This window comes from Pseudomonas sp. stari2, assembly GCF_040760005.1.
Taxonomy (GTDB): domain Bacteria; phylum Pseudomonadota; class Gammaproteobacteria; order Pseudomonadales; family Pseudomonadaceae; genus Aquipseudomonas.
Genome location: NZ_CP099760.1, coordinates 3,668,541 through 3,783,883 on the forward strand (window position 1 = coordinate 3,668,541; position 115,343 = coordinate 3,783,883).

The following is a 115,343-nucleotide window of genomic DNA, read 5'->3' on the forward strand; positions in this document are numbered from 1 at the left end:
ATCTTTGGCGCGACCTTCTGGCCCCAGGACTTCATTCTGCTGTCGGCGCTGCTGATCATCGCCGCGTTCGGCCTGTTCGCCATTACCGTGTTCGCTGGCCGGGTGTGGTGCGGCTACACCTGCCCGCAGAGCTCGTGGACGTGGATTTTCATGTGGTGCGAGAAGATCACCGAAGGTGAACGCAACCAGCGGATCAAACTGCAAGCGGCACCCTGGAGCCTGAACAAACTGGCACGGCGTGCGGCCAAGCACACGCTGTGGCTGGCGATCAGCGTGCTGACCGGCCTGACATTTGTCGGCTACTTCACCCCGATCCGCCCGTTGGCCGAAGAGCTGCTGACCTTGCAGATCGGCGGTGTCAGTCTGTTCTGGGTGCTGTTTTTCACCGGCGCCACCTACATCAACGCCGGCTGGTTGCGTGAAGCGGTGTGCATGCACATGTGCCCGTATGCGCGGTTCCAGAGCGTGATGTTCGACAAGGACACCCTGGCGATTTCCTACGACGCGGCCCGAGGCGAAAACCGTGGCCCGCGCAAACGCGAGGTGAAACCGGCCGAAGCCGGCCTCGGCGATTGCATCGACTGCCAGTTGTGCGTGCAGGTCTGCCCGACCGGCATCGACATCCGCGACGGCCTGCAAATGGAATGCATCGGCTGCGCGGCGTGCATCGACGCCTGCGACTCGATCATGGACAAGATGAATTACGCCCGCGGCCTGATCCGCTACACCTCCGAGCGCGAGTTGCAGGGTGGCAAGACGCATCTGCTGCGTCCGAGGCTGATTGGTTATGTCGCGGTACTGGTGGTGATGATCGGCGCCCTCGCCCTGGCCCTGGTCGAACGGCCGATGGTGTCGCTGGACGTGACCAAGGACCGTGGCCTGTTCCGTGAGAACGGACAGGGTCAGATCGAAAACATCTACACCCTCAAAGTCATCAACAAGACACAGCAGCGCCAGGACTACAACTTGAGCCTGGTGGATGGCGATGGCTTCCAGCTGCAAGGCAAGACCGAGCTGAGCCTTGCTGCAGGCGAGATCATCGATGTGCCGGTGTCGGTGGCGATGACCACGGATCGCCCGGCCAGCAGCTCGCAGACCTTGAGTTTCAAGATTGCCGACAGCGATGAGCCTGAGATTTATAGCGTGGCGAAGAGCCGGTTTGTTGCGCCGATGAATCGGTGAGGCTTTAAGATGCAACCCTTTGTGCCAATGGCGCTGCGCCCATTGGCACAACCGTTTTCCAAATCCCATCCATTGCAGGACACCGATGAAACGCTACGAAAAATTCGCCGACGACATCGCTGAACTGATCCGCTCCGGCGTCCTCGGCCCCGGCCAGCGGGTGCCGTCGGTGCGCTACGCGAGCCAGACCTATGGCGTCAGCCCGTCCACGGTATTCCAGGCCTATTACCTGCTGGAACGTCGCGGTCTGATCCGCGCCCGGCCGCGCTCCGGTTACTTCGTCAACACCCACGCCCCGAGCCCGTTCTCGGAGCCGGTGATCAGCAGCCAGGTCAACGAATCCACCAAGGTCGACGTCAGCGAACTGGTGTTCTCGGTGCTGGAATCGATCAAGGACCCGAGTACCGTGCCGTTCGGCTCGGCATTCCCCAGCCCGGAACTGTTCCCGCTGCAACGCCTGTCACGTTCGCTGGCCAGCGCAGCCCGGGAAATGGACCCGCGCATGGTGGTCACCGACATGTCGCCCGGCAACCCGCAACTGCGCCGACAGATCGCCCTGCGTTACATGGTCGGCGGGCTGATGCTGCCGATGGAAGAACTGCTGATCACCAACGGCGCCCTCGAAGCGCTGAACCTGTGCCTGCAAGCGGTGACCGAACCCGGTGATCTGGTGGCCATCGAGGCCCCGGCGTTCTACGCCAGCCTGCAAGTGCTGGAGCGGCTGAAGCTCAAAGCCGTGGAAATTCCCGTGCACCCGCGCGACGGCATCGACCTCGGCGTGCTCGCCCAGACCCTGGAGCGTCATCCGATCAAGGCCTGCTGGTGCATGACCAGTTTCCAGAACCCGATGGGCGCAACCATGCCCGAGGCCAAGAAACAGGAACTGGTGGAACTGCTGAAACGGCATCAGGTGCCGCTGATCGAAGACGACGTCTACGCCGAACTCTATTACGGCCAACAGGCGCCAAAACCGGCCAAGGCGTTCGACACCGAAGGTCTGGTGATGCATTGCGGCTCGTTCGCCAAGAGCCTGGCCCCCGGCTACCGCATCGGTTGGGTTGCCGCCGGACGCTATGCGCAGAAGATCGAACGCCTGAAACTGATGACCTCGCTGTGCGCCTCGATGCCGGCCCAGGCGGCGATCGCCGACTACCTGCAACACGGCGGCTACGACCGGCACCTGCGCAAACTGCGCTACGCCCTGGAAGAACAGCAAAGCGCGATGCTCGCGGCCATCGCCCGCTACTTCCCGGCGCAGACTCGCGTGAGCCAACCAGCGGGCGGCTACTTCCTGTGGCTGGAACTGCCACCGCAGATGGATTCGTTGAAGTTGTTTCAGATGGCGTTGGCGCAAGGCATCAGCATTGCGCCGGGGCCGATATTCTCGCCGACTCAAAGATTCAGCAATTGCATCCGGTTGAACTACGGCAGCCCGTGGACCGAGAGTTCGGAGAAGGCGATGGAGACGTTGGGGCGGATTGTGCGGTCGTTCTGATGTGAACGTTCCCACGCAGACGCGTTCGACGCCTCGACGTGGGAACGATCCTTGATTAACGCCCGCCGCCGAGATCGACGAAGGTCCCGGTGGCATACGAAGCCTTGTCCGACAACAACCACACAATCGCCTCCGCCACTTCATCCGGTCGCCCGCCTCGGGCCATCGGAATCGCCGACTCCAGCTTGCTGACTCGATCCGGATCGCCGCTCAGCGCGTGGAAATCGGTGTAGATGTAGCCCGGACGCACCGCGTTGACGCGAATCCCCTCGCCCGCCACTTCCTTGGACAGACCGATGGTGAACGTGTCGAGAGCACCCTTGGACGCCGCGTAGTCGACGTACTCGTTCGGCGAGCCCAGACGCGCGGCAACCGAAGACACGTTAACGATGCTGCCGCCCTGCCCGCCGTGTTTGGGCGACATGCGCAAAATCGCGTGTTTGGCGCAGAGGATCGGCGCCAGAACGTTGGTTTTCATGATTTTGAGGATGCGGAACTCGGACATTTCGTCGACCCGCGATTTGTGCCCGACGGTGCCGGCGTTGTTCACCAGTGCGGTGACCCGGCCCAGCTCTGTGTCGACCCGGTGAAACAGGCCGATCACTTCGTCTTCGATGCTGACGTCGGCACGTACGGCAATGGCGGTGGCGCCGCGCTCACGTACCTGGTCGAGTACGTGGTGGGCCGCCTGTTCGTCAGACTGATAATTGATGCAGATCCGATAGCCTTGCTCGGCAGCCAACAGCGCAGTGGCGGCCCCGATTCCGCGCCCGCCGCCGGTGATCACAATGACTTTGTCCATGCTGGCCTTCCCCCCAATGCACACGTAACAGTCGGGGCAAGAATAACCGTCATTGCGGGGTTTTGCATGGCCTGCGTCAGCCGTTCAGCTCGCCGCCAATTGTTTGCCGCGCTCGATATCCTGCAGGAAGCGATCGGCCGGCATCGGATGGCCAAGCAGATAGCCTTGCAGCGAATCACAGCCCAGTTGCGTCAGGAAGTCCTGCTGCACGCCGGTCTCCACACCTTCGGCCACGATGCGCAGGCCCAGCGCCTGACCGAGCGCGACAATCGCCGAGACGATGGCGGCATCATCGCTGTCATGCTCCAGGTCGCGGACGAAACCGCGATCGATCTTCAACTCGTTGGCCGGCAGGCGCTTGAGATACATCAGGCTCGAATACCCGGTGCCGAAATCATCGATAGACAGGTCGACGCCCATGTCGGACAGTTCCTGCAACACCGTCATGCTCGCGTCGGCATCGCTCATGGCGGTGGTTTCGGTGATTTCCAGGGTCAGACTGTTGGCCGGCAAGTGGTGAGTGGCCAGTGCCTTGGCGACACTTTGAACCAGCCCGATGTGGCAGAACTGCAACGCCGACAGGTTCACCGCGATCCGCCAGTCGGTGTAGCCCAGCACATACCACTCGCGCATCTGCCGGCAGGCTTCGTTCAGTACCCATTCGCCGATTGGAATGATCAGTCCAGTCTTCTCGGCCAGGTCGATGAACTTGTCCGGCATCAGCATGCCGTGAAGCGGATGCTCCCAGCGCAGCAGCGCCTCGGCACCCACCGGACGCCCGTCGGCCGCGTGGAATTTTGGTTGGTAATGCAGGCTGAGCTGGCTGTTCTCCAGCGCAGCACGCAGGTCCTGCAACAGTTGCAATTGCTTGCGGGCGTTGCTGTTCATCGAAACGTCGAAGAAGCTGTAGCCGTTCTTGCCGCCACCCTTGGCGTGGTACATCGCGGCGTCGGCGTTCATCAGCAGTTCCTGAGCGTTCTGACCGTTACCCGGATACAGCGCAATGCCGACGCTGGCGGAAATCTGCAGTTCATGCTCGGCCACGCGGAACGACTGCGCGATCAAGCCAACCTGACGCGCCGCCAGACCCAGCGCATCGTTGGGCTCGGTCAGGCGCACCAGCAGGACAAACTCATCGCCACCGATCCGCGCCAGCGTATCGAGACTGCGCAAATCTTCGCGCAGACGCACTCCCACTTCACGCAGCAACTGGTCGCCCATGTGGTGACCGAAAGCGTCGTTGACCGGTTTGAAGCCGTCCAGATCGATGAACATCAGCGCAAAACAGCCGCCCTGCTCGTTGACCTCTTTCATCGCTTGATTGATGCGGTCATCCAGCAACATCCGGTTCGGCAGGCCGGTCAGGGTGTCATGCAGGGCCAGCTGGGTGAGTTCGCGGTTGGCCACGGTCAACGAATAGGCCAGATCGGCAGTGCGCGCTTCGAGGCGGGCATCGAGTATCGAGGTCAGCAGTGCGATGCTCAGCACCGCGAGCGTGGTGATCAGCACCAGATTATCGAGGCCATTGCCGTTCAGACCGCTGAGCGCTGCGCCGCAGAAGCTGCCTTCGGGAAACCGCGCCGCCGCCATGCCGGTGTAGTGCATGCCGACAATCGCGACCCCCATGACGATGGCAGCGCCGGCACGGAACAGGCGCACATAAGGCGATTGCTGACGCAGGCGGAAGGCAATCCACAATGCCGCCGCCGAAGCGCCGACGGCGATCAGCAACGAAGCGCCGAACAGGGTCGGGTCGTAATCGATGCCCGGCTGCATGCGCATGGCGGCCATGCCGGTGTAGTGCATGGCACTGATGCCGGCGCCCATGATCAAGGCGCCGAAGGCCAGTTGCCAGGCCGGTAGTTTCAGCTGGCTGACCAGCCACAGCGCAAAACCACAGGACAGCACGGCGATCAGCAATGAAAGCGCCGTGATCGGAATGTCATAACCCAGGCTGATCGGCAGTTTGAAGGCCAGCATGCCAATGAAGTGCATCGACCAGACGCCGATGCCCATGGCGAACGCGCCGCCGGCCGTCCATAAATGCACGGCGCGGCCCTTGGCGGTGGCGATGCGACCCGTGAGGTCAAGCGCGGTATAGGACGCGAGGATCGCCACACACAGCGAAATGAAGACCAGCGTGAAGGAATAACTACCGATGAGCATGCGAATTCTCGTGACCATCCCACCGTACCGCTTCCGTTCTCGGCGGGGCCAAATGCGCCGATTGTACTGATTGCACAGAAGAACGCACTGACAAAGTAATCAAATGGCCATCAAGCCGATGAAACGCTTGTTTGATCGTTCGACAAGGCTCTAAACCGGAAGTCACGACACCGATCGTTCCCACGCTTTGCGTGGGAATTCAGCGTCAGGGATTCTGGCTGGTTTCCAGCTGCCCGTCCCAGCCACCGCCCAGCGCCGCAATCAACTGCACGCTGGCAATCAGTCGACTTTGCAGGATGTTGAGTACCGTCCGCTCGTTGCTCAACGCCGTGGCTTGCACCACAACCACGTCGATGTAGGCAATCAGCCCGGCCTTGTACTGGTTCTGGGTCAAACGCAAGGAATCGCGCGCAGCATCAAGGGCTTCCTGGCGTACTGCCGCCTCGTCTTCGTACACCTTCAACTGCACCAGGTAGTTTTCCACTTCGCGGAAGCCATCGAGCACGGTCTGCCGGTATTTGGCCACGGTCTCGTCGTACTTCGCTTCGGTGCGGTCGACTTCCGCCGAGCGCCGGCCGCCGTCGAACAGCGGCAGGCTCATTTTCGGTCCTACCGACCAGAATCGGTTCGGCAGACTGATCAGATCCCGCGAAGTACTGCTGCTGTAGCCGCCGCTCATGCTCAGGCTGAAGTCCGGGTAATACGCCGCTTTCGCTACTCCGATATTGGCGTTGGCAGCGATCACCGAGCGTTCTGCCGAGGCGATGTCCGGGCGACGTTCCAGCAATTGCGACGGCAGGCTCAACGGTATCTGCGGCAGCTTCGGGATGTCCTGGGTTTCAGCAATCTTGAACTGTGCCGGCGGCTGGCCGGTGAGCACCGCGATGGCGTTTTCGAACTGCGCCCGTTGCCAGATCAGGTCCACCAGATCGCCCTGGGTGGATTTGAGCTGCGTCTGTGCCTGCGCCACGGCATCACGACCGGAAATTCCGGCGTTGTACTGGTTCTGGGTCATTTTCAGCGAACGCTCGTAAGCCTCCACCGTCGACTCCAGCAAACGCTTCTGCTGATCGATCACCCGCAATTGCAGGTAGTTCTGGACCAGTTCCGACTGCTGGCTCAGGCGCATCGCCGCCAGATCGGCGAAGCTCGCCTGGGCGCTGGCTTCATTGGCCTCCAGGCCACGGCGCAGTTTGCCCCAGACATCGGCCTCCCAACTGACGCCCAGTTGTGCGTTGTAGGTGTCACGAATACCGCTGGACGAACTGCTCAGGCTCGAACTGCTGCTGCCGGTGCCCTGACTGGAACGAGTCTTTCCCGCGCTCAGGTCGATGCTCGGGTAAAACGCCCCGCGTGCATCACGCACCAAGGCCTGGGCTTGACGGTATTGCGCCTCGGACTGGGCGACGGTCTGGTTGGAACTGTTGAGCTTTTCGATCAACTCGTTGAGCTGACGGTCGCCGTACAGTTCCCACCAGGCGCCACGAGCCAGGGAGTCGGCAGGACTGGCCTGACGCCAGCCTTCGGCCTCTTTGTACTGGGCAATTTCTGCGGTCTGCGGGCGCTGGTAGTCCGGGCCGACGGCGCACGCACTGAGCATCGCCACGCACAGCGACAGGCTCAGCAAACGCGAGCCGCGGACACTGGCCAGTTGGATAAGCGAACGGTCATTCATAGCGGAGTTTCCAGAGCGGCATCGGTACGTACGCCACGCCACTTGTTGAAGCGGTGGCGGGCCTTGTCGAGATAGAGGTAAACCACAGGCGTGGTGTAAAGGGTCAGCACCTGGCTGAAAATCAGCCCGCCGATGATCGTCAGGCCCAGTGGCTGGCGCATTTCCGCGCCTTCGGCCCGGCTGAGCAGCAACGGCAAGGCGCCGAGAATCGCCGCCAACGTGGTCATCAGGATCGGCCGCAACCGCTGCAGACAGGCGCTGCGGATCGACTCCAACGGCGCCATGCCCTGATGACGTTCCAGTTGCAGCGCCAGATCGATCATCAGAATCGCGTTCTTCTTCACGACACCGATCAACAGGAACAGTCCGAGCAACGAAATCAGGCTGAATTCGCCGCCCAGCGCATAGATCGACAGCAACGCACCAACCCCGGCCGACGGCAGTGTCGACAGAATCGTCAGCGGATGAATGTAGCTTTCATACAGCACGCCCAGCACCAGATACACCGCCAGCAACGCACCGAGGATCATGAACGGCTGGCTCTTCTGAGTGGCCGCGAAGGCGTCGGCGGTGCCGGCCATTTTCGCGATCACGTCTTCCGGCAGGCCGACCTTGGCGATCGCTCGCTCGATGGCCGCGCTGCCCTTCTCCACCGTCACGCCTTCGGCCATGTCGAACGCGATGCTTTCGGAGGCGAACTGACCTTCGTGGCTGACCCGGTCGTCTTCCAGGCTGCTTTCGTAGTGGGCGATGGTCGACAGCGGAATCCGTGCGCCATCAGCGGTGATGACCTGCACCTGATTGAGGGTGACCGGATCCTGGGCATACTTCGGATTGACCTCCATCACCACCTGATACTGGTTGAGGCTGTCGTAAATCGTAGAAATCTGCCGCTGGCTGTAGGCGTTGTTGAGCACGGCGGTGACCATGTTCATGTCCACGCCCAGGCGCTTGGCCTGATCGCGGTCGACGATCAGCGTCACCTGCTGCGCACCGCGCCCTTCACGGGCATCGATGGCGGTCAGTTCCGGCAAGGCCCGTAACGCGGTGACCACTTTCGGGTACCACTCGCGCAAGGCACCCAGATCACCGCTTTGCAGGATGTAGCTGTATTGCGAGGTGGTCTGCTCGCGTCCGCCGCCGAATTGCAGGTCCTGGTCAGCCATCAGCATCAATTGCGCGCCAGGCACCTTGGGCATTTCCTTGCGCAGGCGCTCGATGACTTTCTGCGCCGAGATATTGCGGTCCTTGATCGGCTTCAGGCGCACCAGCATGAAAGCGTTGTTGGTGCCGTTGTTGCCGCCGATGAACCCGGCGACACTCTCGACCGCTTCGTCCTTGAGCACCGCGCGGCGGAAGGTCTCCATTTTCGGCTGCATCACGCTGAACGACAGACCGTCGTCACCACGCACGAAACCGATCAACTGGCCGGTGTCCTGTTGCGGCAGGAACGTTTTCGGCACCACCACATACAGCGCGACGTTCACACCGACCGTGATGATCAGGCTCAACAGTGTCAGGCGCCGGTGACGCAACACCCAGTCGAGGCTGGTGGCGTATTTGCCGACCATCCAGTCGTTGGTACGGCGGCTCCAGCGTTGCAGACGATTTTCCTGGCCCGGCGTATGCGGTTTGAGCCAACGGGCGCAGAGCATCGGCGTCAGGGTCAGGGAAACCACCAGCGACACCACGATGGCCGCGGCCAGCGTGATGGAAAATTCGCGGAACAGGCTCTCGATGATCCCGCCCATGAACAGGATCGACAGGAACACCGCCACCAGCGACACGTTCATCGACAACAGGGTGAATCCGACTTCCTTGGCCCCGAGGTACGCAGCCTTCATCGGTTTGACGCCTTCGTCGATGTGCCGGGAAATGTTCTCCAGCACCACGATGGCGTCATCCACCACCAGCCCGGTGGCGAGAATCAGCGCCATCAGCGACAGGTTGTTCAGCGAAAAACCGTAGAGGTACATCACCGCAAAAGTGCCGACCAGCGACACCGGCACAGCCAGGGTCGGAATCAGGGATGCACGGAAGTTGCCGAGGAACAGGAACACCACCAGGATCACCAGCGCCACGGCGATCAGCAGGGTCATCTCCGCTTCGTGCAGGGTAGCCTTGATCACCGGTGAACGGTCCATCGCCAGGTTCAGCTTCACGCTGGCCGGCAACACGGCCTGCAACGCCGGCAACTGCGCCTTGATCTCGTTGACCGTTTCGATGATGTTGGCGCCGGCCTGCCGGTTGATCACCAGCAACACCGCCGCATCGTCATTGAAGAAACCGCTGTTGTAACGGTCTTCCACGCCATCGGTGACCTTGGCCACGTCCTTCAAACGCAACGCGGCACCGCCGTTGTAGTGGATGATCAGCGATTCGTAGTCCTTGGCTTTCTCCAACTGGTCGTTAGCCTGGATCTGCCACAGACGCTGGTCGTCCTCGACCGAACCCTTCGGTCGACGCACGTTGGCGCCAGCGATAGTCTTGCGCACGTCGTCCAGCGCCACACCGTACTGGTTCAGCGCCTGAGGTTCGAGTTCGATGCGCACCGCCGGCAGGGAGCTGCCGCCGATCTGCACTTCACCGACGCCCTGCACCTGGGACAGACTCTGGGACAGGATGGTCGAGGCCAAATCGTAGAGCTGACCTTTTTCCAGCACATCCGACGTCAGCGACAGCACCATGATCGGCGCCTGTGACGGGTTGACCTTCTTGTAGGTCGGCATGCTGCGCATCCCGCTCGGCAGCAGGTTGCGCGATGCGTTGATCGCCGCCTGCACCTCCCGCGCCGCGCCGTTGATGTCGCGGTCGAGGTCGAATTGCAGAATGACTCGGGTCGAGCCCTGACTGGAGCGGCTGCTCATGGTGTTGACGCCGGCGATGGCGCCGAACGAGCGCTCCAGCGGCGTGGCCACAGTCGAGGCCATGACCTCCGGGCTCGCACCGGGCAGGCTCGCCTGCACCACGATCACCGGGAAGTCCATTTGCGGCAGCGGCGACACCGGCAGCAGGCCGAAGCTCACGCCGCCCAGCAGCATGATCGCCAGGCTCAGGAGCATGGTCGCCACTGGGCGCTTGATGAAAGGACCGGACAGGTTCATGGCTGTTCTACCGGCTCCACGGCCGAAGGCGCACGGCCCCAGCGCCGACCGAGGCGGTCGAAGTACAGGTAGATCACCGGGGTGGTGAACAGCGTCAGCACCTGACTTACCAGCAAGCCGCCGACCATCACCAGACCCAACGGCTGGCGCAATTCAGCGCCGGAACCAGTGGCCAGCATCAGCGGCACCGCACCGAACAGTGCTGCCAGCGTGGTCATCAGAATCGGCCGGAACCGCAACAGCGCCGCCTGATAGATCGCCTGCTCCGGCGCCATGCCCTGGGTGCGTTCAGCGTCGAGAGCGAAGTCGATCATCATGATCGCGTTCTTCTTCACGATACCGATCAGCAGGATGATGCCGATGATCGCGATCATGCCCAGGTCATTGCCGCTGAGCAGCAACGCCAGCAAGGCGCCAACCGCCGCCGACGGCAAGGTCGACAGAATCGTGATTGGGTGGATGTAGCTCTCGTATAGCACGCCCAGCACGATGTACATGGTCACCACCGCCGCCAGGATCAGCAGCAAGGTGCTCGACAGAGAAGCCTGGAACGCTTCGGCCGCGCCCTGGAACTGAGTCTGCACGCCAATCGGCATGCCAATGTCTTTCTGCACCTGCTCGATGATGTCCACCGCATGACCCAGCGCCACGCCGTGGGCAAGGTTGAAGGACATCATCACCGCCGGGAACTGGCCGATGTGAGTGATCGCCAGTTGTGCCTGACGCTCCTCGACATGGGCCAGGCTCGACAACCGCACCTGACCGCCATCGGTGGTCTTGACGTGAATCTGGTCCAGCGCCTGCGGGCCGATCTTCTCTCCTGCCTGAGCCTGCAACACCACGCGATACTGGCTGGCCTGGGTGTAAATGGTCGAGATCTGCCGCTGGCCAAAGGCGTCATACAGCGCATCGGTGATATTTGCCACTGACACGCCAAGGCGCGAGGCCGCGTCACGGTCGATCACCAGGAACACCTGCAAACCCTTGTCCTGCAAATCGCTGGCGACGTCGGTCAGCTCCGGCCGCTGTGCCAGTGCTTCCACCAGACGCCCGCTCCACAGGGTGAGCAATTCGGAGTCCGGCGACGACATGCTGAACTGATACTGGGTGCGGCTGACGCGATCTTCGATGGTCAGGTCCTGCACCGGCTGCATGAACAGACGGATGCCTACCAGTTTGTCCAGTTGCGGTTGCAGGCGAGCAATCACTTCTGAGGCCGTCAGGTCGCGCTGACCGTGGGGTTTGAGGTTGATCAACAGCCGACCGCTGTTGAGCGTGGCGTTATCACCGTCAACGCCGATGTAGGACGACAGGCTCTCCACGGCCGGATCTTCCAGAATCACCTTGGCCAGCGCTTGCTGACGTTCACCCATTGCAGCAAAGGAAATTGACTGCGGCGCTTCGGAAATACCCTGGATCACCCCGGTGTCCTGCACCGGGAAGAAACCCTTGGGCACCACCATATAAAGGAACACGGTCAGCGCCAGCGTACCGATGGCCACCAGCAGGGTCAGCGGCTGGTGCTTGAGCACCCACTGCAACTTGCGCCCGTAGGCGGCGATCATCCAGTCGATAAACGCGCCGCTGGCGCGGTAGAAACGGCCCTGCTCATATTCCTCAGGCTCACGTTTGAGCAGACGCGCGCACATCATCGGTGTCAGGGTCAGCGAGACCACGAGAGAAATCAGGATCGCCACCGCCAGGGTAATGGCAAACTCGCGGAACAACCGCCCCACTACGTCGGCCATGAACAGCAGCGGAATCAGTACCGCAATCAGCGACAGGGTCAGGGAAATCAGGGTGAAGCCGATCTGTTTCGCGCCCTTGAGCGCAGCCTGCATCGGGCTGTCGCCTTCCTCGATGAAGCGGGCGATGTTCTCCAGCATCACGATCGCATCGTCGACCACGAAACCGGTGGCGATGGTCAGCGCCATCAGCGTCAGGTTGTTGACCGAGAAGCCGGCCAGGTACATCACGCCAAACGTACCGATCAGCGACAGCGGCACCGCGACAGACGGAATGATGGTGGCACTGGCACGACGCAGGAACAGGAACGTCACCATCACCACCAGCGCGATGGCGATCAGCAGCTCGTGCTGCACGTCGGTGACCGAGGCGCGGATGGTCTGGGTGCGGTCGGTCAGCACAGTGACTTCAAGGCCGGCCGGCAGGTTGTCGGTGATGCTCGGCAGCAGCGCCTTGATCCGGTCGACCACCTCGATCACGTTGGCGCCCGGTTGACGCTGAATATTCAGCAACACCGCCTGATTCTGGTTGGCCCACGCCGCCAGACGCTCGTTCTCGGCACCGTCGACGATCTGCGCGACATCCTTGAGCCGCAGCGGCGCGCCGTTCTTGTAGGCCAGGATCAGGTTCGCGTAGTCCTTGGGCGAGGTCAGCTGGTCGTTTGCATCGAGCATCGACACCCGAGTCGGCCCGTCGAAGTTGCCTTTGGGCTGGTTGACGTTGGACGCGCTGATCAGCGTGCGCACGTCCGACAGGTTCAGACCGTTGGCGGCGAGCGCCTCAGGGTTGACCTTGATCCGCACCGCCTGACGCTGGCCGCCGGCGATGCTGACCATACCGACGCCGCTGATCTGGGCGATCTTCTGCGCCATGCGCGTGTCGACCAGATCGTTGAGTTTGGGCAGCAACATGGTTTTCGAAGTGATGGCCAGGGTCAGCACCGGGGTGTCCGCCGGGTTGACCTTGTTGTACACCGGCGGCGCCGGCAAGTCGGTCGGCAGCAGATTGGTCGCGGCGTTGATCGCGGCCTGCACCTGCTGTTCGGCGACGTCCATGTTGATGTCGAGGCTGAAACGCAGGGTCAGCACCGACGCGCCGCCGGAACTGGTCGAAGCCATTTGCGTCAGGCCCGGCATCTGCCCGAACTGACGCTCAAGCGGTGCGGTGACGGCGCTGGTCATCACGTCCGGACTCGCGCCCGGGTACAACGTCATGACCCGAATGGTCGGGTAATCGACCTGCGGCAAGGCCGAGACCGGCAACAGGCGATAGGCAATCAGGCCGGCCAGCACGATGGCCAGCATGCTCAGCGTGGTGGCGACCGGACGGAGGATGAACAGACGCGAAATGTTCATGCGCCCTTCTTGGCCTTGTCGGTGACAGCGGCGTCAGGCGCGGTGGCAGCCGACTTGCCTTGCAGGTGTTCGGTCGGGGTCGTCGGCACGTCCTGGCTGTCATTGACCACTTCCACTTCGCTGCCTTCCTTCAGACGGTCGGTGCCTTCCAGTACTACGCGGTCGCCGGCGGCCAGGCCTTCGGTGATCACAGTGTTGTTGCCGTCGCTGGCGCCGATTTTCAATTGGCGGATGGTAACTTTCTTGTCGCCGTCCAGCGCATAGACGAAGGTGCCGTTGGTGCCGAACTGGATCGCAGCCGACGGAGCGAGCACGACGCCCTTGAGAGTGTCGGCCAACAGGTGGACGTTGACGAACTGATTGGGGAACAGCGACTGATCGCGGTTTTCGTAGCGTGCCTTGAATTTCAGGGTCCCGGTGGTCACGTCGATCTGGTTGTCGAGGCTCTGCAGCACGCCGCTGGCCTGCAGTTTGGTGTCGCCACGGTCCCAGGCTTCGGCCGGCAGCTTGGCGCCGCTGTGGTAGCGGGCCAGTACGGTTTCAAGGGTGTTTTCCGGCAGCGTGAAGACCACGCTGATCGGCTGGGTCTGGGTGATGACGGCGAGGAACGTGGTGTCGTTCGCGGTTACAAGGTTGCCGACGTCGAGCTGACGCAGACCGACGCGACCGGCAATCGGTGCGCGGATCTTGGTGAATTCGAGATTGAGCTTGGCGTCGTTGACCGCCGCCTGGTTGGTCTTCACGGTGCCGAGGAACTGGCCGACCTGTGCTTCGGCGGTGTCCAGGGTCTGCTTGGCGATGCTGTCCTCTTTATACAGACCGCGATAGCGCTCGACATCGACCTGGGCGTTTTTCAGCTGTGCCTGGTTCTGCAGCAAGGTGCCTTCAGCCTGAAGCAAGGCGTTCTGGTACGGGCGCGGGTCGATCTCCGCCAGCAGGTCGCCGGCCTTGACCATCTGCCCTTCTTCGAAATAGATCTTCACCAGCTCGCCACTGACCCGGCTGCGCACGTTGATGGTGTTGAGCGCGGTCACGGTGCCCAGGGCCTTGTAGTACAGCGGGAAGTCACCGGTCACTGCCGGTGCCACGCGCACCGGGATCGGACCTGCCGCCCCGCCGAAGCCCGGACGCATCATCCCCGAACGACCGGTATGACCGGCCGCGGCTTTCTCGCCGCCCTCCTTGTGGGTCGATCCGGCGGGCCAGAATTTCCAGCACAAGCCAGCGATGACCAGCAGGACAAGCAGGCTCAGCAGCCAGCGACGGGAGTTTCGGGAGGACGATTGCATGGAGTGATTAACCATTGGGCGCGTGGGCTTCTTTTACGGGAGGCTGAACGATAAGCACTGGTGGGGGTAAAGCAAAGCAGCTTTACCGGCAATTTACCTTCAACTTACGTTTCAAGGTGTGAGCCAAAACACTGATACACAAATGAAAACGGCCTGGACAGGGCCAGGCCGTTAACAATTGTAAATGCGCTGATTTCAGCGCATTTACTTGAGACCGCTTACTTCAATACAGCGAGGGCCGCATCGTAGTTCGGTTCTTCAGCGATTTCCTTGACCAGTTCGCTGTGCAGCACGTTGTCGTTTTCGTCCAGCACGACTACCGCACGGGCGGTCAGGCCTTTCAGCGGGCCGTCAGCGATGGCCACGCCGTAGTTCTGAATGAATTCGGCGCCACGCAAGGTCGACAGGTTCTGTACGTTTTCCAGGCCTTCGGCGCCGCAGAAACGAGCTTGGGCGAATGGCAGGTCAGCCGAGATGCACAGCACCACGGTGTTGGCCAGTTCGTTGGCCTGAGCGTTGAACTTGCGCACGGACGTGGCGCAGGTCGGGGTGTCGACGCTTGGGAAGATGTTCAGCACTTTGCGCTTGCCGGCGAAGTCTTTCAGGGTGACGTCGGACAGATTGCCGGCTACCAGGGAAAAGGCTGGCGCCTTGGAACCGGCTTGTGGCAGTTGGCCGTTGACTTGAACCGGGTTGCCTTTGAGCGTGACTTGAGCCATGAACGGAGTCCTTCTTAACGTTGTTGGGAAAGCATGCAAGAGGCGGAAGTTAACCACGAAATTGTCCGACGACCTATGCCTGAACTGAAATTGTCATGTGCCACCTCGCAGGATTGGATACAACCTTGAACATTACCCAAGCAATTGCAGCATGTTGCGATGGCGGGCCTCGAATATTCGCCGCATGTAACCGTTCACCAGCAATCGCTCGCTGAACGCCCCGCCAATCGCCGAATACGTCACGCGGTCGGTGTACAGCGTACCGCCTTCACCCGCGCCCACCCGATGTTCATGACGAAAGGCACGCAGCGGCCCCTTGAGCATTTCGTCAACAAAATGGGTGTCGCTGACTTCGCGGATCGTCACCGTCCAGTTCGACGGGATCAGATTGAACATCCAGTGCCGGAAACGAAATTGCCGCCCAGCTTCGATACGCAGATTGTCCAGGTCGATATCCCCCAGCGGCGTGACGTGTTCGGGAAAGATCTTCGGGAAATTGACGCCTTCCAGGCAGAAGTCGAGTACCTCGCTCGGAGTGCGGTCGGGGATCAGGGTCGTGAGTTCCAGTGTGGGCATGGCGGACACATTCCGTATGAAGGCGATGCTTGTTAAAACGCGAGTCTGCATCTTTTCTTTAACAACCTGTCGATTCCAGCCCCCGCCATTCGACAAAGCATTGAATCCCTCACTTTCCAGCGGAGAAACACCATGCGCTTCATGATCATTGTCAAAGCCAGCCAGGATTCCGAAGCCGGCGTGATGCCCAGCGAACAGTTGCTGACCGATATGGGCAACTACAACGAAGAACTGTCCAAGGCCGGCATCCTGGTGTCCGCCGATGGCCTGCACCCGAGCAGCAAAGGCGCCCGGGTACGCTTCAGCGGCGAAAAACGCAGCGTGATCGACGGCCCGTTCGCCGAAACCAAGGAGCTGATCGCCGGTTACTGGATCTGGGATGTGAAATCGAAGGAGGAAGCCATCGAGTGGGTCAAGCGCTGCCCCAATCCAATGCCGGGCACCGAGGCCGAAATCGAGATTCGCCAGATATTCTGCCCGGAAGACTTTGGTGCCGAGTTCACCCCGGAGCTGCGCGAACAGGAAGAACGGATTCGCGAACAGGCCAAAAAGCACTGACTCCCGCGTAGACACTCCAGTCCCCACGGTTCATACCGTTGGGACTGGAGCGTTGCTCAGCCTCGCGTCACTTGGCCTTCATCTTTAGATACGACTGGTGCATGTCCGACGCCCAGCCATCAATTACGGCTTTCACGTCATCGGCCTTCATTACCTGAGAATCGTTTTCCAGAGGTTTCCCAGTACCCTTGCGCACGACCTGCGCCACCACCTTATTGTTGCCGCCATCGATGAACACCGCTTCGGTGGCCAGGGTGGTTTCCTGATCGCGGCTGCCGCTGGCGGTCGTGACCGCTGCCGCCACCAAGGCGATCGGGATCACTTCATAGGCATGCAGGCCCTCGGTCTTGCTGCTGACGGCGGTGATGGCCGCGCGCACAACGATCACGCCCGGGCCGGGCCCGGTGGCCAACGGCAGAGACTTGCCCACTTCACGCTTGAGCGCCTGGTCATAGTAAGCCGTGATGCCGTTGAGGGTCTGCTGCGGAATTTTCATGGTTGGCTGAGGCTTGGGATAGAGCTGGGTCGGTTCGATATACACGCTGGTGAACTTGTTGATATCGAGCTTGGGATCGACCCAGCGCATCACCACGGCACCGGAGGGTGATTTAGCCTCCTTGAGTTGGCTGTAATCCTTGAGGAAGCCCGAATACTCATCCGGAGCGACGGTGTTGCTGGAGCAACCCACCACGCCAAGCGTGGCAATGCACAGGGTGCTCATCATTAGGGCTAGCTTCATGCTGTAACTCCTGTCAGAAGACCTGATTTATTGCATCGGGGGAGTTACAGGTATAGCTAAAACCATAGGCTTTGCGCTTGCCGGACAAGATATTCATGCCATCACGCAGAGTAACCCCGTGGAGGTCGGTACAGGGTTTGTGGCAGGGGTGACGGGAAATGCATCCCGCCGCCCTGCCGGAGATGCGGCAGAACCCGATTCAGATCAGATTCACCAAGTCGACGTCTCCCCGCTCCGCAACGCCATCTCCCGCCGACTGTGAAGCCGCATCGCCTTGATCAGCGACACCGTGCCCACCAGCAACAACGCCGCGCCAAACAGGAAGTCGATGTTGTACAGCTGGAAATCCTGCACCGGCCCCACCAGCACCGTGCGCACCACGCCGATCCCCACCAGCGTGGCGAGGAAGTCGATCCCCGGCTCATCACGGTAGAACACCAACAGCAAAGGCAGGCACAGCACCAGCAGCATCAACAACACCACAACCTTGAACGCGCCTTTGCGCTCGACACTGAAGGCGCATTCGTGGTGGCCGTAGGCTTTGTAGTCCTCGTCGCGAGCCATCACGTTTTTCTCGTTGATGTAGTCGGCGCGGTTGTACTTCTGGATGGGCGTGAAGGTGTTGGACATCTCCATCAGTGTGGTGATGTTCTTGAAGCGCAGGTCAACGCGTTCGTTGCCCTTGAGGTAGTACAGGACTGGCTTGTAGCCGTAGCGATAAGTATCGAAAGGAAACTCGGTGACCCGCCCCTGAACGCCGATCGGGCGCGATTCGAGTTGGGCGAACGCACTCTTGTCGGTCGAGGCTAGGTTGCGACTCAGCGGCAGGACTTTCACTTGCTCAAGGAAGATCGGCGTGGCGCCGTAAGTCCACTGCAACGGTTCCAGGCGCAGACGCAGTTCGTTGCGGCCCAGGTCATAGCGGTTGAAGGTGCGTTCGGACACCACCACCGCACCGCTGAGCATGAACTCACCGCGCAGGTTGTTGGTGATGCGCAAGGTCAACTGATCCTTGCCCAGCAGCGCCGCATCCGAGGATGGCGGCGTACCGCACCACGCGGTGCTTTCGCCGACACCGCCGAGCTGACCGCCGCGGCTTTCGTTGAATACGTAGATGTAACCGGCCCACAGCGTCAGCATCAAAAGCAACGCGGTGAGGCCCAGAATCTTTTTGCCCGGACCCACTGATCAGACTCCCTTCTTCGTTCCGTCGTCCAGCCGAAAACCCGCTGGCGACGGGGACTCTACCAAAAGGCCAGCATCGACCCAAGGAAAAATCCCCGATTCATCAGGGTTCTAGGGGTTTCCCCTGCATCACCTGCGCCGAAACAACGGCCGCGGCTCGATCACCGAGCGCCCGTACAACACGCTCATCCCCGCCAGCCCCTTGAGCGCATCCTCGACGGATTTGTCCTCGCGCACGGCAAAGCTGTCGAAACCGCACTGGCGCATGTGGCTGAGTTGGTCGCGCAGCACATCGCCAATCGCCCGCAACTCGCCTTTCCAACCAAAACGGCTGCGCAACAGATAGGCCTGGCTGTAGGCGCGACCGTCGCGAAAGCTCGGGAAGTCGAGGGCGATCAATGGCAGCGAAGTCAGCCATGGCAGCAGGCTTTCGACGCCGTCGTCCGGGCCCAGCCAGACGGCATGGGTCGAGGGCGATTCGAGCCAGTGAGCCAGCGGCAGAATCAACATCCCGGCGCCGGGCTCTGTTTCAGGGGAGCGAATCAGCGTCCACGGATCATCGAGCACGATTCGCGCCCCGCTCTCCTCCATCCGCAGCAGATTGTTCATGCCGGCAGCTCCAGCGCTTTCGGGTAGACCCGTTCCTTGAACGGCTCCAGTCCGATGCGCGCCACGGTATCGACGAACAACTCTTCGGCCTCGCGATAACGCACGAAGGTGCCGATGATCCGCTCGATCACCTGCGGCACTTCGGCGGCGCTGAACGACGGGCCGATGACTTTGCCCAGCGCGCTGATCTTGCCCTGTGCCCCGCCGAGGGTGATCTGGTACCACTCGCTGCCGTTTTTATCGACACCGAGAATCCCGATGTTGCCGATGTGGTGGTGGCCGCAGGCATTCATGCAGCCAGAGATATTCAGGCTGATGTCGCCGAGGTCGTGCAGGTAATCGAGGTTGTCGAAACGCGCCTGAATCGCCTGGGCAATCGGGATCGATTTGGCGTTGGCCAGCGCACAGAAATCACCGCCGGGGCAGGCAATGATGTCGGTCAGCAGGCCGACGTTGGCAGCGCCCAGCCCCTGCTCTTTCGCCAATTGCCATAGCGTATACAGCTCGGATTTGGGCACATCCGGCAGGACGATGTTCTGCTCGTGGGCGATGCGTATTTCGCCAAAACCGAAGCGCTCGGACCAGTCGGCCACGGCCAGCATCTGCAAACCGGTCACATCCCCCGGTGGCGAAGCCAGGCCCGGTTTGGTCGACAGCACCACGCTGGTGTAGCCCGGCACCTTGTGCGGCTGCACGTTGCGCGCGACCCAGCGCGCGAACGCCGCGTTCTCCGCCAGGTGCGTGCCGAAATCCAGATCCGTATCCGCCAGCGTGCGATAGCTCGGCGGCACAAAAGCACTGGCGACTCGCTGGTATTCATCCTCGGTCAACTGCGCCGGGCCGTCCTTGAGGTGTTGCCATTCCTCCTCGACTTCCTTGGCGAACGCCTCGATGCCCAGCGCCTTGACCAGAATCTTGATCCGCGCCTTGTACTTGTTGTCGCGCCGGCCGTGGCGGTTGTAGACCCGCAACACCGCCTCGACATAGGACAGCAAATGCTGCCACGGCAGACCGTCGCGGATCTGCAGACCAAGGATCGGCGTGCGCCCCAGACCTCCGCCGACGATCACCCGCAGCAGCATCTGGCCGTCACGGCCGGGGTAAAGGTAGAGGCCGATGTCGTGCATCATGATCGCCGCGCGATCCTGCTTCGCCGAGCAGATGGCGATCTTGAACTTGCGCGGCAGGAACAGGAATTCCGGGTTGATCGTCGACCATTGCCGCAGGATCTCAGCCAGCGGACGCGGGTCAATCAACTCGTCCGCCGCCACCCCGGCGAAGGCTTCGGTGGTGATGTTGCGCACGCAGTTGCCCGAGGTCTGGATCGCATGCATGTTGACCTGCGCCAGGCGTTCGAGGATGTCCGGCACCTCGTGCAGCTCGATCCAGTTGAACTGCATGTTCTGGCGGGTGGTGAAGTGGCCGTAGCCACGGTCGTAATCACTGGCAATGCTCGCCAATGTGCGCATCTGTTCGGCGCTCAGCGTGCCGTAGGGAATCGCCACCCGCAGCATGTAGGCGTGCTTTTGCATGTACAGGCCGTTCTGCAGGCGCAGCGGCAGGAATTCTTCTTCGCTCAACTCCCCGGCCATGAAGCGCTCGACCTGATCGCGAAACTGCGCAACGCGCTCGAACACCAGCGCCCGGTCGTAATCGTCGTATTGATACATGCAGCGGCTACCTCATCAGAACTTCAGCACACTCCTGTGGGAACGAGGCTTCTAGAGATTGCGCGATCTGGCGCAATCTCTAGAAGCCTCGTTCCCACAGATTCCTGAAAGCACTATGACGTTGCAGCGCAGCCCGTTACAGATTCACCTGAACGCATAAAAACCGTATCAGGGCGCGGCAGATGGCCGCAGGCAGCGCCTGGATCTGATCCGCATAAATGAACAATTCCTGAGCCTGTTTTGTTTCTGGCGGGGTTTCTACAGTGCAGCTCGTGCCAGACCGGGTGGCCTGGCAAGACTTTGCAACCGTGGAAGAATTGACCATGAGCACAGCAACAATCGGACAGGCTTATAACTACAAGGTCGTCCGCCAATTCGTCATCGCGACTGTTTTCTGGGGTGTCGTGGGCATGGCGATGGGGGTATGGATCGCCTCGCAACTAGTATGGCCGGACATGAATCTGGACTTGCCGTGGACGACCTTCGGCCGCTTGCGACCGTTGCACACCAGCCTGGTGATTTTCGGTTTCGCCGGTAGCGCGCAATTCGCCGCCAGCTACTACGCGGTGCAGCGTACCTGCCAGGTGCGGCTGTATTCGGACAAACTCGCCGCCTTCACCTTCTGGGGCTGGCAATCGGTGATCGTGATCATGCTGGTCACCCTGCCGATGGGCTTCACCACCACCAAGGAATACGCCGAGATCGAATTCTCCGGCGCGGTGTGGATGGCGGTGGTCTGGGTCGCGTACGCCATCGTGTTCTTCACCACGGTGGTGCAACGCAAGACCAAACATATCTACGTCGGCAACTGGTTCTTCGGCGCGTTCATCCTGGTGATCGCCATGCTGCACGTGGTCAATCACCTGTCGATTCCAGTGGACTGGTTCAAATCCTACCCGGTGTATTCCGGCGCCACCGACGCCATGGTGCAGTGGTGGTACGGGCATAACGCAGTGGGGTTCTTCCTGACTACTGGCTTCCTCGGGATGATGTATTACTTCGTGCCCAAGCAGGTCAATCGGCCGGTCTATTCGTACCGGTTGTCGATCGTGCACTTCTGGGCCCTGATCACCCTGTACATCTGGGCCGGCCCTCACCATTTGCACTACACCGCGCTGCCGGACTGGGCGCAGTCGCTGGGTATGGCGATGTCGCTGATCCTGCTGGCGCCGAGCTGGGGCGGGATGATCAACGGGATGATGACGCTGTCCGGCGCCTGGCATCAGCTGCGCACCGACCCGATCCTGCGCTTCCTCGTCCTGTCGCTGGCGTTCTACGGCATGTCGACGTTCGAAGGCCCGATGATGGCGATCAAGACCGTCAACGCCCTCTCCCACTACACCGACTGGACCATCGGCCACGTACACGCCGGCGCCCTCGGCTGGGTGGCGATGATCACCTTCGGTGCGACTTACCACATGGTGCCCAAGGTCTTCGGCCGCGAACGGATGCACAGCACGCCGCTGATCAATCTGCACTTCTGGCTGGCGACCATCGGCACTGTGTTGTACATCGCTTCGATGTGGGTCAACGGCATCACTCAGGGCCTGATGTGGCGGGCGATCAACGAAGACGGCACGCTGACCTACTCGTTTGTCGAAGCGCTGCAGGCCAGTCATCCGGGGTTTGTCGTGCGCTTTGCCGGCGGGGTGTTCTTCCTGACGGGCATGTTGCTGATGGCCTACAACGTATGGCGCACGGTGCGGGTGGCGGACGTTGCGATTGCCCACCGTGAAGCGCAGATCGCCTGATCAAGGGAGCCGGTCATGTTCGATGTTTTCTTGAATGTGTTGGGTGTGGTGTTCTTGTGGCTGGCGGTGGAGTACTGCTTGCGCCATGAGACGACCGAGAGCCTGGATGACGCAAGTCTGACGCCGTTTGCCGATGATCCGGAGGTGGCGCGGCGGGTTGAGCTGGCCACTGGCAAGACCGTGAAAGCGGTGGCGCCGGAAACGGCGAAGCCGGGCTGGATCAATCTCGACATGTAGCCGCAAATGGCTGTCCACTGTTGATCGTTCCCACTCCGCGTGGGAACGATCTTTCACAGCAATTCAGACCCTGCGCAGACGCGCCATGCTCAGGGTGTCGACCCACTGCCCGTCGCGCACGGCGTAATCGCGGAACAGGCCTTCGGTCTCGAAGCCGAACTTGCGATAGAGCCCGATGGCCGCTTCGTTGTCGGCGTACACCGAAAGCTCGACCCGGTGCAGGTTCATCCAGTTGTCGGCGACGTCCAGCGCCGCTGCCAACAACTTCGAACCGACACCCTTGCCCTGCCACGCCACCGCAACGGCCATGCCGACACTGCCGGCGTGGCTGCGGCGCACACGGGAAAAAGCCTCCAACCCCAGATGACCGATCACCGCACCTTGATGCAACGCCACCAGTTTCACCATCCGCTCGTTTTCCGGCATCAGTCGTTGACGCCAGATCTCGGCAGACTGAAACGGCATCTGCAACACCTGCCGGGTCACGGCCGGGTCGTTGTACAGCGCGGTGACGCCTTCGACGTGGGATTCGCTGAAGCGTTCGAGGTGAATGGCGGGGTTGTGCTCAGGCATGAAAGATCCCTCCTGGATCAGTGCATGGCCGGTCACTGTAAACCGCTTTTTCACGGATTCGCCATGCCTGTTTAAAGCCGTTGACCGAAACTTCCGGCAAGCCACAACGCCTTGCGCCATTGCCTACGCATCCGCCAGAATCCGCCGGCTTGTGTGCCTTGAGGGCGGGCTCTATCGTTTCCGGGTCGTTGACGAATCAGCGATCGGGTCTCGCAGCCCGCGATCTCTAGACGCACAACACCCTCCAGTTTTATGGCGGCTGTACGTGGGAGACCTTCGGGTCTGCCGGTTCTAGAGTCCCGGTCTGCGACCCGCGTATAGCTGCCACCTCTTCGTATCGCAGCGAATCGTGGCGGCTCCATGACTCTGGGGATTCAATCATGATCAAACCAACGCCAAACCCACCCGAAACCGACACGACCTCGCCCTACGAAACCCTCGACTCAAAGAAATTCCACGAAGCCGCCGACCGCGCCCTCGATCACTACCTCAATCCGTTCCACCCCAGAAAACCGCTGCTCAAACCCAACACCCGCTACCTCATCGCCCCCGGTACCCCAAACGAAGAACTGCTGGCCGACGCCTGCGAAACCCTGACCTCGGCCAAAACCATGGCCAGCGACTTCGCCGGGATGATCGATGCGCCGCAGCGGCATGTGCTGTTGGGGATTGCGCAACTGATCATGCTGGGGGAGCTGGCGGTGAATCGGGTGCTGGATAACCTGGACACGGCGGCTGAAGCCCGGCCCTGATCGACCAGATCGTTCCCACGCTCCGCGTTCCTACGCAGAGCGTGGGAACGATCTGAAAACCTACGTGGTTATTCAAACCACTCCTGCCGCTCATTGAACGTGCGTTGAATCAACTCAACCAAGGTCTGCACCTCCCCAACCGCCTGCGATTCACTGTTCACCGCCAGCCACACCTGCAACCGCATCGCCTCCTCAAACAACCCCGGCAACGCCACCAACCCGCGATCAAACCGGCTCATGTACATCGGCAACAACCCGATGCACGCACTGCAACGAATCATCTCCAGCATCAGTTCATAAGACTGCATCTGCACCACGCCAGCCAAGCGCTGTTCGACCAGTTCATTCCACGGCCGGAAGCTGTCGATCTGCCGGTCATGCTGCCATTGCACCAGCATGAAATCGGCAAGGTCGTCCGGGCTTTCGGGGCGTGCAGTTACGCGGGAGTAGCGTTTGGCAATGTGCGGCTGGTATTCCAGTTGCGCGAGGCGTTGCGGTTCGCTGGTGGCGAAGGTCGGGCCCGGATGCGGGGTTTCGCCGTGGGCGAGCCACAGCACGATGTCGGCACTGACCGCGCGCAGGGCCAGTTCGCTGTCGAGGGCGATGATTTCCAGGCGCACGCTGGCGTTGCGGCGCAGCAGTGCGATGAGGTCGCGGCCGAGGATGTCGTGCAGGATCGATTCGGCGACGGCCAGCCTGATCAGGGGTTGCTCGATCACCGGCAGTTTGCGTTCGTGAGCCAGGGCCACCAGTTGCGCCTGCAATTGCTGACCTTCGCGGGTCAGCGTCAAGGCACTGCCCTGAAAGCTGAACAGCGCGCATTGCAGTTGCTGTTCGAGTTGCGCCAGTTGCTTGCGCAGCAGGGTCGAACGCACGTTGAGGCTGCGGGCGGCCTGCATGAAGCAGCCGCAGCGGGCGCTGACCAGAAAGTATTGCGCGATTTCGCCCTCGATCTTCGCAACCTGCGCCAGCCAGGGTTCGGCCTTTTCCTGCGGCCAGCGAAAATCGGGGCTGCCCTGTCGTCCTGCGGGTTCGGTGAATGACATCGATGACTCCCTGTCGATCTTTGTTTTGGTGTGCCGCAAGCCAATTTTCTGAATCCAGTGATTTCCCTGTGGGACTTCGGTGATGCTGAAATCAGCGTTTTTCCTCCAGCACCTTGTTGAGTTCCGCCCCGTCGATGCTCAGGGTCGCGGTATTGAGCATGCCGTCCAGGTACGCCTGGGCGATCTGTTCCTGACGCTGGGCACGCAAGGCCTGAGTCAGTTGGTCGCGCAGCTCGTCGAGGGTCGCGGTGCGGGCCGGTTGTTGCTCGGTGAGTTTGATCACGTGAAAACCGGCGCTGCTTTGAACAGGATCGGAAACCGCGCCAACTTTCAGTCGCGCCACCGCGCCACGCACTTCCGGTACCAGTTGCTGCAATGGTTGCAGGCCGGTATCGCCGCCGCGCTCGGCCGTGAGGCGATCCTGGGAAAACTCTTTGGCCAACGCCGCGAATTCCGCCGGAGTTGCCTGGGCTTTCTTGCTCAGATCCGCAGCCTGCTTACGCACCGCATCAAGGTTCTGCGGCTCATTCACGCCGAGGAAAATCTGGCTGACCCGATACAGCGCTGGCGTCTGCCAATTGGCCTTGCCCGCGTCATAGGCCTGCTGCAACTCGGCGGCGCTCGGATAGTCCGCCGGCACTTTGCTGACCGACTGCAAATAGTCGCGAAACACGATCTGCTCGGTGGCCGCACGAGTCTGCCGCACCACGTCCGGACGCTGCGCCCAGCCCTGGGCGTCGGCCTGTTCCAGCACGGCCTTTTCGGCCAGGCGTGAACGTATCCAGCGCTCCAGTGCCTCACGATTGCCGCGCAATTGTTCGCGGGTCTGCGGCGGTACGGCGGCCAGCAACGCCTGCAATTCCTCCGGCGTGACCTGCTGATTGCCCAGTCGAGCCACCGCCGGCCCGGCATTCGTCGCGATCACCGGCGCCGGTTGCTGGGCGGCGACCGGGTCATTGCCCGGCCGCACCACCAGCGCCACGGCCACCACCAACAGCGCCACCGCAGCGGCGCTGATCACCATGGCTGGTTTCGTCACAGCGCGACTTCCTCTTGCTCAACCTTTGGAGCCTGGGCGGCAGCGGTGTTCTGGGTGAAGTCACGCAGGTAAACGATGAATTCCTGCAACAGGCGATCCCAGAGTTCCAGATTGCCGCGCAGGTAATCGCCGCTGACGCCAGCGGCCACCACCACATCCATTTCCATCACCAGAAACTCGCCCTGCAATGACAAACGGGCAAAGCGGCGGGTCGCGTTCCACTGCTCGGCCACACCCGCCGGCAGCTCACCCTGCACGCGCAGTGCACAGCTGAAGGTGAAGTCGAGGTAGCTGCCCTGCTCCGCCACCGCCGGGTTGCCGAAACGCACCGCGTAACCGATGCCCTGACTGGCGCTGAGCAACTGGACGATGCCGTTCTGTTCGGTCTGGTTGACGCGATAACCGGCGGCTTGCAGGACTTCGGTCAGAGATTGCGGGGATACGTGGGAGATCAATTGAGTCATTACTTCTTCCTTGTCCATGAGTCTTTTAATCAGTGCGCGATCGCGGCTTGCGGCGCATCGAATTGAGTCTTGTACAGGTCATCGCCGAAGCCCTGAGCCAGTTCATCGAACTTGACCCGGGCGCTGCCGGCGAAGGGCTGGCGGATCTTCATCACCTCGGCCACATCTATGTTTTCGTAGGCAGTTAGGATCTGCTTGGCCACGCCGTACATTTGCTGATTCTTGACCGAACATTGCTGCACTTGTGTGTCACGTTCGGCCAATTGCGCTTGAAGCTTAGACCGTTCTGCCTCTTTGGCACGGGCCAGGACCAATAGCTCTTCGTAGGCCTTCTTGAACTTGCCGGTCTGTTCGTTACTGGCCGCGACTTGCGCCTGGGCCTGGCTGTGCAGGCTTTGCTGCTGCCCGGCCAGTTGCTCGGCGAGGCCTTTGGCCTTGGCCAGTTCGGCGGTCAATTGCTTGATTTGCGCCTGGGCACCCTTGGCCTCATTCTGCGCCGCCAGTTGCGCGGCGCTGGCCTGAGCCTGCTGGCTTTGCAGGGTTTGCAGTTGCTGGGTGGTGCTGCGCAATTGCGTGCGCAGGCGTTCTTCCATGCCTTCGGCGCTCGCCCCGGTGGCGATCAACATCCCGAGTCCAAGCCATAAAAAGCGGATTTTCATAACCCTCTCCCGGCGCCTTAGAAGCGCGTGTTGATCTCGAGCTGCAAGACGTCGATGTCGAACGGCGCGCCATACACCGCCTCGGTGCTCATCCAGCGACCGGTGGCGTAGACGTTCTTAGCCAGACCGTAGTTGCCCCCGAGGACGTAACCCTTGGCGTTGGTGCCGCCGAGGTGGAACGACGAGTCGTTGAAGCCGTCCGGCAAGGCGTCAGGCTGGATGTACTTGTAGCCGGCGAAAAGATTCCAGTCGCCCTGCTTCTTCAGGTCCAGAGCGTTGCCCAGGGTGAACTGCACCATCCACGCATTGGCACCGCTTTCGATGTTGCCGCTGCTGTCGAGGTTGTTGACCAGTTGCCCGGCCGCACGCTTGCGCATGTCGCCTTCGTCGTAGCCGAGGTTGTGAATGTAGTTGCCCTGGCTGCGCAGTTTGAAGTCGGCAGGCAGGTCGGCGTCCCAGACCAGATTCAGGTCCAGCAGGTTGAACTCCGACGCCAGGCCAACGAATTGCGGCTGCGGCGTGGTGCTCGGGTTGAGCGGGTTCGGCGTGATGTCGCGCAGCAGGAACACGCTGTTGCCCTTCTGCATGAACGCTGCGCGGGTGCCGTCACTGTCGCAGCCCGGCGCGCCGGCCCACGGCTCGCAGGGGCTGGAGCGCTGGCCCTGAATGTCTTCAAAGCGGTAGTAGGCCAACGCGCCTTTCAGGCGGTTGTTGCTGTTGATCGCCCACTTGGCGCCGACCTGTGCGCCGTACAGCCACTTGTTGTCGCTTTCTTCCTTGTCGAAGCCGTTGCTGGTGGTGGTGTCGCTGGTGTAATCCACCGGGAACGCACCGACGGTGCCGAACATGCCCCAATCGCGGCTGAGCTTGTGGTCGAAGATTGCCGCCACACCATCGAAGTTCAGGTCGTTGGAATACAGCATGTCGGTAGACATGAACGGGTTGGCGAAACGACCACCGGTCAGGGTCAGCTCATCCGACGGCTTCCACGTCAGGTAACCCTGATCGAGCCAGATGTCTTTCTTGGCAAAGCCGCCCCCAAGGTTCTGGGTGGTCGACACCGGGTTGTTGTCCGAGCCGGTGCCGATGCGGATGCCAGCAGTCCATTCCGGCGAAATCACCGCTTTCATGCCCAGCCGGGCGCGCAGGCGGAACAGGTTGGTACGGTCTTCGCGGGTGTTGAGCAACGGCGGCAACGCGGTGCTGCTGTTGGGGTTCACGTCGTACGGACCGTTGTTGTTGAGCTTGGCGAAGTCGACGATTTCGTTGCTGTTGCTGCCGGAGTAATAGCGCGATTCGTCACGCAGACGGATGTCGCCGTCGAAGCTGATGCGCGACGCCCAGTCCGGGAAGGTGTTGGGCGCGGCCCAGTTTTCCTGCCTGGCGGTGGCCATGACTTCAGCCTTGACCTGATCGCGGATCTGGTCGCGCACCGCGGCAGGCACGTATTGCACTCGCACATCGCCCGGCGCTGCGACCGGCCCGGCTGCCACAGCGGTAGACGCCGCAGCCTGCCTGGCCTGGGCCGCCTCATTCTGGGCCTGGGCGATCAGTGCGTCGGCCTTGTCCTGTTTCAGAATGCCCTGCTCGACCAGCAAGCGGATCAGATTGATCGTGGCGTTTTCCGAGGGCGCAGGCGCTGCCACGGCCTGACCGACCAGGGTCGCGATGACCATGCCGACCGCCAGGGACAATCGATTCACATTGGAAATCATCTGCACACAACTCCTTTTCATACAGCTTTATGAGTTCGGTTAACCCGGGCGCCGCCCTTGCAGGGACATGCGCACAGGCAAGGTGATGGAGGCCGGTGGCCGTTCGCTCAGATGGGGCGCGTTACGCAACGCGGCCAGCACCTGACTGTCGATCTCTGGGTTGCCGCTGGACTTGATCAGCTCGACCCGGGTGATCTCGCCGACGCTGCTCAGCCACACATCGGCCTGCAGCGAAAACGCGAGATTGCGCAAGTCCGGGTTCTCCCGAAGCAGCTTCTGGAACGTGAACGCGAGGAACTGGCTGTACGTACCGTTGCCCACACGTCCACCACCGGCGCCCGCCATGCCGCCGCCCTTACCCGCGCCGATGTTGAAGGCGTCGTTGCCGCTCTGGGCGTCGCCGTCCATTTGCATCGGGTTGGCCAGGTCGTCCGCCGGCGATGGCGGTGCTTCTTCCTCGGGTTTCACTTCCTGTGGCTCGGGCGTCGGCTCCGGCTCGACGACTTTTTCTTCCGCCGGGGTTTCCGGCTCCGGCGGCTTTTCCGGCGGCGGAGGTGGCGGTGGCGGCAACGGAATGATCGTCGGCACCTTCGGCGCTTCACGCCGGATGCCGCTCATGTCGTTGGCCCACTGCCACAACAGGAACGCCGCAACGGCTCCCAGCAGCAGCCCGGCGCCCCACTTCACGTAACGCAGTGGCGACTTTTTCACCGGCAAAGGCTCTATTGGCATCTGTGCAGTCATCACTCAGCCCTGCGTCGGTTTGCCGGTGACGAGACCGACTTGGGACAGTTCGAGCCGGCGCAACAGATCCAGCACTTCGATGACCTTCTGGTATTGCACCGTGGCGTCACCGCGCACGATCACCGGGAAGTCCGGGTTCTGCGCTTTCTCGATGCGCAGGCGCTCTTCCAGCTCCGGCAGGGTCACCGGGTAGGCATCGAGGAACACCTGCCCGCCGTCGTTGACCGAAATCGCCTTGGTCTTGGCCTCGGACAGCGACACGGCAGCGCTGGCCTTGGGCAGATTGATCTGGATCCCGGAGACCTGCGCAGTGGCGGTGAGGATGAACATCACCAACACCACCATCAGCACGTCCACCAGCGGGGTGATGTTGATGCTGTCCACCGCTGCATCTTCATCATCGTCGTGGGAGGCATTTACGGACGCCATGTCAGTGCTCCTCAGGCTGGTACGGAATGGTTGACGTGATGACCGCGCTGATGCGCCGCTTCACTGGACTGGCCTTCGCCGTGCATCTCCGCCAGACGGGTGATGAACTCGTCGACGAACACACGCATGTCGGCGCTGACTTCCTTGTTACGGGTGATCAGGCGGTTGTAGCCAAACAGCGCGGGGATCGCGACGAACAGGCCCATGGCGGTGGCGAGCAAGGCAGCAGCCATACCCGGCGCAATGGCGTTGATGTTGACGTCACCGGCCATGGCCGTGCCGAGGAACACCACCATGATCCCCAGCACGGTGCCGAGCAGACCGATGTACGGGCCGCCGGCGATGGCGTTGGACAGGGTCGAGAGTTTCGAGCTCAGTTGCTGGTTTTCCCGGGTGCGCACGCCGTCCATGGAGCAGCGGATGGCTTCGATGGTCGCCGCCGAAACCGATGAGGTATCGGCGCCCTGCTCGCGGCGGGTGCGGATCTCTTTCACCGCTACCTGGTACAGGCGCCACAACGGTGAGTGCTGAAGACGCTGGGCGAGTTGCGTGTCGTCGGCGAACATTTCCAGGCGGGTACCGACCTTGGCGAACTGCACGCGGAAGTCTTCGTTGGCAGCGGTGACGCGGCTCAGGGTGCGGTTCTTGCGCAGCATGATGATCCACGACTGGAACATCATCAGCACCAGCACCGCGATAATCACCCAGGCGTCCACCGGCACCGCGTTGAGCAGGAAGCCGAGGCTGCCGAAACCGAAGCCGGACTGTTCTTCATCGACGCCATAGGCCACCAGTTTCGACTCGGCGCCCTGGGAAGTGGCGTCGGCCAGCAGCAGCGGCGCCGGACGGGCGACTTTCGACAGGCGCAGTTCGTCGATGGAGCCCACGAACGGCTGGAAAGGACCTTCGTGCAGGTCGGCGCCGATGGCCATGACCGAGTTGAACGCCGGCATCGCCTGAGCCAACGCTGCGCTTTCGCGACCGTTGATGTACAGCGTTACTTTCGCGCCTTCGGCAGTCATTGCGACGTGCTGCCATTGGCCCGGATTCAGCGGTTGCGTGGCCACGGCGCGCTGCCCGTCGATTTCCACGAACGGCACGCCTTGATTCACACCGACCAGCAGGCTGTTGGCGCCTTCGCGGCGGGCCAGGATCAGTTGCTCGCCGTTGGCCTGATCCAGTCGCAACCAGGCACTGAAGGTGAACGCGCTGCCAGCGTTGTGCTGCAGCGACGGACTGGCCGGCAGCAGCAGCGGCTGGCCGCTGAACTGCAAGGCCCGCCCTACTACGCCGTCGATCGCGGCGCCGGTGGCGCTCTGCGCGGTGTTGCCGTAGGCGGTGGTGTCTTTCGCCGGGGTGCCGGTGACGCCATCGAAGTGATAGAGCGCGGTGTAATTCGGATCGAATGTGAGTTGGCCGTTGCCGGTCGCCGGAGCTTTCTGGTTGCCGTAGTACATCCAGATGTCCTGACGCTGACCGCCCTCGACATTCGGCACATCGACCCAGATCAGCGCCATGCCCATCAGCGCATCGAAGCTTTCGATCTGGTGGTTGAGCACGGTCTTGTCGTCGGCGGCGACAAAGCGCAGGTCAGAGCCGTCCTCTTTGACGCCGTCAAAGGTGAAGTTGCCGGTGTGCAGGCGCACCAGCAGCGCGGTGCGGCCAAGGGCCTGATTGATCCCGGCTCCTTGTGGCGTGGTGTCGACGGCGATCTGTTTGCGGTAGTGCCAGTCGTCCTGCCACCAGGCCTGAGCCGTGGCCGGGAGCACGAAGCCCAGGCAGATCAACAACGAAAGGAATAGGCGCTGCATGGAAGTGCTCCTTGTTAGAAAGTGGCCTGTAGGTTGAAGTGCAGGCGCGATTCCTGTTTCGAGGTGTTCGGCCCTTCGAGTAGCGGGTAGCCCCAGTCGACGCTGCCGGACAGCCATTTGCTCAGGCTGGCGCGGGTGCCGAGACCGACACTGGCCAGGGCGTAACTGGCGTCCTGGTCCGGCAGTTCGTCGCGCAGATAGAGTTGCGCGCCTTCGGCGAAGGCGTAGAAGCGCCAGTCCTGCATCCACGTGCCGGCGTACTTGGCCAGCGACGGTGTGCGGACTTCCTGGCTGAACAACACACCGTCATCGCCGGTGCGTTCGGCGGCCAGATAACCGCGTACCGAAGTCGCGCCGCCGGCAGAGAATTGTTCGTTGGAAACCAGTGGCCCCGACGCCAGCTGGAACGCGGTTTTGCTCGCGCTCTGCCAGTCGTTGTCGAAGGTCCAGGTGAAACTGGTGTCGCCCTTTAGCACGGCAAAACTCGGTTTGGCACGGTAGCGCTTGTAGTCGAATTCCTCGTCGGAGCTGCCGTAGCCGAAGATGCTGCGAGTGGCCGCAACCAGGCTCAGACCAAGGCCGAGCTGGCTCTTTTCCGTGTAGCGGTAGCCGTTGTAGGCGAAGGTGAACGGCGCATATTTCAGCGGCACCTTGTCGCTCTCGCCGGACAGGGTCAGGCGTTCGTCGAAGTCCTTGAAGTCGATGCCGGCCGACAGCGAGTTCGACCAGTTGCCGCTGGACGGGATCGTGTAGATCGCCGCTACGCCGTAGGAATGGCCCTTGCCGAGCACGTTGCTGCCGCCGATGGTGGCAACGTTACTGTCGGACTGGTAACCGGAGAACTGCACGCTCCAGCGGTCGGTCAGCGGCGCGGTGTAGGAGCCCGACCAGACCTTGGCGTTGTCGGTGTCCTGCGGCGCGGTGAAGTAGGTCAGGTTGATGCTGTGGCCGAGTTGCCAGAGGTTGTTGTAACCGAGGCTGGTGACGGCGCGCAGTTTTTCGGTGTCGGCGCTGTAGTCGTTGTTCAGACCGACGCTGGCGGTCCACGGGTTCTGGTCTTCGACCTGCAGATCCACGTCCATGGTGCCGGGGCGCTGACCTTCGCGCACCAGCGGCATCACCTGCCGGCCCGGGGTCTTGTTCAGTTGCGCCAGTTCGCCCTGGACCTTGGCGAAGTCCGGCACTTGGCCTTCCTTCAGCGCCGGGACGTTGTCGCGGATGTCCAGCGGCGAATAGTGTTTGGCGCCAACCACCCGGACCCGGCCGACCTTGGTTTCGCTGACTTGCAGGTAGACGATGCCGTCGGCTACGGCCTGCTCCGGCAGTTCGACGAACACCGATTGGTAGCCGCGTTCCTGATAGACCTTCTGCAAGGCGTCCCGCGCACCTTCGATGTCGCTCAGGGCTTTTTGCGGGCCGAGGAACGGGTACACCGCTTCTTCGATCGCCCGGGCATCGAGCACGGTGTTGCCGCGCACGAAGTATTCGTTGACGTCCACCAGACGCTGCGCACCTGCGTTTGCGGCCTCCTCGGCGAACGCCGGCTGCACGCCGGCCGTCACCAGCAGCCAGCCCCACAGCGCCAGCCGTGACGTGAAAATCTGCTCCACACTACCCCCTGAAATTCGCGATGACCTGTTGGCGCTCATGCGCCTTGCGTGTGCATCAATGACTGGCGTTGTTAATTGCTGACGTGCGTGGCCCCGGTGTGCTTGCTCAGCCAGGTGTGCAACAGCGCGAAGTTCAACGAGAACTCGGGCATTTGCAGCAGCGCGCCGCAGAACACTTCACCGATGATTTTCTGGATGAGCTGCACCGCACGCGGCTCGTTGAGCAGCGTGGCGATGTCGCGACTGAGGACGTTGAAGCTCCAGACTTTCTGGTTCAGGCCCAGGCCGACGAACCAGCGGAACAGCAGGTTGTAATTGAGCTGTTCGTAGAGCTGCTGCTCGCTGGGCACCGAATACAGCAGTTGCAGGAGCAGGATGTGCATGACCGTTTGCGCCGGGATCAGCATGCCGGGCTGGGCGTTGAGCTCGTGCAGGAGATCGGCGTGGGCGTCGAACAGGTCGTCGATCTGCGGGCGCAGCAGCACCAGCGAATGTCCCGGCGGAATGTAGCTGGAGACCTCTTTCAAGGCGCCCTGCCAGTCATCCTGCGACACGATCCAGACCCACGGCGCGCCGTAGCGATACACCGAAACCGGCTTCTTGCGCGCGGCTTCGACGATCTTCGACAGGCGTTGATCGAGTTCCTGCATGCCCACTTTCGAGTAGCGTTCCATAGTCCCCATTGCCTCACTCCCGGCGTCCCGCCTCGGCTTGTGAAAAGCGCCCTGTTGGGCCCCTCAAGCGCGTTACATAGGCATGACCGGACTGGCGATGTGCTACCGAACTTTTGTCATAAAAGCTTCATTACAGAATTTGATCGGGAAACGGCGGGCATAAAAAACCTTTGGAAACTGGCTGGTTCCCACAGGTTTTCGTCGTGATTTAACGTCAGGAATAAACCGGCCAGGTATCGACGATCTTGCCGCCGCGCACCGCCAGCAGATCACCGAATTGCAGGAGAACGGCTTCAGTCTGGGTCGGCCGCAGGAACACTTGATCCTCCACCGTCAGCCCCACGGCATTCGAACCGTTGACCATCTCCTGATTCGAACTGCGCCCGTAGACGCCATTGCTCTGCAGCCCCGGCGGCGATTCGAATTCGGCCATCCAGTTGCCGCCGTAGATGAAAAAGGTCTGGCGCTGGTTGGCGTCCCACCAAGAGAACAATTTCGATTTGTCGTCCAGCGCCGGGATGTTAACGGCGCCAGTGCTTTTCAACACCGGCGTGGCGATGTACGTGGCAGGCACATGCTCCACCAGTGACGGCAGATCGTAGTGCGTCGGCTTGAGCATCGCCGTGCCCACCGAGACTTCGCTGCTCAGGGTTTCGTTTTCATGCATGCGATAACTCGGGCTGCCGGCGGTGTTCAGGCACAAGCCGTCATGCCACAGCGCCGGATATCGCTGCCGGGTGAAGTCGACGCAGCGCTGATAAATCACCATCACCTTGGCAAACAGTTCCTCGGGCGAGCCGAGAATTCCCGGCACGCCCATGCCCACGAACGGGTCATAGCCCATGAACCCGGCGAATTCCAGGTGCTGAGGATTGGCGGCGATCAGCGCGAGCATCTGCCCGAGCACGTTCAGATCACTGACCCCGCCCCGGTGCAGGCCGACGTCCAGTTCGATGTTGATCCGCATTCGGGTGCCCAGTCCCTGGGCCAGCGCGAGGTATTGCTGCAGGCGTTCGGGGTTGTCGATCAGCCATTGCAGTTGTTTCGCCGGGTCGAACGGGCCTTTGTGGGTCTGGTAGAACAGCTCGGCAGAACGGACCGGCAACGGCTTGCCGAGCAGGATGTCGGACTGCGGGTAAACCTGTGCATCGTGATTGAGAAACGGCTGATGAAACGACATCAGTCGCTGCGTCCCCGCCCTTTGAGCGATGTAGCTGAGCAGCCCCGGCGACGGCAGCGATTTCTCCACCAGTCGCAGGTGCTTGCCGCTGCGCTTCACCGAACCCATCACCACGTCGATGTTGTGGTCGAGGCGTTCCAGATCGATCAACAACACCGGGCGCATCGGGCCTTTGGTCTTGAGCTCGTTGTTCAGCGCCCGGAAATATTCACTGTAAGGCCCGCCGCGATCCCCCGGCCGCAGCCATGCGCCAACGCCCACCAGCAAGGCGCCGACACCCAAGGTGCCAAGCACAAAATTGCGTCGATTGACCGCCATCAGCTCACCCCCAGAATCGATGCCAGATGCCCGTTAAGAAACTTGCCGCTCGGGTCCAGCGCCTGGCGTACCTGAATGAATTCCTGCCAGCGCGGGTACAACGTCTGCAACGTGCGCGCGTTGAGCGTGTGCAACTTGCCCCAGTGCGGGCGGCCGTTGTACTTCCAGAAGATCGGCTCGACGGCGGCGAAGAAGTTGTGATGGTCCATCTGGTAATGCTGGTGGACCGAGATCGAACAACTATCGCGCCCCTCGAACATGCTCAGCGGAATGTCGTCAGCCTTGACGTAGCGATACTCGATGGGAAACCAGGTGCGCAGGTCCTTGTCGCGGATCAGCTTGAGAATCTCGCGCAGGCACGCCGGGCCGTGTTCGGCGGGCACCGAATATTCCATTTCGTTGAAACGCACGGTGCGCACGTTGGCGTAGATGTCGAACGAGTCGCCCACCCGATCCTCGAAACTCGCCAGATGCCGCAGGCTGTTGAGCAGCGAACTGCGCAGGCCCGGGAAATCGCTGCCGTACTTGTCGATCTTCTCGATCAGGGTCACGAACTCGTTGCCGCCCTCCTCTTCGGGCGGGATCGGTGGCGTGGCCGGGTCGGTGGTTTCGTTGAGAGCGATGGACAAGGCGTAGTCGGAATGGGTGACGACGAGCATTTCCCAGTGCTGGTTTTCGCTCGTGTTCTTGTCGATGTCTTCCAGCAGCTCTTCGGTCTTGGCGATCCACTGGCGTTCGCGCAGGCGGTAGGCCGGGCGGTTCTGCAGGCGGATTTTGGTTGCCACGCCCAGCGCGCCGAGGGACACGCGAGCCGCGTTGAATACGTCGGGATGACGCTGACTGTCACAATCCAGCACCTCGCCGCTGGCGGTCACCAGTTGCATGCCGCAGACGTGGGCGGAATAGGACTGGAAGGTTTTGCCGGTGCCGTGAGTCGAGGTGGAAATCGCTCCGGCGAGGGTCTGGTAGTCGATGTCGGCCATGTTCTGCAGGGCCTGGCCGACGTCCTTGAGCGGCGTTCCCATGCGCGACATCGGCGTGCCGGCGGCGAATTCGGCTTGCAGGGTTTTAGGGTCATGGTCGAGCAGACCATTGAAGTAGCTCAGGGACAGCAACGTGCCGTCGGTGGGCACCAGTGCGCTGAAGGAATGCGCCGAGCCGACCGGACGAATCTTGCCCGGTGCCTGTTGAATCACCGCCGTCAGTTCATCCAGATTCTTCGGCGCCACCCGCGCCGCCGGCAGGCAGCTCTGCCCGCCCGACCAGTTGCGCCAGGGAATCAGCCGTGGCGCGCGCATCAACTGGCCCAGCGCCGGATTGGAAGCCAGCGCGCTGAACGCCCCGACGATACTTGCCCGTTGCAACAACTGCCGGCGTGTCAGATCTATCGGCATGCCAGGATCCTTATTGTGGGAGCGGCTGGTCGGCCATGAAGCCGATCAACTGAAGGAATTGTTCTTCCGAGCATTCGACGCACTGGCCCATCGGCGGCATACCGTTGTAGCCGTTGATGGCGTGGTCGAGCAGCGTGTCGGCGCCCTGCTGGATGCGCGGCTCCCAGGCCTTGCGGTCGCCGGTCAGCGGCGCATTCGCGGCGGGGTTGGCGTGACAGAGCTGGCAGCTGTTGGCGTAGATCTGCGCCAGCGCCGGGTCTTTGGGAATGGCGTTGTTGGTGCTGGCCGGGGGTTTGGCGTCTTCGCCGCAGCCTGACAGCGTCAGGAACAATGGCAGCAGTAAAGTGAATCGGCTTGCCCGCATAACAATCCTCGCGTGTGGCATCACTTATTGTTGTGATCACACCTTAAGGCAGCGATGCCAGGACGTTGAGGGCATTGCGGGCCAGCGAAGGGGGCATCCGGGGCCAGTCGGGTTCCCTCAGGAGTCGGGCACTCCTGTAGCGTTCGCGGTGTCGCTACCCCTCTGCCCTGCCCCTCTGCCATGCGCCTTTGCGTGACATTCGCGTGACATTTGCGGGTTTAAATTTCGGCGCATTCAGGCGTATAACCGTTACAGACTTTTTCAATGACACGCGGGGTAGCGACATGACCACAGCAAACATCCTTGGCAACCTGTTCCCTTCTGTCAGCGACATCCCGGAAAAATACCGCCTCGACAGTCAGGTCGAGCAACGCGAATACCTGGTCGATGGCGAGTTGCGCCGCTGGGACGGCCCGCTCGCTACCGTGCGCAGCCCGGTCTATCTGCACGGCGAAAACGGCGACGAACAAGTGATCCTCGGCAGCACGCCGCTGCTGGACGCCGACACCGCCCTCACCGCCCTCGACGCCGCCGTCCGCGCCTACGACCGGGGCCAGGGCCTGTGGCCGACCATGCGAGTGGCCGAACGTATCCAGCACGTCGAAGCCTTCCTCGGGCGCATGCGCCAACAGCGAGACGCCGTGGTGAAACTGCTGATGTGGGAAATCGGCAAGAACCTCAAGGACTCGGAAAAAGAGTTCGACCGCACCTGCGACTACATCGTCGACACCATCAATGCGCTGAAAGAACTCGACCGCCGCTCCAGCCGTTTTGAGCTGGAACAGGACACGCTGGGCCAGATCCGCCGCGTACCGCTTGGCGTCGCGCTGTGCATGGGGCCTTACAACTATCCGCTGAACGAAACGTTCACCACGCTGATTCCGGCGCTGATCATGGGCAACACCGTGGTGTTTAAACCGGCCAAGCTCGGCGTCCTGCTGATCCGTCCGCTGCTCGAAGCCTTCCGCGACAGTTTCCCGACCGGCGTGATCAACGTGATCTACGGCAGCGGCCGCGAGACCGTCAGTGCGCTGATGGCCAGCGGCAAGATCGACATCTTCGCCTTCATTGGCACCAACAAGGCCGCCAGCGACCTGAAGAAGCTGCACCCGAAACCGCACCGTTTGCGCGCCGCGCTGGGGCTGGATGCGAAGAACCCCGGCATCGTCCTGCCGGAAGTCGATCTGGATAACGCGGTGAGTGAAGCGGTTACCGGCTCACTGTCGTTCAACGGGCAGCGCTGCACCGCGCTGAAAATCCTGTTTGTGCATGAGGATGTGGTCGAGAGTTTTATCGAGAAAATCAACACCAAACTGGCCAGCCTCAAACCGGGCATGCCGTGGGACAACGGCGTATCGCTGACACCGCTGCCGGAGTCGGGCAAGGTCGATTATCTGCATGGGCTAGTGGCCGACGCGCAAAACCATGGCGCCCAAGTGGTCAACCCGAATGGCGGCGAGTCGCGGGAATCGTTCTTCTATCCGGCGGTGCTGTACCCGGTGACGCCGCAGATGCGCGTGTATCAGGAAGAACAGTTCGGTCCGGTGGTGCCGATCGTGCCGTACCGTCACCTCGACACCGTCATCGACTACGTGCTGGAATCGGACTTCGGCCAGCAACTGAGCATCTTCGGCACCAACCCGGTAGCGGTCGGTCGTTTGGTCGACACTTTCGCCAACCAGGTCGGGCGGATCAACCTCAACGCCCAGTGCCAGCGCGGCCCGGACACCTACCCGTTCAACGGCCGCAAGAACTCCGCCGAAGGCACGCTATCGGTACACGATGCGTTGCGGGTGTTTTCGATCCGGACGCTGGTGGCGACCAAGTTCCAGGAGCCCAACAAGGACCTGATCAGCGAAATCATTCGCGGGCGGGATTCGAATTTCATCGCCACCGATTACATCTTCTGAGGAGGGATCACCGCTGAGCACTTTCAGCCCCCACCGCTGGCCGCCGCTGTTGCGGCGGATTCTGCGGCCGCTGCTGGATCCGTACCGTCGCTACCGGCATGCACGGTTGATTCATGCGGTGCGGGTAGCACTGGGACTGCTCGCGACAATCCTGCTGACCACCGGCATCAACCTGCCCCACGGCGAGTGGGCGTCGGTGACCATGCTGGTGGTGATCGGAGGTTTGCAGCACCACGGCAACATCGGCAAGAAAGCCGCCGAACGCGCCACCGGCACCTTGATCGGTGCCGGCGTCGGTCTGTTATTAGTGGCTCAACAGGCCTGGCTGGGGATGCCGTGGCTGACTTATTTTGCGATGGCGGTGGTGTGCGGATTCTTCTCGTATCACGCTATCGGCAAGGGCGGCTACACCGCCCTGCTCTCGGCCATCACCGTCTTCATTGTCGCCGGGCATGGCGACAACCCGATCACCGACGGGCTGTGGCGCGGGGTCGATATCCTGATCGGTATCGCCCTGGCCCTGGCCTTTTCCTTCGCCCTGCCGCTGTACGCGGTGTATTCGTGGCGCTACAACCTGGCCGACGCGTTGCGCGATTGCGCCACCGTGTACGGGCGAATCATCAGCGGTGAACCGGTTTCGGCCGATGAACACTTGAAACTGATGGGCCGGTTGAACACGGTGATGGTGCAATTGCGCTCGCTGATGCCGTCGGTGTCCAAGGAGGTGAAGGTCTCGATGACCGAACTGGACGCGATCCAGCGCAACCTGCGCATGTGCATCAGCACCCTGGAAATCCTCGGCAATACCCGTCCGGACACCAACGACCCTGAAGCCATGGCACACCTGCAATCGGCGTTGAAGGCCGAGCACCGGCAGATCCGTGTGCAACTGATCGGTATGGCACGGGCCTTGAAAACCGGTGCGACCCAGCGTCTTGGGCGCCCGCTGGAATTGCCGGACGCCAGCCTCGACGCCCCGGTCTACAGCCCGTTGGACGGTTACCGTCTGCTGACCCGGCAACTGGCGTCCAACATCGGCGAAATGCGCCAGCGTCTGGCGAAAACCGCACCGCGCTGGAACATTTGAGGTTACTGCGCCGCCAGACGCCGCGACTTGAAGCCCCAGCCCTGTTGCATGCCGGCGGCGGCCAGCAGGATCGCCGCCACCCCGATCCATTGCAGGGTTTGCAGTTGATGGCCGAAGGCGAACCAGTCAACGAAAATCGCCGCAATCGGATAGATGAACGACAGTGCGCCGGTCAGTGCGGTCGGCAGTTTCTGGATCGCCCCGTAGAGCAAAACATACATCAGACCAGTGTGGACGATGCCAAGCGTCACAAGGCTGGCCCAGGCACTCGGTGCCTGCGGTAGCGCTGAAAAATGCGCGAACGGCGCGAGCAGCAGCACGCCGGTGCAGACCTGGATCAAGGCAATCAGGTGTGGCGGCGTGCCGGTCAGGCGCTTGATGATCAGCGCAGCGATCGCGTACAGAAACGCCGCCCCCAGTGCCAGTGCGATCCCCATCAGGTAATCATTGCCGCCCTCGCCCTGCCCGCCGTGGGCACTGACAATGGCCAACATTCCCATAAACGAAATCGCCAGCCAGAACAGTTTTTGCAGAGTGATCTTCTCGCCAAGAAACAGGGCAGCCAGTCCCACCAGCATGAACGGCTGCACGTTGTATACCGCCGTACCGATGGCAATCGAGGCCCGTGAATAGGAGGCGAACAGCAGCACCCAGTTGCCAACAATCGCCACGCCGCTGAGCACGGCCAGCAGGAACGTGGTACGGGTCAGGATGTCCGGGCGCAAGAAACCGAAAGCGGCGCAGATCAGCAACAAGGTGCCGGCGCCGAATACGCAGCGCCAGAACACCACGTCCAGCACCGGTTGCCCGGACACCAGCACAAACCAGCCGATCGTCCCGGATATCAGCATGGCAGCGGTCATTTCGAATGAGCCGCGACGGATTGTTTTGTCCATCATCAATCTCCTTAATGTGTGGCAAAAGTATGCCAAGCGAGACCGGAGCTTCTCCAGCGCAAAAAGCAGGCTAAACTCGATTTCTGCCTTTTTTATCAAGGGTGATTTGCGTCATTCGCCTAATGCGGGAGTTATTTGTATGACCGACGATATCGACCAGATCTTGATCGGGGCCTTGATGGAAGACTCCCGGCGTTCGCTCAAGGCCCTGGCGCAGATCAGCGGATTGTCTTCACCAAGCGTGGCCGAGCGCTTGCGCCGATTGGAAGAGCGCGGCGTGCTCAAGGGCTACACCGTGGAGATCGATCCGAAGTGCTTCGGTTACCAGTTGCAGGCGATTGTCCGCGTGCGGCCATTGCCGGGGCAGTTGCAGGAAGTGGAACGGCAGATCCTGTCGATTCCCGAGTTCACCGAGTGTGACAAGGTTACCGGCGAGGATTGTTTCATCGCCCGTCTGCATGTGCGTTCGATGGAGCAGCTGGACACCTTGCTCGATCGACTCAATACACTGGCCGAAACCAACACCGCGATCGTCAAGAAGACCCCTGTCAAACGACGATTGCCGCCGATGGCGTGAGCGGCGTAGATTGCTTTTTTTCAGCGAAGGATTCGCGGCATGAAAATTCAGGCAGTGATACTGGCGGCATTGATGCTGACAGGTTGCGGAACCATACAGACCGTGGCGCTCAGCGATAAAACGAACGTCGATCAGTTGAAGGCGAAAAAAACCTACTGCGGCGCCGTACCGCGCATCTACAGCGGCGTGACGTACGACTTCTGCATGCTGCACGCCGAAAAACCGGATGACGTCGATGCGTTCAACTACAAGAACGCGTCCCTGGGGCTGGTGGTTGATGGTGCCGTTTCCGGGGTGCTGGATACATTTCTGTTGCCCTACACTATTTACAAGCAGCACGCCGATGGCAGCATGATCATCAACTGATCACGTTTTTGCAGACAACAAAAAACCCGCTTTCGCGGGTTTCTTGTTTATAGCGGTGTAGCGATCAGTCGTCGCGGCTCATGATGCCGAAGATCTGCAACAGGCTGATGAACAGGTTGTAGATCGATACATACAGGCTAATGGTCGCCATGATGTAGTTGCGCTCGCCGCCGTGGATGATGGCGCTGGTCTGGAACAGAATGCAGACCGACGAGAACAGCACGAAACCTGCGCTGATCGCCAGTTGCAGGCCGCTGATCTGGAAGAACATGCTCGCCAGCGTCGCACCCAGCAACACGAAGAAACCGGCGGTGATGAAGCCACCGAGGAAGCTCATGTCCTTGCGGGTGATCAGCACATAGGCCGACAGGCCACCGAATACCAGTGCAGTCATCGCGAACGCGGAGCTGACCACTTCAGCGCCGCCCTGCATGCCCAGGTAACGGTTGAGGATCGGGCCGAGCAGGAAACCCATGAAACCGGTCAGGGCAAACGCCGACACCAGGCCCCAGGCCGAATCACGGAGTTTGTTGGTGAGGAAGAACAAGCCGTAGAAACCGATCAGCACCACGAAAATATTCGGGTAGCCGACGCGCATCTGCTGGGCCACGAAAGCCATCACACCGCTGAAAGCGAGGGTGAGCGCCAGCAAGCCGTATGTGTTGCGCAGGACGCGGCTAACCTCTAGCTGCTCAGCCTGCACGCTGTTATGAACTGCGTAATCCTGTTCGCGCATGGCGACACTCCTGTTGGTTTGAAACGTTCAGTCGCAAAGATCATAACAGACGCTCTGTAACAAGCCATGCACAGAGTTTGACAGTGTGTTTCATTCAGGTATTATGGCGCCCGCAACGCAACGGAGGTGTGGCCGAGTGGTTTAAGGCAACGGTCTTGAAAACCGTCGACTGTAACAGGTCCATGAGTTCGAATCCCATCGCCTCCGCCATCTTATGTATGACAAAGCCCTGATTATTCAGGGCTTTGTCGTTTCTGGCGTTCTGAAAATATTTCGTTCTGGAACCTGCAGGATGACGCGGGCCTCACCCGAGCAGATGCTATTCAAGATTCTGATCCGCTGCCTGAAGTAATCCAAGAGCCGCCAGGCTCTATCCGAGCCTTTTCTCGCCTTTACAAATTCCGGAAATGAAACAGCCCGGCGCAAGGCCAGGCTTATGCAGCGGCAGCAGTACTACCTCCGATAGATGCGCCGAAACACCGTTTTTCCGTCACACAGTCGCTTGCAAATTTTTCGAGACGCAAGCCCGCACAACAGGAAAACGGCTCCAAAGATCACCCAGAGTACTGCGGGTTAGTCGTGCACCGCGACCGGCGCACAGAACTGAAACCGGAAAACTTACGCGGCCGCCCTCTCATGCTCGCTTTCATGGACGTAAATCCACGAAATACCCGAAGGGGATTTCTCATCAAGACGCATGAGCGCCGAATCGACTTTTTTCTTGGTAATCCCGTCCTTGACCAAGTCGAACACCGTCAGGAAAAAGCCACCGGGTAGCGGCGTGATCGAGAGATTGGTGATATGCGATTCGGGGCTTCCGGCACGCTTGCCATGCAGGCCCCAGAGTCGCTCCCAGTAGTCCGCCCGTTCCATGATCTGGCCATCCGTGAGCACCACACGAAAATCGTCCGCCAGCGCATCGTACAAAGGCTTAATGGCGCCTTCCGATTGCGAAGACATGCCGCGTGACCACGGGAAAAACAGGTTGTACCAGCGATACACCTCGGCTTCGACGAGCGCCGTTTTGTCTGAGGTTTCGAGTACTCGATTGCTTGCCATCTGCGTTCTCCTTAACAAGTAAAAAGGCACGGGGGGGCTCCGTTACGCATCGGATGAACGATGCCCCGCGCCTTTCAAGATCCATCCTGAAAGCTGCGTCACCGGCCTCAGCTAAAGTGACCGTTTCCCAAGGGCTGCTGTCACTTCGCTGACCCGGATAAAAAATAGTCTTTACCCTGCTGGATAGTATTGAGAACTGACCAATGGTCAAAGATGGCCGAGCGATCGCTGTCCTCCTATCCGGGGCCAGCGACGAAGATGGCATACTCCCCTGAACCTGATCATTTCGGAGACCCTTATGCTTCGCGTGTTTGAACGCAGGCTCGATCCTTTCCCGCCCGACGAGGCGCCGCCACCGCCCGTTGGCCTGATGCGTTTTCTGTGGGCCTGCACCCGGGGTGCCCGTGGCTACGTGCTTGCGCTGGCGCTGCTCAGTGCCAGTGTGTCGATCTACGAAGCCTGGCTGTTTTCGTTTCTCGGGCAAGTGGTGGACTTGCTCTCGACCTGGCAGGCCGGCGGCGCCGCGAGCGGTCAGGAAAGCCGCGTGCTGTGGGGCATCGCCATCGTCCTGCTCACCAGCATCGGCCTTGTGGCGTTGCGCACGATGGTCCAGCACCAGATTCTGGCGATCAACCTGCCGCTGCGCCTGCGCTGGGACTTCCATCGCTTGATGCTGCGGCAAAGCCTTTCGTTCTTTTCCGACGAGTTCTCCGGTCGCGTCACGACCAAAGTGATGCAGACCGCGCTGGCCGTACGCGAAGTCCTGTTCACGATCATCGAAATCGCTCCCGGTATCGGCGTTTACTTCATTGCGATCATCGCTTTGGCCGGTGGATTTGCCCTGAAACTGATGCTGCCATTCATTGCCTGGGTCGCCCTCTTCGGGCTGGCGATGCTGTATTTCGTGCCACGCCTTGGACAGGTCGGGCAGGAACAGGCCCATGCGCGCTCGTCGATGACGGGGCGTATTTCCGACGCTTACACCAACATCACCACCGTCAAACTGTTCTCGCATTCCAACCGTGAAGCGCACTTCGCCCGTGCGGCGATGGAGGACTTCAAGCTCACCGGTTTTCGCCAGATGCGTCTGGTCAGCCAGTTCGAAATCGTCAATCAGGCCCTGGTCGTCGGGCTGATCCTGGGTGCCGGCGGCTATGCCTTGTGGCTCTGGCATCATGGTCAGGTCGGTGCGGGCGCGGTGGCCGCGATCACCGCCATGGCATTGCGGATCAACGGCATGTCCCACTGGATCATGTGGCAGATGACCTCGCTGTTCGAAAACATCGGCACCGTGCAGGACGGCATGGCCACCCTCACCCGCGGCCCCAAGGTGCAAGACGCGCCCGACGCCGGCGTGCTGGTGCCTTCCGGCGGCGCCGTGACCTTCGACAACGTGCACTTTAACTACAACGGTGAACGTCAGGTGCTCGACGGCTTGAGCCTGCACATCCGCGCCGGGGAAAAAATCGGCCTGGTGGGCCGCTCCGGCGCCGGCAAATCCACGCTGATCAACCTGCTGCTGCGCTTCTACGATGTCGACAGCGGTACGATTCGCATCGATGGCCAGAACATCGCGCAGGTGACACAGGACAGTCTGCGCAGCGCGATCGGCATGGTCACTCAGGATACGTCGCTGCTGCACCGCTCGATCCGCGACAACATTGCCTACGGACGCCCGGACGCCACCGATGCGCAGGTTCACCGCGCCGCGATCAACGCCCAGGCCGACGGCTTCATCAGCCAACTGAGCGACCGTCAGGGTCACACCGGTTACGACACCCTGGTCGGCGAACGCGGCATCAAGCTGTCCGGCGGTCAGCGCCAACGTATCGCCATCGCCCGGGTGATGCTCAAGAACGCGCCGATCCTGCTGCTCGACGAGGCCACCAGTGCACTGGATTCCGAAGTCGAAGTCGCTATCCAGGAAAGCCTGGATGAAATGATGCAAGGCAAGACCGTCATCGCCATCGCCCATCGGCTGTCGACGATTGCCGCCATGGACCGACTGATTGTCATGGACGAGGGCCGTATCATCGAACAAGGCACCCACGCCGAGCTGCTGGAACGAAACGGCACCTACGCGCGGCTCTGGCAGCATCAGAGCGGCGGTTTTCTCGGTGAAGATCAAGGGCTGGATGAGGCGATGGACCGGGCATGAACCGTACCGGGCCCCTTTCCCTGCCGAGCGCTGAAATTTTGTGAAATAGGGACAGATTTTTTGCCCCCATCGAAACGACAAAGCCCTGAATAATCAGGGCTTTGTCGTATCCGGGCTTTCTGGATATTACAACCAGGTCAACGCCCCGGGCACTTCAGGACTTCGCCATTGGCAGCGCCGCAACGGATGAGATCCCTGACGTCCGGGTTTTTAAAGTAGTCAACGTGCGCGTTCAGGGGGCTCTCCATTATCAGGAGCTTGGGTGCATTCCGCACAAATACGTCTGTCACATCGATCCGCGGCCGCCCTCCCGGCGTAGCCTCAGCGTTAGCGTACCAACTCGGGATATGCCAGGTGAGCAGGTCATTTGTGTCATTGAAAGAGACTATCTGAAGGCCATCGGTTTGTTTTCCGGTCTTCGTTTCTACGGTTGATTTTAAATCTGCGAGTTCCGAAAGAACATTTCCGTACGCAACCGGTCCTGCGTTTTCTTGCGACTGAAACGAGAGAGCATCAAAGTCACTTACAGGAAATAACTGCCGAAAAAAAGGATGTGCAACGCTATCACTGGAGCGGGCTAGTGGCGGAACTTTGGCCAAACCCAGCAACGAAAGCTGATTCGCCATCATGTAGAAGGCAGGCGTATTCGTGATCATGTTTTCGATGAATCCCTGAGCGCTGCTGCGTTCGCTGTAGCGAAAAGGGTTGGTCTCACTGTCTTTTGTCCGGTCCATTAGGTCGAGGAACATGTCGTAAGTCATGCGACTGCCCAGACTGTGGGTCACGAATAAATTCTTGTGCGGTGTTTTTTCACTTTCCTGCGCAGAGGGCCATACACATTTTTTATCCTTGTCCGTAGGCGTGATGGCATGGCAAATCCCCTCTGCAAGCCCCCGCACCATGGTCTGCCCATAGGTTCCGGTATAGAGAATGGCATCGGACAAGTTCCGGTCAAAAACCTGCTCCTTGATTGTTTTATCGAGCAAAAGCCTTGGTGGCGCCTGTACCGTTGCAGGAATTTTCGGGTCGGGGAACTCAATGCATGGCTCGCGTTTTTTATTTGCGAAAACAGACGGCGAGTCATATCCAAGCTGATTGCTTTTCAGCCATCGGGTCAGGGGTGACCAGGTAATTTCAATCGCCTCTACGCTCACTGCGCGGTCCCTGTCAGGCAGAGTCAGAGAGTAATTTCTTTTGAGGACGTTCACCCCTGAGTGTGGGTCTTCTTCTCCCCCCATAAAGACGTTCACATTGATGAATTCATCAGATTTGATTCCGCCGGGTACGGGTTTCAATCCCATCGCAGCAGCGTTTTTTTCATTCAACCAGCCGTCAGGACCCAGGGCGTAACCCGGACAGTGATCTCCTACACCATGAACAAAAAACAGCCTCACAGGGGTGTTGTCAGGGAGCAGTTTCTGTAACGGTTTTATAGTGCCTGGAGAGTTATCGCTGGCATTGTAGATAAGAGGGGTGGACGAACAAGCGGTCAAACTCAAAACGATAGTTGCGCAGAGCGCGCGAGGGATGTTCATTTTCAGACTCCTTGCCTATGGATGCAGCTATCCACTCATGGGCATTGAAGTCATGCAGATTTGAAACTGGCGGAGTACACACAGATGCCCATGTTCAGGTTAGGTGTAAAAACCATGGCTGCAACCTGCGTTTTGACAATCGTATTAAAGCTCGCACAAGCGTCTTGATGAGTCCGCGTGCTGATGGGCAACCCTTGCCTCAAAGACCGATTGACCGGCCTCTGAAGCAAAGCAGATACGCTGAATGACTCAGACCATTCAGACAGCGCATCACTGCAAATCACAAGCGAAAGTACGATACGTAAGGCAGGAACGGCGAACGCAGGACCTGAATAGTGTTCATGTCAAACACTTCAAGCAGCGCTTGTGTTTCGCCCGGGAAGTGAGGGCAGTTCAGCTCGTCAAATACCAGAATCGAACCTTTTGACAGTCGTGGCTTGATCGCTTCCAGCACATCCTTCGTCGGCTTATAGACGTCCATATCGAAAATGGCCATCGAGATGAGCGAGTGAGGATTGTCTTCAAGCCATCGTTTCGAAGTCTCTGAAGCATCGCCCTTGATCAGAGTGAACTTCTTCAGGTGATTATTCGGGCTTAACGACTCTTGAGCCTGGAGAAGCCGCTCCAGCAAATTCTCATAGCCATCGTCTACATGAAAATCGCCCGCTTTTACTTGCGCACCATCTTTCTCGTCAACTTCGGCAAAACCACTGAAGGTGTCGAAGCCAAAGATATGCCGCGAGTAATTGTAGGGTTCCTTGATAGCCCGAAGATTCAGCAACGTTGCCAGACTGCTGCCGTAATGAACGCCAAACTCGCAGATAGATCCCGCGACAGGGAGCATCTCGTCGTACAGGAAGTTAAGGTTCAAGATTCGCGCCAGGGAAGGCCTAGACAGAGTAGCAACCGAAGGCCAGTTCCAGTATTCCCCTGCGATTGTATGAATCTCGCCATGAATATCCCGCAGCTCCTTGTAGGCATCCGCTTGGCTGGGAGGGGTGAAAAACAGCTGACCGTCTTGAGTTTTCATTTACTTTCCATCAAAAAGTTAAGACCGTTCGAAATGAGTTTGCTTTGAATCAGGTAGGCCAGTTTGGAAACCCTGGCGTGGATGCTGGATATATTTTGATCCGGCCTGTGCACGAGCCCCATGCCTCCGATGATAATCGCCTCCAGCGTCAGCTCGGCGTTCAATATCCTTGACCAGACATGCCGCGAAGCCTCGTAGCCGACAGTACCGCTCTCGTATTCATCCGACGCCGTGAGCAATCTCACGGGAACAGGACCGCCCACTGCCTTGTTCAGAAAACGCTCGAGCTGCTCAAGCAGCAAATCAAAGAGCTCTTCACCTGGGGACTCGTGGAGCTGACCCGTTTTTATGTCGATTCCGGACACACACTGGGTGAACGGCCCTGGATTTCGGCGCAAAAAGTCTTGCGCAAGATCGTAGAGAGAACCTCTATCCCAAGAGGCCGGGTATTGATACAGCGATTGATTCGCGTAATAGAAACCCTTATCGAGCCCCAGATGTTTGAGGTTAGCCGTGGTTGCGGCCTGATAGGACTTGAATCGAGACTCGATCATCTCGTCCGCACTTTGCTTGTCAAAGGACGGGTAGTTGACCGGAAAACTGTCAGCGATTCCGAACTGGATAAAAAAGTAACGACGTTCAACCGGGACCGTACTCAAACACTCATTGAGCGCATCGGTGAGCGCAACCGGATACTCGTGCCAGTTATCGTTGGCATGAATGACCGCATCGGTTTCAGACACGATAGTCACAATCGAATCGTATTCCGTGAAATCCGGATTGATGAAGCATCTCAGCTCCACTCCGTCGACGCAATGCGCCTCTTCTGTCAGCTCAACCGGATAACGGCCGGTAAGGCGCTCAATACGTTTGGACAGCCCATTCGTCTTGAACTTCGGAACAAAGAACGTGGCGTCTGCCAGATGCTGCTGAATGAAAAACTCATCCAGATGATCGTCATGACCATGCGAAATGATGACATTAAGTTTATCGACCGAAAGAGAAAGCAACTTCTCAATCATTGCTGTTCTGGGTGACGGGTTTTGAATCCACCCGCCAAACGCTGGAGAAACGTACCAGGGATCAGTAAGAAAATAACTGCCCTTCTCTTCCAGAAGCAATGAGGCGTGATTGACGAACTCTATATCCAACTGCCTAACCCTTCATATATTAATTAATCAAATCGTGAGTTAAGCAAAAGAACAACCACCTCAAAAAAAATAACCCACTGCCAGTTTACTGACAAACCACCACTGAACGCAGCCGCTACACCACTTTGCATACATTTTCAATCACCTGCTCAAAAAAATAACACACCTGGGCTCAGTACGAAAAGTAGCAATGCGGCCGTCGCAGCGTGCAGATCAGCAAGGTACTCTGGTCCTGTATCGGCCGCCGAACGCGATTCCACACCCGTCCATTCAAGAAAAATTCTGAGGCCTTTGATGTTGTTTTCAAAAACGTGGCTCGCACTTGCAGGCTTGGCGCTTGGCCTGACCGGCCCCCATGTTCAAGCGAAGGAGCCGTTGCTATACACCCTCGACGCTTCAACGGTATTGCCAGGCGACGGTTACAGTTGGGGCTTCGCGGCACTGGAACCCAAGGGTCCGCATCTGTTCGTCGCCCGCCGCGAAAACGGCCTGTCGGTGTTCGACGTCGACCAACAGAAACTGCTGAAGACCCTCGACAACTCAACCGGCGCCAACGCCGTCGCCTTCGTACCGGAACGCAACCGCGCCTATGTCGCCAACATGGATGGAACGCTGGGTATCGTGGCGCTGGATCGTCTGCAAGTGTTGCAACGGCTCAAGCTCGATTCAGGCAACCTCAACAACCTGGTTTATGACGCCAGCCGCGACCGGTTGATCGTCACCAGCGGTCGGCGCGGCGATCATTCGACGCTGTATCTGATCGATGCGAAAACCGATCGTCTGACCGATGCGGTGGATGTGCCGGCGCAAAAGCTCGACGGCCCGGTGATCCTTGAAAACGGCCACTTCATCGTCCCCATGCGCGACGAGGATAAAGTCGCCGTGCTTTCAGGAGCAAAGCTCGAACAGCAGCAATTCTGGACATTCAAGGGTTGCAGCAAGCCCAGCGCACTGGCGGTGGACGAATCGCGCCAGCGTCTGTTTGTGGCCTGTCGAGGGAACAATCCGACTCTGGTGATCGCGGATCTGGCCACGGGTAAAGCTTTTAGCACCCTGCCCATCGGCCGTGCCGTGAACGCGCTGGCTTACGATCGGATGAAAGACCAGTTGCTGGTGCCCAGCGGCGCCGACGCCAGCCTCGCGATTATCCAGCGCGACAATCAGAGTCAATACCATCTGCTCGGCACAGTCGGGACCCGGCCATGGGCGCACAACATGGTGCTGGACGCCCAACGCGGTCAGGCCTATCTGTTCACCGCCGACTTCACCCAACCCGCGTCGAGCCGGGAACAACCCAAACCCGACCCGGTGTTTCACCCCGACACTTTTACGGTCCTGACCTTCAAGTCGCAGTAAGCGTCAGGAAGCGCGGTGTTGCACCGGCTGTACCGCACCGAACCCAGCCGCCATACGCCAGGCAACGGGTTGGGCTTGAGCATGGTTTCGGCGGTCGCGCGCCTGCATGACATGCGCCTCACCGTAAACGATGCGGCCCCCGGTTGCCGCATCGACATGCTCGGAAAGCCCTTGCGGCAACCGCCTGATCATGACGCGCAGGTGCCCTGTGTGCCTGCGCGCTCAGCCGAAAGCGTTTTTCTCTCAGTTGATTTTAATCAAACACGCCTGCGCGCTTCTCGACGAGATTAATCCTCGACGTCCGCATGACCGCGTCCGCGGCCAATGCCGACCATCTTGTCTCGTGGAGGCGCGTCATGGCTACTCAACTGCAAGACCTTCAACCGGGCGCTACCCCCGCCCAGCATCCGCCACTGATTGGCAGTTTGCGCAAGAGTGAGCCCAGGCGCCTGACGCTGAGCCTGCTGGTGGCGCTGGTGGTGGGTTCGATGATCGGCAGCGGCATTTTCAGCCTGCCGCAGAACATGGCCGCCAGCGCCGGGGCCGGGGCGATCCTGATCGGCTGGCTGATCACCGGAGTCGGCATGCTGTCTCTGGCACTGGTCTATCAGAGTTTGTCCAACCGCCAGCCGGCACTGGATAACGGTGTATTCGCCTACGCCCGGGCACTGGGTGGTGATTTTCTCAGCTTCAACTCTGCCTGGGGTTACTGGATCAGCGCCTGGATCGGCAACGTCAGCTACCTGGTGATTCTGTTTGCCGCGCTGAGTTACTTCTTTCCGGCATTTGGCGACGGCAATAACAAGGCAGCGATTGCCGGTGCGTCGGTCGTGCTCTGGTCGTTGCACTGGATGATCCTGCGGGGCATGCGCACGGCGGCCCGTGCCAACGCCCTGAGCACCGCGGCCAAGATCGTGCCGCTGCTGTTGTTCATCGGTTTTGTGATCGCGGCCTTCCGGCGCGACACCTTCGCCATGGACTTTTGGGGCGCTCCGGCGCTGGGCAGCACCCTCGACCAGGTCAAGAGCACGATGCTGGTGACGGTCTGGGTGTTTATCGGGATCGAAGGCGCCAATGTGTTTTCTGCCCGCGCCGCAGAACGCGCTGATGTCGGACGCGCCACGGTCATCGGTTTTGTCATTACCCTGTTGCTGCTGATCGCGGTTTCCCTGTTGTCCCTGGGCATTCTCAAACAGCCGGAACTGGCCGCCCTGAAAAACCCTTCGATGGCCGGCGTACTGCAGGCTGCCGCCGGGCCATGGGGTGCCGTGCTGATCAGCATCGGCCTGATTGTTTCGGTCGGTGGCGCCCTGCTCGCCTGGACCCTTCTGGCGGCCGAATCGGTGTTCACACCGGCGAAGGAAAAGGTCATGCCACCGTCGCTCGGCGCAGAGTCCACCCGCGGCGTACCGGCCCACGCCTTGTGGCTGACCAACGGATGCATCCAGCTGTTTCTGTTGCTGACGCTGTACTCGAGCGCCAGTTACCTGGCACTGATTTCCCTTGCCACCTCGATGATTCTGCTGCCCTACCTGCTCAGCAGTCTGTATGCACTGAAAATGACCTGGCAGGGCGAAACCTACGCCGGTCATCGCGCCCTGCAAGTGCGAGACCTGGCCATCGCGCTGGTCGCCACGCTGTATTGCGTCTGGCTGCTGTACGCCGCCGGCCCCAAATACATGCTGCTCAGCGCCTTGCTCTACGCCCCCGGCTCACTGATCTACCTGGGCACGCTGAAATCCCGTGAGGGGCAGCCCCTTGGCGGTCCCGAGACAGGTCTGCTGATCATCATCTGGGCCGCAGCGGCCTACGCCGGCTGGATGCTGTGGTCCGGGACGTTGACGTTGTAAGGAGTTCGTTCAGTCCGCGCGGTTCGCCGACAGGACGTCCGGCGCTGCGCTTTCCATCCGAGAGGAGTACCGAAAATGAGCAATTCCGTGAAAAAAATGCAGGAACATGCGGACGTAAAATCGAACCAGGTGCCCGTGACGACCGACCTCTGGCGCCCGCTGGAAAAGCTGCGGCAACAGGTCGACCACCTGTTCGAGGACTTCCACCGCGGATCATTTATGTCGCCCTTCAGCCGCGGACTGTTCGATGTCGAACCGTTCTTCTCGCGTGACTTGTTCACCCGCAGCGTGCCTGCCGTGGACATCACCGAAAAGGATAAAAGCTTCGAGATCACCGCAGAACTGCCCGGCATGGATCAGAAGAACATCGAGATCAAACTGTCCAACGGCAGCCTGATCATCAAGGGCGAGAAAAAGGAAGACAAGGAAGAAAAACGCAAGGGTTATCACTTGAGCGAGCGTCACTACGGTTCCTTCGAGCGGGTGTTCAACCTGCCCAAAGGGGTCGACGCCGAGAAGATCGATGCGCACTTCAGCAAAGGCGTATTGAGCATCTCGCTGCCGAAAAAGCCCGAAGCGATGAAAGCGGACAAGGTCGTGCCGATCAAGGGCGAATGAATCCGCAGATGTATGCCCCTTGCCGGAAAACCGGCAAGGGGCTTTTTCTTGGGCCTCAGCCTCTGAAAATGTCGAATGGCTCGATCTTCAGCACCTTGCGAATGCCTAGGTAGCTGGAAAACCCGGCAATCAACAGCACCAGACCAAACGCCAGTCCCAGATTCCAGAAAGTGACGATCGCAGCGTAGTTGGGAAGATAGGTTCGTGCGATGACGATCATCAGAGTCACCAGTCCGATGCCCAGACCATAACCGGTCATCGCGGTGAACATGGCCATGAAGAAGATCATGTAGACCATCTCCCGGCTCTTGGCGCCGATGGCTTTCAAAGCGGCAAACTTATCCAGGTTTTCCAGAATGAAACTGTAGAACGTCTGACCGGAAATCGACAGGCCGACCAGAAAACTGATGACTGTCATCATCAGAATATTGGTCCCGACACCGGTCTGATAGATGTAGAAGTCGGCAATACGCCGGTTGAACTCATCCCTGGTCAGGGCGATGTAGCCCAACCGCGCCACTTGCTGCTTGATGGCTGCCTCACCTTGCCGGCTTCTGGGCTTGAGCAAAATGTATGACACGGTGAAGCGTGTCGTAGGGATGTATTCGATGGCACGCCGGTAGGTTGTGTAAAGCGTCGGCACTCCGGTCAATCCACCGACCAGAACCCTGGCGATGCCGACGATGGTGCCCCGGTGGTCGTTGAGCTCGAACGAGGTACCGATGGCAGGGTTACCCAGTTTTGCGAACTCAGCATCGTGAACCACGATGAACGCGTTTTCGGCGTAGATATCCTCGATGGCGCCCTGCTCCAGGGCCGGACGGCCGAGCAGGCTGGTGTCGTCCAGACCAATCACGCTAACCCCTTGATATGTGCCATTTTCCAGGCGCACCTGGGCGCTGCCAATGAATACCGGGACGGCGTATTCCACCTGCTGCATGCTGCGCACTGCGTCCAGCAGGTAGTCCGGCAACGGGATGGCAATCGTCGGGGTGTTGACCGCCGGATCGATGATCCACATCGGTGCACCGACATTGGTGACCGTCGAATAGGCGCGGTTCAGGATGCCGGCGAACATGGCGGTCATTTGCATCATCAGGAACACCGAGAAGGTGATACCCACCAGTAACGCGGAGAATTTGGCGCGATCATTGACCAGAAGCTTGTACCCGATGCGCAGAATTCCACTGTATTTCATGGCTAGTTTCCGCTAATGCCGGTATCGGGCCGGTTCCACCAGCCGCCGCCCAGCGCCACGAACAACGCAACCGTGTCCTGATGCCGCTGCGCCAATGCTTGAAGGTAAGCAATATCGACCTGATGCAACTGCACGTCGGCCACGAGCAGATCCAGATAGGTCACCAACCCCGAGCGATAGTTGGCCTGCAATAATCTCAAGGCCTCTCGGGCAGCGGCCTGCGCCTCGGCCTGCTTCTGCAACGTTTGCGCATCGAGCTCTATTGCCCTGAGCACATCCGCCACCTGCGCGAAAGACTCCAGCACCACTTGTCGGTAGTTCGCCGCTGCTTGCTGATAGGCGTCAATTGCCGCCTGGCGGCTGTACCACAGGCGCCCTCCCTGAAACAGCGGAATATCGATCGACGGCCCGAAGTTCCAGAATCGTCCGGCGCCGGCAAACAGTGAACCGGTGTACGACCCAGCCGCCCCGTAGGTACCGCTCAAGCTGAAGCTGGGAAACATCGCCGCCGTGGCGACACCGATTTGCGCGCTGGCCTGATGCAATTGCGCCTCGGCGGTGAGGATATCCGGACGCTGGCGCACTAGGTCGGAAGGCAGACTGACCGGCAGATCGTGCGGTAACGAAAGTGCTGTCAAGCGAATGTCGGGAAGTTTGAGTTCTGCAGGCATCACGCCTTCGAGCGTGGCCAGCAAGTGCTCGCTTTGACTGACTTTCTGTTTGAGCGCCGGTAACGAGGCCTCGTTAGTCGCGATCAGGCTCTGCAGGCTCAATGTCGCCGAATAAGGCACCGTTCCGCTGCGCACCTGAACCTGGGTGGACTGCAGCTGCTGGCGCTGCAAACCGATCAATTGTTCCGTGGCCTCGATCTGCGCGGTATAGGCTGCCCGGGCAATGGCCGTATTGACGACATTGGCCGTTAGCGTGAGATAGGCCGCCTGAGTCAGCCAGGTCTGGCGATCGACCTGGGCCTGCAAGCCCTCCACGGCACGTCGCTCGCCGCCAAAGACATCGAGGGTGTAGCTGATCGTGCCACTGAAGATCATCACGTTAAAGATCGAGCCTGCCGTCGTCAGCCCTTGCTGGACCGGCGCGCTGCGCTCACGACTGGCGCTGAAGCGGGCATCGAGCTGCGGATAGAAGACCCCGTGACCGGCTCTGAGCGCGTTCTGGCTTTGACGCAAACTGGCCTCGGCCGCCTGCACGGTCATGTTATGGGTGATCGCCTGGCGCACCAGTGCATCAAGCGCCGTCGAGTGGAAAAAACGCCACCAGTCCGGTGTGACCTCACCGCCGGGCACGAACTGTTGAGCCTGGCCCTGCGCAGCAACAGTCCCCGGCAGCGGCTCGTTCAGATAACGCTCTGACACAGGCGTGGCCGGAGGCGAAAAATCCGGGCCGACCGTGCATGCGCTGCCCAGCAACAGGCTCAGTGCAAGGCAGAAGCGTCCAGTGCGGCGTAACCGGTCTACCCTTTCCATTATTTCTGACCTATGAACACATCCACCAACTGCCCCGGGTAGACGTTCGGCAGATCTTTCTTCTCGAAGCGAAAAATCACCGCCAGCACCCTCAGGTCAACTTTTTCCCGGCGCTGGTTGGACAGCTCGATTTTCGGCGATACGTAGGGCTGCACCCGCACGAAGGCCAGCGGCACACGGATGCCCGTGCCGTGAATCAGCATCTGCGCCTGCATGTGCTCGGGCGCTGGTAATCGGGCGATCAGAATCTCGTCCACATAACAGCGCACAGCCAGATGCGCCTGATCGGCGCTCATGACCAGCAGCGGCGCGAACCCTTGGGTGTAAACGTCATAGGCCCCCTGGGGCGATACATAACTGCCCACTGCGCTGTTAATAGTCATCACCACACCGTCCGCTGGCGCCTTGATGAGGTATTGCGCCAGCAACGCCGCCGACGCCTTGAGGGCAGCCTGCGCCTGGGTCACGGAATTGCGCGCGGTGTCCAGGGTATCTTTGCTGATCGATTTCGGATCAATGTTGTAAGACGCCAAGCGCTTGTTGTACTGGTCGCGGGCGGTGGCCAGGCTGGCCTGGGCCAGTTCAAAATTGGCGCGTGGCACCGCGTCGTCAAGTGTGACCAGCGGCTCCCCGCGTTTGACCGTCTGCCCCTCCTGCACCCACACCCGGGTTACCGGCGCGGCCACCTGCGGATAGATCACGATATTGCTGCCACCGGGCTGCTCGCCCTCGATGATGCCATTGGCATAGATCGCGCTGGCATCGTTGCTGCTCGCTGGTGCGAAGGCGGGCGGCAGCGGCTGCGGTGTCCGCCCGAGCAGATAGGCGGCGATCAGCCCCCCGAGAACACCGACTACCGCCAGCGTAAACAGCAGGGACTTTTTCACGATATGGCATGCCCGGTTTCGCTGATTCGGCCGTCAGCCATGTAGATGATACGGTCGGCGTACTCGTTGATCCGTGCATCGTGAGTGACAATAAGGATGCAGCGTTGTTGATTGAGTACTCTCTCCTTGACGAACGCGATGATCATTTTTCCCGTGTCCCCATCCAGAGATGCCGTGGGCTCGTCCATTATCAAGATTTGCGGCTCCCCCACGATGGCTCTGGCAATGGCAACGCGCTGTTGCTCCCCTCCGGAAAGCTTCATGGGCAAGATGTTCCCCCGATCCTTCAGGCCCACCACCTCCAGACTCTGGCGGGCCTTCGAAAGCGCATCGTTCCATTTGTGATGCCGAAGGATCAGGGGGATGGCGACGTTCTCGGCCGCCGTCAACCGCGAAAACAAGTGATAGTCCTGGAACACGAACCCGATGTGATCCAGGCGCAGTTCGGCCAATCTGTCGCTATTCAGGCTCCAGATGTCCAGGCCATTAATCAGCACCGTTCCAGAGTCGGGTCGCAGGATGCCGGAGAGGATGCTCAATAGTGTGGTCTTGCCGCTACCCGAGGGGCCGACGACAAAAACCATTTCGCCGAACTGCGCGACCAGCGCCACCTGGTCGACCGCTTTCATGCGCGTACTGCCTTCGCCAAACCACTTACACAACCCGCTCGCAACGATGGCCGGGTGGGGGGTCATTATTTGCGACTCGCCTTTTCAAGCATTCGGCTGGCGCGTTCATTGGCCTCATCGGCGGTGCGTTGTGCCTGACTGGCCGCGGCCTGCGCCTGTTCCGCTTTTGAATACGCGGCATCGGCTCTGGATTGCGCAGCAGCGGCAGCGCTTTGTGCCGAATCGATACGAGCATTCATTTCTTGCACATGCTTATGACTGCACCCCGCCGTCATCGCCAGAAGGACGCTCAGCACAACAACAGATAAACGCTTGTTCATGGTGGTTCTCCTCAGTTGAGTGAGCCGGGAACACGCCGGCACCCCTCAAAGTATCCGGCCCCCCTGCGCCGGCACTGTGATTTTTGTCAATGAATGGCCAACCCGGCGTGCCGGTTAATCACTCGTCGCAATAATGTGCGCGTGCCCGCTCATCCGGATGAATGCTCAGCGGTGCATCAACCAATCCAGCGAATCTCTGGTGCCTGATGGGCAACAGGCGCCGGCGCGGCTTTCGGATGGCCGACGATGATCGGTGCTACCGGAACCCACGCCTGTGGAAGATTCAGCATTTGCTTGCCCTGTTGAGTATTGAGATACGGCTGGGCAAAACCGATCCAGCAAGTGCCCAGTCCTTCTGCACAGGCACTGAGCATCAGGTTCTGGGCGGCCAGCGCACAGTCTTCGACCACCCATTGCCCGGGTGCGTCAGCCGAGATCAGGATCAGTACCGGTGCGTGATAGAAAATCTGAAAGTGCTCGTCATCAAGCAACGCGTGAAAGCGCTCTGATTGTGATCCCGGTGCCAGCGTCTTGAGCATGCAGGCTTTCGCCTCGCGTGAAATTCGATCCAGCAACGCTTGGTCGCGAACCACGGTGAATCGCCAGGGTTGTTGGTTCATCGCACTTGGCGCCAAGGTGGCGGCACCGATCAAGCGCACAATGACCTCTTCATCGACAGCCTGCGCCGTGTATTCACGTGTCGAATGACGGCCAGAAATGGCCTGGTCAATGTTCATGAGCATTCCTCCTACAGGGACCTCCGGCGCGGTGCTACACAGCCAGAACGTTGCAAGGGACCTGATACAGAATGTGTTCGGTGGTACTGCCGAGCAGCTTGTCCAGACCGTGGAATTGCACGCGCCCCATGACGATTACATCCACCTGATGCTCGTCTGTGAACTCGCTGAGCGCCGCAACGGGGTGCCCCACCACAAAATGCCGGCGATCAGCCGGTACGCCATGCTGACTGGCCCAGTCGAGGTAGGTCTTTTCAAACTCACGGCGCAAGCCTTTAGTCAGTTCGGCGATTTTCAGGCCATCGCCCAGTTCTGCCAGGTATTCCTGCGAAACGTCATAGGCATACAACAGGTGCAATTCGGCATCACACTGGATAGCCAGCGCAGTGGCCTGCTGGATGATGCGCTCGTTCAACCGATTATTTTCCAAGCCGTTCGTAGAGACGTCGACCGCGGCTACAACCTTGCGCGGTAATGCATGGGCCGCGCCGCCAAGCAGGTACACCGGCACTTGGCATTGGCGCAAAAGATACCAGTCCAGTGGGGTGAAGAATGCACGTTTGAGCAATGACTCGTGTTGCACTTCCTTAATCAGCAAGTCGGGATTCAACTCTGTAACGTGATCAGAAATCTCCTGTTTTATGTCGTCCGCCCAAGCGACTTCGCAGGTCACTGCTACGCCTCGGCCAGACAGTTTCTCCGCCTGGGACTTCAACCAGTCGCGTTGGTTCTGAAGATAGCTTTCCCGAACCTGTTTCCTGCTGCCCTCGTCAAGTAGCCACAGAATGTCCAGTGTCTTGACGAGGGCGACGATGTGCAATGTCGCACCACTGGCCCTGGCCAGCGCGCCGGCATGGTTGATTGCCGGAGAGCGGCGCAGGAGCGGGTTGATGATCAGCAAAAGGCGTTGATATTGGCTCATGATCTGTCTCCCGTCAGGCAGGTCGCGAGACCGGCCTTGCTCAAACGCCCGGCGACACTGCCGGACCTCATTCGCTGAACCCAGGCGGGATCGGCGACTCTTTCTCCGGAATATCCGTCAATATTGCCTCGGTCAGCAGCAGGATGCTGGCCACTGACACTGCATTTTCAAGGGCGATCCGCACCACTTTGGATGGGTCGATGATTCCGGCCTCGTAAAGATCGACGTAGCGATTGACCGACGCGTCGAAGCCAATGTTGCCAGGCTCCGCCAACATCCTCGCAACAACGACGCCGGCATCCACTGCCGAGTTTTCAGCGATGACCCTGGCCGGCGCCTCCAAAGCGCGCCGCATGATTTGCAGACCCGTGCGGGCATCCCCTTCATACTGCATCTCCTCGGCGGCAATCTTCGGGACGGCCTTGAGCAAAGACATGCCGGCGCCTGGCACAATGCCTTCGGCGATGGCTGCACGAGTGGCGGAAATGGCGTCATCCAACGCATCCTTGCGGGTTTTCATCTCGGCTTCCGAAGGCGCTCCGACCCGGACCACCGCGACGCCGCCCGAGAGCCTGGCCAAGCGTTCCTGTAGCTTTTCACGGTCGTAGTCGCTGGTAGTCGTCTCCATTTGTGCGCGGATTTGCTGCATCCGCGCCTCGATGGCCTCGCGATTGCCAGCCCCCCCGATCAACGCCGAACTGTCCCTTTGCACCACCACCCGATGCGCCCGGCCCAATTGACTCAACTCGATCTTTTCGAGGGCAAAGCCCAGGTCATTGGAAATCACCGTTCCTGCGGTCAGAACGGCCATGTCCTGCAGCATCTCCTTGCGCCGGTCACCGAAGCCCGGAGCTTTGATCGCCACCGCTCGCAGCACACCGCGTATCTGATTGACCACCAGCGTGGTCAACGCCTCCCCTTCTATGTCATCCGCGATCAACACCAGGGGCTGGCCGCTCTTGGCCACGAGCTCCATCAGGGGCAGCAACTCCTTGAGATTCAGAATCTTGTGGTCGCAAAACAACAGGTAAGCGTCATCGAGTTCCACCTGCATCTTTTCGGTATCGGTGACGAAATATGGCGAGACATAGCCTCGGTCGAAGCGCATGCCTTCCATGACCTCGACCACCGTTTCAGTGGTTTTTGACTCCTCGACGCTGACCACTCCTTCAATACCAACCTTCTCCAGGGCATCGGCTACCAGTTGGCCAATGACCGCATCGTTATGCGCGGATAGCGTCGCGACCTGGACCTTTTCCCTGGGCGTACTCACTGGTCGCGACAGCGTCCTCAACGACTCCACAACCAAAGCGAGTCCGCGATCGAGCCCGCGTTTGAGGTCGATCGCACTGGCACCCGCCACCACATTGCGGATACCGTCCGCGAGGATGGCCTGGGCCAGCACCGTTGCAGTGCTGGTACCGTCCCCCACCGCGTCACCGGTGCGCTCGGCAGCCTGACGCAACATTTGCGCACCGAGATTTTCTTCCGGATCCAGCAGGTCGATGCGCCTGGCGATCGTTACACCATCATTGCAGACTGTTGGATTGCCCCATTTATTCTGAATCAGCACCGACTTGGACTTGGGGCCCAGCGTCACGCGCACGGCATCCGCCAACTGAGTGGCACCGCTGAGAATCCTCTCGCGGGCGGCGCCGCGAAATACCAGCTTGCTGTGAGCCATCGGATCGCTCTCCTGCCAATTCCACGTTCAAGCAGGGTCTATTAACCACTCCCGGTGACGTTGACTTTTATCAACAAAGCCCTGAGCAGCCCGGTCCTCCTGTCGCCTCATGCATAAACGCGGACCATTGGCTCGAGCCGCCTTCAGCGCTTGCATCGCAGTTGATAAAAATCAACCTGCTGGAACCCGGATCGCGTCGAAATGAGCGGGTGCGCTTCAGCAAGCGTCAGTTGTTCTGATCATCTCTGGAGGAACATCATGGACAAGTTTCAGCAAAGCCAAAAAAACAAACTGTTCAAGAACGTCTCGCATGACCCTTATAGCGCCCCACGCACGGAGGGCCCTGCCGTTTGCCCGAAATGCGAGGCCGTGTATGCCGCAGGAACCTGGAGCTGGAAACGCCAGGAAAACACCGTGGTTCACGGTGCGCAAACAACGATCTGTCCAGCCTGCCGGCGCATAGAAGACAACAGGCCTGCGGGTATCCTGACCCTGTCCGGCGGCTACGTGCACCAGCACCGTGGAGAAATCGTCAATCTGATTAAACACACTGAGGAAAAGGAAAAGGCCGAGCATCCCCTTGAGCGCATCATCAAGCTCGATGACGCGGCCGATGATCTGATCGTGACCACTACTGGCATTCACCTTGCCAATCGTCTGGGGCATGCCCTGAAAGGCGCTTTCAAAGGCAACTCTGAATACCACTACAGCGATAGCGAATATGGCATGAGCGTGCGCTGGTCCCGTGAGGAATAACCCGGACAGCGAAGTGGTTACAGTCAGTACTGAATTGATTATCTGGCGTTGGCCGGCGCCGGCTCTGATCTTCGTCAAAATATCGTTGACTTGTGGGCAACCCATTCACTGCCGGGCCAAACAGGCATTGTTGATATTCCTCAAGGATTTTTTGCCACTCAAGCGTAGAAAAAAACAAGGCGACTGTTCCCTGCTCTCTTGCATCGTGGACACCGTCACGTGCGACTTGAGCCTGCGCAAAAGCATGCTGGAAGAACTCGAGTTCCAGCGTGATATCGACGACGCCAACATCGGCGTCTCAGGTGATGCTTGAAGCCCGGGTTCATCTGTGGCGCGAGCGGCACGCCGAGCGCCTCGATTGGTCGGTGCCCGAGTCGAGGTTCATCTCCTGCTGGCGTACAACGTCTTCGTTGAGACAAGACCATGAAAAACAACCACCAGTGGAACCTCTCGTACTTCCTGATCGCCTTCGTTGTTCTGGCACTTGTGCAGTTTTTGTTTGCCGAACGTCATGCCGTGCAGAACATTCCGTACAGCCAGTTCCTGCAACTGGTGAACGACCAGAAGGTCAGCGATCTGCGGGTCGAGAAAGACCAGATCAGCGGCAAGTTACTGGACCCCATCGACGGCCGTGAACTATTCACCACTGTCCGGGTGGATTCGACGCTGGCGGCAGACCTGGCGCATTCGGGGGTCAGATTCAGCGGCGTCAATGAAGACACCCTGCTCAGCGGGCTGTTGGGCTGGTTACTACCGTTGATCCTGATCACGGTGGTCTGGCACTTTGCATTCCGCGGTTTTGCCGAAAAGCAGGGCTTGGGAGGGTTGATGAGTATCGGTAAGTCACGGGCCAAAGTGTTTGTCGAACGGGATACAGGCGTCACCTTTGACAACGTTGCCGGGATCGATGAAGCCAAGCTCGAACTGATGGAAATTGTGTCGTTCTTGAAGGACAAGGCCCGCTATGCTCGCCTGGGCGCACACATACCCAAAGGGACGCTGCTGGTCGGCCCGCCCGGCACCGGAAAGACACTTGTGGCCAAGGCCATCGCGGGTGAAGCTGGTGTGCCGTTTTTCTCGATCTCTGGTTCTGAGTTCGTCGAAATGTTCGTCGGAGTCGGTGCCGCCCGGGTCCACGATCTGTTCGAGCAGGCGCGCCAGGCCGCGCCCTGCATTATCTTCATCGATGAGCTGGATGCACTGGGCAAAATGCGCGGTGTCGGCGCGTTCGGTGGCAATGACGAGAAGGAGCAGACCCTCAATCAACTGCTCTCGGAACTGGACGGCTTCGACCCTCGCGAAGGCGTGGTATTACTGGCCGCGACCAACCGGCCTGAGATTCTCGATCCGGCGCTGTTGCGCGCTGGAAGGATTGATCGCCAAGTGCTGATCGACCGACCAGACCGCAAAGGCCGACAAGCGATCCTCAAGGTACACCTGCAGAAAATCACCGTGTCACCGAGTATCGATAGCGAAAGTATCGCTGACATCACCACCGGATTCACTGGCGCGGATCTGGCGAACCTGGTGAACGAGGCGGCGATTGTTGCGACCCGACGCGGCGCGGACATGGTGGAACTCGTCGACTTCACCGCCGCCGTGGAACGACTGGTTGCCGGGATCGAGCGCAAGAGCAGCATACTGCGCCCCGAGGAACGCCAGATAGTGGCCTATCACGAGATGGGCCACGCGCTCGCCGCGAGTCACTTACCGGCCATGGATCCGGTGCACAAAGTCTCGATCGTGCCGCGGGCCATCGGCTCGCTGGGCTACACCTTGCAGCGACCGACCGAAGACCACTTTCTTATCAGTTGCCAGATGCTCAAGGACCGGATGGTCGTGCTGATGGCGGGACGCGCGGCGGAATTCCTCCTGATCGGGGAGATTTCCACCGGCGCTGCCGATGATCTGGCCCACGCCACGGACATCGCCCGTCAAATCGTCACGCGCTTTGGTATGAGTAGCGAACTCGGCCAAGCGGTTCTGGAGCGGCGCAATGCGACCTGGCTTGGCGAGCGAGTGCCCGAATCCGGCGAAAAGGACTATTCGGAGCAGACCGCGCGGGAAATCGACCTCGCTATTCGCGCACTGCTGGACGACGCTTGGCAGCGAGCCAAAGCCCTGCTCGAAAGGTTGCGTCCCGAGCTGGAGGCCGGCGCTCACCTTTTGCTGCAAAAGGAAACCCTGACTCCCGAGGAGTTCGCCGCGCTAAGGCCGCTTCAGCGCGTTGCGCAACCTGCACGGACTGACGCGGCATCGTCCTGACACGGGAGGCTGGCGAATGCCGGCAGTCACGTTGTCTTTGAGGTAAATCTGCCCGACGGCCAGATAATTGGCCGCGCGCCAGTAAGCATGCAGACCTTCCAATTGCTCGGCACTGAGAAAATCGCTCATGAAATTGCCCACCAGACCATTCAACGCCAGTACTTGCGGGATGGCGCGAAATGGACGCATCAAGCTTCTGATACGTCGCACAGCAATACGTAGATCATGCAGCGCCTCATGATCGGTTTGCGCCTCCAGTCGTGCCATGGCCTGATAGAGCCTTACTTGCAAGGTCAGTACCTGCGCGACGATATTGTCTACGGCTGACTTAAGCTTTGATCCCTTTCTGTTTGCCAGCCCCCGCCCCCGCTCAAAAACGACTTGAGCGCTGGTAGTGACATTGTGTTTAAAACGTTATGGGATTCCAGCCAGGCTCGACGTGCCTGTGCGACCCCAAAACGCAAATGGGAGAAATCAGCTACTTGATGCGCATCCGAATTGATGCTGACCAGCCCCCCCTGATCCTTGACGTATTGGCATTGCAGATCGGACAGGTCCATGCGTTGCGGTTGCGAATTGAGTTCCAGACAGCAACCTCGTTCAGCGGCGGCCTTGATGATGGCTGAGAGATCCAGGTTTATGGGGTCGCGCTCATTGATCAACCGACACAGCGGGTGCGCCAGAATCGTGAAATGACGATGGTTTATCGCCCTGAGCAAGCGGCGGGTCTGCTGGCGCCGAGTCAGATTGAAATGGCTGTGGACAGCACCCACCACCAGATCAAGGCGCCCCAGAATATCGTCCGACAAATCCAGGCTACCGTCTTCGAGGATGTCGACCTCGACGCCCTTGAGCAAGGTTATGCCCTGAAATCGATCATTGAGCGCATCGATCTGGTCCATCTGCTGCAGTAACCGGTCCCCGTCCAGACCATGGGCTACCCTGAGGGACTGGGAATGATCGGTGATTGCCAAATATTGCAACCCCGCTGCCTGCGCGGCGAGCGCCATATCTTCCAGGCTGTTGACGCCATCGGATTCACAGGTATGGGCATGCAAGTCACCTTTGAGATCGCATGACTCGATCAGTCTGGGCAAGCGATTGGCAAGCGCCGCTTCGACTTCACCGCGATTTTCGCGAAGCTCAGGCACTATCCAGGGCAGATCCAGCGCCCGATAAACATCGGTTTCAGTGCTACTGGCTAACCGTTCACCACCTTTGAATACTCCATACTCACTGAGTTTGAGCCCCTTGTTCTGTGCTCTTTGGCGAATAGCGATGTTATGCGCCTTGCTGCCAGTGAAGTACACCAGGGCCGCCCCATACACAGCCGGGTCAACGACCCGTAAATCGACTTGCATGCCTGAACTCAGAAGAACGCTGGTACGTGTCTGTCCTTGAACCAGCACAGTGGCAACATCCGGGTGTTTGATGAATTGCTGGCAGACATCAACGCCAGCAGCCACAAGAATATCTATATCGCCGACGGTGTCCCTCATGCGTCGCAGGCTTCCGGCCACGGTCGCTTGTTCAACACCCGAGATCTGCTTCAAATAGCGCGCCAACCGTTCTGCCAATGGCTCGACATGTGCGAGCGGAACACGGCGATCTTTGCCGATTCCTTTCTGCGCTGCACTCAATAATCGGGCCTCCAACTTTTTACCGAAGCCTGGAAGATGGCGAATGCGCCCACTTTCAGCGGCCAGGCATAACTGTTGTACGGTTTCGATGCCAAGATCGTGATAGAGGTGCCTGACCCGCTTTGGTCCCAAACCGGCAATAGATAGCAACTGGGCCAGTCCTTTCGGCGAAGTACTCCGCAACCGTGAAAGCAACGCACAATCGCCAGTGGTAACAATTTCGTTGATCTTGCCCGCCAGGTCGACACCGATCCCAGCCAGTTTTGGCAACGGCTCACCACGCGCGATGGTCTTCGCCAGATCGATTGTCAACGCCCTCAGCGTTCGCGAAGCATTACGATAGGCCCTGATCCGGAAAGGGTTGGCATCGTCCAACTCCAGCAAATCGGCAATATCGTCGAAAACCCTGGCAATCTGTTCATTCACTGTGCCCTGGCCGAGCGATGAAGACGGCAGGGTTGCCAATGGTTCGCATGAGGTTCTGTCCGGCCGAGGCATGGAAAATCCCGCTGCTGTGGCTATCGATGTCGACAGCTTTGCTGATCCCGATGTCCGTTCCTTGATGTAGATCAGATACGCCCAATGAACGGTCGGACGGCCGGATAACCGGTTGAGGCCAGGCGGTTTTCATGGTGCAAGCGCTTGTAAATTGACGTTGGGGGATCTGCCTACCTGTCAATGATCAAAGAACTGCAGCCTTTCACTCAAGGGACAAGCGCCTGGCCCCTTCAGCATCATGTTTCCACAGTTCATTGATGCAGACTTCTGCATCTTGCTCTGTTACTGGCTCAAGTGACTGCGGTGCCAGTAAGTGGCTGTCGACCAAGGCAAGTCGCACAACTCCGTTTTTTTTGAGCAGCGCTTTTGCCTGACATTCGCACAAGGATCGCGACAGAACTTCGAGCGGAGGCTCTACTTCGGCTTGTTCGAATTCCACTTCAAAACGCGCGGTACAAAAGTTCACCAACTCCCTCAACGTATGGGCAGCAAAGTGATACGCCGTGAAATATCCAACCGGCAACAGCAGCAAGATTATCAACAGGTGGGTTGCGTCACGTTTCCAATGCCTTTTGCCCGATCGGCGCAGATTTCCTGCTGTGGCTCCCCTGCTCCGCTGCCAGCCTTGCACCGCGTGAATCCCTATTGGTTTGTTGGTGTTCATGACCCGGCGCCAATCTCCGCATGTGACAAGAGCATGGAACCGGTAACAGGCTGCCCATTGATTTAGATCAACCTGACTGCATCCAGCTTACTCTTGTTCCGTAATCCGTAGGCTTAAGCACTTCGGATTATTAATGGCAAAAGAAACCCGTGCAGTTTGATCAATCAAAGCAACGCTGTTGAACAACTGTGTTTACACGCGTATGCGGCGCCGACGTCAATCAGCATGCAGGTTTTCACCAGTGGGTTTGGCCCCTGGTTCAAAGGGGCAAGGGGCAAATGGATTGAGTTTGTCGCTCTCAAGCCCCCCTTGCTCCTCGAAAGACCGGCTGTCAACGCTCGACTTACAATTGATAAAAATCAATGTGGGCGCCAATAAGTTGCATCTCAATACAGTCGTGGAGTCGGTCGACAGTCCGTTCTAGTTGTCCTCCTCTGCACTCAATTGAGTCTGATAGGGATCGAGCATGCACTTCCTTGCCCTGGCAGTAGACTACGATGGGACCATTGCCGAAAACGGTAGCGTTTCTCCCCAGGTCTGCGCATCGCTCAGCCAGGTAAAAAAAAGCGGTCGCAAGTTATTGCTGATTTCAGGCCGGGAATTGCAAGCGCTCAAGCATCATTTTCCGCATCTGGATCTTTTTGACAGGGTGGTTGCGGAAAATGGCGCGCTCTTGTACGACCCGAGCACTGATACCGAGGAGCTTATTGCAGATCCCGCCTCAACCGAGCTGGTTGGTCACCTGCGCGCCAAAGGGGTTTCACCGTTGTCGATCGGACAGTCGGTCATCGCTACTTGGCAGCCATTCGAAAATGAAGTGATCAGTAGCATTCACGAGTTGGGTCTTGAACTGCAGATAACCTTCAACAAGGACGCCATCATGATCCTGCCGCCTGGCGTGAACAAAGCGTCCGGCCTTGTTGCAGCGTTACGAGATTTAGGCATATGCGAATTGAACGTGGTCGGAGTGGGCGATGCGGAAAACGACCACTCCTTTCTGTCGATCTGCGGCTGTGCCGCAGCGGTCAGCAATGCCATAGCCTCCATAAAATCCAGCGCTGACCTATGCCTGACCCGTGACCATGGTCAAGGGGTGTGCGAGCTGGTCGAGATGCTCCTGGAAAAAGATGCCGCACTGGTTGGCGTCGAACGCATCGGGGTTCAGTTGGGGCAGTCCACCGATGGGCACCCGTTATGGCTGCCTCCAGAATCGGTGATGTTGGTAATTGGCAATTCCGGGGCCGGAAAATCCAGTTACATCACCTGGCTGACAGAAAGAATGGTCCAGGTTCATCAGGGATTCTGCATCATCGATCCAGAGGGCGACTACCTCACACTGGAAGACGCGGTGACCATCGGCGGCCTCACCGCGCCCCCGACGACAGAAGATGCTGTGCACTATCTTTTGCAGGCGCAGCTCAATGTGGTGGTCAATGCCCTTGCCCTGGATCTCTCGGCGCGCGTGCAGTTGTTTGGCGACCTGCTGCCTTTCCTCCAGCATTTGCGCAGCACTTCAGGTCGCCCCTACTGGTTGATCGTCGACGAAGCTCATTACATGCTTCCCCACTGTTCAAGTTGGCCGCCCGGCTTTCTCAGAGACATCGGTGCAATCATCGTAGCCCTCGACTTCGACCAGGTCTGCCCGGCGCTACTTGAGGGGGTCGACGTGCTGGTGACGCTTGGCAGCACTGCTCGGGAACTGGTCGAGCAATTCGCCAAGCGCATGCAGCGACCTTCCCCTCGGTTTCCAGAGCGAACGCCAGGCCTCGAGCATGCCTGTCTCTGGAGCTTGCACGAAGACGACGAGGTATACCTGATCGACCAGATGCAGCCGCATCAAAAGCACCATCGCCACAGTGGCAAGTATGTCGCGGGAGATGTCGGTCCATGGCGATCATTCCACTTTCCTGCTCTTGGCCGGAGTGCCGCCAACCTGACTGAGTTTTTATCCTGTTTAACGCAAATTGAAGAGCCCGCCCTTCGCGAGCATCTCGATGCCGGGGATTTCTCCAATTGGTTTCGCAAAGTGATCCGGGACGATGTACTTGCCAATAAGACACGCCTTATCGAAATGGACAAAAGCATGGTCCTCAAAAAGGCAATGGAACAGATCCGGGGCATCATCCAGTCACGCTATCACCTCTGAATCATCAGGCCGGAGTCAGACGCTCAGCCGGTATGCACAACGTTCGCTCAGCGTGCGTCAAGGAAACGGAACAGCTCTTCCTCTTGGTCAAAGTGCAGTCGCACCAGGGTATCGAGCCTGATCAATTGATGCTGAATTTCGTCGGCATCGGCCCTGGCCGGCTCGGCATTGAAATCACGACTCATGCGCTCCAGCAAATGGATCAGGCGGAAGATCTCTCGGTGGGCGTGGCTCATGGCTGACATCGGGTCCTCGCCTGGCAACCGTTGCGTTAAAAGCGGGTAAAGCAGCTGCTCATCATCACGCTCGTGGTGCGCCAATGAGGTTTGCAACTTGTCGACCAACTCCTGCAGTTCGGTTCGTGCCTGTGCAACCGGGCGCCGGGCGAAGTCAGCGGACAGTTGGTGCAGGTCACTCAACACGCTGGACAGTTGCCGGTGTTCATCCTGCAGCCGATCAATATGTTCTGCAGTCAGCATGCCCTTTCGACGCCCCCACAGTGGCCCCAATGCCCGCAACGCATTGAGGATAATCAGCACATCAATGCCCTCCTGCACCACAGCGCCGATTAGTGGCGCGAGAAAGCCGAGTGCCGCCGCGACCATGGCCAGCAACGATAGGCCCATGCCGACCAGCACACCGATGACAGCAATGTGACGAGTTCGTTGGGCGATGTCCAAGGCCTCGACCAGACGATCCAGGCGATCGACCAGCAGAACGACACCCGCAGCTTGTGCCGAAGCGGTTGCGCCGCAGGCCCCCATTGCCACACCAACGTTAGCCGCCGCCAATGCGGGTGCATCATTGATACCGTCACCGACCATCAGCGTGCGGCTGCGCAAACAGCCCTCCTGCACGGCCCGCACTTTATCCTCGGGTGTCAAACCCGCGCGCAGCTCGTCGATTCCGGCAGACATTGCGATCATCTCGGCTGTTTCCAGTCGATCGCCGGTGAGCATAACGATTCTCTCGATCCCCTTGCAGCGTAACCGGCGCAGCGTTTGTGGAGTTTCGCGCCGAACAGTGTCCGCGAGAACCAACAGCCCCGCCAGTTTCCCATCCACTTCGATAAAGCTTCCGCTACAGGCCAGATAATCCATGTGACGAAGCATGGCGACAGCCCAGGCAGTTTCGCAAGCGTCCTGATGAGCAAAAGACAGTGTGCCCAATCGCACCTGCTTACCGTCGATGAGCCCGCAAAGCCCCTCGCCCGGACTCTCCTGTACCTCAGTTGGCACGCTGAGGGACACCCTGCGCTGTTGCGCTGCCTCGACAATGGCCTGAGAGATGGGATGCGTCGAAGCTTGTGCTAGCGAGGCCGCCAGGCCAAGCAATTGCTGCGGATCGGCCAGTCCATTGACTTCGATCGACTGCAGGCGCGCGTGTCCACTGGTCAGCGTTCCGGTTTTGTCGAAAAACACTTGTTTGATCCCGGCCAGCGCTTCCAGGGTGGCTCCATCCTTGATCAATATTCCGCGCCGCGCGGCTCGGGATATACCCGACATGATCGAAATGGGCACTGCCAGAATCAGAGGACAAGGCGTGGCCACCACCAGCACCGCCAACGCTCGCAAGGGGTCACCGCTCAGATGCCAGGCCAGTGCCGCCATCAACAAGGTCAACGGGATAAAAAACAGTGCATAGCGGTCAGCCAAGCGCACAAAAGGCGCCCGTGAACTGCGCGCCGCTTCGGCCAGCCGCACGATGGCAGCGTAGGTGCTTTGCGCAACCGTTCGCGTAGCAACCAACAGAATGGGGGCGCCGACGTTTGAGACTCCGCTGGGCAATTGCTCGCCTTGTCGTCGGGTCACGGGCAAGGATTCACCGCTGAGTGCCGACTCGTCCAGAATCGCTGCCGGGCTGAGCAAGCGGCCATCGACCGGTACAACCTCTCCCAGGCGTACCAGCAATGTCTGATCTGGATGAATCTGTTCAACGGGAATCTGGCGTAAGCCCCCCTTCTCCTGCAACCAGGCAAAACGTGGTGCCCGATCGATAAGCGCACGTAGTTCACGCTCGGCTCGTTGACGGGTAAAGAATTCCAGGGTGCGACCGGTGGCCAGCATCAGGGCAATCACTGCTGCGACTAAAGCCTGCTCGAAAAACAGGGCGGCACTGATCGACAACAGTGCGATCAAATCCACTCCTGCCTCACCTCGAGCCAATCGCCCGGCAATCTCGACGAGCAGAACCAATGCCATTGTCAAGCTGCCTGCGGCCCAACAAAACGATGCCCAATCATTCTCTTGCGCACTATGTGCAACGACACCAGCCAGCAATGCCAGCGTTGTAAGCAGCAAAAGCATGGGGTCCAGCCATTTACTGAACATTGCTCTTCACGCCTCTAAACCGAATGTTCAATCAATCATCTTGCGCCCATCGAGGTAAAGCTTAAGTCTTTTGCCTTGGCCTGAGTGATGCGGCAATGGATACGCCGCAGCGCATGGTTTTTCCCTGACAAACCAAGGCGAGTACATCCGTACAAGCCCCGCCTCTTGCCGGAGCTCCGCACCTGGGAGTTGTGGTCTTTTTGATTTAGCTCAATGTCTTTCTAACGCTGCAGCGTAAAAAAAGACATGGGCTTTGTCGGCCCATGCATTTCAGTCATCTGGAAGAGGACAAGATCATGAGCGACATCACCTTGCGCAATACCATTTTGGATGAGCTTGACTTTCAGCCCAACATCGACGCCGCCCACATTGGTGTCAGCGTGGAAAATGGCATCGTCACACTGTCCGGCCACGTGAAAAGCTACGCTCAAAAAATCAGCGCCGAGCGCGCGGTCAAGGCGATCAAAGGAGTACGTGCCGTGGCTGAAGAAATACAGGTTCGGCTGGATAAGGGCGCAGGTACAGACGATGACACCATCGCAAACCGTGCCGTCAATATCATCTCGTGGCGCTCCGACACACCCGCCGGCGACATCAAGGTCGTCGTGCAAAAAGGCTGGGTAACCCTGGAAGGCCAGGTGGACTGGCAGTATCAGAAAGAAGTCGCTGAAAGTGCGGTGCGCAAATTGTCAGGCGTTGTGGGCGTGGATAACCGGATCACCCTGCGCCCGAGAGTGGAGGTCGTCGATATCCAACGAAGTATCGAAGAAGCCCTTAAACGCAATGCCGAAGTTGATGCCAAGGCCATACGGATCAAGGTCGATGGCAGTGTTGTAAAACTCGAAGGCAGGGTGCACTTCTGGCGTGAGCGTGAAATCGCCGAACGAGCAGCATGGTCGGTGCCGGGCGTCAGCAAAGTGGAAGACCAACTACTGATCGCCTGAAGCATAGCCCCGGAAATTCCCTGAATATCGGGGGCTATCCCATGCGACACCGCCTCAGTCGGGGAATCGTGTGTGATCACGACATGCATTGGCACCTACGTGGGCCTGCGTCTTGAATCCATATGCAGATCAAGTCCGGTGACGGCGAACAGCGTAGAAAGAACCTTGAGCGCTTGGGATATCTTCGCGTCAAGTGACCGCCGGATGGAGGGCTGAAAGGTGATCGCCCCTGAAAAATCCTGGATTGATGTTCTCAGCAACGGTCGCCCGGTGTTGATCAGGTATGTCACGCAAGCAGATCAAGTTCGTGAATACGCCCTGGTCCGGCATTCGGCGCCTGAGTCCCGGCATGCGCTTTTACTCAGACAGCAGCACGAACCCCGCCAGACCCAAGCCTGCATCGCTCTGGCCCACGAGAATGGCCGCTTGACCGAAATCGGCGCCAGTCGTTATGCCGCGATGGGGAAATACCAGTGCGAATGCGCCGTGACCATCTCCTCTGCCTGGAAACGCCTCGGTCTGGGAACGTTATTGCTGGAGCACTTGATCGACGCTGCCCGCAGCAATGGCGTCCACCAATTGTACTCGGTCAGCACCTCCAGCAATGCGCCCTTGCGTGAGCTGGCCAGATTTCTGGGTTTTGAAGCCCACGACGATCCTTTCGACCCCCATAAGGTCATTCATCGCCTGTACCTGTAAAGCCTGTGCAAGGTTTCAGGGGGCGCATCAACTTCTGGTATGACCCGAGCGCCTTGCCGCCACCAGTTGCCAGCCATTCGGAGGACGACATTCATGAACTCTCATACGCACACATTGCTGTCGTCCGCAGGTTCTGTTCAAACCAGTCGCCGGCGAGCCTGGCGACTTCCTCCAGCGTGCCAGGCTCTTCAAAAAGATGCGTGGCACGTTCCACGACTTCCAGCCGTTGCTCACACCCCAGGATTTGTTTGCTCCGGCGATTCAAGCCCAGTATCAAAGGATCTTGTGCACCAACAATCTGCAACGTTGGCGCCTTCACTCGGGTCAGGGCCGGCCCGACCAGATCGGTTCGTCCACCCTGGCTGACCACTGCCCTTATCACCGACGCTCGCTCGGCGGCAGCCACCATTGCTGTCGCCGCACCGGTACTGGCGCCGAACAGACCAATGGGCAAAGAATACAACTCACGATCCCGGCCGACCCAGTCGATCACGTCGATCAACCGTCTAGCCAGCAGGGAAATATCGAAGCGCAAGACCCCGCTAAGATTATCCAGGCGCTGCTCCGGTTCCGTCAGCAAGTCGAACAGCAGCGAGGCCAAACCCTGAAGGGCTAATACATCGGCCACATATTGATTGCGCGGGCTCAATCGAGCACTCCCACTGCCGTGTACGAAGATGACCAGGGCGCGCGCGTTTGCCGGCAAACGCAAATCTGCGGACAGTTCAACGCCAGGCAGCTCCAGGCATCTAAATTCAGCTTCAGGCATCGCGATGTTCCGTGCAGCAGACGCTCGACAGTTTTCGCCCCCAAGCTCGTTGCATGAGATCGATGACTTCTTCGTCCGAGGTCTGGGGAAAATCCAGATACCAGTAGCCGATCGACATCATCCAGTCAGGAATGAGCGGACAGATCACTTCGTCCACTTGCATCGATAAATCCTCGACTGTTTCCCGAGGAGCAACCGGTACCGCGACGATGATGCGCTCCGGCGCCTGCATCCTCACCGCCTGGATCGCAGCCATCATCGAAGAACCTGTGGCCAGGCCGTCGTCGATCAGGATTACCACCTGGCCCTTTACTTTCGGTGGCGGGCGGGTTCCCCGATACGCTTTTTCACGTCGCGACAGCTCCTGCACCTCCCGGGCGACAACGGCCTCGAAACTGGCTCGACCGATCCGGTGCGCCCGCAGCGCGTCATCATTGAGAATTTGTACACCGCCACTGGCTATGGCGCCCATGGCGTATTCCGGGTGCGAAGGGACGCCGAGCTTGCGTACCAGCATCAGGTCCAGCCGCACACGCAGGGCGGTGGCGACTTCATAAGCCACCGGAACACCGCCACGGGGCAAGGCCAAGATGATCACCTCAGGCCTGTTGGCGTATTTGAGCAGAGGTTCGACCAAGCGCCGACCGGCTTCGGCGCGGTTAGGCAAGGTAATTTGTGATGAGGGACTGTGGATCAAGTTAACCTCCCGGGGAGAAGTATCGCAGGCATACACCAGATGCAACTCGGCCTGACACTGGATAGCCAGGCTGGACGCCTGCTGAATGATCCGCACATTGCGCTCGTCGTCCTGTGCAGGGAACTGGAAACATCAACTGCTGCCACAATCTTGCGCGGTAAAGGATGATCACCTTCGCCAGACAGGTACGTTTTCCATATACCCAGAATCCCTCCTGGTGGCGGCCTTGGCGTTGATTTTTATCAAGTGCCTGTGCGAATCGCAGGCGACCCACTCGAAGCCGCTGCGTCCCGCGCGCGTGACCAGACAAGTAGCCGAGGGCTGAATAGACCGACGTTTATTTAATCGCGATTGATCAATGTCAATTGCGCCAAGGCAGACCGGGCTACCTTGAGCGAAACGTACGTGCCCATCGTTCGCAGACGGGAGATGGCAATGACGATCCTATTGGCAAGTCAGCGGTTGCGCCTGTATGAACGCAATGAACTCGATGACGTGCTGCAGACGATGGCACGCCAGGCTGCCAGCCTGCTGCCACCGGCGCCCGCCGCCCTGATTGGTATCAAGCGCCGGGGTGAGCCACTGGCCCAACGATTGCGCGAGCACATTGCACGCCAGACCGGCCAACCGGAACTTCCTCTTTATCCACTTGAGGTCAAGCGTTATGCCGACGACCTGCAAGTGCTGCATGCCCTCACACAACTGACCGAAAACCCTCTGCTGGCCAAACTCGATCTCGCCAATACCACCTTACTGGTCGTTGATGATGTTTTGTTCGAAGGCCATTCGCTGCTGCGTACCTGCGCTTATCTGGCACAACTGGGAGCTCGTCGGGTCTACACCGCCGTATTGGTCGACCGACACATCTGCCAGCAGCCGATCCGGGCCGACATTGTTGGCGTGCACCTGCAAGTTGCCGCTTCGGACATTGTCGAATGCAATGTGCCGCCCTTCGAGCCAGACTTTTGCATAGAGGTCGTGCGCCACGGTGCCGCTCGCTGACGCCGATGACGTCAAGCGCTGGCGGGTAGAGGCGCACACCCAAGGCCATAGCCACCTCATACGCAAGCGGAACTCCGCCACAATGTCCAACGACTTCATGAGGACGACGATGTGCAATGCCGCCCCACTGACCCTGGCCAGCGCTCCGGCATGGGTAATCGCCGGGGAATTGCGCAGCACCGGATTGATGACCAACAACAGGAGGTTCGAACGAAGAGGCCTTTACGAGGCTGGTTCCCCGTCACGCCAGCGTGCGCCGCACGCAGGTCCGGCGCTTGATAAATATCAAACGCGGCGGTGTTCACGAGCTTCAATCTGCAGAGGTCAGCCGATGACCGCGCCGCCTACCGTGCAGCGTTGTGCTGATCGTTGGCGGTGATAAAACACACGCTTCGCGCCTTCGGCACACACCGTGTACAGCAGACTGATCGCCAGCACCGATGCCAGGATCGGCAACGGCAAAGGCGCCAACCCCAGCGAAGCGGCAATCGGGCTGTACGGCAGCCCGATCGCCAGCAGCCCCACCGCAAGGGCACTGACCATCAGTAGTGTCGCCGGTCGACTGCGATAGAACGGTTTGTAGGTGCGCACAATGAAAATCGTCAGCAGCTGGGTCAGCAGCGACTCCACGAACCAGCCACTGCGAAAAACCTCGGGCACCATCTGCGACAGCAGGTACAAAGCCACGAACGTCATGATGTCGAACAACGAGCTCACCAGCCCGAAGACCACCATGAAATTGCGGATCTGATTGATGTCCCAACGATGCGGGGTTCTTTGCCATTCCCGGTCAACGTTATCGCTGGCGATGCCCATGGAGGGAATATCCGACAAGAAGTTGTTGAGCAGGATCTGCTTGGCGAGCAACGGCAGAAAGGGCAGCGCCAGCGACGCGAGGGCCATGCTGATCATGTTGCCGAAGTTGGCGCTGGAGACGATGGAAATGTACTTCAAGGTGTTGGCAAACGTGTGCCGCCCCTCTTCGATGCCCTCGCGCAGCACGTCCAGATCGTGCTGCAGCAACACAAAGTCGGCCGCCTGCTTGGCCACGTCGGCAGCGTTGTCCACGGAGATCCCGATGTCCGCCACTTGCAGCGCCGGGGCATCGTTGATTCCGTCGCCCATGTACCCGACCACATGACCGGTCTTCTGCAGGGCACGGATGATGCGCTCCTTCTGATTGGGGTCGACTTCGGCGAACAGGGTCGTGCGCGCTGCCAGGTGCATCAGCGCCTCGTCCTTCATCGTCGCCAGCTCGGCACCGGTAATGATGCGCTCCACAGGCAGGCCGACAGCCCTGCCGACATGCCGCACCACCAGGTGGTTGTCGCCGCTGATGATTTTCACCTGCACGCCGAGCCTGTCGAGGGTGGCGATGGTTTCCGTGACTCCCGGTTCCGGCGGATCAAAGAACAACAGGAAACCGCGAAAGCTCATGTCTCGCTCATCCTCGCGGCCATAGTGCGTCTGTTCCGGCAGCTCGCGCGTGGCCAGTCCCAGGACGCGGAAGCCCTGCTCGCTCCACTCGCCGAAGCGTTGCGCGATCAGTGCCCGTTCAGCGGCGTCCAGTGCCTTGCTCTGGTCTCCACGCCGCACCTGCGTGCAGACTTGCAACACGTTGTCCAGCGCCCCTTTGGTGATCATCAATCGGGGCGCCTGCGTTCTCTGGCTGACCACCACACTCAGACGCTTGCGCACGAAGTCATAAGGGATTTCATCGATTTTCTGCACCCCGTCTTCCGTCGCCAGGTCTTTGCCCGCCAGGGTGATGGCATCGTCCATGGCATTGCGCATGCCGGTCTGCAGGCTCGCGTTGAGCACTGCCAGTTGCAGAACGCTCGGTGCCGCGATGCCCTCGACATCCATCGCTGCGTCCAGAACCACAACACCCCGGGTCAGGGTTCCTGTCTTGTCGGTGCACAGAATGTCGATGGTCCCGAGATTTTCGATGGCATTGAGGTGACGCACGATCACTCCCTTGCCGGCCATGCGCTGCGCACCTTTGGCCAGGGTGATACTGAGGATCGCCGGCAACAGTTCCGGCGACAGTCCGATGGACAGGGCAATCGCAAACATCAGCGTGTCGAGGGGTGGACGATGCAGCAGGATGTTGATGCCGAACACAACGATGGTGATCACCAGCATCACGCGCAGCAGCAGACCGCCAAAGTGCCGAAGGCCTCGCTCGAACTCCGTTTCCGGAGGGCGTAACGCCAGGGTTCTGGCGATATGACCGATTTCACTGTCCTGGCCATAGCGGGTCACCAGGACTTCGGCCGAACCGCTGCGCACCGAGGTGCCCATGAACACACAGTTGTGACGCTGCGCGAGGGTGGCGTCCGGGGCGCACTCCCCCGGCGCTTTCTCCACCGGGTAGGTTTCGCCAGTCAGCAGGCTCTCGCCGATGAAACAATCGAGTGCCTGCAGAATACGACCGTCGGCAGCGATCAGGCTGCCGGCGCTGAGCACCAGAATATCCCCGGGCACCACATCGCTGGCGGCGACATCCAGCAAGTGTCCCTCTCGCCGCACGGTCGCGCGCAAGGCAATCTTGCTGCGCAATTGCTCTACCGCATGGCTGGCACGGTTCTCGTACCACGCGCTGAGCACTGCGCTGATCAGCACAATGCACCCGACGATTACCGCATCCAGCCAGTCCCCCACCCACACGGCAATACCGGCGCCGGCGATCAGAATCAATACCAGCGGTGTGCGCATCTGCTCCAGTACCAGCCCGCCCAGTCCTTTGGGTCGATCCTTGATTTGGGTGGGTGCTCGACGCCGTCGTGCCCTGGCCTGAGCGTGACTCAACCCTGCCGGCCCACTGTGCAAGGTATTGAACAATTGACTGATGGCCGGGCTCCAGTAATCCGCGGTTGCCGCAGGGTCGCGCCCGTGCGCGGTGGAGTGCCATTCCCGATGGGCCAACCAAAGGCCGGGAAGCATCGGCAACCAGAACGTCAGGCCACGAAACAGCAAAGTCGCGGAGAGCGCCACTGCCAAGTCGATGCCGACCCAGTGCATCGTGACGACGGCAGCCGCCTCGAACGCGCCGAGGCCACCGGGCACAATGCCGATACTGCGCAAGACGCTTGCGAGCATGAAGCCGGCAAACAGGCCCAGGGGCGGTGCCGAAACACCCAGCGAGCGCACTAGAACCCACAGGGTTGTACTGTCGAGAAGGATGATTGCCAGTTCCAGCAACGTGATGCGCAACAGCAGAAAATGGCTGCGTACCAGGCGCCGGTCAGCGCCTGTCAGCAAGGCGAGGCTTCTGGCAACGATCGCCAACCGTTGGCCCGGCACATGCGTCGCCAGTTGTGCATTACCCGACAGCCCCGGAGTGACAACCGCCAGCAGCAGGCTGAATGCGACGAAGATCACGCAGGTGGTCAGCACGGCAGTCGTGCCATGCCCCTGAAGAATGATCACCGGCAACGCCAGGCCCACTGACAAGGCATAGGCCAGAAAATAGCCCGACAGATCCAGTACCAGACACGCCAGCACCACCGGCCTGACAAAGCCCAGACGAACAAACGAAGCAACGACTGCGAACGCCCCGCTGATCCCGGAGGATGGCAGCGCCTGGTCGACAAACAGCTTCATCACGCTGAGCTTGCCCGCGACCCACAGGGACAGGTCCTGCCCCCCGGCCTTGAGTACTACGCGAAACACCTGGCCTTGGGCAACGTATGTCAGGGCCTGCAGAACGAAGGCCAGGATCAGCCATTGCGGCTGCGCCTGCGTCAGCAAGCGGCTGAAGGATTCGACATCGGTAAAGTGCAGAGCAACACCTACCACCGTCGCAAACATCGCGGCGCCCAGCAGCCAGGTCAGCCACAGGGCTGACCGGCTGTAATGCCGGTCACGTTCCAGTGCAGGCCGCCGGTTGATCTCTGAAACGGGCGGTTTTAAAGGCATGCCGTGACCCTGCGCATTCATTTGCATAACGGTTTCAGTATGCCCGTCAGGCCTTGTCTGGCGTATCACCGACAGCGGCCAGATCAACGCTGTCGCGGTACTCCGGCACCGACACCGCCCAGCCCAGTTCCAGACTGATACGCCGGCGCAGTACGTCCGATGCATTGGGTTCGCCGTGTACCACGAAGGTGTGTTTCGGCGGGCGTTTGAAGCCGCGCAGCCATTGCATGATTTCATCGGCATCGGCATGTGCCGACAAGGTCTGCATCGGCACCACGTCGGCGCGGATCGGGACTTCCTGGCCGTGAATGCGCACCGAAGGGGCTCCCGCCACGATCTGTGCGCCACGGGTACCGCCGGCCTGAAAGCCCGGCATCAGCAGCGAGTTCAGCGGGTTCGGCGCCAGCGCCTTTAGGTGGTGCAGCACACGGCCGCCCGTGGCCATGCCGCTGGCAGCGATAATCACCACCGGAGTGCGAAGCCGTTCCAGTTCGATCGACTCGTCGATCGAGCGCACAAAATGTGTCCCGCGACACATCCCTTCGCAACCGTCCGGTGACAGCCGGTGTTCGCTACGAAAGCGCTGGTACAAGCGCGTGACATCCGTAGCCATCGGGCTATTGAGATAAATCGGCAGATCGGGGATCGCATGCTGCTGCTTGAGGCGGTACAAGTGGTACATCAACAATTGCGCCCGGCCCACCGCAAATGAAGGCACCAGGGTAATACCGTGACGCAGCGCCGTACGATTGATCACGTCGGCCAACTGTTGCTCCGGGTCCTCATCTGGATGCTTGCGGTCACCGTAGGTCGATTCCACCAACAGATAATCCGCCTGCTCAATGGTTTCAGGGGCAAACATCAACGGGTCATCAGGGCGCCCCAGATCCCCCGAACACACCAGTGTCACGCCATCGGCGACCACTTCCACGGTGCTGGCCCCCAGAATATGACCGGCCCCGCGCAACAGCACGCTCAAGCCAGGGACGATTTCGACCCGATGGTGCCATTCGATCGGTTGCAACAGTTTCAATGTCTGTTCGGCGTCCTGCTCGGTGTACAACGGCAATGCCGGCGAGTGCTTGGAGAAACCGTGCCGATTGGCGAAACCGGCCTCCTCTTCCTGCAGGCGACCGCTGTCGAGCAAGAGGATTTTCACCAGCTCACAGGTCGCCTCTGTCGCATAGATCGGTCCGCGATAGCCATTGCGCACCAGTACCGGCAGGTAGCCGCTGTGATCGAGATGGGCATGGGTCAGGACAATCGCATCCAGGTCCTGCACAGGTAACTGAAAAGGGTCCCGGTTGTGCAGACGCAATTGCTTGTAGCCCTGAAACAGGCCGCAGTCGATCAATACATGCCGATCCCTGTGATCCAGCAGATACTTGCTACCGGTGACGGTGCCGGCCGCACCCAGAAAAGTGATTCGCATGGCCATCTCCCCAGCCTCGACAAGAGCGTCATTGATCGCTCTTTTTGCCTCGCTGCCCTTTGATTTTTATCAACTGGCCGACTGACTGGCGCTGCCTTCAGTCGAAACCGGACGTGGGTTTGACGATCATCAGGCTGCACGGTGCCCGGTTCGTCAACGTTTCGACCGTACTGCCGACAGAACCATCGACATCGCGGTGATAGGCCGAACCCAGCACCAGCATGTCGAAAGCGTTCTGGCGCGCAAACAGTTCGATCACCTTGTGGGGAATGCCGGTCAGTTGATGCCGGCGCGGTTTGCCGATGCCGTAGCGTTCGGCAAGCGCATCGAATGCCTCTTGCTGGGTATCGGTGATCGCCTCGCACAAGCTGTGGTCCAGACTCAATGTCGGCACACTCATCGCAGCGTCCCCCAGCACCGACCAGTTACAGACGTTCAACAGGTGCAACGTCGCTTCGGTTGCGCCCGCCAGGGTTGTGGCCAGGTTGAGAATCCGGTCGTTGATACCCTGGGTCAGCTCTTCCAGATGAGAAAGGTCGACGGCTGCCAGTATTTTCGCAGGCACGGGTTTCGCGTTTTCACTCACCAGGTGCAGATGAGCCGGACAGTCGCGCAGCAATACCCAGTCCAGCGGCCGGTGAAAGGCACGCTCGAGTGCCGGCACATAATGCATGTCCTTGATCACCAGATCGGCATGGAAGTCATTGATGTATTCGAGTACATGGGCGGGCGTGGTCCTGGCCCACACCACTTCGGTACTGACCGGCAGTCGGGCGCTGCGCTGAAACCGCGCTTGCTGTTCCAGCCACTGGCGGTGCACCTGCAGGTAGCCCTCCCGCGCCTGCGCCATCGCATTCGGGTCAAAGAGACCCGCCACCGCCAGCGCCTGGACATAATCGAATGCCACGATGTGCAAAAGCGCTCCGGCTGCCCTGGCCAGCGCCTCGGCACGTTCGAAGGCTGGCGAACGATTCATCTCGGGTGGAGCAATCAACAATATACGTTTGAGTTTGAGCATCACTTTTCTCCGGCAATGCTTAGCTGGTCCTGCCAGCCTGACTTCCCTGTTCCGACTCGGTGGATCTTGATTACTTGCGCGCCGCTTTTTCGGCCATGCGTCTTGCGCGCTCGTACGCCTCTTCCGCCGCTCGCTGCGCCTGCTCTGCCTTGAGCAGGGCCTCATCGGCCCGAAGCCTGGCGGTAGCGGCATTGTCCTCGGCGGACTCCAGTCGAGCGTCGAATTCTTCGGTCTGGCGATGACCGCAACCGCCAGTCGCCGCCACCAGCACACTGAGCACGACGATGGCCAAGCGCCTGTTCATGGTTTTCTCCTCAATGGATCAATGCTGAAGACCGTGTTGGCTTGAGTATCTGGCGTTGGCCACCGCTAGCTCTGATCTTTGTCAAACAAATCACTCGCTCGCGGGCACTGGGATCGATGCCGGGCCCAACAGGCATTGTTGACATTCCTCAACGAAATTTTGTCGCCCAGGCGTAGAAAAAAACACCGGGCACCTGTTCCCTGCCTCTCACATCGAACCGAGGACACCGTCATGAACGATTTGAGCCTGCGCAAATGCATTCTGGAAGAACTCGAATTCCAGCCTGAAATCGACGCCGCCAACATTGGTGTCTCGGTGGAGGACGGTGTCGTCACGCTGACGGGGCATGTCAAAAGCTACGCTCAGAAAGTCAGCGCCGAACGTGCAGTAAAACGGGTCAAGGGGGTGCGTGCGCTGGCCGAAGAGATCGAAGTCAGGCTTGAGCGAAATGCCGGCACCGCAGACGACACCATCGCCAGCCGCGCCTTGAAAATCATCCACTGGAGTTCCGACGTTCCCGAGGGCGATATCAAAGTCATCGTGCAGGGCGGGCGGATCACGCTGGAAGGCGAAGTCGACTGGCAGTACCAGAAGGAAACCGTCGAGCGCTCGGTACGCAAGCTCACGGGCGTCACCGCAGTGAACAATCGCCTGACCCTGCGTCCGCGACTGGACGTCTTCGATATCCAGCAACGTATCGAAGCCGCTCTCAAACGCAATGCCGAAGTCGAGGCCAAGGATATTCGCGTCAAAGTCGAAGGCGATGTGGTAACGCTTGAAGGCCGGGTTCACCTGTGGCGTGAACGGCAGATCGCGGAGCGAGCCGCCTGGTCGATGCCCGGCGTCAGTCGCGTCGACGATCATCTGCTGCTGGCGTAAACCTCGTCTCGATCAGGACGCCGGCGCCAGCCTCTTGCGGCAAATGGAAGCCCTGACGGCCGAGGAATTCGCCCCGCTACAGCCCCTGCCGCGCGTTGCGCAACCTGCACGGACTGACGCGGCATCGTCCTGACACGGGAGGCTGGTGAATGCTGGCAGTCACGCTGATCAACACGCTGGTGGTGATCGCCGCCGTGGTGATTCACTACGAGTGCCTGTTGCGCCTGAACGACTTCCTGCCGCGCCTGAAAATGTGGCGCCGGTTCAGAATTGTCGTTGGCGTGTTTGGCAGCCTGCTGGCCCATGCCGTCGAAGTCTGGGCGTTTGCCCTGGCTTACTACCTGATGGCGCATTCCGGCCAATGGGGCTATCTGACAGGCAACTTCGACGGCACCTTCATGGACTGCGTGTACTTCTCTTTCACCACCTACACGACCATCGGTTTCGGTGACATTTCCCCTGCCGGTCACCTCAAGTACCTGACCGGCCTTGAAGCGTTGACCGGTCTGGTCCTGATCACCTGGACCGCCTCCTTTCTGTTCCTCGAAATGCAGAAATACTGGAAGAGCAAATAGCCGCTCATGGGGCCGACGGAGGCGTCCATTGCCAGTTGCGCACCTCAGGCAGGTCCTCGCCATGTTCGATGAGATAGAGCTTGTGCCGCTCCATTTGCGACCAGTATCGCGCCCGCGCCTCATGCACCTGGTCCTGCAATCGCGGTACGCGCTCGAACACATCCAGCATCAACCGGTAACGATCCAGACGGTTGATCACGACCATGTCGAACGGGGTGGTGGTCGCGCCCTCCTCCATAAAGCCACGGACATGGAAGTTGTCATGGCTGGCGCGTTTATAGAGCAACCGGTGAACCAGCGCCGGATAACCATGGAAGGCGAAAATCACCGGTTTATCGACGGTAAACAGCGTGTCGAATGCGCTATCCGACAAGCCGTGGGGATGCTGATACGACGGTTGCAGCACCATCAGGTCCACGACATTGACCACCCGCACCCGCAGGTCCGGTACGCAGTCGCGCAACAATGTCACGGCTGCGAGGGTTTCCAGAGTCGGTACGTCTCCGGCGCAAGCCATGACCACGTCCGGTGTCTGGTCGTCGCGACAGGCCCAGGCCCAGCGGCCGATACCTGCCTGGCAATGGCGTTGCGCTGCGTCGATGTCCAGCCACTGCCACTCCGGTTGTTTGCCGACCACGATGACGTTGATGTAATGGCGGCTGCGCAGGCAATGGTCGGCCACCGACAGCAGGCAATTTGCGTCTGGCGGCAGGTAGATTCGCGCGATGTCGGACTTTTTGTTCGCCAGCAGATCGATGAACCCCGGGTCCTGATGCGAAAAGCCGTTGTGGTCCTGGCGCCACACATGGGAGGTGAGCAAGTAGTTGAGCGACGCCACCGGCTTGCGCCACGGTACTTCGGCAGCGGTCTTGAGCCACTTGGCGTGCTGGTTGACCATCGAATCGACGATATGGATGAACGCCTCGTAACAGGACAGCAGACCGTGACGGCCGGTCAGCAGATAACCTTCCAGCCAGCCCTCGCATACCTGCTCGCTGAGTATCTCCATGACCCGGCCATCGGCACTCAGGTTCAAATCGTCATGTTCCACAGGATCAAGCCAGGTCTTGCCGGTCACCTCGTACACCGCATCGAGACGATTGGAGGCAGTTTCATCTGGGCCGAACAGGCGAAAATTACGGGTCGCCAGGCTGTTTCTCATCACCTCGCGCAGGTATTTCCCCAATACCCGCGTGGCCTCGGCGCGCACGCTGCCGGGGGTGTCGAGCGGTACAGCAAAGTCGGCAAACCGGGGCAGATCCAGTGGTCGCAGCAACAGCCCGCCATTACCGTGGGGATTGGCGCTCATGCGGCGGTGGCCCGTAGGCGCCAGCGCCGCGATCTCCGGCATCAGTGCCCCTTGGGCGTCAAACAGCTCTTCGGGACGATAACTGCTCAACCACGCTTCCAGCTGTTGCAGGTGAACCGGCTGGCTGAAGTCGGCCAGCGGTACCTGATGGGCGCGCCAATTGCCTTCAACCCGGTGGCCATCGACAAACTTCGGCCCGGTCCAGCCCTTGGGCGTGCGCAATATCAACACAGGCCAGACCGGCCGATGCGACACGTCATGGGCCGGTCGCCGACGCGCGTCACGCTGGATCCGGCGAATCTTCAGCAGCATCGTATCCAGGGTCTGTGCCAGCACCTGATGCACCTGCATCGGATCATCGCCTTCGACGAAGTACGGATCGTAGCCATAGCCGCGCATCAGCGCCGACAGTTCGTCCTCGGGAATTCTGGACAACACCGTGGGGTTGGCGATTTTGTAGCCATTGAGGTGCAGGATCGGCAGCACCGCCCCGTCACGCACCGGGTTCAGAAATTTGTTCGAATGCCAGCTGGCGGCCAGCGTACCGGTTTCAGCCTCTCCGTCGCCGATCACGCACGCGACGATCAGATCAGGGTTGTCGAACGCTGCGCCATAGGCATGCGCCAGGCTGTAGCCGAGTTCACCGCCTTCGTGGATAGAGCCGGGAATCTGCGCCGACACATGGCTGGAGAGGCCGTACGGCCAGGAAAACTGCCGAAACAGACGCAACAGGCCATTGGCGTTGCGCTCGACCATCGGACAGACCTCGGTGTAAGTGCCTTCCAGATACGTCTGCGCCACCACCGCCGGCCCGCCATGGCCGGGGCCGGCAACGAACAGCATGTTCAGGTCATAGGTAGTGATCAGCCGGTTGAGATGGGTGTAGATCAGGTTCAGCCCCGGCGTCGTCCCCCAGTGTCCCAACAAACGCGGTTTGATGTGGCTGCGACGCAACGGCATCGCGAGCAACGGGTTGTCCTTGAGGTAAATCTGCCCGACGGCCAGGTAATTGGCCGCACGCCAGTAAGCATCCAGACCTTCCACTTGCTCTGCACTGAGAAACTCGCTCATGAGATTGCCCGCCAGACTATTCAACACCGGTTCATCGATTCTGGAGGGCGGCCCTCCCCAGGACTTGATTTAAATCAAGCGTCATCATCAGCAGAAACGGTCAATTAACGACTCGACCTGAAGCGAAATAAGATGATGAGTGACATATTCCATTGGTCGTTTTTTTTCCCCTTGCCAACGCCGGATTGAGCGCCCCTGACAGACCGGCGACTACAATTAAAAAACTATGTGATGGGGATCACACTCATGTCCGACACCAAAGCGTTGCAATTTCGTCGCCTCAAGTCGGCCTGTTCCAACTGCAGTGTGCTGGAGCTGTGTCTGCCGATCGGCCTGTCCGAGCAAGAGGTAGAACGACTGGATGCGCTCATCGCACAGCGTTTCAAGGTCAAGAAAGGCGCAGCACTTTACCGCGAGGGTGATCCGCTGCGATCCCTCTATGCCGTCCGCCTGGGGTCATTCAAGACCAACGTGCTGTCCGTCGACGGGCGCGAACAGGTCACCGGGTTTCAAATGCCGGGAGAAATGCTCGGCCTGGACGCCATCAGCACTGACTCGCACGCCTGCAACGCCTTCGCACTGGAAGACAGCGAAGTCTGCCCGGTCCATTTCGCCCATCTGGAAAAACTCGCGCAGCAACTGCCCTCGCTGCAACACAACCTGAACAAGCTGCTGAGCCGGGAAATCGTGCGTGACCACGACATGCTCATGTTGCTCGGTACGATGAACTCCGACGAACGCCTGGCGGCCTTCTTGCTGAACCTGTCGCAACGCTTGAACCAGCGTGGTTACTCGTCGAAAAACTTCGTCCTGAAAATGCGCCGCGAGGAAATCGGCTCGTACCTGGGATTGCGCCTTGAAACCATCTGCCGGGGCATCGCGCACCTGCGCGATCAGGGCTTGGTGGAAATCTCCGGGCGCGACGTGAAAATCCAAAATCTGGAAGGGCTCAAACAGATGATCGCCGGTTGCCATCGCCCTACCTTGTGCTGATCCCGTAAAGTCTGGAGCCTCCCCGTGCGCGCCATGGTTCTGCATTCGCCCGGGCAGCCGCTGCAACGGGAAGAACGTCCGGTCCCCGTCCCCGGCGCACGGCAACTGCTGATCAAAGTCCTGGCCTGCGGCGTGTGCCGTACCGATTTGCACCTGCTCGACGGCGAACTGCCGCAAGCCGTGCTGCCACGGGTGCCGGGGCATGAAATCGTCGGTGAAGTCACCGACGTGGGCGGCGACGTCGCCCGCGGTTGGATCGGACGAAGGGTCGGTGTTCCCTGGCTGGGCTGGACCTGCGGCGAATGCCCGTTCTGTCGCTCGGGCCGGGAAAACCTTTGCGATCAGGCGCAGTTCACCGGCTGCCAACTGGACGGCGGCTACGCCGAGTACACCGTTGCCGACCCGCGATTCTGCTTTCCGATTCCCGATGCACTGAGCGACCAACAGGCCGCGCCACTGCTGTGTGCCGGACTGATCGGCTTTCGAGCATTGCAAATGGCCCGTGACGCCCGCCACCTCGGGCTTTACGGGTTTGGCGCGGCAGCCCATCTGGCGATCCAGATCGCCCGGGGCCGCCGCCAACGTGTCTATGCTTTCACCCGGCCGGAGGATCATGAAAGCCAGGCTTATGCCCGCACGCTGGGCGCGGAATGGGCCGGCCCTTCGGATCAACTGCCGCCTCATCCACTGGATGCCAGCCTGATATTCGCCCCGGTCGGTGCGCTGGTGCCTCTGGCGCTGTCCGCAACCGTCAAGGGCGGTTGCGTGATCTGCGCCGGAATCCACATGAGCGACATCCCCACCTTTCCCTATCGTCTGCTCTGGGGCGAACGCAGCCTGCGTTCGGTAGCCAACCTGACCCGTGAGGACGGCACCGCTTTTTTCGCCGAGCTGCAACACACGCCAGTGCACTGCGACGTCACCCGGTTTGCGCTGGATGACGCCAATCAGGCCCTGGCCTGTTTGCGCAGCGGCCGGTTCAACGGCGCCATCGTGCTCACCCCCTGATGCTTTACCGCACCGCGAGAATACTGCCCGGCACGCTATACAGCGCCCGTTCGGTGTTGCTGCCGATCAAGCGATCGACGCCCACCCGGTGCACAGTGCCCATCACCACCACATCCGCCTGATACTGCTCGACGAACTCGCTGATCACCGGCACCGGCAGCCCCATGACAAAGTGCCGACGTTCTGGCGGCACGCCATAACGGTCGGCCAGACTGACGAAGGCCATGTGCAACGCCTGCCGCAATTCCTCGACAAAATCCACGCCCCAGCCGCCACCGACCAGTGGCGCGTCACCATTGAATGCAGCCGACAGGTCGTAGGCATACAGCAGGTGCAGCGGTGCATCGCACTGCAAGGCCAAGGCATTGGCGGACTGAATGATGGTGTCATTGAGGCCGCTGATCTGCGTGGCCGGATCAAATGGATCGACCGCGGCCACCACGCGGTGCGGCACACCATAACGCGCCTGATTGACCAGGTGCACCGGCACCGCACACTCGCGCAGCAAGTGGCAATCCAGCGGCGTGATGAACACCCGCTTGAGCGCCGGTTCCAGGGTGACGTCCTTGATCAGCAGGTCCGGCTTCAGGTCTTCGACGGCGCGCAGGATGTCCGGCAGCGGGTGCGTGGTGAACACGACCTCGACGGTGGCCTCGATGCCCAACTCGCCCAGACGCTGTTCCTCATCCGCGACCCAGCGGCGATAGCGGCGTAAATAGCGCTGGTAGTTGGCATCGTCGGTTTTCTCTTCCCACACATGCACCACCGGCACAGGATCGGCAAACGCTCGCACATGCAATACCGCGCCACACGTCCTGGCTAGCGCCTCGGCTCGTGTCATCGCCGCAGACGGATGCAGATTCTGGTCGGCGATCAGCAATAAACGTTGATATTGGCCCATCACACACCTCGGTTCGCACAGGTCTACCAATTCCGGTAAGCCAAGACTGCGCCTGCCATGCCCATGATCGGGTTGATTTACATCAGAAAGGCGCAAATCAACGCCGCACATCGACTGTGTCTGATCCAGATCAGATTCCGGCCGCGCCAGCGGCGTAGAAAGGACTCAACCGCGAGGTTCGTCACCCCGCGCCGACCTGAAGAAAGCGGAAGGAGGACCACCCCATGCTCACTGTCAAAGACCACAATGAACGGGCCGCTGCGGCCTACGCCGCAGTGTCCGGGCAATACTGGATCGAAGCGCTCAAGGATGGTCGCCACATTCTGATCCGACCTTTGGCGCAGAAGGATCGCGAGCGCGAATACGCCTTTATCAAACGGCTCTCTCCCGAGTCCCGGCACATGCGTTTTCTCGCGCAGATCAACGAACCGGACAAGGCGATGCTCGACCAGTTGATGGACACCGATAACCAACAGCGCATGGCTTACATCGCCCTGGTACACGAAAACGGCCAACTCATCGAAATCGGCGTCAGCCGCTATGCGGCCACCGGCGAGCACGAATGTGAATGCGCCGTGACGGTCGCCGATGAATGGCAGCACCTGGGCCTGGCGACTTTGTTGATGGAACACCTGATCAAGGCTGCCCGCCGTAACGGTTTCCATCGGATGTATTCGGTGGACGCATCCAGCAATGCCCCCATGCGCGACCTGGCCAGAGCGCTGGGATTCGAGACGCACCATGACCCCGAAAGCAGCAATCAGGTGATCCATCGTCTCTACCTGTAAAAAATCACCCCGCGATGTTCAGGCCAACGGTTCATCGCGGGGTGATCCAGAGCTTCAGCTCTGTGACTGCCCGCCCGGCTTGATCGCAAACACACTGCAGGGTGCACGATGCAGGAGTTGCTCGGCGGTCGTGCCCAATAACTTGTTCAAGCCATTGTGCTGCACGGTGCCCATGACGATCACGTCCGTGTCATGTTGGCTGGCGAACTCGCAAATGCTCGGCACTGGCGCGCCCTCGATGAAATGGCGCCGCTGTACCTCAACCCCATGACGCTCCGCCAGCGCGGCGAAGGCCTCATGCTGAGCCGTACCCAAGGCTTCATAAAGCCCGGTCGCCAGAGGCAAGGCGCCCACGCCAATATCCATTGCGTACGCCGCGGCCCAGTCATACACATGGACCAACTCCAGTCCGGCGCCGCACTGTTCGGCAAGTTTCACCGCCGCATCGATGATCTGATCGTTGAACACCAGATCCTGCTCCTCGCTGCGCAGCACATCGACGATGGCCATGATCTGGCGCGGCCGAGGATGGCGGTCATTGGTCACTAGATGCACCGGCACCGGACAATCGCGCAGCAATTGCCAGTCCAGCGGGGTGAAAAACACGCGCTTGAGGGCCGACTCTTCCTCGGCGTCCTTGATAATCAGCGCCAACGATTGCTCCTGCACGAAATGCAGGATTTCCTCATAAGGGCGCTGCACCCAGAGCACCTCGCGGGTGACCTCGATACCGTGCCTACCCAGGTGCGCAGCCTGGTCCGCGAGCCAATCGCTATGGCGCTGCAGATAACTTTCCCGGGCCACGCTGATTTCTTCGGCAGCAAACAGCCCTGCCACCGCCAGCGCCTGCAAGTAATCGAACGCGACGATATGCAATGGCAATTGCATGGCCTGCGCCAACGCGGCGGCGCGCTCGAATGCGGGTGTGCGCGTCATGGAGGGGGGAGCGATCAACAACAAACGCTGAGTCTGTGACATTGGACACCTCGGCATGCAGTCAACTGAAAGAACACTTGTCCAGATTGAGCCATGCAACCGAAGGCCATTTGATCTTTGTCAGCTTTGGCCGTTCTGCAGAACAAATCCGGTGATTCGAGACACGCCTCAGTAATGCAGCAAGGTGCCCGCCCACATGGCCAGCGTCAGTAAAAGCTGGCCGGGGATGACATACGCGGCAAATCGCCGGCCGCCGCTGACCCAGGCCACCAGACATTTGCTCAACGAATTGCTGCTGACGGCAATCAGCGCCGGCGGGACGATGGCATCGACGGGCAACAACCCGGCCTTGGCCAGCGAGGCGATGGACGCGATGGAAGAATGAGCGTCGGCAAAACCGCTGAACGTTGCGGTCAACATCACCCCTACCTGGCCGAAGTAGTTGAGCATTACCGATGAAACGAGCGTGATGGCGGTCATGGTCAACGTCACGACCACGGCGAGCTTGAGATTGAACGCCCCACCGTCCTCACGGGGTTCCTCGGCACCTCTTTGCGACCCGTGAAACATCAGGCATACGCCATACAATGCCGTGGTCGCCAGCCCGCAGCCCAGCGGGGCCCACAGGCTGCGCAACAGCGCGGTGTCCACAGTGCCGACAATCAACGCCACCTGAATCACCGTGGCCAGGTTGGACACGATTGCAGCCGCCGCGAGCGTTCGCACCTGCCCGGGCGCCCTGGCGACGCGCTGCCCCATGGACGCGATGGTGACGGTGCTGGAAACAAAACCGGAGGCAACAGCACTGATGGCATAGCCGTAACGACTGCCCAGGGTTCGCACGGCGATGTGCCCGATGGCCCCCACCAGCATCAGCAATACCGTCAGTGTGCAGAGGGTCCGCAGGTTGATCGCGTGATAAGGCCCGATGTAGCGGTCCGGCGCCAGCGGCAGGATCACCAGCGCCGCTACCAGCAAGACCAGGCCGTCGCGCATTTCGGTCTCGGTCAACTGACTGTTGGCAAAGTCATGCAGTTTTTCCCGATACGCCAGCAACCCCGCTACTACTACACCTGTCGCCACCGCCATTTCTGCAGCAGAACCGCACCAGGCGCCGAGCAGCAATACCGTGAGCAAGGCCACTTCGCTGGTGACGCCCGGGTCGTCACTCAGGCTTCGCCAATACGCCACGGTAATCAGTGCGGTCAGGCCGAGCACCACAATCCCCAGCAGCAACGCGCCACCGACCTGCATTGCCATGTACCCCAGCAGCGCAGTGATGGCGAAGGTCCGCAGACCCGCACAGTCACGGGTACTATCGGTGCCTTTGTGTCGTTCGCGCTCGAGGCCGATGAGCATACCGATGCCCAACGCGGCCGCCGCGCCGGCCAGGTCAAGGGACTCATTCACGGGCCACCCGCCCCTGTCAGCGACTAGTCAACGCTTGCCACCGATGGTCGTGCGGCGTCCATCGGCACGCCAGCCTTGCGCGCCGTCGGCTGCGGCCAGGTGTGCGGTGCGTCGATTCGGGCCCGGAGCTGGCCGACAAATGCCCGGGCCTGCTCCAGGCTGTTGAAATTCACTTGCAGCCGATCCATGTGCACGACCCAGCCATGGGGGCTGCGTCTCTCGATGATCTCAATGTTCATGGACAGTCTCCGCAAACCGGATATTCAAGGCGTGATCGCGACTTTCATCACACCGTCGCGTTGATGGGCAAACAACTCGTAGGCCGCCTCGATGTCATCGAGTTTGAAACGGTGTGTGACCAGCGGCGACAGATCCACCGCCCCGCTCTGCACCACCGCCATCAACCGGCGCATCCGCTCCTTGCCGCCCGGACACAGGGTGGACACGATGCTGTAATCGCCCAGCCCGGCGGCAAAGGCGTCGAGCGGAATATGCAGGTCGCTGGAATACACCCCTAGGCTGGACAAGCGCCCGCCGGGCCGCAGCACCCGCAACGCCGATTCGAAAGTGCCTTGGGTGCCGAGCGCCTCGATGGACACGTCAACGCCACGGCCATCGGTCAACGCCATGATCTGCTCGACCACGTTGCCGTCCTTGAAGTTGACCACGTCGGTTGCCCCGAGGCGCCGGGCGACACTCATGCGTTCCGCAACCGCATCGACGCCGATGATGGTGGTGGCGCCCTTGAGGCGCGCCCCGGCCACCGCACACAGACCGATAGGCCCCAGGGCAAAGACCGCGACGGTATCGCCGATGGCGATCTTGCCGCGCTCGGCCCCGGAGAATCCGGTGGACATGATGTCCGGGCACATCAGCACCTGCTCGTCCGTCAGGCCGTCGGGAATCGGGCACAGATTGGCCAGCGCGTCCGGCACCAGCACGTACTCGGCCTGGCAACCGTCAAGCGTGTTGCCGAACTTCCAGCCGCCGATGGCCTTGAAGCCATGCCGGGTGTCCGGGCCGTCCTGGGATCCGCAGCCACACAGGCAGGCGTAGCTTTGTCCACTGGGGGTGATTGCCCCGGCGATCACCCGTTGCCCTTCGACGAACCCGCGCACCTGTGAGCCCAGCCGCTCGATGATGCCCACCGGCTCATGACCGATCGTCAGCCCTTTGGCCACCGGGTACTCGCCGCGCAAAATGTGCACATCAGTGCCGCAAATGGTCGTGGTGGTGATGCGGATCAGGGCGTCCAGCGGGCCGACCTCGGGGATCGGCTTGTCTTCCAGCACGATGCGGTTCTTTTCAACGAAAACAGCAGCTTTCATGGTCGCCATGGTCGATCCTCTGCGCCTGTCGTGAACGTGGTTCCAGCACAGGACCCAGACTGCGCCCGAGCGACTCGGCAAAAATTGATAATGGTCAACAATCGGTGGATCAGTCAGCCCCTGACCACCCATCCGGCCGTCCGGCGACCAACCGCCGGATTGACAAAAATCAAGGCCCTCCCCGTCAGCGTCGGCAGGATAGACACAAAGCGGTGCCGTCCGAGCGCGCTGTCGCCCTCGAGTCCAGACGTTCCTGCATTTGCCTACGGGAGATCTGCCATGTCTGAGCAATCACGCTTCATGCTCGTTGTTTCGCCCCTGATGGAAAACAGCCCGGCGTTCGACCGTGCGGCGGCACTGGCCAAAGCTGCGGACGCCGCGTTGCACATCGTGGCATTCGATTATCTGGAAGGCCTGGCCACTGCCGGTCTGGTCAATGAACAGGCGCTGGAGCAAATGCGCGTGGGCTACGTTGAACGTCATCGGCAATGGCTGGAGGATCAGGCTCGCCCTTTGCGCAAACTCGGCGTGCATGTGACGACGGAGGTGGTGTGGGTGGCCAACCCGCTAAAGGAGATCCTCATTCACCTCAAGGAGCAGCCGATGGCGGCCATGATCAAGGCGCTGGAGCACGAGTCAGCGTTGTCGCGCCTGATGTTCACCCCGCTTGACGTCCATTTGCTGCGCGAATGCCCGGTGCCGCTGCATTTCGTCAGCCACGTATTGCACGCTCTGCCGCGTCGCATTGTTGCGGCGGTCGACCCGTTCCATCGCGATGGCCGCTATGCAGGGCTCAATGACCGGATCCTGCGCGAAGCGGCCAAACTGGCAAGCATCTGCAACGCTCAACTTGACGTGATCTATGCCCACGACCTGTCCTCGATAGGCGCGGCAGAATTCGGCTTCGACAACGCCTCGGCGTTCTTCTCCTCGAATGCAGCCAAAAAACTGTTCGATGCCCAGGGCGAAGCGTTCCGTGATCTGGCTGAACGCAATGACATCCCCGCCGAGAATCAACACATGATCCTCGGCGACCCGGCCAAGGTCCTGTCCAGCTATGCCGATGCGTATGACGTTGATCTCATCGTCATGGGTCGCGTGGCCCACCGGGGGATCGGGCGGCTGGTCGGCAGTACCGTCGAGCACCTGCTCTACAAAATGCCTTGCAGCGTGTGGGTGGTCGCGCCGGAGAGCCTGGAGGGCTGAGCCCTCGCCGTCACGCGCAGTGCAGTCGTCACCGTTCAGTACTGCACTGCGGCCCGGCCGTCCGCAGTGGTGCATGGTCCGGACAATACGATCAACCCACCTCTCGCAACCATTCCAGCAAATCCATTTCCAGACTGCCCGGTTTGTGAGGCGCGGGCGACAGCAGGCAATAATGCGAGCCGTCCTCTACAAATCCTGATGGCGCGGCCAACACCCCGCTTTCGATATCGTCGCGGACCAGATGCCACGGACCGATGGCCACTCCAAGGCCCGCGACAGCCGCCTGAATGCTGAAATAGAAGTGCTCGAAAGACTGCCTCTGCGTCGCAGGAACCGGCTGGCCCGCTGCGGCGGCCCACTCCTGCCAGGCCGTGGGTCGGCTGCTCGTTTGCAACAGAGGCGCCGTGGCGCGTAGACATTTGCCGCTTTTATCGAACCACTCACCGACCTTATCCGGTCGGCAGACCGGCCCGACCTTCTCGGCAAACAAGCGCTCGGCGTGGTAACCGGGAGGCCGGTGGAAATCGTCCCGGCGAATGGCCAGGTCGATTCCCTGTTCAAATGAAAACGGCCCGCCACCGGCCACCAGATGAATGTCCGGGCCGCGATGTTGTTTCTGGAAATCACTCCAGCGCGGAATCAACCAGCGCATCAACAGCGTCGGCTCGCAGGACAGGACCAGCCGTCGCGTACGGCGCGCCTCAGTACGGATCTCGCGGACGGCATGGTTCATCCCCCCCAAACCTTCGCTCACTGCTTTGAGCAGTCGCCTGCCAGGGTCAGTCAGAAAAACCCTCCGTTGGCGCCGCTCGAACAAATCAACGCCCAGATCCTCTTCAAGCAGGCGCACCGCCCGGCTGATGGCGCCGGGTGTCAGATGCAGTTCGTCAGCCGCACGGGCGAAGTTCTCGAACCGGCCCGCGGATTCGAAGCAACGCAGCGCCAGCAGAGAAGGCATTCGCCCTTCGGAAAATGGTGATTCAGACTCACCATTTGCTTCAGAAATCATCGTTAGTTCCAGCGTTCGGGATCTGTAAACATGGCTTTCTATCACCAACCCACCCAAGGTTCCACCATGAGCGAATGGATAGCCGTAATCACCATCACACTGCTGGCATGCATCAGCCCCGGGCCTGACTTCGCCCTGGTCTCGCGCAACGGCTTGCTGCTCTCTCGACGCGCAGGCGTGCTCACGGCGATGGGCATTGGTCTCGGAGTGCTGGTGCATGTCGGCTACACCCTGCTCGGACTCGGATTAGTGCTTCAACAATCGCCCTGGTTGTTCAATGCACTGAAACTGGCGGGGGCTGCGTATCTGGTTTATCTGGGCATCAAAATGCTTCGCTCCAGACCTGACGTTCAGCAGCCGGATGCTGCGCCACCTGCCCTGTCGGACCTGGCTGCGTTGCGTTCAGGTTTTCTCACCAATGCGTTGAACCCCAAAACCTCGATTTTCATCGTGAGCCTGTTCATGGGTGTCGTCCGGCCGGAGACGGGCCTGCCGGTACAAATCGCCTATGGGGTGTTCATTGCCGGGGCGCATGTGCTGTGGTTCAGCCTGGTGGCGCTGTGTTTCTCCGCCGGGCGAGTGCGGGAGAAACTGCTGGCGGCACGGCAGTGGATTGACCGGGCGTTCGGCGGCCTGCTCGTGGGCTTCGGAGTTCTGCTGACGCTGTCTCAGCGATCAGCCTGAACGCATTGCTACACAGCGATACATAACCCCCAGTTCATGACACATCCCCGGTACATGCCGATGCAAAAGTGTGGGCCATCGGAACCTTCCTTCCGACTCCACCACTCACACAGGCAGGCATTCTCATGATCAATCAAATCGACACCGTACTGTACACCGGCAAGACCCGCACCACCGGCGGACGCGATGGCGCCTCGCGCAGTTCCGACGGCAATCTGGACGTCAAGCTGTCGCCACCGGGCTCCAATGGCAGCGGCACCAATCCGGAACAGCTGCTGGCGGCCGGCTGGTCGGCCTGTTTCATCGGTGCCATGGGCAAAGCGGCGGCTGCGCTGAAGATCAGGCTGCCAGCCGATGTGGCGGTGGAAACCGAAATCGATCTGGGCAAGACCGGTGATGCGTTTTTCCTGCAGGCGCGCCTGAATGTCAGTCTGCCGGGGCTGGAGCCTTCGGTCGCCCAGTCACTGGTGGAAGCTGCGCACCAGACCTGCCCTTACTCCAAGGCCACGCGCGGCAACATCGACGTGACCCTGCGGCTGATCTGAATCCCGATCCTCCCTACACGCCCGAGGCACTGCCTCGGGCGTTTTGTTTGACTGGGACAGACGAAGTCGCCGGCCCATGCTGACGCGTGGTCACCAGCCCGATAAAGGAAATCGCCAGCGCCAGGCCAATGGTCGACGTCACTTCCAGGCGATGCTCCGGCGTCAGCATCATCACCGCGAGTGCGGCGCAGATGAACGCCATCACCAGATACGTCAGCCAGGGAAACAGCCACATGCGAAAGGTCAGCTCGACATTCTGCCGAAGCAGCATCCGCCGCATGCGCAGCTGGGAAACCGCGATCACCAGGTACACCAGCAACGCAATGGCGCCGGAACTGGCGAGCAAGAATTGAAACAGGCCGGCGGGCATGAAGTAACTGAGCAGCGTCACCCCGGCGCCGATGACGCTGCTGGCAATCACCGCCGCCCTCGGCACGCCTGCGCCGGAAGTCACTTTCAACGCGTGCGGTGCATCGCCGCGAAGCCCCAGTGAGAACAACATGCGCGAAGCGATATAGATCGACGAGTTCATGCAACTGGCCACGGCAATCAACACCACCACATCGACCATGAATTTGGCGTGGGGAACGCTCATCAATTCCAGTGCGCGCTGATAGGAACCGACGGACGCCAAAAGCGGGTCGTTCCAGGGCACCACGGAAATCACCACGAAGATCGACAGCAGATAGAACACACCGATGCGCCAGATCACCGAACGCGTGGCCTTGGCGATGTTCTGTGCCGGATTGTCCGATTCGGCAGCGGCAATGGTTACCGCTTCCGTACCGATAAAACTGAACATGATGGTGATGAAGGCGCCAACCACCGCCGACAGGCCATTGGGGGCGAACCCGCCATGTTCTTCCATCAACCGGCTGAGGCCGCTGGCTTCACGCTCGGGAATCCAGCCCATCAGCACGGCAAAACCCACGCCGATAAAACCGATGATCGCCACGACCTTGGCCATGGCGAACCAGAATTCGAACTCGCCGTACTTGGAGACACTGAACAGGTTGGTGATCACCAGCAGGATGATCGACACCAGCGCGAACAACCATGCATCGACCTGGGGAAACCACTGATTCAACACATGCCCGGCGGCAAGGGCCTCGATAGGAATGACCAGCACCCAGAACCACCAGTAGAGCCAGCCAATGGTGAAGCCGGCCCAGCGGCCGATGGCCTGATCGGCGTAGGTGGAGAACGATCCGGTGTCAGGTCGGGCCACTGCCATTTCACCCAACATGCGCATGACCAGCACCACCAGCAGGCCGGAAAACAGATAGGCCAGCAACACCGCCGGCCCCGCCGCCGCGATGGCGTGTCCGGAACCGACAAACAACCCCGCACCGATGATTCCTGCAATTGACAACATGGTCACGTGACGTGGCTTGAAACCCTGCGCCAACTGACCGCTCGATTCCTTCGAATTCAGGCTGTTCATTGTTTTTGTTGTTCTCTGATGGACGCCTCACCTTACGTGGCTGAACTTGAACGCAAATAGCTCGAGTGCGGCATGCCGATGCCTGATTTCGACATGCCCGGGTGACGGTCAGCGAGAAAGACGAGCCTTCGAACTGCTCATGAACGTGGAGCCGATCCCGGGCCTCCCGTAGCACAATCGAAGCGCCCGAGGATGAACATACGTTCACCAAAAACATCGCCGGATGCGTCTAGTCTGCAGGTTCCAACATAGTGACTACAGGAGTAACCCACCATGTTCTCGCACGAAAGTATCCCGCTGATCATCCTTTTCATCATCCTGCTGCTTGGCGTGCTGACGGCTGTTCTGCATCCGGTGCATGCGTTTTTCAGTTGGCTCAAGAGACGCAAGCAAAGGGCATCGACCGGAGTTGTGAAAGAGGTGGATGTGAGCTGAAGTTGCTTCAGTTTGAATCGGGCGGCATCAGCCTGCGTTGAGTCCGCCGACAAAAAAGGCCTGCCACATTGGCAGGCCTTGTCAATATCCCGGTGGTTATTGCTTGAGGATCAACAACGGCTCGCCCTTCTTGACGATGTAAGTCGCCAGTTCCGACCCCTTGTCATTACCGACGTTTTTCGCGATGTGCGCCACGCCTTCCGGGATGAATAGCGAATCGCCGGCCTTCAGCGTCACCGGCGCCCGGCCTTCGAGCTGGTATTCGAAGGTGCCGCTGATCACATAGGCGACTTCAACGCCCGGATGCGCATGCCGGGGGGAAGTGATGCCTGGCTCGAAATCCACTCGAGCCTGAATCACTTCGCGATCCGCTGCGCCCAGATCCTGATGAACCAGATCCGTGCGGCTCAAACCTTGTTGCCAGCTCTTGGCCGGGGCGGCGGATTGGGTGTCAGCCGCGTGCGCGAGGCCGGTCAATGAAACGAGTGCGGCGGCTGCGGTCATCAAAAGTGTGCGGCGCATGGTGTTGCCCTCTCGGAAGTAGTGAAGTGACGCCTCTACTTTGAGCATGGCATGTACCGGGAATGTGTCCCGATACTGGCGCTTGTTACCTCACTGTGTACGAGCGCGAGATTGATACACACGCATACAACTCACACCACCTGCGACAGCCATTGCCTGAAGGCAACGACCTTTTTCGAATTCGCGTTTTCATGGGGCGTGACGAAGTAGAACCCCGAGTCGGATTTCAGCCGCAGATCAAACGGCGCCACCAGTCTCCCGGCCCGCAAATCATCATCGACGTAGGTCGAGCGCCCGATGCACACGCCCTGCCCGTCAATCGCTGTCTGCACCGCCATCATGGCCAGATCGAAGGTCAGACGCGGGCCTTTGGCCGTGAGCGGTGGCTGGCCTGCCGCGTGCAGCCAGTCGTTCCAGTCATTCGCAGTCTGCCCGCTGACGTGCAGCAAGGTGTGCCGGGCCAGATCAGCCGGCGTCTTGATCGGATCCGGCCCGGTGAGCAAACGCGGGCTGCACACCGGGAATATCTCGTCGGCCATCAGCCAGTCGGCGCGCAGTCCCGGCCAGTTTCCGTTGCCGTATCGGATCGCTGCATCAATGCCACCCTTGCGAAAGTCCACCAGTTCAGTGGATGCACTGATGCGCACATCGATCTCGGGAAACGCCTCGCGAAAGGACGGCAGGCGCGGTAACAGCCATTTCGACGCCACGGACACCAACGTGCTGATGGTCAGGACACTCTGATTGTCCGCCTCCAGCAAGCGCTCGGTCGAATGGCGCAGTTCCATGAACGCCGAACGTACACCGGGGAAATAAGCGCTGCCCTCTTCCGTGAGCGCCAATCCGTCCTTCAAGCGCATGAACAGGCGCACGCCGAGTTCATCTTCAAGACGACGGATCTGATGGCTGATAGCAGTTTGCGTAACGTTCAGTTCTTCGGCGGCGCGGGTGAAACTCAGGTGTCGGGCCGCGCATTCGAAGGCTCGCAATCCGTTGAGCGAGGGCAGTCGGGTGAGCATGGGGTTTCTTCAGTCCATGAGATTTTGTCATACGCTAGCACTGCAGATGTCCTTTGCGAAGCGTCTCCAAAATCCCGGATTCTGGGCTCTCACTTGAAGGAGAACCCATGAAACTGTACTTCGCACCCATGACCTGCTCGCTGGCCCCGCACATTGTGTTGCGAGAACTGGCGCTGCCGTTCGAGCTGATCAGGGTCAACAACCAGACCAAGCGCACCGCCGATGGCAGGGACTTTCACGAGATCAATCCGAAGGGTTACGTGGCCGCACTGATGCTCGATAACAGCGAGGTGCTGACCGAAGGCCCGGCGATTCTGCAATACCTCGCCGACCTTGACCCTGCACAGAGGCTGGCCCCGGCCAATGGCACCTGGGAGCGCTCGCGTCTGCAGGAGCACCTGAATTTCATCAGTTCGGAAATTCATGGCGGCAGCGCGCCGTTGTTCAGCAGCGAAATCCCGGAATCCAGCAAAACGATCTTCAAACACAAACTGTTCAAGCGACTGGATTACCTGAATCGAATCCTTGCGACTCAACCCTTTCTGATGCAGGCGTTCGGCGTGGCGGATGCCTATCTGTTCACGGTGTTGAAGTGGTTGCCGACATTCGGCATCGCCATCGAAGACTGGCCAGCGCTGGCAAATTACATGGCACGCATCGCCGAGCGGCCCGGCGTGCGAACTGCAATCGCAGCAGAGGAAGTCACGCAACCGGTGTGAATCGCCCGGTTGCGTGGTCGTTGCCCGGGGCCAGATTCGGCGCGGCGCAGCGGCAGACCAAAGGTGCATTTCGGGATGTGACAGTTGTCGGATGCCCCAACGCGCCTATATTGAAGAAGGTTCAAGCCCTCCTCCCCTCGAGCGCCCCATGGCCACGACCTTTCACCTGATCATCTGCGAGCATTGCGACTGCGTGTACGAAAAAGCCACGCTCGCCCGCTACCAGAAATCCCTCTGCGCCCGCTGTGGCGGCGTGCTCCAGCGCCACAACAACCTGAGTGTGGAACAACGGCTGGCCCTGAGTTTCACGGCAGCGATGCTGTGGCTGTTCGCCAATTTCTACCCGGTGATGAGCATCAGCATGAAGGGCCTGAAAAACAGCGCGACCCTGTGGGATTCGGTGCTGGCCCTGAGTCAGGGGCCGATCACCTTCATGGCGATGGTCGCGGCGATCTCGATCATCATCGCGCCGGCCTTTCAATTGGTTTTGCTCATCTGGGTCTTGAGCTTCGCCCTCGCCTCGCGCCGCTCGCCGGCGTTCAAACTGTGCATGCGCTGGCTGGAAGTGCTGCGGCCGTGGAGCATGCTCGAAGTGTGCCTGCTCGGGGCGATGGTGGCGGTGTTCAAACTGGCGGGCATGCTCGATGTGATCCCCGGCATCGGCCTGTTTGCGCTGGCCGTGCTCAGCCTGTTGCTGATCCGCGTCGCCGGACGCGACATACGTGATTTGTGGGGCATCCTGTGAAGCGACCACCGACCGCCAGCGAGCTCAACCTCTGCCTGTGCCACAGCTGCGGACTGGCCTGCGACATGACCGACGAGCCGCACCAGTGCCCGCGCTGCGACGCGCCGCTGCACCGGCGCAAAACCAACTCGCTGGCCCGCACCTGGGCCTACATGTTCGCCGCCCTGGCGTTTTACGTGCCGGCGAATCTGCTGCCGGTGATGAACACCACCCTGCTCGGCAACGGCGCCGACAGCACCATCATGAGCGGTGTGCTGGAATTCTGGGAACACGGTGCGTGGGACATCGCGCTGATCATCTTCATCGCCAGCATCGCGGTGCCGGGGGTGAAATTCGTCGCGCTGACTTTGCTGCTGGTTACCGTGCAACGGGACAGTCATTGGGCGCGCAAGGAGCGTTCGAAGCTGTACCGTTTCGTCGAGCTGATCGGCTATTGGTCGATGCTTGATGTGCTGGTGGTCGCGCTGGTGGCGGCGCTAGTGAAATTCCAGGCGCTGGGGGATATCGAGCCGCGACCGGGGATTCTGTTTTTCGGTCTGGTGGTCGTGTTCACGATGTTGTCGGCGATGAGCTTCGACCCGCGCCTGATCTGGGACAAGGCGCTGGCCGAGGAAACGGACGAGCCCCGACACTCGAATGAACAAGTGCCGGGGCATTGAGTGACTCCAATCAGATCTGCGCAGTGCCGCCGTCGACGAACAACTCGATGCCGTTGACGAAGCTGCTGTCATCCGAAGCCAGGAACAGCGCCGCCTTGGCAATCTCGCTCGGCTCGCCCAGACGCCCGATCGGCACGATAGACGCCAGTTGATCGAACAGCCCCTGCGTGTGCTCCGCCGGCACCAGCCCTGCCAGACCTGGGGTGCGCACCGGGCCAGGGCTGATGGCGTTGACGCGGATGCGCCGAGGCTTCAGGTCCAGCAACCATGACCGGGCGAAGTTGCGTACCGCCGCTTTGCTCGCGCTATAGACGCTAAAGTTTTCTGTGCCTTGCACCGAAGTGGTCGACGAAGTCAGCAGGATCGATGCGCCATCACGCAGCAGCGGTAACGCCTTCTGCACCGTGAACAACGTGCCCTTCACGTTGGCGTCGAAAATCCGGTCGAAGTGCTCTTCGGTGATCGCCCCCAGCGGCAGCATGTCGCCGCCACCGGCATTGGCGAACAGGGTGTCGAGGTGCCCGGCCTTCTCGGCGATTTCGCGGTAAATGCGATCCAGATCGTCCAGTTTTGCTACATCGCCCTGAATACCGATGGCACGAGGGCCGATGGCGGCGACCGCCTTGTCCAGTTCGGCCTGACGCCGGCCGGTGATGAATACCGTGGCGCCCTGGGCGACGAACTCCTGCGCCGAGGCCAGGCCGATGCCGGTAGTGCCGCCAGTGATCAGTGCGATTTTGCCTTCTAGTCTGTTGCTCATGATGAATCTCCAGTAACCGTTTCAAGGAAGGTGACGGGTCGTAGGTGAGCCGTTGGAAGCGACTTTAGGCCGATGGATTGAATTGAAAAATCCGCAAAATCGGTTTTGTTTATACACAGACATGCACAATACTCAGCCCTGTCTTCGATCCTTGAGTGCAGCCCGATGAATCAGTTACTGGCGATCCGCGTGTTCGCCCGCGTCGTGGAAAGCGGTTCGTTCACCAAAGCCGCCGACTCGTTGAACCAGCCGAAAACCACGGTCAGCAAACTGATCGGGCAACTGGAAAGCCATCTCGGCGTTCGCCTGCTGCAACGCACCACCCGGCGCCTGACCGTCACCGCCGACGGCGCTTCCTACTACCAGCTGACCCAGCAACTGCTGCATCAACTGGATGACATCGATCAGGGTTTCAGTCAGGCCCAGGGCTTGCCCCGTGGCCGGATTCGCGTGGACATCGGCGGCTCTACCGCGACCATGCTGGTGATTCCGGAACTGCCGAAGTTCTTCGAGCGCTATCCGGACATTCAGGTCGATCTGGGCGTCAGCGACCGCCCGGTGGACTTGATCAGCGAGCGCGTCGACTGCGTGATTCGCGGCGGCCCGCTGACCGAACAGGCTCTCGCCGTGCGCCGCTTGGGCGAAGTGTCCTGGACCACCTGCGCCACGCCCGACTATTTGCAGCGCCACGGCACGCCGATGCACCCGCTGGAACTGGCCCAACATCAGATGATCGCTTACCGCTCGGCCTCCACCGGGCGCATTCTGCCGTCGAACTTCCAGCGCAACGGCGAACGCCATCAGATCGAAGGCAAAGGTCTGGTCAGCGTCAACGAAAGCAACGCGCATCTGGCGGCCGGGTTGGCTGGGCTGGGGATCATTCACACATTCAGCTACACAGTCAGGGCCGCCATCGAACGCGGCGAACTGCTGCCGATCCTCACCGACTGGCGCCCGCCGGCGTACCCGTTCCACCTGCTGTATCCGCCGAACCGGCACCTGAGCAACCGCGTGCGGGTGTTCATCGACTGGCTGGTGGAGCGCTTCGCGCAGGTGGACTGAGCCTCGCTGTCGCGCCGATTCGTCTAACCTGACGTTGCAGCCGCCGACGTTTTTCCGCAGGCTACGCACCGATCCTGACGCCCATGAAACGGAGATTCCCATGCTCAAACGCACCCTGGCACTGACTGCAGGTCTGGCCCTGTCCTTTTCCACCCTGCTGGCCCAGGCCGCAGACGTGTTGAAAGTCAGCGCGATTCCCGACGAGGCCCCGACCGAACTGCTGCGCAAGTTCGAACCGCTGGGGGCTTATCTGGAGCAGCAATTGGGCATGAAAGTGCAATTCGTTCCCGTGGCCGACTACCCGGCCGTGGTTGAAGCCCTGGCCACCGACCGCCTCGACATGGCGTGGCTGGGCGGTTTCACCTTCGTCCAGGCACGGCTGAAAACCGATGCCACCACCCCGGTGATCCCGCTGGTACAGCGCGAGCAGGACGCGCAGTTCACCAGCAAATTCATCACCGCCGACCCGAACGTGAAAAGCCTCACCGACCTCAAGGGCAAGACCTTCGCCTTCGGTTCGGTATCGTCGACTTCCGGCAGCCTGATGCCGCGCTATTTCATGCTCAAGGACGGCATCAAACCGGAAACCTATTTCAGCCGCGTCGGTTACTCCGGCGCCCACGACGCCACCGTTGCCTGGGTGCAGGCCGGCAAGGTCGATGCCGGTGTGCTGAACGCCAGCGTCTGGCAGAAACTGGTGGACGCCGGCAAGGTCGACACCAACAAGGTCAAGGTTTTCGCCACCACCCCGGCCTACTTCGATTACAACTGGACCGTGCGCGGCACCCTCGACCCGGCGTTGGCAGCAAAGATCAAAAAAGCCTTCCTCGCCCTCGACCCGGCAAACCCCGAGCAGAAGAAAATCCTCGACCTGCAGGCCGCCAGCCGCTTCATCGAAACCAGCCCGGACAACTACAAAGGCATCGAGGAAGCCGCCCGCGCCGCCGAACTGCTGAAATGACCCTGAGCCTCAAGCAAGTCTTTCTGCACCACGCCAACGGCGTCGAAGCCCTGCGTGGTGTGGATTTGCAGATCAACAGCGGCGATCAGGTGGCAATCATCGGCCCGTCCGGCGCCGGTAAATCCAGCCTGCTCAACCTGCTGGCCACCGCGATTCGGCCGAGCAGCGGCGACATCGACGTGCTGGGCCAGCGGGCTTGGCACTTGTCCGCCCGCCAGCGTCAACACCTGCGCGCAAAAATCGGTCTTGTACATCAGGCACCGCCCCTGCCGCCCCGGCAACGGGTGGTGACGGCGGTGCTGGCCGGCAAACTCGGGCAATGGAGCCTGGGCAAAAGCCTCGTCAATCTGCTGCATCCACTGGACATCCCCGGCGCACGCGCCGCGTTGGCGCGGCTGGATCTGGCGGACAAACTCTTCAGTCAATGCCAGCAACTCTCCGGCGGGCAGTTACAGCGGGTCGGCATCGCTCGCGTGCTGTATCAGGCGCCGGACGTACTGCTGGCGGACGAGCCGGTGTCCGCCATGGACCCGGTCCTCGCCGGGCACACCCTGACCGTCCTGTCGCGCCATGCCCGGGAGCACAACGTCACGCTCGTGGCGAGCCTGCACGCGGTGGAACTGGCGCTGGCGCACTTCCCGCGCATCATTGGCTTGCGCGAAGGGAAGATCCTGTTCGATTGCCCGTCCGATCACGTCAGCCACGACATGCTCGACAGCCTGTACGCCAACGAACAACTGCAATCCCCGGCGCCGGCCCTGACGCCGCTGATTGTGCAGATTCCACGATGCTGAGCGCCGACACCCGCGACCCTGCCGCGTGGCCACGCCTGTTGCTGACACTGCTGGCGATTGCCTTGCTGTGGCCGGGGATTCAGCTCAGCGAACTCGACCTAGGCGTGTTGCTGCACGCCGACAGCCAGAGCGAAATGGGCCGCTTCGTCGCGACCTTCTGGCCGCCGGCCCATGACCGGGACTTTCTGCAATTGCTGCTCAAGGCCACCCTGCAAACCCTGGCCATCGCCACGGCCGGCATGGCGTTGGCACTGGTGTTGGCAGTGCCGGCCAGTTTGCTCGCCAGCCGCGCCTTGTCGTTGTCCGCCGCTTCCCACAGCGGCCACCCGAGCCTGTTGGGCCGGTTGCTGCGCTGGCCGGTGCGCGGCATGCTGATCTTCCTGCGCAGCGTGCCGGAAATCGTCTGGGCGCTGCTGTTCGTGCGCGCCGTCGGCCTCGGCCCGGCAGCGGGCGTGCTGGCGATCGCCATCACCTACAGCGGCATGCTCGGCAAGGTCTACGCGGAAATCTTCGAATCCACCGACCAGCGTCCGGCCCACGCCTTGCTCCAGGCCGGCAGCGGACGCCTGGCCAGTTTCGCCTACGGCGTGCTGCCCAACGTCGCGGCGGAACTGCTCTCCTACACCGTCTACCGCTGGGAATGCGCCATCCGCGCCTCGGTGGTGATGGGCTTCGTCGGCGCTGGCGGCCTCGGCCAACAGATCGACCTGTCGATCCGCATGTTCGCCGGCGGCGAAGTCGCCAGCATGCTGCTGACCTTCCTGCTGCTGGTGCTCGGCGCCGACCAACTCAGCCGCCTGCTGCGCTGGAGACTGACATGAAGCGCCTGATCAACACGGCGCTGATCCTAGCCATCGTCTTCGCCGTCATCGCCTCGTTCGCCTACCTGGGCCTCGACCTCGAAGAACTTGGCAGCGCTACGAGCCTGAAACAAATGGGCTCGTATGTTGGCCGCTTCCTGAGCCCCGACTTCAGCGTCGGTTACCTCAACGCCATCCTCCACGGCGCCATGGAAACCCTCGCCATGTCCGCCCTCGGCACCCTCCTCGCCGCCGTGCTGGGCCTGTTACTGGCACTCCCCGCCGCTGGCCGCTTTGGCTGGTTTTTTCAGAGCGCCGCCCGCCTGCTGCTCAACGGCCTGCGTGCCATTCCGGAACTGGTCTGGGCTGCACTCATGGTCTTCGCCGCCGGCCTTGGGCCTAACGCTGGCACCCTCGCCCTCGCCCTGCACACCACGGGCGTACTGGGGCGCTTGTTTGCGGAAGCGCTGGAAAACACGCCACCGGAACCGGCGGAGGCGATTCGGCTGCAAGGGGGGAATCCGGTTTTGGCGTTTTGTTACGGGACGCTGCCGAACCTGGCGCCGCAATTGCTGGCGTACTGTTTGTATCGGTGGGAGAACAATATCCGGATGGCTAGCGTGCTGGGGTTTGTGGGCGCTGGGGGGTTGGGGCAGATGTTGTATGTGAGCTTGAGTTTGTTTCAGGAGGCGCAGGCGGGGACGGTGATATTGGCGATGTTGGGGTTGGTGTTTGCGGTCGACTTTTTGAGTGCTTGGAGTCGGGGGCGGTGGGTTAAGGCTTAGGTTTGAACACTTCTGGAGCGGCGTCACCCGAAAACCTTGGGGAAGCGTAGGAAAACACAAAAAACCTTAATAAATCCGCCACACATAAGTAAGAACAACATGCAAGAAACAAAACCTGATTCACCTGTAAAAACTTCAAAAAAGATAGCTGTTGCAGCCATTGCGTTATTGCTTTTGGGTCTTTGGTTTTTTTATATGTCCTGGGCTTTACGCATTTCAGCACGCACGATTTTAATGCGCGAAATCCCCGAATGGACGACATACCTGCTGTTCGGTGCTCTTGTTGGAGTTGTTTTTGCTGGTAGGACGTTCTACAGCCGCCCAACTGAAAAAATGGCGAAACGTGTAATAGATTCTTTTCTTGGTGGCTTCTGCATAAGTTTCTTCTTCTCTCTCCATGCTTATGATGTCGGCACCTACCTATTACCTGGCAAAGTCGTTAATTACGAATCAACGTATGAAATAACCTTTCCAGGGCCCGCCACCGGAAGGACCGGTCGCTGTGAGGCAGGCATATGGATAGAGGACTCGAACACACAGCGCAAGATTCACCTTTGCACAACAAAGGCAGACCTGTATGAGCAGAAAAAACAAGGCATGGACGCCGTATGGGTGACGGCTCGTACAAATAAAATTGGCTCTTACATTATTGGTTATGCATTTTTTCATAGTCAGCACATCAACGGAAACTGACACGGCTTTTTCCCAAATCTAAAACCAAAGGGGACAGATCTATTTCCTAAAAGAAATGTCCCCTTTTTGCCCCCATTCATTGGCGAACCCGACCACTCGACCTACTACACCACCTCAAATGTAAGGCCTAAAAGCTTTCGCAATGACAACTCTAAGATTCTCAGGCACTCCCTCCCAGTTTTCTTCCCATTGCAAAGTATGCAAGTAAGCTTTAAACGGCTTTTCAGAACTTGGAGCAGCATAACCAAGCAAATCTTCCATACACTCATGAATAACTTCAAGATTATCTACTTCCGCAACCGCATCTGCAATTGGCTTGTTGAAGACTTCAGCTCCTGCTGTGCCCTGATCCCTATCATGAATAACGAAAAAATTCACACCAAGCGCAGTAAGATATTTAGCCAAGCCTATTATTGCCGCTTTACCCCTCGCCTTGATGATCTCGGTGCATGACAAAACTTTTGCGCGTACATCGGGTGCCATCCTACGAATTGCTTCTTTTAAAACCAGCTCTTCCGTATCGCCCTCTACAACGATAACTTTTCGGGTGAAAAATATTCGAGAAACGTGATCATCAAGCTTAATTAGCATCTTAACCTGATCCTTATCATTCCCTTGGAGCAATCTAAATTTTTCAGAAACGGAGAATGGGTGAACGGTTGAGTGCCCCTCTTCATAACTAAAGCGATTCAACACCTGCCTAGGTTTTCTCGCCAAGTCTATTAGGTAAGGAGAGTGAGTTGTCGCGACAATCTGGGACAGACCTCCAGATAACTCATAAATCAAATCTCTCATTTGGTTTGCAGCGCTGGGATGAAGGAATATTTCAGGTTCCTCAAAACCGATTATTAATCCTCGCTCGTCATTACCACCTCTTTTTTTAAGCCATTGCTGCCGAAATCGTAGCAGTCCAAAGACCGCAGCACGAACCATTCCTGTGCCCTGATTAGCGATAGTTGTTCGTATATTGCTAGACATCTCTATTGAAAAAATTGGAATTAAAGATTCGGGACCAGACAAGTCGGCCGAAGCAAAAATTTTTGACTCAGGAAACACTCCACAAAGGACAGCGTTTAGTTCCTGCATCATTTTTCCGAATTCAGAATCTGAATCCGAAGGATCAAGCTCCTTTGCGAGCATAATCAAGCTTTCCTGAGCAACCCTGTAGTGCTCAGATGTTTCCCTAACATCTTTAAAAAGCTCATTCAGTGTTTTATGCAGCACTCCAGCCTTATCAAACTCATGAGCTGCCGCCTCCGCTGGTATTAACAAAAAATTTGGTAATTTTGATAAAACAACCGCCGGAACCCCTCCTGGATTCTTGTCCCAAACCTCATCTTCAGAAACATCCCATATCTCATCAATCAGCTCTAACTTCACACGTTCCGCTGCAGATATTTTTTTCTCAAGATCTTTAAATAACTCAGCAAACGGCGCCGGATCAATCCCTCGCTCTAAAAACTCTACAGGCTTTGTTAAATTTAAGTATTCCTCCTTTATACTTCTTGCGTAAGACTTAAGCTCAATTACTACATCTTCTCCAAGGACATATGTTTTCCGATAAAAGATACTTCGCCCGGTTTCTCCTGTATCAATCGGATCGTATTGAAACAATCGCCCCTTAAATCCTCGCCAACCCACTGCACTATCCGGAACATTGCGAAACTCGGCTTCCAGAACGACAGTTTTGCAGGAGATCTTGTTTTCACCAGTCTCGGGATCGACTTCAGAACAATAAAAATGCGGCTCCATCCTAGTTTTTGCAGACAGCAACCACTCAATAGCTTTTAGCACTGAGCTCTTACCAGCATTATTTGCCCCAATTAAAAACGTTGCCTCTCCAAACTCAACATCCGCAGAATGTATGCGTTTAAAACCTTCGACCTTAAGCTTATGCAGTCTCATCCATTTAACTCCACATGAATAGTTTTTATTTAAACAACTCCACGCTTTAGAGCCCTCTCATGCCTAAAATAATCGACTACGGTGTCACGCAACTTAAAAATCATTAACCTTGGTAAAAATAGACCCAAATTCCACGACTCGCTGGACCAAATTTAAAAATAGGGAAATGGACGTATTCGGACGGAAAAGGGAGATGGGCTCTTCTCAAATAACGAGTCCGCCTCCCTTTTCTGGAATCATGAAGGCAATGTGAAAGCATGCGTCCGCCCCCCCCCCCGGAGAGAAAATAAATCTATCCCTTTTTGGTGCTGTCCCTTTTGGTGCCACAGAGGATGTTGGCGCTACCTAGCGAGTGAGGTGAAACGACAGTCCGCTTTTCGTTTTTCTTATCTCATCTGCTTGAAATTTCGTAGATCGGTTCTAAATTTTCCGTGCACGCCTAGGAACCAAGCCGTTGGTTGCTAGCTGCCCCCATCTGAAAATCACCCACTTGGATATCGAGACAAGTATGTCAACTCACATCAAACCAGGCCCAAAACCAAAACGTGACGACGGAAAGGACGACAGAAGGCATCACGTTAACCCTCCAAACAAACCGAAACATCCAACGCTTCCGACTCACAAACCAGATAAATAACAAGTTTTTGGGGAACGGGAGGGTTCCGTAGTTACTTTGGAAGGAACCCTTACCAACGAGTGCTCTTCGCTTTACCGGCTAATCCACCGATACTCGCTCAATCTCATGCAAAATTTCTCGACTTAAACGGCCACGTTTAAAGTCACCAGCCGTAACTTCCCCAAGGCTACAACGCCTTGCGTCATTGCCTACGACTACGCCAGAATCCGCCGGCTTGTGCGTCTGGCATGCGGGTCTTATCGTTTCGAGGTCACTGAAAATCAGTGATCGGGTTTGGTAGCCCGGTATTCCAGGCGCATGGCGCCACCTCTTTGCAGGGATTATTTTCGTCTCTGCTTCTTTATGGTGGCCGTGCGCAGGGCTTCTTCGGAAGCGCCGGGTTCCTGGACCGGTCTACCAACCTGAGCATGGCCACCACCTTACGTTTGGTAGCGAAGGGTGATGGCTCCTAGATTGCTTTCCAGGAGATACATCATGATCAAACCAACACCCAACCCACCCGAAACCGACCCAACCTCCCCCTACGAATCCCCCAATTCCAAAAAGCTCCACGACGCCGCCGAGCGTGCGCAGGATCACTACCTCTTCCCCGCCGCCGGGGTCATGTCGTCCTGCAACGAGCCCGAGCGGATGTACCTGGCCAATCCGAAGTTCAACACCGAATGTTTGCTGGCCAATGCCAGCGAAACCCTGAGTTCTGCGAGCGAGATGCTCAGTAACTTCGCCGCCCTGCTCGATCCCTCGAACCGCAAGACGGCGCTGGGTATTGCGCAGGTGGTGATGATTGCCGAGTTGGCGGTGAATCAGGCGCTGGATCACGTCGAAGTGGCGTAACCGGTTGGCTCCTGTAGAAGCAGTCGATGAATGCTTCTACAGCGTGATTCCCTCAGTACTTTGCCTCCCCAACGCTCCTGAAATCGCGAGGTGACACGCCTGCTTATCCCCTTTCAAAGCGTGTGCACGTATCCTTGCGCGAATTCGGGCGTCTTGGTTGAGCCAGTCACAGGACAAGTGGTTGCGGATTCATTGGATGAAGAGCTGGAGGCGTTTTCGCATTGGGACATTTTCTGACTGAGCCACAGCTGACCGAGGTCAGAGCTGCACTCTCCTGGCCTTTCAACGACTTTCCGGTGGAGTATGACTACGTAGCGAATAAGGTTAGAGGCGTCGATCCTGACGTACTTTATGAAATCCTTTATTCAGAAGTCGCACCGGTCTGCTTCACCAATCTCGCAGCAGTCTTGCCCACTGTCTGGACAGGCTTTGATCCTGACTCGCTCAGAGCCTCGATAGAGGAAAGGCTGGCAGCCAGACAACGTAACTGGTTCCGCCGGCAGTTCGATAAGGCCTTGGTTCGCTGGCTGAAATACAACTACGGCTACATCTGGAAGGAAATCTCCTCCAGACTTTGAATGCCATCGGGAAAATTCACAGGCGCTCTGTCAGAACCATCAAATGAAACTAAAACCACTCTTCATCAGCCTCCTCTGCTGCATCAGCACCCTGTCCCACGCAACCGACGTCCCGATCAAAGAACACATGCCCTTTGTAACCGCACGAAAGGCCTTGATCAAAAATGGCTGGAAGCCGAACCCGACCTACACAGGTGAATACGGGGTCGAAAACATCCTCCAGAGAAAAGGCTTCACTGAAATCGAGTCGTGCACGGTGGGTCTTCAATTCTGCAGTTTCAACTACGTCAGGAACGGCGTCTGCCTGGGCGTGGCGACTGTCGGGGAAGAGGTCAAAGACATGAAGGTCTATTCCTGGAACTTCAAATGCCCTGACCAGGATTGAGATCCCTTTTTAATGGTCACGCCTCAAGCGGACATCTAAATACCTGCACTTGTATATTCCCGACAGACAGATCTTCACCACTAACGCGCTGAATCAGGAAGGCACACGTTTATGGATCAGAAAAATGGCCAGGCTGGCAATGTCGACTGGGTCATCCGCAGTGTTCAACCTGGAGGGATCGAGCGAATCGAAGCGTGGTTTGGCAGCCACGGCTACGATCCGCATCGCCATGACACCTATTCGATCGGTCGAACGTTGGCAGGCGTGCAGAGCTTTCACTACAAAGGCTCGCTGCGCCACGGTGTTCCCGGCAACACGCTCGTGCTTCACCCCGACGAACTCCACGATGGTATGGCCGGCACCGATGCAGGCTTTCGTTACCGTATGGCCTACGTTGATCCCGCACTAATCCAGAACATCTTGGGGGGAGAACCCTTGCCCTTTATCGCGGGGGGAATTTCGAGCGATCCGCGTCTGTTCCATGCCAGTGCAGCTTTCATGCAAGCAATGGATCATCCACTGGAGACACTGGAGGAACAGGACGCGCTATTTGACTTGGCAATGGCGTTGCGTGCCGTCGGTGGCAAGCCACGCGGGCGCAAGCGTCTGGATTACTGTGCAGCCGAGCGCGCCAGAGTGTTCATCCTGGAACATCTGCATTCATGCATTACGCTGGAGATGCTGGAGCGTGCCAGTGGGCGCGAACGCTGGAGCCTGTCACGCGACTTCAGAACGCTTTACGGTACGAGCCCTTACCGATTCGTCACCCTGCGCCGCCTGGATCGGTTCCGCGCATTGGTGCTTGAAGGTTTCACTCTGGTGGATGCCGCCCTCGTCGCGGGTTTCCACGATCAAAGTCATATGACGCGACACTTCACTCGCTGCTACGGAATACCACCCATGCGCTGGCTGGAACGATTGCGGGCCGCACGCTGACTTGCAGGATCGTACAAGAGTGCCCTGCTCCATGCGCTATAGGCTGGCGACTTCAACCACAGAGGATCCGTCATGTCAGTGCACCGTCATCACCAATCATCAGTTCCTGTAAACCTGATACGTAAGGTTTCGCTCATCGAACAGCAATGGAGCCCCAGGGTTGTTGCAGAGATGAATGACTACCAGTTCAAGGTTGTGCGAATCGAAGGCGAATTCATCTGGCACTCACATCCTGAGACCGACGAAGCATTTCTTGTCCTGGAGGGCACCCTGCGCATAGACCTGCCGGAAGGCTGCGTCTATGTGAATCCGGGTGAACTCTATGTGGTACCCCGTGGCGTTGAACATCGGACGGCTGCTAAAGGTGAAGCAAAACTGATGATGATCGAGCCACGAGGTATTTTGAACACCGGACATGAAGATGACGAAAGAACGGCCTTGAATGACGTCTGGATATAATCCAACGCCATCCTGTGCAATGTCTGCGCTGAGTTGAAAATAGTTGAACTTGACCGGCAGCTTGATAACAGCCTGATCAAGGGCATCGATTTCGCGTCGGATATCCTCCATGCCGGCGCACTCTTCAAGGGTGGGTGTGTTGATTTACTACGCCGGCAACGCTCCGAGCAGTAGCGCACGTCCTCCCAGCAGCGAGCCCATTTCTTCCGCCATGTGAATGGCAAGCCGCAGGTCGCGCAGGTTTTGACGGGCAGCTCACTTTTTTTCACAGCGACTCACCATCGTCTAATTGCTTGAGCAACCATTCGCCGCGTTGCCAAAACGCCTGTTGTTTGGCTTCCGGCATGCGGTCGAGGTTTTTGTAGATGATGCTCATGCGTTGATTGCCGCGCAGTCGGTCGCCGTGACGCATTAGAAAGTGCCAGTAGAGCGAATTGAAAGGGCAAGCGTCGTCTGTGGTGCTTTCGCTCACTTTGTAGGCGCAGCCACGGCAATAGTCGGACATGCGCTTGATGTATTGGCCGCTCGCACAATAGGGTTTGGAACCGAGATAGCCGCCATCGGCGTGCATGACCATGCCCAGCGTATTGGGCAGTTCCACCCAGTCGAAGGCGTCCATGTAAATCGCCAGATACCACTCACATATTTCACTCGGAGCGATACCGGC

107 protein-coding genes, 1 tRNA gene and 4 pseudogenes (2 of these 112 cut by a window edge) are annotated in these 115,343 nt (G+C 59.5%); 46 read left to right on the top strand and 66 right to left on the bottom strand.

Annotated elements, in window-relative coordinates; genetic code table 11:
- Positions 1-1,182: the 3' portion of a cytochrome c oxidase accessory protein CcoG gene (gene ccoG / locus NH234_RS16465; protein ID WP_085731143.1), read on the top strand. Its footprint begins 249 nt before the window's first position; 1,182 of the gene's 1,431 nt are visible here — the last part of the coding sequence; the start codon falls outside the window, past its left edge; the stop codon is at positions 1,180-1,182.
- Positions 1,183-1,267: 85 nt separating this feature from the next.
- Positions 1,268-2,677, top strand: coding sequence for a GntR family transcriptional regulator MpaR (gene mapR, locus NH234_RS16470; protein WP_085731144.1), 1,410 nt, complete (start codon positions 1,268-1,270; stop codon positions 2,675-2,677).
- 55 nt (positions 2,678-2,732) lie between these two features.
- Here mapR and NH234_RS16475 read toward each other — a convergent pair whose 3' ends face one another.
- The 8 genes from NH234_RS16475 to NH234_RS16510 form a co-directional block, all read right to left on the bottom strand.
- Positions 2,733-3,479, bottom strand: coding sequence for an SDR family oxidoreductase (locus tag NH234_RS16475; protein WP_085708225.1), 747 nt, complete (start codon positions 3,477-3,479; stop codon positions 2,733-2,735).
- A gap of 84 nt (positions 3,480-3,563) precedes the next feature.
- Positions 3,564-5,645 carry a putative bifunctional diguanylate cyclase/phosphodiesterase gene (locus NH234_RS16480; RefSeq protein ID WP_367253402.1) on the bottom strand — a complete coding sequence of 694 codons (2,082 nt, stop codon included), beginning with the start codon at positions 5,643-5,645 and terminating at the stop codon, positions 3,564-3,566.
- 205 nt (positions 5,646-5,850) lie between these two features.
- Positions 5,851-7,320, bottom strand: coding sequence for an efflux transporter outer membrane subunit (locus NH234_RS16485; RefSeq protein ID WP_367253403.1), 1,470 nt, complete (start codon positions 7,318-7,320; stop codon positions 5,851-5,853).
- On the bottom strand, positions 7,317-10,424 hold the full coding sequence (locus NH234_RS16490) for an efflux RND transporter permease subunit (RefSeq protein ID WP_085731147.1): 3,108 nt from the start codon (positions 10,422-10,424) through the stop codon (positions 7,317-7,319). Before NH234_RS16490 ends, NH234_RS16485 begins: the two co-directional genes overlap by 4 nt.
- Positions 10,421-13,525, bottom strand: coding sequence for an MdtB/MuxB family multidrug efflux RND transporter permease subunit (locus NH234_RS16495; RefSeq protein ID WP_367253404.1), 3,105 nt, complete (start codon positions 13,523-13,525; stop codon positions 10,421-10,423). The genes NH234_RS16490 and NH234_RS16495 overlap by 4 nt, the downstream gene beginning before the upstream one ends.
- Complete coding sequence (locus tag NH234_RS16500) at positions 13,522-14,829, bottom strand: MdtA/MuxA family multidrug efflux RND transporter periplasmic adaptor subunit (protein ID WP_367253405.1); 1,308 nt, start codon at positions 14,827-14,829, stop codon at positions 13,522-13,524. Before NH234_RS16500 ends, NH234_RS16495 begins: the two co-directional genes overlap by 4 nt.
- Before the next feature lie 203 nt (positions 14,830-15,032).
- Positions 15,033-15,533, bottom strand: a complete 501-nt coding sequence (tpx, locus tag NH234_RS16505; protein ID WP_085731150.1) for a thiol peroxidase — start codon at positions 15,531-15,533, stop codon at positions 15,033-15,035.
- Positions 15,534-15,665: 132 nt separating this feature from the next.
- Positions 15,666-16,109: a polyketide cyclase gene (locus tag NH234_RS16510; protein WP_367253406.1), complete on the bottom strand. Its 444-nt coding sequence runs from the start codon at positions 16,107-16,109 to the stop codon at positions 15,666-15,668.
- Positions 16,110-16,241: 132 nt separating this feature from the next.
- On the opposite strand from NH234_RS16510, the gene NH234_RS16515 reads away from it, so the two are divergent.
- A complete protein-coding gene (locus NH234_RS16515) occupies positions 16,242-16,667 on the top strand; it encodes a YciI family protein (protein WP_085708233.1) in 426 nt (141 codons plus the stop codon).
- A gap of 67 nt (positions 16,668-16,734) precedes the next feature.
- On the opposite strand, the gene NH234_RS16520 is transcribed toward NH234_RS16515, so the two are convergent.
- The 4 genes from NH234_RS16520 to NH234_RS16535 form a co-directional block, all read right to left on the bottom strand.
- Positions 16,735-17,406, bottom strand: a complete 672-nt coding sequence (locus NH234_RS16520) for a DUF3313 domain-containing protein (protein WP_367253407.1) — start codon at positions 17,404-17,406, stop codon at positions 16,735-16,737.
- Positions 17,407-17,616: 210 nt separating this feature from the next.
- On the bottom strand, positions 17,617-18,591 hold the full coding sequence (locus NH234_RS16525; RefSeq protein ID WP_367253408.1) for a hypothetical protein: 975 nt from the start codon (positions 18,589-18,591) through the stop codon (positions 17,617-17,619).
- Between the two features lie 129 nt (positions 18,592-18,720).
- Positions 18,721-19,200 carry a DUF934 domain-containing protein gene (locus NH234_RS16530; protein ID WP_367253409.1) on the bottom strand — a complete coding sequence of 160 codons (480 nt, stop codon included), beginning with the start codon at positions 19,198-19,200 and terminating at the stop codon, positions 18,721-18,723.
- Positions 19,197-20,870: a nitrite/sulfite reductase gene (locus NH234_RS16535; protein WP_367253410.1), complete on the bottom strand. Its 1,674-nt coding sequence runs from the start codon at positions 20,868-20,870 to the stop codon at positions 19,197-19,199. Before NH234_RS16535 ends, NH234_RS16530 begins: the two co-directional genes overlap by 4 nt.
- A gap of 323 nt (positions 20,871-21,193) precedes the next feature.
- On the opposite strand from NH234_RS16535, the gene ccoN reads away from it, so the two are divergent.
- Both ccoN and NH234_RS16545 read left to right on the top strand, forming a co-directional pair.
- Positions 21,194-22,621, top strand: coding sequence for a cytochrome-c oxidase, cbb3-type subunit I (ccoN, locus tag NH234_RS16540; protein WP_119426257.1), 1,428 nt, complete (start codon positions 21,194-21,196; stop codon positions 22,619-22,621).
- Between the two features lie 15 nt (positions 22,622-22,636).
- A complete protein-coding gene (locus tag NH234_RS16545) occupies positions 22,637-22,858 on the top strand; it encodes a CcoQ/FixQ family Cbb3-type cytochrome c oxidase assembly chaperone (RefSeq protein WP_085731157.1) in 222 nt (73 codons plus the stop codon).
- 63 nt (positions 22,859-22,921) lie between these two features.
- Here NH234_RS16545 and NH234_RS16550 read toward each other — a convergent pair whose 3' ends face one another.
- On the bottom strand, positions 22,922-23,431 hold the full coding sequence (locus NH234_RS16550; RefSeq protein WP_085731158.1) for a GNAT family N-acetyltransferase: 510 nt from the start codon (positions 23,429-23,431) through the stop codon (positions 22,922-22,924).
- Between the two features lie 380 nt (positions 23,432-23,811).
- Here NH234_RS16550 and NH234_RS16555 point away from each other — a divergent pair, with 380 nt between their 5' ends.
- Positions 23,812-24,183 carry a hypothetical protein gene (locus NH234_RS16555; RefSeq protein WP_367253411.1) on the top strand — a complete coding sequence of 124 codons (372 nt, stop codon included), beginning with the start codon at positions 23,812-23,814 and terminating at the stop codon, positions 24,181-24,183.
- 68 nt (positions 24,184-24,251) lie between these two features.
- Here the strand turns inward: NH234_RS16555 and NH234_RS16560 are convergent, their stop codons facing one another.
- From NH234_RS16560 to NH234_RS16620, 13 genes are all read right to left on the bottom strand, one after another.
- A complete protein-coding gene (locus NH234_RS16560; RefSeq protein ID WP_367253412.1) occupies positions 24,252-25,229 on the bottom strand; it encodes a LysR substrate-binding domain-containing protein in 978 nt (325 codons plus the stop codon).
- Between the two features lie 91 nt (positions 25,230-25,320).
- Positions 25,321-26,268, bottom strand: coding sequence for a peptidylprolyl isomerase (locus NH234_RS16565; RefSeq protein WP_085731161.1), 948 nt, complete (start codon positions 26,266-26,268; stop codon positions 25,321-25,323).
- Positions 26,265-26,732 (bottom strand): YbjN domain-containing protein, encoded by a 468-nt coding sequence (locus tag NH234_RS16570; RefSeq protein WP_367253413.1) that lies wholly within the window; start codon positions 26,730-26,732, stop codon positions 26,265-26,267. Before NH234_RS16570 ends, NH234_RS16565 begins: the two co-directional genes overlap by 4 nt.
- A 29-nt stretch (positions 26,733-26,761) precedes the next feature.
- Positions 26,762-27,391, bottom strand: a complete 630-nt coding sequence (locus NH234_RS16575; RefSeq protein ID WP_367253414.1) for a DNA repair protein — start codon at positions 27,389-27,391, stop codon at positions 26,762-26,764.
- 17 nt (positions 27,392-27,408) lie between these two features.
- A complete protein-coding gene (locus NH234_RS16580) occupies positions 27,409-29,106 on the bottom strand; it encodes a putative porin (protein ID WP_367253415.1) in 1,698 nt (565 codons plus the stop codon).
- A 39-nt stretch (positions 29,107-29,145) separates the two neighbouring features.
- Positions 29,146-29,850 carry an energy transducer TonB gene (locus NH234_RS16585; RefSeq protein ID WP_367253416.1) on the bottom strand — a complete coding sequence of 235 codons (705 nt, stop codon included), beginning with the start codon at positions 29,848-29,850 and terminating at the stop codon, positions 29,146-29,148.
- 3 nt (positions 29,851-29,853) lie between these two features.
- Entirely contained in the window at positions 29,854-30,279 is a 426-nt protein-coding gene (locus NH234_RS16590; RefSeq protein ID WP_007955109.1) for a biopolymer transporter ExbD, read from the bottom strand.
- An 11-nt stretch (positions 30,280-30,290) separates the two neighbouring features.
- On the bottom strand, positions 30,291-32,090 hold the full coding sequence (locus tag NH234_RS16595; RefSeq protein ID WP_367253417.1) for a DUF2341 domain-containing protein: 1,800 nt from the start codon (positions 32,088-32,090) through the stop codon (positions 30,291-30,293).
- A 14-nt stretch (positions 32,091-32,104) separates the two neighbouring features.
- The gene (locus NH234_RS16600) at positions 32,105-33,700 is read right to left on the bottom strand and encodes a ShlB/FhaC/HecB family hemolysin secretion/activation protein (protein ID WP_367253418.1); all 1,596 of its coding nucleotides are present in this window, start codon (positions 33,698-33,700) and stop codon (positions 32,105-32,107) included.
- A 71-nt stretch (positions 33,701-33,771) separates the two neighbouring features.
- Complete coding sequence (locus NH234_RS16605) at positions 33,772-34,383, bottom strand: transposase (RefSeq protein ID WP_085731168.1); 612 nt, start codon at positions 34,381-34,383, stop codon at positions 33,772-33,774.
- A gap of 205 nt (positions 34,384-34,588) precedes the next feature.
- Positions 34,589-35,797 (bottom strand): DSD1 family PLP-dependent enzyme, encoded by a 1,209-nt coding sequence (locus NH234_RS16610; protein ID WP_367257193.1) that lies wholly within the window; start codon positions 35,795-35,797, stop codon positions 34,589-34,591.
- 74 nt (positions 35,798-35,871) lie between these two features.
- Positions 35,872-37,200, bottom strand: a complete 1,329-nt coding sequence (locus NH234_RS16615; protein WP_367257195.1) for a D-arabinono-1,4-lactone oxidase — start codon at positions 37,198-37,200, stop codon at positions 35,872-35,874.
- A gap of 76 nt (positions 37,201-37,276) precedes the next feature.
- Complete coding sequence (locus tag NH234_RS16620; protein ID WP_085731171.1) at positions 37,277-37,630, bottom strand: c-type cytochrome; 354 nt, start codon at positions 37,628-37,630, stop codon at positions 37,277-37,279.
- Positions 37,631-37,914: 284 nt separating this feature from the next.
- Here NH234_RS16620 and NH234_RS16625 point away from each other — a divergent pair, with 284 nt between their 5' ends.
- A complete protein-coding gene (locus NH234_RS16625; RefSeq protein ID WP_085731172.1) occupies positions 37,915-39,540 on the top strand; it encodes an NADP-dependent glyceraldehyde-3-phosphate dehydrogenase in 1,626 nt (541 codons plus the stop codon).
- Between the two features lie 46 nt (positions 39,541-39,586).
- Positions 39,587-40,627: an FUSC family protein gene (locus NH234_RS16630; protein WP_367257197.1), complete on the top strand. Its 1,041-nt coding sequence runs from the start codon at positions 39,587-39,589 to the stop codon at positions 40,625-40,627.
- A 2-nt stretch (positions 40,628-40,629) separates the two neighbouring features.
- Here NH234_RS16630 and NH234_RS16635 read toward each other — a convergent pair whose 3' ends face one another.
- On the bottom strand, positions 40,630-41,523 hold the full coding sequence (locus NH234_RS16635; RefSeq protein WP_085731173.1) for a DMT family transporter: 894 nt from the start codon (positions 41,521-41,523) through the stop codon (positions 40,630-40,632).
- Positions 41,524-41,662: 139 nt separating this feature from the next.
- On the opposite strand from NH234_RS16635, the gene NH234_RS16640 reads away from it, so the two are divergent.
- Positions 41,663-42,100, top strand: a complete 438-nt coding sequence (locus tag NH234_RS16640) for an Lrp/AsnC family transcriptional regulator (protein ID WP_064381847.1) — start codon at positions 41,663-41,665, stop codon at positions 42,098-42,100.
- 39 nt (positions 42,101-42,139) lie between these two features.
- Positions 42,140-42,466, top strand: coding sequence for a YceK/YidQ family lipoprotein (locus NH234_RS16645; RefSeq protein WP_367253419.1), 327 nt, complete (start codon positions 42,140-42,142; stop codon positions 42,464-42,466).
- Between the two features lie 64 nt (positions 42,467-42,530).
- On the opposite strand, the gene NH234_RS16650 is transcribed toward NH234_RS16645, so the two are convergent.
- Positions 42,531-43,202, bottom strand: a complete 672-nt coding sequence (locus NH234_RS16650) for a Bax inhibitor-1/YccA family protein (protein ID WP_027613775.1) — start codon at positions 43,200-43,202, stop codon at positions 42,531-42,533.
- Positions 43,203-43,324: 122 nt separating this feature from the next.
- On the opposite strand from NH234_RS16650, the gene NH234_RS16655 reads away from it, so the two are divergent.
- Positions 43,325-43,412, top strand: a tRNA-Ser gene (locus NH234_RS16655).
- 408 nt (positions 43,413-43,820) lie between these two features.
- On the opposite strand, the gene NH234_RS16660 is transcribed toward NH234_RS16655, so the two are convergent.
- Positions 43,821-44,261 (bottom strand): hypothetical protein, encoded by a 441-nt coding sequence (locus NH234_RS16660; RefSeq protein ID WP_367253420.1) that lies wholly within the window; start codon positions 44,259-44,261, stop codon positions 43,821-43,823.
- Positions 44,262-44,559: 298 nt separating this feature from the next.
- On the opposite strand from NH234_RS16660, the gene NH234_RS16665 reads away from it, so the two are divergent.
- A complete protein-coding gene (locus NH234_RS16665; protein WP_367253421.1) occupies positions 44,560-46,419 on the top strand; it encodes an ABC transporter ATP-binding protein in 1,860 nt (619 codons plus the stop codon).
- A gap of 137 nt (positions 46,420-46,556) precedes the next feature.
- Here NH234_RS16665 and NH234_RS16670 read toward each other — a convergent pair whose 3' ends face one another.
- The 3 genes from NH234_RS16670 to NH234_RS16680 form a co-directional block, all read right to left on the bottom strand.
- Complete coding sequence (locus tag NH234_RS16670; protein ID WP_085731756.1) at positions 46,557-47,954, bottom strand: hypothetical protein; 1,398 nt, start codon at positions 47,952-47,954, stop codon at positions 46,557-46,559.
- Between the two features lie 280 nt (positions 47,955-48,234).
- Entirely contained in the window at positions 48,235-48,984 is a 750-nt protein-coding gene (locus NH234_RS16675; RefSeq protein WP_085731757.1) for a class I SAM-dependent methyltransferase, read from the bottom strand.
- On the bottom strand, positions 48,981-50,135 hold the full coding sequence (locus NH234_RS16680) for an MBL fold metallo-hydrolase (RefSeq protein ID WP_367253422.1): 1,155 nt from the start codon (positions 50,133-50,135) through the stop codon (positions 48,981-48,983). Before NH234_RS16680 ends, NH234_RS16675 begins: the two co-directional genes overlap by 4 nt.
- 294 nt (positions 50,136-50,429) lie before the next feature.
- Between NH234_RS16680 and NH234_RS16685 the strand changes: the two genes are divergently transcribed.
- The 4 genes and pseudogenes from NH234_RS16685 (at position 50,430) to NH234_RS16700 (ending at position 53,959) form a co-directional block, all read left to right on the top strand.
- Positions 50,430-51,491, top strand: a complete 1,062-nt coding sequence (locus tag NH234_RS16685; RefSeq protein ID WP_367253423.1) for a YncE family protein — start codon at positions 50,430-50,432, stop codon at positions 51,489-51,491.
- A gap of 12 nt (positions 51,492-51,503) precedes the next feature.
- Positions 51,504-51,782, top strand: a pseudogene (locus NH234_RS16690) (hypothetical protein); the annotation flags it as partial.
- A 65-nt stretch (positions 51,783-51,847) separates the two neighbouring features.
- The gene (locus NH234_RS16695) at positions 51,848-53,341 is read left to right on the top strand and encodes a basic amino acid/polyamine antiporter (RefSeq protein WP_367253424.1); all 1,494 of its coding nucleotides are present in this window, start codon (positions 51,848-51,850) and stop codon (positions 53,339-53,341) included.
- A gap of 75 nt (positions 53,342-53,416) precedes the next feature.
- Positions 53,417-53,959: an Hsp20/alpha crystallin family protein gene (locus NH234_RS16700; RefSeq protein ID WP_085731762.1), complete on the top strand. Its 543-nt coding sequence runs from the start codon at positions 53,417-53,419 to the stop codon at positions 53,957-53,959.
- Between the two features lie 55 nt (positions 53,960-54,014).
- On the opposite strand, the gene NH234_RS16705 is transcribed toward NH234_RS16700, so the two are convergent.
- From NH234_RS16705 to groL, 8 genes are all read right to left on the bottom strand, one after another.
- Positions 54,015-55,157 (bottom strand): ABC transporter permease, encoded by a 1,143-nt coding sequence (locus NH234_RS16705; protein ID WP_085731763.1) that lies wholly within the window; start codon positions 55,155-55,157, stop codon positions 54,015-54,017.
- 2 nt (positions 55,158-55,159) lie between these two features.
- Entirely contained in the window at positions 55,160-56,638 is a 1,479-nt protein-coding gene (locus NH234_RS16710; RefSeq protein WP_367253425.1) for an efflux transporter outer membrane subunit, read from the bottom strand.
- On the bottom strand, positions 56,638-57,525 hold the full coding sequence (locus tag NH234_RS16715; RefSeq protein WP_367253426.1) for an efflux RND transporter periplasmic adaptor subunit: 888 nt from the start codon (positions 57,523-57,525) through the stop codon (positions 56,638-56,640). Before NH234_RS16715 ends, NH234_RS16710 begins: the two co-directional genes overlap by 1 nt.
- Positions 57,522-58,154: an ABC transporter ATP-binding protein gene (locus tag NH234_RS16720; RefSeq protein ID WP_227235539.1), complete on the bottom strand. Its 633-nt coding sequence runs from the start codon at positions 58,152-58,154 to the stop codon at positions 57,522-57,524. Before NH234_RS16720 ends, NH234_RS16715 begins: the two co-directional genes overlap by 4 nt.
- Positions 58,155-58,219: 65 nt before the next feature.
- The gene (locus NH234_RS16725) at positions 58,220-58,474 is read right to left on the bottom strand and encodes an Lpp/OprI family alanine-zipper lipoprotein (RefSeq protein WP_085702072.1); all 255 of its coding nucleotides are present in this window, start codon (positions 58,472-58,474) and stop codon (positions 58,220-58,222) included.
- 176 nt (positions 58,475-58,650) lie between these two features.
- Positions 58,651-59,211 carry a nitroreductase gene (locus tag NH234_RS16730; RefSeq protein WP_085702071.1) on the bottom strand — a complete coding sequence of 187 codons (561 nt, stop codon included), beginning with the start codon at positions 59,209-59,211 and terminating at the stop codon, positions 58,651-58,653.
- Between the two features lie 34 nt (positions 59,212-59,245).
- Positions 59,246-60,133: a universal stress protein gene (locus tag NH234_RS16735; protein ID WP_085702070.1), complete on the bottom strand. Its 888-nt coding sequence runs from the start codon at positions 60,131-60,133 to the stop codon at positions 59,246-59,248.
- A gap of 67 nt (positions 60,134-60,200) precedes the next feature.
- Entirely contained in the window at positions 60,201-61,817 is a 1,617-nt protein-coding gene (gene groL / locus NH234_RS16740; protein ID WP_367253427.1) for a chaperonin GroEL, read from the bottom strand.
- Between the two features lie 258 nt (positions 61,818-62,075).
- On the opposite strand from groL, the gene NH234_RS16745 reads away from it, so the two are divergent.
- The 3 genes from NH234_RS16745 to ftsH all read left to right on the top strand — a co-directional run bounded on the left by NH234_RS16745 (position 62,076) and on the right by ftsH (position 64,838).
- On the top strand, positions 62,076-62,573 hold the full coding sequence (locus NH234_RS16745; RefSeq protein ID WP_367253428.1) for a BCAM0308 family protein: 498 nt from the start codon (positions 62,076-62,078) through the stop codon (positions 62,571-62,573).
- Positions 62,574-62,586: 13 nt separating this feature from the next.
- Positions 62,587-62,886 (top strand): hypothetical protein, encoded by a 300-nt coding sequence (locus NH234_RS16750; RefSeq protein WP_367253429.1) that lies wholly within the window; start codon positions 62,587-62,589, stop codon positions 62,884-62,886.
- A 110-nt stretch (positions 62,887-62,996) separates the two neighbouring features.
- The gene (gene ftsH / locus NH234_RS16755) at positions 62,997-64,838 is read left to right on the top strand and encodes an ATP-dependent zinc metalloprotease FtsH (RefSeq protein ID WP_367253430.1); all 1,842 of its coding nucleotides are present in this window, start codon (positions 62,997-62,999) and stop codon (positions 64,836-64,838) included.
- Here ftsH and NH234_RS16760 read toward each other — a convergent pair.
- The 3 genes from NH234_RS16760 to NH234_RS16770 all read right to left on the bottom strand — a co-directional run bounded on the left by NH234_RS16760 (position 64,782) and on the right by NH234_RS16770 (position 67,640).
- Complete coding sequence (locus NH234_RS16760) at positions 64,782-65,105, bottom strand: CHAD domain-containing protein (RefSeq protein WP_367253431.1); 324 nt, start codon at positions 65,103-65,105, stop codon at positions 64,782-64,784. The two genes, ftsH and NH234_RS16760, sit on opposite strands and share 57 nt — an antisense overlap.
- A gap of 50 nt (positions 65,106-65,155) precedes the next feature.
- Positions 65,156-66,943: a DNA polymerase/3'-5' exonuclease PolX gene (gene polX, locus NH234_RS16765; RefSeq protein ID WP_367253432.1), complete on the bottom strand. Its 1,788-nt coding sequence runs from the start codon at positions 66,941-66,943 to the stop codon at positions 65,156-65,158.
- 235 nt (positions 66,944-67,178) lie between these two features.
- Positions 67,179-67,640: a hypothetical protein gene (locus NH234_RS16770; RefSeq protein ID WP_085731770.1), complete on the bottom strand. Its 462-nt coding sequence runs from the start codon at positions 67,638-67,640 to the stop codon at positions 67,179-67,181.
- Between the two features lie 466 nt (positions 67,641-68,106).
- Between NH234_RS16770 and NH234_RS16775 the strand changes: the two genes are divergently transcribed.
- Complete coding sequence (locus tag NH234_RS16775; RefSeq protein WP_085731771.1) at positions 68,107-69,786, top strand: HAD-IIB family hydrolase; 1,680 nt, start codon at positions 68,107-68,109, stop codon at positions 69,784-69,786.
- Between the two features lie 47 nt (positions 69,787-69,833).
- On the opposite strand, the gene NH234_RS16780 is transcribed toward NH234_RS16775, so the two are convergent.
- A complete protein-coding gene (locus NH234_RS16780) occupies positions 69,834-72,116 on the bottom strand; it encodes a heavy metal translocating P-type ATPase (protein ID WP_367253433.1) in 2,283 nt (760 codons plus the stop codon).
- A 296-nt stretch (positions 72,117-72,412) separates the two neighbouring features.
- Here NH234_RS16780 and NH234_RS16785 point away from each other — a divergent pair, with 296 nt between their 5' ends.
- Together NH234_RS16785 and NH234_RS16790 are read left to right on the top strand one after the other, a co-directional pair.
- Positions 72,413-73,060 carry a BON domain-containing protein gene (locus tag NH234_RS16785; RefSeq protein ID WP_367253434.1) on the top strand — a complete coding sequence of 216 codons (648 nt, stop codon included), beginning with the start codon at positions 72,413-72,415 and terminating at the stop codon, positions 73,058-73,060.
- A 219-nt stretch (positions 73,061-73,279) separates the two neighbouring features.
- Entirely contained in the window at positions 73,280-73,759 is a 480-nt protein-coding gene (locus NH234_RS16790) for a GNAT family N-acetyltransferase (protein WP_085731773.1), read from the top strand.
- Positions 73,760-73,850: 91 nt separating this feature from the next.
- On the opposite strand, the gene NH234_RS16795 is transcribed toward NH234_RS16790, so the two are convergent.
- The gene (locus NH234_RS16795) at positions 73,851-74,528 is read right to left on the bottom strand and encodes a dienelactone hydrolase family protein (protein ID WP_367253435.1); all 678 of its coding nucleotides are present in this window, start codon (positions 74,526-74,528) and stop codon (positions 73,851-73,853) included.
- Positions 74,521-75,225 carry a phosphoribosyltransferase gene (locus NH234_RS16800; protein WP_367257198.1) on the bottom strand — a complete coding sequence of 235 codons (705 nt, stop codon included), beginning with the start codon at positions 75,223-75,225 and terminating at the stop codon, positions 74,521-74,523. Before NH234_RS16800 ends, NH234_RS16795 begins: the two co-directional genes overlap by 8 nt.
- 435 nt (positions 75,226-75,660) lie before the next feature.
- Between NH234_RS16800 and NH234_RS16805 the strand changes: the two genes are divergently transcribed.
- The gene (locus NH234_RS16805) at positions 75,661-76,227 is read left to right on the top strand and encodes a phosphoribosyltransferase family protein (protein WP_085731775.1); all 567 of its coding nucleotides are present in this window, start codon (positions 75,661-75,663) and stop codon (positions 76,225-76,227) included.
- A gap of 84 nt (positions 76,228-76,311) precedes the next feature.
- Here NH234_RS16805 and NH234_RS16810 read toward each other — a convergent pair.
- The 5 genes and pseudogenes from NH234_RS16810 to NH234_RS16830 all read right to left on the bottom strand — a co-directional run.
- Positions 76,312-76,428, bottom strand: a pseudogene (locus NH234_RS16810) (universal stress protein); the annotation flags it as partial.
- 123 nt (positions 76,429-76,551) lie between these two features.
- Positions 76,552-80,148 carry a magnesium-translocating P-type ATPase gene (mgtA, locus tag NH234_RS16815; RefSeq protein ID WP_367253436.1) on the bottom strand — a complete coding sequence of 1,199 codons (3,597 nt, stop codon included), beginning with the start codon at positions 80,146-80,148 and terminating at the stop codon, positions 76,552-76,554.
- A 46-nt stretch (positions 80,149-80,194) separates the two neighbouring features.
- Positions 80,195-81,580: an MBL fold metallo-hydrolase RNA specificity domain-containing protein gene (locus NH234_RS16820; protein WP_367253437.1), complete on the bottom strand. Its 1,386-nt coding sequence runs from the start codon at positions 81,578-81,580 to the stop codon at positions 80,195-80,197.
- Positions 81,581-81,677: 97 nt separating this feature from the next.
- Positions 81,678-82,598, bottom strand: coding sequence for a universal stress protein (locus NH234_RS16825; RefSeq protein ID WP_367253438.1), 921 nt, complete (start codon positions 82,596-82,598; stop codon positions 81,678-81,680).
- Positions 82,599-82,668: 70 nt separating this feature from the next.
- The gene (locus tag NH234_RS16830; RefSeq protein WP_085731777.1) at positions 82,669-82,902 is read right to left on the bottom strand and encodes an Lpp/OprI family alanine-zipper lipoprotein; all 234 of its coding nucleotides are present in this window, start codon (positions 82,900-82,902) and stop codon (positions 82,669-82,671) included.
- Positions 82,903-83,133: 231 nt separating this feature from the next.
- Here NH234_RS16830 and NH234_RS16835 point away from each other — a divergent pair, with 231 nt between their 5' ends.
- Complete coding sequence (locus tag NH234_RS16835) at positions 83,134-83,781, top strand: BON domain-containing protein (protein WP_367253439.1); 648 nt, start codon at positions 83,134-83,136, stop codon at positions 83,779-83,781.
- 149 nt (positions 83,782-83,930) lie between these two features.
- Positions 83,931-84,356, top strand: a complete 426-nt coding sequence (locus NH234_RS16840; RefSeq protein ID WP_367253440.1) for a potassium channel family protein — start codon at positions 83,931-83,933, stop codon at positions 84,354-84,356.
- A 4-nt stretch (positions 84,357-84,360) separates the two neighbouring features.
- Here the strand turns inward: NH234_RS16840 and NH234_RS16845 are convergent, their stop codons facing one another.
- Positions 84,361-86,736: a phosphoketolase gene (locus tag NH234_RS16845; protein WP_367253441.1), complete on the bottom strand. Its 2,376-nt coding sequence runs from the start codon at positions 86,734-86,736 to the stop codon at positions 84,361-84,363.
- Positions 86,737-86,982: 246 nt separating this feature from the next.
- Between NH234_RS16845 and fnr the strand changes: the two genes are divergently transcribed.
- Both fnr and NH234_RS16855 read left to right on the top strand, forming a co-directional pair.
- Complete coding sequence (gene fnr, locus NH234_RS16850) at positions 86,983-87,729, top strand: fumarate/nitrate reduction transcriptional regulator Fnr (protein WP_085731780.1); 747 nt, start codon at positions 86,983-86,985, stop codon at positions 87,727-87,729.
- 24 nt (positions 87,730-87,753) lie between these two features.
- Entirely contained in the window at positions 87,754-88,737 is a 984-nt protein-coding gene (locus NH234_RS16855; RefSeq protein WP_367253442.1) for a zinc-dependent alcohol dehydrogenase family protein, read from the top strand.
- 4 nt (positions 88,738-88,741) lie between these two features.
- Here NH234_RS16855 and NH234_RS16860 read toward each other — a convergent pair whose 3' ends face one another.
- Complete coding sequence (locus tag NH234_RS16860; protein WP_367253443.1) at positions 88,742-89,638, bottom strand: universal stress protein; 897 nt, start codon at positions 89,636-89,638, stop codon at positions 88,742-88,744.
- A gap of 224 nt (positions 89,639-89,862) precedes the next feature.
- Between NH234_RS16860 and NH234_RS16865 the strand changes: the two genes are divergently transcribed.
- Positions 89,863-90,426 carry a GNAT family N-acetyltransferase gene (locus NH234_RS16865; RefSeq protein WP_085731783.1) on the top strand — a complete coding sequence of 188 codons (564 nt, stop codon included), beginning with the start codon at positions 89,863-89,865 and terminating at the stop codon, positions 90,424-90,426.
- Between the two features lie 54 nt (positions 90,427-90,480).
- On the opposite strand, the gene NH234_RS16870 is transcribed toward NH234_RS16865, so the two are convergent.
- The 4 genes from NH234_RS16870 to NH234_RS16885 all read right to left on the bottom strand — a co-directional run bounded on the left by NH234_RS16870 (position 90,481) and on the right by NH234_RS16885 (position 94,109).
- Positions 90,481-91,404, bottom strand: a complete 924-nt coding sequence (locus tag NH234_RS16870; RefSeq protein WP_367253444.1) for a universal stress protein — start codon at positions 91,402-91,404, stop codon at positions 90,481-90,483.
- A gap of 126 nt (positions 91,405-91,530) precedes the next feature.
- Positions 91,531-92,772: an MgtC/SapB family protein gene (locus NH234_RS16875; protein ID WP_367253445.1), complete on the bottom strand. Its 1,242-nt coding sequence runs from the start codon at positions 92,770-92,772 to the stop codon at positions 91,531-91,533.
- Between the two features lie 23 nt (positions 92,773-92,795).
- Positions 92,796-93,011, bottom strand: coding sequence for a hypothetical protein (locus NH234_RS16880; protein WP_085731786.1), 216 nt, complete (start codon positions 93,009-93,011; stop codon positions 92,796-92,798).
- A 24-nt stretch (positions 93,012-93,035) separates the two neighbouring features.
- Complete coding sequence (locus NH234_RS16885; RefSeq protein ID WP_085731787.1) at positions 93,036-94,109, bottom strand: NAD(P)-dependent alcohol dehydrogenase; 1,074 nt, start codon at positions 94,107-94,109, stop codon at positions 93,036-93,038.
- 270 nt (positions 94,110-94,379) lie between these two features.
- Here NH234_RS16885 and NH234_RS16890 point away from each other — a divergent pair, with 270 nt between their 5' ends.
- A complete protein-coding gene (locus NH234_RS16890) occupies positions 94,380-95,306 on the top strand; it encodes a universal stress protein (RefSeq protein WP_367253446.1) in 927 nt (308 codons plus the stop codon).
- A gap of 91 nt (positions 95,307-95,397) precedes the next feature.
- Here the strand turns inward: NH234_RS16890 and NH234_RS16895 are convergent, their stop codons facing one another.
- Positions 95,398-96,315 (bottom strand): LysR family transcriptional regulator, encoded by a 918-nt coding sequence (locus NH234_RS16895; RefSeq protein ID WP_367253447.1) that lies wholly within the window; start codon positions 96,313-96,315, stop codon positions 95,398-95,400.
- 66 nt (positions 96,316-96,381) lie between these two features.
- On the opposite strand from NH234_RS16895, the gene NH234_RS16900 reads away from it, so the two are divergent.
- Positions 96,382-96,999 (top strand): LysE family transporter, encoded by a 618-nt coding sequence (locus NH234_RS16900; protein WP_085732251.1) that lies wholly within the window; start codon positions 96,382-96,384, stop codon positions 96,997-96,999.
- 125 nt (positions 97,000-97,124) lie between these two features.
- A complete protein-coding gene (locus NH234_RS16905) occupies positions 97,125-97,544 on the top strand; it encodes an organic hydroperoxide resistance protein (protein ID WP_085709867.1) in 420 nt (139 codons plus the stop codon).
- 13 nt (positions 97,545-97,557) lie between these two features.
- Here NH234_RS16905 and NH234_RS16910 read toward each other — a convergent pair whose 3' ends face one another.
- Positions 97,558-98,988: an amino acid permease gene (locus NH234_RS16910; protein ID WP_367253448.1), complete on the bottom strand. Its 1,431-nt coding sequence runs from the start codon at positions 98,986-98,988 to the stop codon at positions 97,558-97,560.
- Between the two features lie 273 nt (positions 98,989-99,261).
- On the opposite strand from NH234_RS16910, the gene NH234_RS16915 reads away from it, so the two are divergent.
- Complete coding sequence (locus tag NH234_RS16915) at positions 99,262-99,423, top strand: hypothetical protein (protein ID WP_367253449.1); 162 nt, start codon at positions 99,262-99,264, stop codon at positions 99,421-99,423.
- Positions 99,424-99,519: 96 nt separating this feature from the next.
- Here NH234_RS16915 and NH234_RS16920 read toward each other — a convergent pair whose 3' ends face one another.
- Both NH234_RS16920 and NH234_RS16925 read right to left on the bottom strand, forming a co-directional pair.
- On the bottom strand, positions 99,520-99,945 hold the full coding sequence (locus tag NH234_RS16920; protein ID WP_367253450.1) for a cupin domain-containing protein: 426 nt from the start codon (positions 99,943-99,945) through the stop codon (positions 99,520-99,522).
- Between the two features lie 131 nt (positions 99,946-100,076).
- Entirely contained in the window at positions 100,077-100,964 is an 888-nt protein-coding gene (locus tag NH234_RS16925) for a transcriptional regulator GcvA (RefSeq protein ID WP_367253451.1), read from the bottom strand.
- A gap of 107 nt (positions 100,965-101,071) precedes the next feature.
- On the opposite strand from NH234_RS16925, the gene gstA reads away from it, so the two are divergent.
- The 3 genes from gstA (at position 101,072) to NH234_RS16940 (ending at position 103,087) form a co-directional block, all read left to right on the top strand.
- The gene (gene gstA, locus NH234_RS16930; RefSeq protein WP_367253452.1) at positions 101,072-101,683 is read left to right on the top strand and encodes a glutathione transferase GstA; all 612 of its coding nucleotides are present in this window, start codon (positions 101,072-101,074) and stop codon (positions 101,681-101,683) included.
- Between the two features lie 148 nt (positions 101,684-101,831).
- Positions 101,832-102,428, top strand: a complete 597-nt coding sequence (locus NH234_RS16935) for a paraquat-inducible protein A (RefSeq protein ID WP_367253453.1) — start codon at positions 101,832-101,834, stop codon at positions 102,426-102,428.
- Positions 102,425-103,087, top strand: coding sequence for a paraquat-inducible protein A (locus tag NH234_RS16940; protein WP_367253454.1), 663 nt, complete (start codon positions 102,425-102,427; stop codon positions 103,085-103,087). The genes NH234_RS16935 and NH234_RS16940 overlap by 4 nt, the downstream gene beginning before the upstream one ends.
- A 10-nt stretch (positions 103,088-103,097) precedes the next feature.
- Here the strand turns inward: NH234_RS16940 and NH234_RS16945 are convergent, their stop codons facing one another.
- The gene (locus NH234_RS16945; RefSeq protein WP_367253455.1) at positions 103,098-103,847 is read right to left on the bottom strand and encodes an SDR family NAD(P)-dependent oxidoreductase; all 750 of its coding nucleotides are present in this window, start codon (positions 103,845-103,847) and stop codon (positions 103,098-103,100) included.
- A gap of 165 nt (positions 103,848-104,012) precedes the next feature.
- Between NH234_RS16945 and NH234_RS16950 the strand changes: the two genes are divergently transcribed.
- From NH234_RS16950 to NH234_RS16975, 6 genes are all read left to right on the top strand, one after another.
- A complete protein-coding gene (locus tag NH234_RS16950; RefSeq protein WP_367253456.1) occupies positions 104,013-104,909 on the top strand; it encodes a LysR family transcriptional regulator in 897 nt (298 codons plus the stop codon).
- A gap of 100 nt (positions 104,910-105,009) precedes the next feature.
- Positions 105,010-105,870, top strand: a complete 861-nt coding sequence (locus NH234_RS16955) for a putative selenate ABC transporter substrate-binding protein (RefSeq protein ID WP_085709856.1) — start codon at positions 105,010-105,012, stop codon at positions 105,868-105,870.
- Entirely contained in the window at positions 105,867-106,664 is a 798-nt protein-coding gene (locus NH234_RS16960) for a phosphonate ABC transporter ATP-binding protein (protein WP_367253458.1), read from the top strand. The genes NH234_RS16955 and NH234_RS16960 overlap by 4 nt, the downstream gene beginning before the upstream one ends.
- A complete protein-coding gene (locus NH234_RS16965) occupies positions 106,658-107,485 on the top strand; it encodes a PhnE/PtxC family ABC transporter permease (protein ID WP_367253460.1) in 828 nt (275 codons plus the stop codon). Before NH234_RS16960 ends, NH234_RS16965 begins: the two co-directional genes overlap by 7 nt.
- Positions 107,482-108,249 (top strand): phosphonate ABC transporter, permease protein PhnE, encoded by a 768-nt coding sequence (gene phnE / locus NH234_RS16970; RefSeq protein ID WP_367253461.1) that lies wholly within the window; start codon positions 107,482-107,484, stop codon positions 108,247-108,249. The genes NH234_RS16965 and phnE overlap by 4 nt, the downstream gene beginning before the upstream one ends.
- A 99-nt stretch (positions 108,250-108,348) precedes the next feature.
- Entirely contained in the window at positions 108,349-108,942 is a 594-nt protein-coding gene (locus NH234_RS16975) for a hypothetical protein (protein ID WP_367253463.1), read from the top strand.
- Between the two features lie 114 nt (positions 108,943-109,056).
- Here NH234_RS16975 and NH234_RS16980 read toward each other — a convergent pair whose 3' ends face one another.
- Positions 109,057-110,847, bottom strand: coding sequence for an ATP-dependent endonuclease (locus NH234_RS16980; RefSeq protein ID WP_367253464.1), 1,791 nt, complete (start codon positions 110,845-110,847; stop codon positions 109,057-109,059).
- A 1,111-nt stretch (positions 110,848-111,958) separates the two neighbouring features.
- Between NH234_RS16980 and NH234_RS16985 the strand changes: the two genes are divergently transcribed.
- The 5 genes from NH234_RS16985 to NH234_RS17005 all read left to right on the top strand — a co-directional run bounded on the left by NH234_RS16985 (position 111,959) and on the right by NH234_RS17005 (position 114,676).
- Positions 111,959-112,318 (top strand): hypothetical protein, encoded by a 360-nt coding sequence (locus tag NH234_RS16985; protein WP_367253466.1) that lies wholly within the window; start codon positions 111,959-111,961, stop codon positions 112,316-112,318.
- Between the two features lie 221 nt (positions 112,319-112,539).
- The gene (locus tag NH234_RS16990; RefSeq protein ID WP_367253468.1) at positions 112,540-112,896 is read left to right on the top strand and encodes a hypothetical protein; all 357 of its coding nucleotides are present in this window, start codon (positions 112,540-112,542) and stop codon (positions 112,894-112,896) included.
- Between the two features lie 43 nt (positions 112,897-112,939).
- Entirely contained in the window at positions 112,940-113,281 is a 342-nt protein-coding gene (locus tag NH234_RS16995) for a hypothetical protein (RefSeq protein WP_367253469.1), read from the top strand.
- 111 nt (positions 113,282-113,392) lie between these two features.
- Positions 113,393-114,217, top strand: coding sequence for an AraC family transcriptional regulator (locus NH234_RS17000; protein WP_367253470.1), 825 nt, complete (start codon positions 113,393-113,395; stop codon positions 114,215-114,217).
- A gap of 72 nt (positions 114,218-114,289) precedes the next feature.
- Positions 114,290-114,676: a cupin domain-containing protein gene (locus tag NH234_RS17005; protein WP_367253471.1), complete on the top strand. Its 387-nt coding sequence runs from the start codon at positions 114,290-114,292 to the stop codon at positions 114,674-114,676.
- A gap of 24 nt (positions 114,677-114,700) precedes the next feature.
- Here the strand turns inward: NH234_RS17005 and NH234_RS17010 are convergent.
- From NH234_RS17010 to NH234_RS17020, 3 genes and pseudogenes are all read right to left on the bottom strand, one after another.
- Positions 114,701-114,787 (bottom strand): annotated as a pseudogene (locus NH234_RS17010) (isochorismate-pyruvate lyase); the annotation flags it as partial.
- A gap of 26 nt (positions 114,788-114,813) precedes the next feature.
- Positions 114,814-114,945 (bottom strand): annotated as a pseudogene (locus NH234_RS17015) (DUF2256 domain-containing protein); the annotation flags it as partial.
- On the bottom strand, positions 114,942-115,343 hold the final stretch of the coding sequence (locus NH234_RS17020; RefSeq protein ID WP_367253473.1) for a cryptochrome/photolyase family protein. Its footprint extends 1,137 nt past the window's final position; the window shows 402 of its 1,539 coding nt (coding positions 1,138-1,539); its start codon lies beyond the right edge, outside the window; the stop codon is at positions 114,942-114,944. The gene NH234_RS17020 and the pseudogene NH234_RS17015, both read right to left, overlap by 4 nt.

Bases quoted from the DNA above. Each gene is read 5' to 3' on its own strand.
- NH234_RS16870 (WP_367253444.1), bottom strand. From the start codon at position 91,404: ATGTCACAGACTCAGCGTTTGTTGTTGATCGCTCCCCCCTCCATGACG.
- NH234_RS16770 (WP_085731770.1), bottom strand. From the start codon at position 67,640: ATGAACACCAACAAACCAATAGGGATTCACGCGGTGCAAGGCTGGCAG.
- NH234_RS16730 (WP_085702071.1), bottom strand. From the start codon at position 59,211: ATGAACATTGACCAGGCCATTTCTGGCCGTCATTCGACACGTGAATAC.
- NH234_RS16980 (WP_367253464.1), bottom strand. From the start codon at position 110,847: ATGAGACTGCATAAGCTTAAGGTCGAAGGTTTTAAACGCATACATTCT.
- ccoN (WP_119426257.1), top strand. From the start codon at position 21,194: ATGAGCACAGCAACAATCGGACAGGCTTATAACTACAAGGTCGTCCGC.
- NH234_RS16920 (WP_367253450.1), bottom strand. From the start codon at position 99,945: ATGCGCCGCACACTTTTGATGACCGCAGCCGCCGCACTCGTTTCATTG.
- NH234_RS16845 (WP_367253441.1), bottom strand. From the start codon at position 86,736: ATGAGCGAGTTTCTCAGTGCAGAGCAAGTGGAAGGTCTGGATGCTTAC.
- NH234_RS16625 (WP_085731172.1), top strand. From the start codon at position 37,915: ATGACCACAGCAAACATCCTTGGCAACCTGTTCCCTTCTGTCAGCGAC.
- NH234_RS16635 (WP_085731173.1), bottom strand. From the start codon at position 41,523: ATGGACAAAACAATCCGTCGCGGCTCATTCGAAATGACCGCTGCCATG.
- NH234_RS16495 (WP_367253404.1), bottom strand. From the start codon at position 13,525: ATGAACATTTCGCGTCTGTTCATCCTCCGTCCGGTCGCCACCACGCTG.
- NH234_RS16725 (WP_085702072.1), bottom strand. From the start codon at position 58,474: ATGAACAAGCGTTTATCTGTTGTTGTGCTGAGCGTCCTTCTGGCGATG.
- NH234_RS16535 (WP_367253410.1), bottom strand. From the start codon at position 20,870: ATGTATCAATACGACGATTACGACCGGGCGCTGGTGTTCGAGCGCGTT.
- NH234_RS16985 (WP_367253466.1), top strand. From the start codon at position 111,959: ATGATCAAACCAACACCCAACCCACCCGAAACCGACCCAACCTCCCCC.
- NH234_RS16895 (WP_367253447.1), bottom strand. From the start codon at position 96,315: ATGATTTCTGAAGCAAATGGTGAGTCTGAATCACCATTTTCCGAAGGG.
- NH234_RS16830 (WP_085731777.1), bottom strand. From the start codon at position 82,902: ATGAACAGGCGCTTGGCCATCGTCGTGCTCAGTGTGCTGGTGGCGGCG.
- NH234_RS16650 (WP_027613775.1), bottom strand. From the start codon at position 43,202: ATGCGCGAACAGGATTACGCAGTTCATAACAGCGTGCAGGCTGAGCAG.
- NH234_RS16590 (WP_007955109.1), bottom strand. From the start codon at position 30,279: ATGGCGTCCGTAAATGCCTCCCACGACGATGATGAAGATGCAGCGGTG.
- NH234_RS16760 (WP_367253431.1), bottom strand. From the start codon at position 65,105: ATGGCACGACTGGAGGCGCAAACCGATCATGAGGCGCTGCATGATCTA.
- NH234_RS16820 (WP_367253437.1), bottom strand. From the start codon at position 81,580: ATGCGAATCACTTTTCTGGGTGCGGCCGGCACCGTCACCGGTAGCAAG.
- NH234_RS16530 (WP_367253409.1), bottom strand. From the start codon at position 19,200: ATGAACAATCTGCTGCGGATGGAGGAGAGCGGGGCGCGAATCGTGCTC.
- NH234_RS16710 (WP_367253425.1), bottom strand. From the start codon at position 56,638: ATGGAAAGGGTAGACCGGTTACGCCGCACTGGACGCTTCTGCCTTGCA.
- NH234_RS16890 (WP_367253446.1), top strand. From the start codon at position 94,380: ATGTCTGAGCAATCACGCTTCATGCTCGTTGTTTCGCCCCTGATGGAA.
- NH234_RS16995 (WP_367253469.1), top strand. From the start codon at position 112,940: ATGAAACTAAAACCACTCTTCATCAGCCTCCTCTGCTGCATCAGCACC.
- NH234_RS16950 (WP_367253456.1), top strand. From the start codon at position 104,013: ATGAATCAGTTACTGGCGATCCGCGTGTTCGCCCGCGTCGTGGAAAGC.
- mgtA (WP_367253436.1), bottom strand. From the start codon at position 80,148: ATGCCTTTAAAACCGCCCGTTTCAGAGATCAACCGGCGGCCTGCACTG.
- tpx (WP_085731150.1), bottom strand. From the start codon at position 15,533: ATGGCTCAAGTCACGCTCAAAGGCAACCCGGTTCAAGTCAACGGCCAA.
- NH234_RS16900 (WP_085732251.1), top strand. From the start codon at position 96,382: ATGAGCGAATGGATAGCCGTAATCACCATCACACTGCTGGCATGCATC.
- NH234_RS16865 (WP_085731783.1), top strand. From the start codon at position 89,863: ATGCTCACTGTCAAAGACCACAATGAACGGGCCGCTGCGGCCTACGCC.
- NH234_RS16745 (WP_367253428.1), top strand. From the start codon at position 62,076: ATGGACAAGTTTCAGCAAAGCCAAAAAAACAAACTGTTCAAGAACGTC.
- NH234_RS16905 (WP_085709867.1), top strand. From the start codon at position 97,125: ATGATCAATCAAATCGACACCGTACTGTACACCGGCAAGACCCGCACC.
- NH234_RS16670 (WP_085731756.1), bottom strand. From the start codon at position 47,954: ATGAACATCCCTCGCGCGCTCTGCGCAACTATCGTTTTGAGTTTGACC.
- NH234_RS16700 (WP_085731762.1), top strand. From the start codon at position 53,417: ATGAGCAATTCCGTGAAAAAAATGCAGGAACATGCGGACGTAAAATCG.
- NH234_RS16550 (WP_085731158.1), bottom strand. From the start codon at position 23,431: ATGCCTGAGCACAACCCCGCCATTCACCTCGAACGCTTCAGCGAATCC.
- NH234_RS17000 (WP_367253470.1), top strand. From the start codon at position 113,393: ATGGATCAGAAAAATGGCCAGGCTGGCAATGTCGACTGGGTCATCCGC.
- ftsH (WP_367253430.1), top strand. From the start codon at position 62,997: ATGAAAAACAACCACCAGTGGAACCTCTCGTACTTCCTGATCGCCTTC.
- NH234_RS16975 (WP_367253463.1), top strand. From the start codon at position 108,349: ATGCAAGAAACAAAACCTGATTCACCTGTAAAAACTTCAAAAAAGATA.
- NH234_RS16840 (WP_367253440.1), top strand. From the start codon at position 83,931: ATGCTGGCAGTCACGCTGATCAACACGCTGGTGGTGATCGCCGCCGTG.
- NH234_RS16910 (WP_367253448.1), bottom strand. From the start codon at position 98,988: ATGAACAGCCTGAATTCGAAGGAATCGAGCGGTCAGTTGGCGCAGGGT.
- NH234_RS16500 (WP_367253405.1), bottom strand. From the start codon at position 14,829: ATGGTTAATCACTCCATGCAATCGTCCTCCCGAAACTCCCGTCGCTGG.
- NH234_RS16480 (WP_367253402.1), bottom strand. From the start codon at position 5,645: ATGCTCATCGGTAGTTATTCCTTCACGCTGGTCTTCATTTCGCTGTGT.
- NH234_RS16640 (WP_064381847.1), top strand. From the start codon at position 41,663: ATGACCGACGATATCGACCAGATCTTGATCGGGGCCTTGATGGAAGAC.
- phnE (WP_367253461.1), top strand. From the start codon at position 107,482: ATGAAGCGCCTGATCAACACGGCGCTGATCCTAGCCATCGTCTTCGCC.
- NH234_RS16805 (WP_085731775.1), top strand. From the start codon at position 75,661: ATGACGATCCTATTGGCAAGTCAGCGGTTGCGCCTGTATGAACGCAAT.
- groL (WP_367253427.1), bottom strand. From the start codon at position 61,817: ATGGCTCACAGCAAGCTGGTATTTCGCGGCGCCGCCCGCGAGAGGATT.
- NH234_RS16915 (WP_367253449.1), top strand. From the start codon at position 99,262: ATGTTCTCGCACGAAAGTATCCCGCTGATCATCCTTTTCATCATCCTG.
- NH234_RS16675 (WP_085731757.1), bottom strand. From the start codon at position 48,984: ATGAAAACTCAAGACGGTCAGCTGTTTTTCACCCCTCCCAGCCAAGCG.
- NH234_RS16685 (WP_367253423.1), top strand. From the start codon at position 50,430: ATGTTGTTTTCAAAAACGTGGCTCGCACTTGCAGGCTTGGCGCTTGGC.
- NH234_RS17005 (WP_367253471.1), top strand. From the start codon at position 114,290: ATGTCAGTGCACCGTCATCACCAATCATCAGTTCCTGTAAACCTGATA.
- NH234_RS16580 (WP_367253415.1), bottom strand. From the start codon at position 29,106: ATGATTTCCAATGTGAATCGATTGTCCCTGGCGGTCGGCATGGTCATC.
- NH234_RS16955 (WP_085709856.1), top strand. From the start codon at position 105,010: ATGCTCAAACGCACCCTGGCACTGACTGCAGGTCTGGCCCTGTCCTTT.
- NH234_RS16965 (WP_367253460.1), top strand. From the start codon at position 106,658: ATGCTGAGCGCCGACACCCGCGACCCTGCCGCGTGGCCACGCCTGTTG.
- NH234_RS16780 (WP_367253433.1), bottom strand. From the start codon at position 72,116: ATGTTCAGTAAATGGCTGGACCCCATGCTTTTGCTGCTTACAACGCTG.
- NH234_RS16705 (WP_085731763.1), bottom strand. From the start codon at position 55,157: ATGAAATACAGTGGAATTCTGCGCATCGGGTACAAGCTTCTGGTCAAT.
- NH234_RS16960 (WP_367253458.1), top strand. From the start codon at position 105,867: ATGACCCTGAGCCTCAAGCAAGTCTTTCTGCACCACGCCAACGGCGTC.
- NH234_RS16555 (WP_367253411.1), top strand. From the start codon at position 23,812: ATGATCAAACCAACGCCAAACCCACCCGAAACCGACACGACCTCGCCC.
- NH234_RS16835 (WP_367253439.1), top strand. From the start codon at position 83,134: ATGAACGATTTGAGCCTGCGCAAATGCATTCTGGAAGAACTCGAATTC.
- NH234_RS16880 (WP_085731786.1), bottom strand. From the start codon at position 93,011: ATGAACATTGAGATCATCGAGAGACGCAGCCCCCATGGCTGGGTCGTG.
- NH234_RS16735 (WP_085702070.1), bottom strand. From the start codon at position 60,133: ATGAGCCAATATCAACGCCTTTTGCTGATCATCAACCCGCTCCTGCGC.
- NH234_RS16475 (WP_085708225.1), bottom strand. From the start codon at position 3,479: ATGGACAAAGTCATTGTGATCACCGGCGGCGGGCGCGGAATCGGGGCC.
- NH234_RS16665 (WP_367253421.1), top strand. From the start codon at position 44,560: ATGCTTCGCGTGTTTGAACGCAGGCTCGATCCTTTCCCGCCCGACGAG.
- NH234_RS16490 (WP_085731147.1), bottom strand. From the start codon at position 10,424: ATGAACCTGTCCGGTCCTTTCATCAAGCGCCCAGTGGCGACCATGCTC.
- NH234_RS16945 (WP_367253455.1), bottom strand. From the start codon at position 103,847: ATGAGCAACAGACTAGAAGGCAAAATCGCACTGATCACTGGCGGCACT.
- NH234_RS16585 (WP_367253416.1), bottom strand. From the start codon at position 29,850: ATGACTGCACAGATGCCAATAGAGCCTTTGCCGGTGAAAAAGTCGCCA.
- NH234_RS16695 (WP_367253424.1), top strand. From the start codon at position 51,848: ATGGCTACTCAACTGCAAGACCTTCAACCGGGCGCTACCCCCGCCCAG.
- NH234_RS16825 (WP_367253438.1), bottom strand. From the start codon at position 82,598: ATGCTCAAACTCAAACGTATATTGTTGATTGCTCCACCCGAGATGAAT.
- NH234_RS16595 (WP_367253417.1), bottom strand. From the start codon at position 32,090: ATGCAGCGCCTATTCCTTTCGTTGTTGATCTGCCTGGGCTTCGTGCTC.
- NH234_RS16620 (WP_085731171.1), bottom strand. From the start codon at position 37,630: ATGCGGGCAAGCCGATTCACTTTACTGCTGCCATTGTTCCTGACGCTG.
- NH234_RS16520 (WP_367253407.1), bottom strand. From the start codon at position 17,406: ATGAAGCTAGCCCTAATGATGAGCACCCTGTGCATTGCCACGCTTGGC.
- NH234_RS16485 (WP_367253403.1), bottom strand. From the start codon at position 7,320: ATGAATGACCGTTCGCTTATCCAACTGGCCAGTGTCCGCGGCTCGCGT.
- NH234_RS16510 (WP_367253406.1), bottom strand. From the start codon at position 16,109: ATGCCCACACTGGAACTCACGACCCTGATCCCCGACCGCACTCCGAGC.
- NH234_RS16645 (WP_367253419.1), top strand. From the start codon at position 42,140: ATGAAAATTCAGGCAGTGATACTGGCGGCATTGATGCTGACAGGTTGC.
- NH234_RS16775 (WP_085731771.1), top strand. From the start codon at position 68,107: ATGCACTTCCTTGCCCTGGCAGTAGACTACGATGGGACCATTGCCGAA.
- NH234_RS16605 (WP_085731168.1), bottom strand. From the start codon at position 34,383: ATGGGGACTATGGAACGCTACTCGAAAGTGGGCATGCAGGAACTCGAT.
- mapR (WP_085731144.1), top strand. From the start codon at position 1,268: ATGAAACGCTACGAAAAATTCGCCGACGACATCGCTGAACTGATCCGC.
- NH234_RS16860 (WP_367253443.1), bottom strand. From the start codon at position 89,638: ATGGGCCAATATCAACGTTTATTGCTGATCGCCGACCAGAATCTGCAT.
- NH234_RS16720 (WP_227235539.1), bottom strand. From the start codon at position 58,154: ATGAAAGCGGTCGACCAGGTGGCGCTGGTCGCGCAGTTCGGCGAAATG.
- NH234_RS16570 (WP_367253413.1), bottom strand. From the start codon at position 26,732: ATGACTCAATTGATCTCCCACGTATCCCCGCAATCTCTGACCGAAGTC.
- NH234_RS16935 (WP_367253453.1), top strand. From the start codon at position 101,832: ATGGCCACGACCTTTCACCTGATCATCTGCGAGCATTGCGACTGCGTG.
- gstA (WP_367253452.1), top strand. From the start codon at position 101,072: ATGAAACTGTACTTCGCACCCATGACCTGCTCGCTGGCCCCGCACATT.
- fnr (WP_085731780.1), top strand. From the start codon at position 86,983: ATGTCCGACACCAAAGCGTTGCAATTTCGTCGCCTCAAGTCGGCCTGT.
- NH234_RS16660 (WP_367253420.1), bottom strand. From the start codon at position 44,261: ATGGCAAGCAATCGAGTACTCGAAACCTCAGACAAAACGGCGCTCGTC.
- NH234_RS16885 (WP_085731787.1), bottom strand. From the start codon at position 94,109: ATGGCGACCATGAAAGCTGCTGTTTTCGTTGAAAAGAACCGCATCGTG.
- NH234_RS16515 (WP_085708233.1), top strand. From the start codon at position 16,242: ATGCGCTTCATGATCATTGTCAAAGCCAGCCAGGATTCCGAAGCCGGC.
- NH234_RS16575 (WP_367253414.1), bottom strand. From the start codon at position 27,391: ATGAAAATCCGCTTTTTATGGCTTGGACTCGGGATGTTGATCGCCACC.
- NH234_RS16925 (WP_367253451.1), bottom strand. From the start codon at position 100,964: ATGCTCACCCGACTGCCCTCGCTCAACGGATTGCGAGCCTTCGAATGC.
- NH234_RS16795 (WP_367253435.1), bottom strand. From the start codon at position 74,528: ATGCCTGAAGCTGAATTTAGATGCCTGGAGCTGCCTGGCGTTGAACTG.
- NH234_RS16545 (WP_085731157.1), top strand. From the start codon at position 22,637: ATGTTCGATGTTTTCTTGAATGTGTTGGGTGTGGTGTTCTTGTGGCTG.
- NH234_RS16560 (WP_367253412.1), bottom strand. From the start codon at position 25,229: ATGTCATTCACCGAACCCGCAGGACGACAGGGCAGCCCCGATTTTCGC.
- NH234_RS16785 (WP_367253434.1), top strand. From the start codon at position 72,413: ATGAGCGACATCACCTTGCGCAATACCATTTTGGATGAGCTTGACTTT.